This is a genomic window from Empedobacter sp. EJD.6dd, from assembly GCF_057369435.1.
The window spans coordinates 1,672,474-1,787,816 of sequence record NZ_CM170667.1; the positions used below are offsets into that span (position 1 = coordinate 1,672,474).

Sequence of the window (115,343 nt, forward strand, 5' to 3'; positions counted from 1 at the left end):
CGCCAATTTTAGTAAATGATCAATGTTTAATTCGTGCTGAATTTCACGAAACAATCGAAAATATTCCGTACGAAATTATCATCCAACCAAAAATGTCGTTTGGTACAGGACATCACTCTACTACACATTTGATGGTAGAATATATCTTAGAGACTGAATTTAAAGGAAAAGACATTTTGGATATGGGTTGTGGAACTTCTATTCTAGCAATTTTAGGAATGAAGCGAGGTGCAAACTATGCAGAATGTATTGATATTGACGAATGGGCTGTTGAAAACTCTATCGAAAACGGAAAAAGTAATGGCGTTAGTTTAGATGCTAAAATGGGAGATAATTCTCTTTTAGGAAGTAAACATTTTGACATTATTTTAGCCAATATCAACAAAAATATTTTAATGAGCCAAATTCCATCATATATCAAAGTTTTAAACGAAAATGGAGATTTATTCTTAAGTGGTTTGATGGAGCAAGATTTTGATGATATCTTAGCTTTCTGTACAGAAAATGGTTTGAAATTTGTATCTAAAAAACAACGAAATGAGTGGATTGCACTTCATTTCAAAAAATAAATTGATTATGATAAAATACGCAACACAACCCTTGTGGGAAACTGAAAAAGATTCTGCTGTTGATGTATTAGAGCAAGAATCGCACAAATATCAAATTATTGTTTACAACGATGACGTTAATACATTTGATTGGGTTATTGAGTCTTTAATAGATGTTTGTGAACATACACCTGAACAGGCTGAACAATGTTCTATTTTAATTCACTATAAAGGTAAATGCGAAGTATTAACTGGTGAATTAGAAGATTTAAAACCTCGATGCACTGAGTTATTGAACCGAGGTTTGAGTGCAGAAATTATATAAAAAATTCTTAATAATTATATAAAACAAAATCTGAATCGTCTAGTGTCACATTAGACGATTTTTTGTTTTGATCACTTACAATATACGAATCATATATTTTTTCGTAAACTTGATTCTCCGTAGTTGTATCTACAACTTCAGTCTCTTTTTTTGACGAATTAATAACAATAGGAAGTGTTACCAATGCAATAAATAATACACAAGCAGCAGCCCACCAAACATTAAAATGAATTGTTTTCCCTTGTTTTTTATCAATAGTTTTAGCCAAAATAGTTTGCTCCAAATCATCAAAATAATGATTCGGAACCTGTAGATTTTCTTTTTGTTTAAAAGAATTCAGGTATATTTCGTCCTGTAAATCATTAAAATAATGATCAGGAATTTTAAAATTATTTTTTAATTCATTCTTCATATCACAACTTAGACAATAAAATAAAAAAAAGGTTTAATCATCTAGTTCCAAAGATTCTTTAATCTTAGTAACTGCATGATGATATGACGCTTTTAGAGCGCCAACAGATGTCCTAAAATCTCAGAAATTTGTTCATACTTCAACTCTTCATAATACTTCATCATAAAAACAAGCCGCTGTTTTTCTGGCAAAGTAGCAATTGCTTTTTGTAATTTTTGTTGAATCTCATCTCCTGTAAAATATTCATCAGATGATAAATCATTAGCAACATTCATCGAATAATCTTCAAACGAGACATTATTTTCTTTTGCATTTTTATGAATAAAATTAATGGTTTCATTGTAAGTAATCCTAAAAATCCAAGTCGAAAACTTCGATTCGTTTTTAAAAGAATCTAAGTTTTGATAAATCTTAATAAATACATTTTGAGTGACATCATCAGCATCCTCATGAATCAAAACCATACGACGAATTTGCCAATAAACTTTTTGGTGGTACTCTTTCACAATAAGTTTAAATGCTTCTTCAAAATTTTTATCGCGTATACTATTTGAAATGATCTGATCCAATAGAAAAGTAAATTAAGATGTAAAGCTATTAAATTTAGAAGTATTAAAAATTTATATTTGATTTAATTCTGAATATTTACCATTTTTTTAAGAAGTTCTATACCTATCTAATCAGATAAGAATATATAAGCATTTATTAAACATTTATTTATCAATAATCTTTAAATCAATTAATTTTCAATAAGTTAACTTATTTTGTTTTTTTTATAATTCAATATTTTTTTTCTATATTTGATATACCAAACTATAACTCTATTACCTATGATACAACAAACTTCAATTCTCAATTGTGATTAATTAACACAATTTTCTATTTTATTTTTTTTAATAAATTCATTTAATGTTTAGATTATTCTAAATACATCTAATATTATATAAATAAATTTTTATTAACCCAAATACTATTAAATTATGAAAAAGTCAATTAATGCTTTTCAAGTAGAGAAATTAGAGGATAGAAAAGAGTTTATCTTCTATTGTTTATTACACATGTTCTGTAGCGGTCATGGAGGAAATACTACACCTCCAGGTGGAGGAAATTAATAAAAAAAGAGTTTAGTTTTACTAAACTCTTTTTTTAGAGTAAAATCTAAAAAACCTAACTAAAATGAGCCAAATTAATCAACTCTTTTTTCAAGATGTTGTCGACTTTTTATCTGAAAATGTTGAAATTAATCGTTTAAAAAAAGAACAATTAGACCTAGTTGCAAAAACGTATTATAACTACATTATTCACTTAGATAAATTAATTGATCAAGAGATTCTAATTAGCGCAAAATTACTTGAATCTAATCCTTTATTCAATTTAACCAATCATTACGAATTATGTATTAAAACATTGATTAAACTATTTGGTGAAGATTCAACTATATTTGAGAGTAAAGCAAAGTACAGTAAAATATATTTTGATGCATTAATCAAAGAAAAATTATGGAATTTTGATTCAACTATTCTATCTAAAGAAGAATTTAACAAAATTGCTGTAGAAAAACATATTCCAGTCTTTTTTATTGTAGATGGAATAAAGCTTTTACAACCAAATTATCCGACAGATGATATAAAGTTGATGTTATCATTAATTTTCAGAGGAATACAGATGTATGATGATATAACGGATATAGGAGAGGATTTACAAACAAAACAATTTACCTATATCATTTCTAAGACAATTGAATATTTGAAAAATGATAACGATTATTATCCGGATAATCAACTGTACACACACAAAGCATTTTTTGCTTTAGAAGAGTTATGTAATCCTCAATTTGATTATATGATCAAGCAATTTTCTGATGCGAAAGAAATTGCAATAAAATACAATTTGTCTAAAATTGTAAATTGGACAGAGGTCATAACTTCACAAATACAAGATTGGAAACATCAAATTGAAGGAATTAGAAATGCTTAATACAATTACAGACATTAATTTTTCGTTCACTAAAAAGAATGAACAAAATTGGATTTTAGAACATTCAGAAAAGTTTTTTATTGTAAGTGATGAAATAAAATCACTATTAGAAATTTTAAAAAAAAATAAATATAATCTCGAAAATTCTTATCAGGATTTCATTAAAGAATTTGATTATGTTTCTTATGATGATTTTAAAACAATCGTAGCTCAAAATCTAAAAAATTTAGAATTAGATAAAGTAGACAATCAACAAAAAAAAGAAAAATCATTTATACTTTTCGAAACAAAATTAATTTCTAAGGAAAAAGCGGCTCTATTTTCTAAAATTTTAAAGCCTCTATTTCAACCAACTTTTTTTTGGATTATATTTCCCCTTTTATTTATCTTCTCGATGTATAATCTTGCCCAAATGCATCATTTCCATCTCGAAAAAGAATACATGCTCCTCCTATTTCTACTGTACATAGTAAGTGCATTTATACACGAATTTGGGCATATTGCAGCTTGTAATCGATTCACTAAAAAAAATGGTGAAGTTGGTGTAGGAATATACTTTGTTTTTCCTGTTTTTTATTCAAACATCACACCTATTTGGACAGCAAAAAAACAAGAGAGAATTATCACAAACTTGGCTGGTGTATATGTACAACTGTTTATTATTGCAGCATTATATATTGCCTATCTTATAACAGACAATCATCAATTGCAAGACGTTATTGGCATTAGTACGATGATTATTTTGTACCAGTTGATTCCTTTTATTCGTACAGATGGTTATTGGATTGTTTCAGACCTAACAGATACACCAAATCTTTTACCAAGTAGTACAAAAAAAATAAGTGAATTAATTAAAAATCCGCTCAAATTTAGACTAACTGACAAAAAAGATTGGTTTGTTTTCCTGTATGGATTATTCAATCAACTTGTAATGATTTATCTGATTATAAGTATTCTTAAAACTTACAAATCTCAACTTATAACAGGACCAATTGAATTGATTAAAACATTAATCAATCATCCAAAAAATCTTTTGAATTATCTTAATTCTAATATAGAATTAATGATTATTTCAGTTGTATTCTATATGATTCTTTTTAATTTAATTAGACGTATTTTCAAAAAATAAAGATTACAAATCCGATTCTATTTAATTATAAAATATACAAAGTTTGGGCATTCCCTCGCTAATAATCATTCGATAATAAAATTATAATCAAAAAGCTCGATCGGGCTAACCGTTCCAATCTTTTGTTTTTGGGGTTGCTGAGCTTGTCGAAATACAAAAAACAAAAGGATTTCCACTGCTATCCCTAACGCGGGTTGAGTTCTAAGTTTTGAGTTATAAGTTATAAGTTATAAGACGTAAGATTTAAGGCTTACAGAATAGAAGTAGAAGTTAAACTATCATAAGGGTGTTTTCAAGTTCTGAGTAAGTTGTAAAAAGGAAGCTTTCATTTTATCAAGAAGAAGCTTCTCGTTGACTAATTAGAAGCCTCTTGTTGGATGAAAGCAAGCTTCTTGTTTTATAAAACATAGTTTGGAGATGCGTAAAGCTTAAAACGTTCAGCCTAAAGCGCGACGTATAACCACAAAAAAATCCTCAAGAAATAAATCTTGAGGATCTTAATAAAAACTGGCGACGACCTACTCTCCCGTAAGTAATAGTACCATCGGCGCAGGCAGGCTTAACTTCTCTGTTCGGAATGGGAAGAGGTGAGCCCTGCAGCTATAGTCACCCTAATATTTTTAAATAGGTATTAGTTCCTATTATATGTTGACATTATCAGAAGCTCTAGGCATTAAGCTTAAAGCTTTAGGCGTAAAGCCTTCACACAATCTTTGGTATTACATGTTTTAATCCAAATAAGATTAACTAACCTTCTCTATGACGATTAAATCATTTGTTAGTATTTAATCTTTAATTTAATTTTTATTGGTATTGCTACCAACTATCTCTGATTCGTACTTTCGAAAAAGTCTATGGGTAATTAGTACTACTCGACTATGACATCACTGCCTTTACATCTATAGCCTATCAACGTTGTAGTCTACAACGACCCTTTAAAGAAGTCTAATCTTGCGGCGAGTTTCGCACTTATATGCTTTCAGTGCTTATCTCTTCCAAACGTAGCTACTCAGCGGTGCACCTGGCGGCACAACTGATACACCAGAGGTTTGTTCAACACGGTCCTCTCGTACTAGAGTCAACTCCGCTCAAACTTCTAACGATCACAACAGATAGAGACCGAACTGTCTCACGACGTTCTGAACCCAGCTCGCGTGCCACTTTAATGGGCGAACAGCCCAACCCTTGGGACCTTCTCCAGCCCCAGGATGTGACGAGCCGACATCGAGGTGCCGAACCTCCCCGTCGATGTGAGCTCTTGGGGGAGACTAGCCTGTTATCCCCGGAGTACCTTTTATCCTTTGAGCGATGGCCCTTCCATACGGAACCACCGGATCACTATGTCCTGCTTTCGCACCTGATCGACTTGTAGGTCTCACAGTCAAGCACCCTTATGCCATTACACTCTACGCACGGTTACCAAGCGTGCTGAGGGTACCTTTGAAAGCCTCCGTTACTCTTTTGGAGGCGACCACCCCAGTCAAACTACCCACCATGCACTGTCCTTCCAAATGGAAGTTAGGCTCCAAGTAAATAAAGGGTGGTATTTCAACAATGACTCCACAATACCTAGCGATACTGCTTCATAGTCTCCCACCTATCCTACACATTATTTACCCGAAGTCAATACAAAGCTATAGTAAAGGTTCACAGGGTCTTTTCGTCCCGTTGCGATTAACCGGCATCTTCACCGATACTACAATTTCACCGAGATCATGGTTGAGACAGTGCCCAGATCGTTACACCATTCGTGCAGGTCGGAACTTACCCGACAAGGAATTTCGCTACCTTAGGACCGTTATAGTTACGGCCGCCGTTTACTGGGGCTTCAGTCAAAACCTTCGAGTTACCTCTAAGCTCCTTCCTTAACCTTCCAGCACCGGGCAGGTGTCAGACCCTATACGTCATATTTCTATTTTGCAGAGTCCTGTGTTTTTGATAAACAGTCGCCTGGGCCTTTTTACTGAGGCTGACATTGCTGTCAGCGACCTTTCTCCCGAAGTTACAGGTCTATTTTGCCTAATTCCTTAACCATGAATCGCTCGAGCGCCTTAGGATACTCTCCTCGACCACCTGTGTCGGTTTACGGTACGGGCTGCACATCTCGCTATTTCTTGGAACAATGTTCAGAGGATTATCACTCCAGCCGAAACCTTCGTGTACTATCCCTACTTTACGTAGGTTCAACGTACTATTCCGTCAGTACGCACCTCCTACAATCATTCGTCACTTTTATTGAGTGCAGGTACGGGAATATTAACCCGTTTGCCATCCACTACCCCCAAAGGGTTCGTGTTAGGTCCCGACTAACCCTCAGCTGATTAGCATAGCTGAGGAAACCTTAGTCTTACGGCGAATAAGTTTCTCACTTATTTTATCGTTACTCATGCCTACATTTTCTTTTCTAAAAGCTCCACCACCCATTACCAGGTGACTTCTGCGCCGTTAGAATGCTCCCCTACCAGATGTACATAAGTACAAATCCATAGCTTCGGTAATATGCTTATGCCCGATTATTATCCATGCCGGATCGCTCGACTAGTGAGCTGTTACGCACTCGTTAAATGAATAGCTGCTTCCAAGCTAACATCCTAGCTGTCAATGCAATCCAACCGCGTTTTCTCAACTTAGCATATATTTGGGGACCTTAGCTGATGGTCTGGGTTCTTTCCCTCTCGGACATGGACCTTAGCACCCATGCCCTCACTGCCTAGAAACATATATTAGCATTCGGAGTTTGTCAGGAATTGGTAGGCGGTGAAGCCCCCGCATCCAATCAGTAGCTCTACCTCTAATATACTTAACTAAACGCTGCACCTAAATGCATTTCGGGGAGTACGAGCTATTTCCTAGTTTGATTGGCCTTTCACCCCTACCCACAGGTCATCCGAAGACTTTTCAACGTCAACCGGTTCGGTCCTCCACTTTGTGTTACCAAAGCTTCAACCTGCCCATGGGTAGATCACAAGGTTTCGCGTCTAATACTACTGACTTAAGCGCCCTATTCAGACTCGCTTTCGCTACGGCTCCGGACCTGAAGTCCTTAACCTTGCCAGCAACATTAACTCGTAGGCTCATTATGCAAAAGGCACGCCGTCACACTTACGTGCTCCGACCGCTTGTAGGCGTACGGTTTCAGGTTCTATTTCAACTCTCTATTCGAGATACTTTTCACCTTTCCTTCACAGTACTAGTTCACTATCGGTCTTTGAGGAGTATTTAGCCTTGGAAGATGGTCCTCCCATATTCGGACAGAATTTCTCGTGTTCCGCCTTACTCGTTATCAACTAGATAAAAATTTCACCTACGGGACTATCACCCTCTACGGTTAACCTTTCCAGGTTATTCTGTTATCCTTATAAAGTCTTTAGGGCTAATCCGCGTTCGCTCGCCACTACTTACGGAATCTCAATTGATTTCTTTTCCTATTGGTACTTAGATGTTTCAGTTCCCAACGTTCGCTCTCTAATAAATTAGAGTGACATGTCTTCAACATGCCGGGTTGTCCCATTCGGAAATCTTCGGATATAATGTGTATGTGCCACTCCCCGAAGCTTATCGCAGCTTATCACGTCCTTCATCGCCTCTCAAAGCCTAGGCATCCGCCGTACGCCCTTTGTAACTTTTTTCTCGATTTAACCGTCATATTATTGAGCGGTTATGTTAATCTTACTCGTTTTTTGATTAATTGTATACCTTTATAAAACTTTGATCTATTTCTAAATCTGTTTGTTTTTGATTGTATGCGATTATAAATAAATTTATAATCTGTTTCTAATAATGTCAATGAACTCTTCTGTTAATTCGGAAATATGATAATCTGCTAATTAGCTAATTAAATAATTCTCAAATTAAAATCGTGGAGAATATCGGAGTCGAACCGATGACCTCTTGCGTGCAAGGCAAGCGCTCTAGCCAGCTGAGCTAATCCCCCTCTTTATGTTATTTAGTAGTCTCAGGCAGACTCGAACTGCCGACCTCTACATTATCAGTGTAGCGCTCTAACCAGCTGAGCTATGAGACTCTTTAATACTCTTAAAGAGTGGTCTATATTTATATATACAGTACAGAATAAAAAGCCGAATCAAAATCAATCTTCTAACTAATAGAAGAAAATTCGTCGTTCTCTAAATATGAGATGTTCCAGCCGCACCTTCCGGTACGGCTACCTTGTTACGACTTAGCCCTAGTTACCAGTTTTACCCTAGGCAGCTCCTATTACGGTCACCGACTTCAGGTACCCCCAGCTTCCATGGCTTGACGGGCGGTGTGTACAAGGCCCGGGAACGTATTCACCGCATCATGGCTGATATGCGATTACTAGCGATTCCAGCTTCATAGAGTCGAGTTGCAGACTCCAATCCGAACTGAGATAAGTTTTAGAGATTCGCATCTTGTTGCCAAGTAGCTGCCCTCTGTACTTACCATTGTAGCACGTGTGTAGCCCAAGACGTAAGGGCCGTGATGACTTGACGTCGTCCCCACCTTCCTCGCGGTTTGCACCGGCAGTCTCATTAGAGTCCCCGTCTTTAAACGCTGGCAACTAATGATAGGGGTTGCGCTCGTTGCAGGACTTAACCTAACACCTCACGGCACGAGCTGACGACAGCCATGCAGCACCTTGCATTCTGTCCGAAGAAATTACTGTTTCCAATAACGTCATTATGCATTTAAGCCTTGGTAAGGTTCCTCGCGTATCATCGAATTAAACCACATGCTCCACCGCTTGTGCGGGCCCCCGTCAATTCCTTTGAGTTTCATTCTTGCGAACGTACTCCCCAGGTGGGATACTTATAACTTTCGCTTAGCCACTGAATCCGAAAACCCAACAGCAAGTATCCATCGTTTACGGCGTGGACTACCAGGGTATCTAATCCTGTTCGCTCCCCACGCTTTCGTCCATCAGCGTCAGTTAATGTTTAGTCACCTGCCTTCGCAATTGGTGTTCTGCGTAATATCTAAGCATTTCACCGCTACACTACACATTCCAGCAACTTCAACATTACTCAAGACTAACAGTATCAATGGCAGTTCTATCGTTAAGCGATAGGATTTCACCACTGACTGATTAATCCGCCTACGGACCCTTTAAACCCAATAAATCCGGATAACGCTTGCACCCTCCGTATTACCGCGGCTGCTGGCACGGAGTTAGCCGGTGCTTATTCTTCTGGTACCTTCAGCTACTCACACGTGAGTAGGTTTATCCCCAGATAAAAGTAGTTTACAACCCATAAGGCCGTCATCCTACACGCGGGATGGCTGGATCAGGCTTCCACCCATTGTCCAATATTCCTCACTGCTGCCTCCCGTAGGAGTCTGGTCCGTGTCTCAGTACCAGTGTGGGGGTTCACCCTCTCAGGCCCCCTAAAGATCATCGTCTTGGTGAGCCGTTACCTCACCAACTAACTAATCTTACGCATGCCTATCCTACTGCGATAAATCTTTCAAAAAATTATGATGCCATAATCTCTATTATAAAGTATTAATCCTCCTTTCGAAGGGCTATCCTTTTCAGTAGGGCAAGTTGCATACGCGTTACGCACCCGTGCGCCGGTCTCTAGTTCCCGAAAGAACTATACCCCTCGGCTTGCATGTGTTAAGCCTCCCGCTAGCGTTCATCCTGAGCCAGGATCAAACTCTCCATTGTAAATTATTTTTTTTAGTCTAAAAGACTTCTGTTTTTACAACTTCGAATTTCCTATAGCTCCATTATTCAAGGATTGACTTCGTTATTATTCGGCTATTATTTCTTCTGTATATATTATAATTTCAAATGAACTTCTCAGTTTCAAACTTACTTAAACATCGCTGTCGCAGTAAGCGGTTGCAAAGGTAAAACTTATTTCTTAACTACCAAATTTTATTTTAAATAATTTTAAAGTTTTTATTTCAATAAGTCAATTTACTTCTCATCGCAATCACTCTCGTTATTTGCGGTTGCAAAGGTAAAACTTATTTTTAAAACTAACAAAATTTATTTTTAAATATTTTTTGATCGTTTTCGTCTTACTATGTCAACTACAATACTACTCGTCTTTCGTATTGGGATTGCAAATATACAACCCATTTTTCCGAACTTCCAAACTCATTTTACATTTATTTTACATTCTATCCCTAACTGACTGTTATGACGCGAAATATTTTTTGATAAAAGTGATGAGTGGTGAGTTTTGAGTAGTGAGAATGGATATTTTTGATTGACAATTTTTGAAATACGAGGGAAAGATTGTAGAGGTTCAGTAGAAAATTGGATAATATAAAAGAACATATATTCATTTTTTCTTGATACAAAAAGAATCAATGCCTCGATATACTCAGCACAAGCAAATCAAAAACTCAACAAAAAGGCATTTTGGAATTTCGTTAAATAAGAAAAAACATCTTTATTATAGTCTAAAATAACTACCAGTTTTCTCGACAAGCTCGAAATGACAAGGAAAATAAGGTTGGTTTATTACGCAAAAGTGCGTTTTCACCGCAAGAAATGATTAGACGTTTTGCTTTTATTTACTAAAAGAAAAAGCAAAATGTCTACTTTATAGGTAACTACTCGCGAGAAATTGCGCAAAGCGGAATTATTTGTAATACTAATCTATACTTTCGTAATCGTGTTTTTCTGCAATATGATCTACAAAAGACACCTTTCTTAGCTTTGCGTTTTTCTTTGGAATAATTGGATAACCTTTTATCTCGGCATAAACCTTAGTAAATTTCGCACCGAAATAAAGAATTGTTGCGACATAATATATCCACAACAAAAGAATAACAAGCGAACCTGCAGAACCGAAAATTGTAGAATATTTAGAATTTGCAATATAAATACCTATTAAATATTTTGCTATAAAGAATAGAATCGCTGTAAAAACCGCTCCAACAAGAGCCGGTTTTCCCTTGATACGAGCATCTGGGAGTATTTTAAACAAAATGTAGAAAATCAAAATTGAAATTGAAATACTTAATGTGTTATTAAGTAATATAACTGTTGTCTTTGTTATAATTACATCAAGTTCAAATAAACTGAAAATTTCTTCTCCAAAACTCATTAATACACTATTTAATATTACTGTTGCTATTAACACGATTCCCAATGAAAGGATAATTAAAAAAGACAGACCTCGGTTTATAACAAACTTAATCCAAGCTCTACGTGGAACCGCTTCGACACGCCAAATAAGATTAAGACTATCTTGCATATCAGTAAACATTGTCGTAGAACCAAAAATTAAAATTCCGATACCTATATATAATGCTAGCGAACTGTCTCCTGAAATTGTTGAATTTGTCACGAAATTTTGTACAGATAAAGCAACATCTGGACCTACAATATTTTTTAATTCATAAAACATTCTATTTTCGATAGCATCTTTCTTAAAAAATAAACTGGCACTTGAAATGACAATTAAAATAAGAGGTGAAAGCGAAAATAAAGCGTAATACGTTAACGAAGCACTCAATTTCATAATTCGGTCTTCACCAAATTCGACAATTGTCTGTTTTAAAATAGTAAAGTAGAATTTTAATTGCTTCATTGAGTTGGTTTAGAGATTAAAGATACAAATTCATAAAATCTATAACAAAAAAAAGACCATTCGATGAATGGTCTTTAAAAATATATCTTAAATCTTAGCTTACACTAACATTGTAACAGGATTTTCGATGTACATTCTTAATGTTTGTAAGAATTGCGCACCTGTTGCTCCGTCTACTGTTCTGTGATCACAAGCTAAAGACAATTTCATTGTGTTACCAACTACAATTTGTCCGTCTTTTACAACTGGTTTTTGAATAATTGCACCAACTGATAAGATACAAGAGTTTGGCTGATTGATAATCGATGTAAATGATTCGATTCCAAACATACCTAAGTTAGAAACTGAGAAAGTAGATTTTTCCATTTCGTCAGCTTTTAATTTACGATCTCTTGCACGACCTGCGTAATCTTTGACCTCAGCAGAAATTTGAGCAAATGATTTTTGATCAGTGTTTTTAACAACAGGAACTAATAAACCATCTTCTACAGCAACTGCAACACCAATATTGATATCACCATGCTGAATAATTTCTGTATCTGTCCAAGTAGAATTTACAGCTGGATGCTTGCGTAAAGCCATTGCACATGCTTTAACAACCATATCATTGAACGATACTTTCGTATCAGGAACAGTATTTAATTGTTTACGTGCAGCAATTGCATTATCCATATCTAACTCTACATTTAAGTAATAATGCGGAGCTGTAAATTTAGATTCTGCTAAACGTTTTGCGATTACTTTTCTCATTTGAGAATTTGGAATCACTTTATCTTCACCAGAAACAAAAGTTTGAGCAGGTTTCACTGCATCTGATTTCGCTTCAGCTTTTGGTTGAGCACTTGGCTGATAATTTTCGATATCTTTTTTCACGATACGTCCATTATCTCCAGAACCTTTAACCTCAGCTAAATTAATTCCTTTATCTTTTGCAATTGTTTTTGCTAATGGAGATGCAAAAATTCTGTCATTAGAAGAAGTTTCTTCTACTTTATTATTTACATCTAACTGAACAACTACTGGTTTTTCGTCCTCTACTACAGCTGTAGCAGGAGCAGCAACTTTACCTCCGTTTGCAACAATTGCAGAAACGTCCGTACCAGCTTCACCAATAATTGCTAATACAGAATCTACTGGCGCAGGTTCGTTTACTTTAGCACCTTGATATAATAAAACACCATCAAATTCTGATTCGAATTCTTGAACTGCTTTATCTGTTTCAATTTCTGCTAAAATATCACCTTCCGCAACTTTATCTCCTACATTTTTGTGCCAAACTACAACTGTTCCTTCTTCCATTGTATCAGAAAGACGAGGCATTGTAATTACTTCCACATTTGCAGGAATTTCTGCAGCAGGTTTTGCTTCTTCAGTTTTTGTTTCTGTATTGGGAGTTGATTTTTCTTCTTTAACTTCAGTTGTAGCTTTTGCACCACCACCAATTAAACCAGAAATATCTTCTCCTTCTTTTCCGATAATTGCTAAAACTTCATCAACATTTGTTGATACACCTTCTGCAACACCTTGGTATAATAAAACTCCATCAAATTCTGATTCGAATTCTTGGATTGCTTTATCTGTTTCAATATCAGCTAAAATATCTCCTTCCGAAACTTTATCTCCTACATTTTTGTGCCATTTTACAACAGTTCCTTCCTCCATTGTATCGCTTAAGCGAGGCATTGTAATAATTTCTGCCATGGTTTAGTTGTTTTCGATTTTATCTAAGAATGGATAATTTTCTTCAGAGTAAATGTAATCATACATCACATTTTCTTCTGGATAATTAGAATTTTCAGCAAATTCTGCACATTCTTCAACTTGTACTTTCACCTCTTCTATAATAGCATCTAATTGTTCTTTAGTTGCCCAATTATTTGCTAATATATGCGCTTCTACATTCAAGATTGGATCTTCTTGTTTGTACTCTTCTACCTCTTCTTTTGTACGATAAGGTTCAGCATCAGACATAGAGTGACCTCTATAACGATATGTACGTACATCTAAGAAAGTTGGTCCATCTCCACGACGAGCACGCTCTACCGCTTCGTAAGCTGCTTCTGCAACTTTTACAGGGTCCATACCATCTACAGGCATACAAGGCATTTCATATCCTAATCCTAATTTCCAAATATCTTCGTGGTTAGCAGTACGAGAAACTGAAGTACCCATCGCGTATTGATTGTTTTCACACACAAAAACAACTGGTAATTTCCAGTTCATCGCCATGTTAAAAGTTTCATGTAATGTTCCTTGGCGAGTTGCACCATCTCCCATCAAACAAATTGTAACACCATCGCGGTTGAAAAATTTATCACCAAAAGCAATTCCTGCTCCTAATGGAATTTGTCCACCTACAATTCCGTGTCCACCATAAAAATTATGTTCTTTACTGAAAACGTGCATAGATCCTCCTAAACCATGAGAAGTTCCTGTTTCTTTACCACATAATTCTGCCAAAATACGTTTTGGATCAACACCCAAAGCCATTGGCCAAACGTGGCAACGATAAGCAGTTATCACATGATCTACACCAGGTTTCATTGCATGAATAAAACCAGCTGGTAAAGCTTCTTGCCCATTGTATAGATGTAAGAAACCTCTAATTTTTTGCTTTAAATATAATGAACGACACTTATCTTCGAAGCGACGCCAAAAAGTCATATCACGATACCATTGTAGGTACGTTTCTTGCGTTAATTTTTCCATAATTGCACAATTCCGTTGGAACAAATTTAAACTAATCTATTTAGTGTACAAAATTGCTACCCTAAAAATTCATCAGTAAAATGCAATGGAAGTAAATCTTTCGCTGAATTTAAGACAAAAACTTCCCCTTCATTACCTGATAAAATAACTTCTATAGGCTGTTTCTGTTTCTTTTCAATTTCTAAAATATATTGACGACACATTCCGCATGGAGGCAGTGGATAATTGACATTTGGTGTAGAAACCGCCAATTTTTGGATCTTTATATTAGGATAATTGGCATTTACATAAGCCAATAAACCTCTTTCCGCACAAGTCCCAACAGGATAAGATGCATTTTCTTGATTTGAACTCGAAAAAATTTCTCCATTCTCTAATTGCACAGAAGCTCCAACTTTAAAATTAGAATAAGGTGCATAAGCTTGATGAGAAATTTCTAAAGCATGATCAACCACTTTTTTTTGTTCAGCTTCAAGCTCATTTTTATTTTCGAATCGATCAAATTCAAAAGAATATTTTTCTTTTTTCATATAGATTAAACACTAAAGTGTTTTATTTAATTAATTATTAAATACTTAAGTCCTTTTATCTATTTTATTAATTAGAAAAAGGAAGTAAATTTATAAAAAATCATCATATGTTGGTAAAAATTTTTGCAAGTGCTATTTTTGGAGTTTCCGCTCAAACCATTATTGTAGAAGTTAATATTGATCAAGGAGTTGGTTATCATTTGGTCGGCTTGCCTGATAGCGCTATTAAAGAAAGTAATTTTAGAATAAATGCTGCGTTAAAAAATTCTGAGTTAAAATTACCTGGAAAAAAAATCACCATTAATATGGCACCAGCAGATTTACAAAAAGAAGGTTCTGCTTATGATTTACCAATCGCTATTGGTATTTTAGCTGCTTCAGAACAAGTAAAATCAGAAAATTTAGACACTTTTGTCATCATGGGCGAATTATCGCTCGATGGATCTCTTCGACCAATAAAAGGTGCTTTACCTATTGCAATACAAGCCAAAGCAGAAGGTTTTAAAGGAATTATTTTTCCAAAACAAAATGCTGACGAAGCAGCAGTTGTACAAGGAATAGATGTTTATGCTATAGAAAATATTAGAGAAGTTGTTGATTTCTTAAATGAAAAAATCAAATTAAAACCACATCAAGTTGATTTGAATACCTCCTTTTTTCAAGAAATTGAAAATTATCCGTTTGACTTTGCTGATGTAAAAGGACAAGAGAATGTGAAACGCGCGATGGAAATTGCTGCTGCAGGCGGACACAATATTATTTTGATTGGTCCACCAGGAAGTGGAAAAACTATGTTAGCTAAAAGAATTGCATCTATTTTACCTCCTATGACTATAAATGAAGCCTTGGAAACAACAAAAATACATAGTGTTGCAGGAAAATTATCCAACAAATCATTAATTATTAGCCGTCCTTTTTCATCTCCCCATCATTCTATATCAGACGTCGCGTTAGTTGGAGGTGGATCGTATCCGCAACCTGGAGAAATTTCTTTGGCGCATAATGGTGTTTTATTCTTAGATGAATTACCCGAATTTAAACGAGCTGTTTTAGAAGTAATGCGTCAACCATTGGAAGATCGAGAAGTAACAATTTCGAGAGCAAAATTTACGGTGAATTATCCTGCGAGTTTTATGCTTGTTGCTTCAATGAATCCAAGTCCAAGTGGTTATTTTATGGATGATCCAAACAACACCTCATCTATACAAGAAATGCAACGTTATATGAATAAAATTTCTGGTCCATTGTTAGATAGAATTGATTTGCATATCGAAGTAAATCCTGTTCCTTTTGATGATTTATCACAAGAAAGGCGTGGAGAAAAAAGTGCTGTGATTCGTGAACGTGTAATTAATGCAAGAAATATGCAAACCAAACGATTCGAAAATACAAATGTTCATTACAATTCGCAAATGGGTCCTAAAGAATTAGGTGCTTTTTGTGAATTAGATGATCATTCTAAAAATTTAATTAAAGTTGTAATGGAGAAATTAAATCTTTCGGCACGTGCGTATGACCGAATTATTAGAGTTGGACGAACAATTGCAGATTTAGATAATTCTGAAAAAATACTTTCAAAACATATCAGCGAAGCTATTCAGTATCGAAGTTTAGATCGAAATCAATGGATGTGAGTTTAATTATTAATGATGAATTATGTGTTATGTGTTATGTGTTATGTGTTATGTGTTATGTGTTATGTGTTATGCGTTATGCGTTATGCGTTATGCGTTATGCGTTATGCGTTATGCGTTATGCGTTATGCGTTATGCGTTATGCGTTATGCGTTATGCAAAAAAAGGAATCTTTTTCAAGATTCCTTTTCCATTTACTAAAATTCAAATTCACCGACCAAAATTCCTTCTCCTCCTCCATTCGGATTATTATTTTGGAAAGTTATCATCTTCTTCACTTCTTTACCTGAACTATACATTAAGTAAATTTCTGCCGAAATAGTTGTTGGCCCCGAAATACTCATTTGTCTTTCTCCAAAAAAGTTAGTTTCGATTTTATATTTTCCTTTAATTGCTTTTTTCAACATAAATTGTTCTGGTCCGAAACCTTGTGTCACATCTTCGCTAATACGACCACCAATTGCAGTTGTGCGATGCCCATAAAAACATTTTTCACCGTTTGGGTCAGTTACCCACAAATCAATATCAGTCATATCTTTGTTCCAATTCATCACCACACGAATATCAACTGGAATATCAACAATGATATCTTTATTAATATGTGATAAATTTAATTCTTTGCGATGAAGCGAAATCAAATTGTTTATTTCCGGAACAATAATTTCTGTGATATCACGATCTCTGTTTGCAATTTCTACAGAATAATCATTTGTCAAAACTTTATACAAATGCTCTAAAGCCGATTGATATTGCTTATTATCTTGTAACGCTAATGCATAATCGCGGTAACTCTGTGCATCAAAAGGTCGCCAATCCAATACTTTTTTTGTGATAAACAATTCTGTTGGATATTCTTCTATTTCTTTCAATTTATAGGCTAACATTTTATACAATTCTGCATCTTCTAAACCTAAATCGGCAATAGAACTTAAAATTCTCAAACCAGTTTCGTTTTGATTTTGTTGAATGAAAAAAGTAGCAACATCAAAATAATACGCAGGCGTTTCGGCATAATCTTTTCTCAAGTCTAAATACGTTTGATAAGGATTTTTAGAAGCTTCTATCAACTTCATGTATTCTTTATCCGATTTCACATTGACTATTTTAATTTCCGGAACCGAAGCAAATTCTTCATCCTTCATTTTTTTATCAACAGAATTACTCAAACTCGAAACTCCTCTAATTCTCATACTTGAAGATGCTTCATAGCTTACTTCTTGTAAAGCAGATGCTTCTCTTAGCTCTGGAATCACCATATTCACTTGCGCAGTCTCTTCTAAATAAGTTGTAGAATCTGCAACAGGCTTTGGATATTTTGGTTTCACATATTTAAAATCTTTCTTCCACCACTCTTTTAATTCTTTTGCTTTCGCAATTGCGTTTTTCAATAAATCAGCTTTTCGAGTTTCTTTTTGTTCAAAACCTTGTTTCGATAATTTATTGAATTCATTTTGCAATTCTGCTGGTGGATTGATTTTATATTTTACATAATCCGAAACATTTTCTAACACAATCAAACTTGTATTTGATGTTACAATCGAGAATTGTTTTCCAATTTCTTCAATATCCGTTTTATTTAGCTCTGGATTTAGTTCGAGTGTATTTACTTTACTTTGTGCCCATATCTTACTAATTTCAAGATTTGGAGTTGATTTACTCAAATCCAATTCTTTATTAAATTCTACTTTTCCATTTCGTCCAAACATCATTGTTAATTTCGCATTTGGAGATTGAGAAATTCCAGCTATAGAAATCCCATTATTCACTTCATTTGTAGAAATTGGATAAACTTCGCCTGCAACATTATTTATAATTCCTAAAAACTGAACAGTACTTTCATTAATTTGCTTAAACGCATTTTCTACCGAGTTTTCATTTAGATTAATAAATTTTGCACCATTTTGTTGTGCTATCAATTTCAGCACTCCAAAATTTGATGTTGCAGATGTAGAAATCGTATAAATAGGTTTATTAATTTGAAATTGATTTGAACCAAAAGATGAAATTCCATCCGAAAACATCAAATATTCATCCGCTTTTAAATTTGTAGGAAGAATTTTTGCATAATTTGTACCTCCATCATAGGTAACATTTTCTAAGTATTTTCTCAATTCAGACCAATTACCATTTTTGATTTGAAATAATCTCGATTTCTCTAAAGATATATTTAACAACGAAACTTCAATATTTAGATTCTTTTGCTGAGAAATTAACTGATTCAAAAATTCTAATTCCTTTTTATGATTACGTTTTAATCCACTCAACGAATTATCCCAAATAATCCCAATATTTTTCGACCAAACTTTAGGTTGAGATTTTGTATCAATCAACATATTTGTGTAGAAATATACCGAACCATCTACATTTTTCTGAACAAAAGATTCTACATTATTTGGCTTTTTTGGAAGATTAATAATTAACGATTTCTTAGGCGTAAAATCTGTTTTAGATAAATTCGCTTCATATATATTACTGTTTCCAGAAAAACTGAACGAGCCATCTGGCGATTCTATCAACTGTGGTTTTCCCTCTGCATTATATACTTTAGTTGTCAAATTAAACTTCGATATTTTTTTCGAAGAATCTAAAGGCAATTGATATTGAACCGTTGATTTATCCAGTTTTAATTCCTGATAATATGATAATTGAATTGTACGTGAACCTTTGGCTGGAATTGGAGAAATTCTTGTTCGAAAATTATTTCCCTCAACTTTTTCAACAATGCCTGGATCGATATTTTGTTTCTGAATACTTTCGAAAACCTCAACAGCGCGAGCTTTTGTTACAGGAACAGCATTTCTCAGTTTACCATTTATATCAATCGCATATCCGCTAATCGTTGTATTTTCGGGTAAAGGAAAAACTAAATTTCCTTCGAGATTACGATTCGAAGAATTTGTAAAAACTAACGTAGTGGTTGTTTTAGCTAAATTTCCTAAAATCTCTACTTGTACATCCACTGATTGTAAACTCACTGATTTTTCATCAGGACGTTGACCAATTTCAATGCGAGGAAATCCAATTCGAATGTCTTGCGCATTTATTTTTGAAGAAAAGACAATTCCAACAAAAACAACGAAAAAAGAAAATAACTTTTTCATATAGTTCAATTTATAGGTTAGATGCAGATTTGAAATAAAAGGTTGGTTGATTAAATTTAAAAATAAATCACTAACTTTAAATTAGTTAAAACTTATTACTTATGAAAAATATATTTTACATCGGAGGATTATTCCTAGTTATATTATCAATTGTTCTTTTATTAATGTTTCCTAATTCTGGTAGAATGAGTTTAATTTCTGGAATGATTTTACCAATAGGATTAACTCTTAATGTCCTTGGTTTTGTCTTAAAACCAAAAATCCTAAAAAATTAATTTAATTTTGTGCCATAAATATTCAATCAAAAAGCCAATTGCTCTTTGGAACAATTGGCTTTTTGATTTTACTTTTTGATATCTATTTTCTCACGTTCTTTATCTTCGCTTACTTTGTATGCTTTTAAGACTTCACGAACAATTTTGTGTCGAACAACATCTTTATCATCCAAATAAATAAACCCAATATCGTTTACGTCTTTCAATATATTAATCGCTTCACGTAAACCAGATTTTTGTTTTGGTGGTAAATCAACTTGACCTGGATCTCCAGTAATAATGAATTTTGAATTTTTTCCCATACGCGTCAAAAACATCTTCATCTGCGCATAGGTTGTATTCTGTGCTTCATCAAGAATTACAAAAGCTCCATCTAACGTTCGACCACGCATAAATGCTAGTGGCGCAACCTCTATTACTCCTTTTTCTGTGTAAGAAGATAATTTCTCGAAAGGAATCATATCTTTCAACGCATCATACAAAGGTTGTAAATATGGATCTAACTTATCTTTCATATCCCCTGGTAAAAAACCTAAGTTTTCCCCAGCTTCTACAGCAGGACGCGTCATAATAATTCGGCGAACTTCTTTATTTTTTAATGCTTGTACCGCCAATGCAACGGCTGTATAAGTTTTTCCAGTTCCTGCAGGACCAATTGCAAACACCATGTCTTTGTTATAAACAGTTTGCACCAACTTTTGTTGATTAGGTGTTTGTGGCTTGATAATTTTACCATTTACACCGTGCACAATAATTTCATCTTCTTTTTTCATTTGAAGCATTTCATTATTATCTTCGGTCATAATGATTTCGAGTTCGCGATCAGATAGTCGATTGTATTTGTGAATATGCTGAATTACTCGTTGCATTTTTTGGTCAAAAACTTTCAGAACATCTTCATTTCCAAAGACTGTCAACTCTCTTCCGCGAGCAATTATCTTCAATTTTGGATAATATTCTTTGATTCTTTTTAGATGTTCATTATTAGCACCATAAAAATCCTGAGCATTAATTTCGGCTAATTCTATGTTAATTTCTGTCAAATGAGATTGTTTTTTTGGTTCACTTACACAAAAATAAAGAATAATAAACAATATATTTGCTAATTATTACAGAATAGTGGCAATTATTACATTAACATCGGATTTTGGAGTCAAAGATTACTTTGTTTCTAGCGTTAAAGGCGCAATTCTAAAAGAATTGGCCGATGTTACAATTGTAGATATTTCACATCATGTTAATCCATATGATTTAGCTGAAGCAGCTTATATCATTCGTAATTCTTACGAAGAATTTCCAGAAGGAACAATTCATATTATCGGAATCAATGCGTTGAGTACGCCTTTTCAGAAACCAATTTGTGCCTTAATTAATCATCATTATTTTATCTGTGCTGATAATGGTATTTTATCCTTGATTTGTCAAAAAAATCAACCAGACGAAATTTATGAAATTACAGCATATCCAGAAGGAATAGATAGTTTATTCCCAATGAAAAATTGTTTTGTACCTGTTGCTTGTCACTTGGCGCGTGGCGGAGTTCCTGCCTTGTTAGGAAATAAACGTACAGAAATGAAACAGTTGAATGAATTGAAACCAATTTATCGAGATGATAAATTTATTATAGGTAATGTGATTTATATCGATCATTTCGGAAATCTTGTAAGTAATATTTCGAAAGACTTTTTTGATGAAATTGCGCAAGACAGAAAGTATAAAATTTTACTTCGTCAAAAAGATTTTTCAATGACAGATATTACGGTGATTTATGAGCATTACAACGAAGTTGTACAAGATTTTAATAAAGAAGTACAAGCTTTTGGACGCACTTTGTGCTTGTTCAACTCTGCAGGATTCTTAGAAGTCACTTTATATAAAAGTAATCCAACTATTTCGGGTGGAGCAAATCAGTTAATGGGATTAAAGAAAAATGATACGATTACAATTGAATTTGAAAATTAACGCTGAGAAAATTTAGTATTAGAGAGAGTTTACGACAATTATATGACTTATAATTATTTAATATACAAAGCAATACACGTTATCTTCGTGGTAAGTTACTTTGCTGGTTTATTTTACATTGTTCGCTTGATGATTTATCATACAGAAACGCAACAAATGGAAGAACCAAAAAAAACAATTTTGCAGGATCAATATACTTTCATGGAAAAAAAACTGTGGAATGTTATTACTGCTCCCGCTTTGGTTATTTTGATTACAATGGGACTGAATATGCTTTACAAAAATCAAGGATTGTTGCATATGCCTTGGATGAAAAGTAAATTGGGAATGGTGAGTGTTTTATTAATTTATCATTTTTGGTGCTGGCGAACATTGAAACAAATTCAAAATAAAGTTTTCAAATACACTTCGGTTCAACTACGAATGATGAACGAATTGGCTACCATTCTATTATTTGTTATCGTGTTTGCAGTAATTCAGAAAACAGATTTCGGTAGAGATTGGTATTGGTCAATTGTAAGTTTCTTCGGTTCTGGTGTAATACTTATGCTTATTGTGCGTTTAATTAATCGTAATAATAAAAAATAACATGTGGACAATCTTTAAAAAAGAGTTTTCCAATTTTTATTTAGGCTTCACGGCTTATTTAGCTACCGCAACATTTGTTATTGTTTCGGTTTTATTCCTTTGGTTTTTTGACAACGAGTTCAATGTTTTCAATACAGGAAATGCTTCTTTGAGTAGCTTTTTCTTTGTTGGGCCTTGGATTTTTTTATTCATGATTCCTGCATTAACCATGAAATTAATCGCAGAAGAGCAAGCAAACGGAACTTTATTGTGGTTATTCACACTACCTATAAAAAATAACCAAATTATTTGGGGCAAATATTTAGCCGTAGTTTCTGTGATCATTTTTTGTTTACTTTCAACTTTCTTGTTCACGATTACGTTGCAAGAATTTTTGATGCCCGAACAAGAATTAGATTACGGAACTATTTTTTCTGGTTATTTTGGTCTTTTCTTTATGGGAAGTTTATTCGCTGCAATTGGTTTATTTACCTCATCAATCACAAAAAATCAAGTAATGGCTTACGTTTTAGCTGTTTTCTTTTGTTTCATCATTTTCTATGGATTCGAAAGTTTAGCATCGTATAATTTACTTGGCTCGATGGATTTTTATGTTCAAAAAGTTGGAAGTTTTACTCATTACAACCAATTCTTAAAAGGAATTATTGACTCGCGAGATTTACTTTATTTTGTTATTTTGATTGCAATTCTTAATCAAGCTTCAATTGTTAATCTTGAAAATAAAAAATAGTGCCATGAAAAAATTAAACAAACAACATCTAATTACTTTCATTGCATTTATCGCGCTTTTTATCATCGCTCAATTTGTATATACACGAATTGATATGACAAAAGACAAACGTTTTACATTAACTTCTACAACCGAAAAATTAGTTGAAAATGTAAAACAACCACTTAAAATCGAAATCCTTTTGGGAGGAGATTTAACAGGTGATTACAGAATTTTGAAAAACGAAATTCAGTTTTTATTAGATGAACTTCGCGAAAAAAACAGTAATATATCTTATTCTTTTATTGATCCTGTCGATTTAGGTCAAGCAGAATTAGAACAAAATAAATTAGCTCCAGTTCCAATAAAAACGGATAAAGGAATCTTGAATGTTTATCCATATGCAAAATTAACATATGCTGATAAATCTACTTATATGGAGGTTTTGGTGAATGACCCTTCTACTCCATTTGAGAAATTAGCCTTAGCTTCAACAGAAAAATTAGAATATTTATTTGCAGAAAAAATTCAGAAAGCAACAAACTTCGAACGCAAACGTGTTGGTTTCATCGTTCATCACGACGAATTACCAGAAGCAAATATCCAAGGTTTAGGAACAGCTTTATCAGAAAAATACGATGTAGAAGTTTACCTAAATCCGATTGTAAATAAAACGTTTTCATTTCAACCATCTGACTTGGATAGTTTGAAACGTTTTGATGCCTTGATTGTTGCAAAACCAACGTTACCTTTTTCTGATATGGATAAATTGGTTTTGGATCAATATATCATGAATGGCGGAAAAATGATAATGGCGGTAGAAACTGTTGATGCCGAAATGGATTCTATTTTCCGAAGTGGAAAAATCGTTGCTTTTCCAAGAGATTTGAAGTTAAATGATTTCTTATTCAATTATGGTGTTCGTATTCATCCAGCTGTTATCAAGGATATGAATGGGGCGCAAATTGTTTTGGCTGATGGTGAAACTGCAGGAAATACAAGTTACAATTATTACAATTGGCCTTATTTTGAGTTAGGAATTAAAGGTGAAGAAAACCCGATTACAAGTTCAATAGATCCTGTGTTATTTCAGTTCGCTAATCCAATCGAATTATTAAAAAATCCAAATATTAAACAAACAGTTTTATTAAGTTCTACTGAACAATCAAGTTTAAAACCTGTTTTAAATTATATTCAATTAAACGAAGTAGAAATTGAAAATCCTGAAGAATACAAAATGGGTAAGATTCCCATGGCTGTTTTATTAGAAGGTAATTTCAACTCGGCATATGCATCACGTTATGAACGCAAAGAATTTCCAAATTTCAAATCGAAAACAACAAATGGAAAAATGATTGTTATTTCGGACGGAGATGTTTTAAAAAATGCTTTATGGAGAGGAATGCCAATGCAATTAGGAGAAAATAAATTTTCGGTTCGACCAGATAATCCAGATGGAAAACCCAAAACATACGCCAATCAAACATTTATAATGAATGCGATGGATTATTTGTTAGGTGATAATGATTTCTTGGCTTTACGAAATCGTAAATTAGAAATTCCTTTGTTAAACGAAACTACTGTTTTACAAGAAAAATCAACTTGGCAAATAATCAATCTTCTTGTTCCGACTTTTATCATTGTTCTTTTAGGTGGAATTGGATTTTGGGTGAGAAAGAAGAAATATGCTTAGTTGATCGTAATTAGAGTTTCGAAATTCGTAACTTCCAACTTCGCAATAGGGATTGTAGAGCAAATCCTTTTTCATCAGAAAAAGATTGCAACGAAAAGCCCGAACCGTAGGGATTGCCCAAGATAATTATAAATAAAAAACCTCTCAAATTGAGAGGTTTTTATATGTAAAGTTATGACGATTTTACTCTAAGTGCATAAACGCTTTTTTGCTCAAAAGTCGTTCCTCGCTTTCTACGTGGTTATCATCAGGCACACAACAATCCACTGGACAAACTGCCGCACACTGTGGTTCTTCGTGGAAACCTTTACATTCAGTACATTTATCTGGAACAATGTAATAAACCTCATCACTAACAGGATCTTGTACCGCATCAGCGTCAAACGTTGCGCCGTCTACGTTTACAATAGTCCCGCTTAGAGAAGTTCCGTCAGAATATTTCCAATCTACCGCTGCTTCATAAATCGCGTTATTTGGACATTCTGGCTCACAAGCTCCACAATTTATACATTCATCTGTAATAATTATAGCCATTGTATCTGTTTTTTTATTTCCTACATTTGCAACTACAAAATTACATTTAATTTTCAGAAAAAATGACATTTGAACAAAGGATTTCAGCATTTAACGAATTAGGACAGTTTTTTAATTTTATTATAGATAATGATTCAATTAAAAACACCGAACTGACAGCAAAATTCGAGAATTGGAAAGATGAAGTTGAATATGCAATTAGCGATGCAGAAGCCTACAACAATTGGTTTACGAAAGAAAATATAACATTAGCTTTGAAAAGTTGGTCTGAAGCTTTAACAGCAGACAACTTAATGGCTTGGACGAAAGATTATCCATTTGCTGAAACACCAAAAAATGTTGGTATTATCATGGCTGGAAATTTACCTTTGGTTGGCTTTCATGATTTACTTTCTGTGGTTATTTCTGGAAATAATGCATTAATCAAAACATCTTCAAAAGATGATAAATTAATGAAACTTGTAATGAAATTCCTTTATTCAATTGATGAAGAATTCAAAACAATTATTCAACCGATTGAACGTTTAGTAAATTTTGACGCTGTTATTGCAACTGGAAGTAATAATACGGCTCGTTATTTTGAACAATATTTTGGAAAAGTTCCGAACATTATCCGCAAAAATAGAACTTCGGTTGCTGTATTAAATGGTTCAGAAACTGAAGAAGAATTAAAAGAATTAGGAAACGATTTATTCATTTATTTTGGTTTAGGTTGTCGTAATGTAACAAAACTTTATGTAAAAGATGAAGCACAATTACCTAAAGTTTTCGAAGCTATTTTTTCTTGGGGCGATGTAATCAATCACCCAAAATATGCTAACAATTATGACTATAATCGTGCAATTTATTTGTTAGGAAAAGATGAATTTTTAGACAATAATTTTGTTATGATGAAAAAAGACACAGCTTTACATTCTGCTATTGCTGTTGTTAATTTTGAAGTTTATGAGAATGTAAATGATGTAAAAAAGTTTTTGATCGAAAATGAAGATCAAATTCAATGTGTGGTTGGAAACGAAATGAAAGATAATCCGAATTATGTTGAATTTGGACAAACTCAATTTCCTAAATTAACTGATTACGCAGATAATATTGATACATTAAAATTCTTAGCTGAATTATAAATTATAAAAAATCCCTCACAAAAAAGTGGGGATTTTTGCTTTACTAAAAAGTTGCTGCTCCAGCAGTTTGATTTTCTAATTTTCGGTTGATATTTGTTTTCTTACCTGTAGCAAAATCGTAACTAAATCCTAAGATAAACATGTTTTTATTGTTCCAGATTTGAGTATGATTTGTCGTTTGTACAATACTTTCTTCCACAGATTTCGTTTTGTACTCCGAAGGCATTCCAAGCCAATACGCACCTGTTTTGAAAGACCAATTGTTTAATTTATAACTCAACACTAAATGACTTTTGTTTTCGTTTGTATCCAAAAATGGACCTCCCAAAGAATAAACTGGTACATTAAACAAATACATCAAACTAAAGTTTTTGTAAACTGAACTCAACACAAAATTATTTCCGATATAATCATTTTTAATTGTTTTTCCATCACTCAATTTTACACTTTCAGAAGTTGGTGTTAAAACGATTTTCATTGTTAATAAATCTGTTCCAAATGGTTTGATTGACCCAGAAACTTGCACTCCTAACTGTTGAGAATTTTGAGCATTCTCGTACGTCAAGGCGTATCGATTTCCATCTAAAACATATAATTGATTAATTGCATCTTTTCGGTACCAATAGAATAAATTTGTATTAAGATCAAAATATTTTGAATTATAAGAGTAAATTAAGTTATTCCCGAATGATTTCTGAATATTTAATTCTGGATTTCCTTTGCGTACAATATTCGGAACCATTTGCACCACATTACTACTCAATGCATCACTCCAAGGACTTCTTGGTGTATATGAACTTGTAAAACGTAAACTTTGATTCTTCGCTAATTCATAACCCAATACCAATTTTGGTGTAATAGTCCATGTGTTCTGATTATTCTCCTCACTTTGATTGTGAATATTTGTTAATCCCATTCCCAAACGATACATCAGTTTTTTAGTTTTTCCAGAAAACTCGGTGTACATATATTGTTGCAAATAATTCACTTTATAATGCGATATTCCATCCAAATTAACCAAATCATTTTTGATATCGTTTGTCGTAATTCGATAACCAGAACTCAATTTTCCAGATTCGAAATCGTGAGTATGGGCAATTTCTCCAACTATAGAAGTTTGTTCCGCTTCTAATTTCATTTCGTTATTAAAAATACTATTTCCATTACTCGTTACCCACTCTTTTGACAACTCATTAACTTCTGTATTAAAATTAGAACCAACAAGATTTAAACTCAATTCATCTTTCTTTCCTAGTTTTCGAGAATAATACAAATCAACTGTTGGTTTTGTATAACTATTATTACCATGCTTGAAAGTGGTATGATTCTCTGAAATATTATTCGTCAAAAAGATACTTTCTCCATTAACATCTGTAAAACTTGTGAAAATATCTAGATTTAACTTTGCTTGAAAAGTGTATTTGTCTGAATCTGTATTCGTGTAACGTAAAATCACATTTTGATAGGTATATCCAAAATGATCAAAGCGATGTTCGGTTGTTTTATATTGATTATTGTTTAATTGATAAGCATACGAATTGGTATTTTCTCTATTATCATAATCTCTTAAACTAAGTGAATATTCAACGCCAAAATTATTTTTACCTTTTGTAAAATTGGCATAAGCCGATCCATCTACAAAACCAGTCAAAGGAGAAGTGATGCCTTCTACACCAAAAACATATCCATTTTCTGGATTACGTGTAATCAAATTCACAACTTGATCTGCTCGAGTCGCATAACGAGTTGGCGGAATATCAAAATACTCAACACGCACCACATCTTGCGGTTTTACAGAACGAATTTGATTATCTGTCGCTTCAATACCATTTATTAACAATAAAGTATTTCCTCCTTTCGTACTTTGTATCGTATTCGAAATTGGATCTAAATTCAATTCTGGTAAAGTATTCAACAAATCTTTTGCATAGCGTGCTTTTTCCAACGCTTCTTTATCAAAAGTATAAACAGCTTTATCTGCAAACATTTTTTTACGCTGCGATTGAACTAAAACTTCTTTTATTTCGATCGGATTATAATCGATAGAATCTTGAATTTCTTCCTGTCCAAAAGCGAATATTCCTGATAATGTAATAGCGAGTACAAATATATTTTTCATGGTTAATTCTTCTATTTAATATTAGTGTCTTTATTACATGACGCAGAAATGATGAATATGTTACATAGTTCTTGCAAATATTTTATATAACTTTACGTCAAACAAGATTTTTGAAATTGAAAAAAATAATTCTTTTTATAACATTATTACTTAATTTTAGTATTCTAAATGCACAAGAACAAGCCGAACGTGCTTTAACAGAATATCGTGTAGAAAGTTTTCAGACGCCATTAGTTGCAAAAAAAATGTTGTACGATTGGCTTGGTAAATGGGATGATGTTTTATACTCTGAAAACAATGAAGCTTTATTAGTTTGGTCGAATCGTAAGATTATCAATGAAGCAAACGAAACGTTTACACTAATTGCTGCTAGTACTGAAAATGAAGAAGAAATGTATGGAGCTATACAAGTTTTAACAAGTAAAAAACAAGATGCTTTAGCAAAAGACTCTCCCTTTAGAGAATATTTAAATGAATTTCTAAAAACTGTTTCTAAAAAAGAAAATAAAAGTAAAAAGTTTTATAAAGAATATATTAAGGTAGTTTATTAAAAATTAATATTCACACCCAAAAGAATATGAAGTGGTAATAAACGTTGTGTAAAATATCTTTCTGTAACTGGTGTTACAAGTGTTCGTTTTATTTCTTTAGTGTTAAACAAATTATTTCCTTTTACAAAAAACTTCATTTTAGATTTTTGCAATTGATAAAACAATTTTACATCCAAAAAATTAGTTGCAGATTGTTTTTGACCTCCGAAATTATAATATTCATAATTAATATCTAACGTCGTTTGCTTAGAAATATTAAAATAAACGTTGGTAGACGCATCAAAATTATTGTAACTATATGAATTTAGTTTATTTTTACTAGAATTAAAAGATAATTTTGTTCCTAATTCATAATTCCAAAAACCTGAAAAACCAGATTTCATTTCCATTCCAAGCACTAACACAGAAAACTGATTACGAATAAGATTATCATTAGCAATAGATGTACTTTTAATAATAGAATAATTACTATTAAATTGAATTTTTGATTTGATTGGAAGGATGAAATATTTGTACATAAATGTTGGATTGATAATTTCGATTCCGTCAACTATTGTTTGTTCATTTACTGAGAAATTTTGATTGAAAACAGAGTTATATCCAATACTTTTATTTTGAATTTGATACATAAACCCTATTTCATAACCAGTATTCATTCCTTTTGATTTGCTATAATTTAAGTTGAAACTAGAGCCTCCAAAAATTTCATAATTAAAAAGATTATTTCTACTAAATTGACGATTTCCTTTGTAAATTAATTCTTGATAATAAGCATCAAAGCTAGTTGGTGTTAATTGGTAATTATAGGAAAAAGATAATTGTCCAAATTTTCTTTTTTCATAAACAAGGTTAATAGCTGGTGCAACAAAAAACTGATTTTCTTTTATAGATAAATTCTCTCTTATCGAAGTTGAATAATATAAGATTGGCAAACTAGACTTCAATTTAAAATTCTTCCATTCTCGCTCAAAATTTGGAGTAAGACTAATTTTTGTTTGATTAAATTTCAAATTATTTACACTGTTTTCTAATAAATAGGTTGCCGTAAAATCCTCATCAAAACCTCTAAAATTAGAAATTAAATTTATGTCCTGATTTTCTGCTCCTAGATTAATATAATAATTTGACTTCTTAGAAATTTTATTAAAAAATGTCGATTTCAATCCAACATAGTTTTGTCTATTATTAATCTTTTGATTTAAATTAATTAAATCTGAGTTATTAAAAATATCTGCAAAAACAGGATTATTTTCTGTAAAATTATAAGGACGATTTTGATATAAATGTTTTGCAACAACTGTCAATAATTTTGTACTATCTATTTTATTTGTGTAAACAAATTGCGTTTCTGTCGAATTTGTTTCATTAGAGCCTTTCAAATTAATTGATGCGTTATTTAACAAAAAATCATTGTTATTTGTTTCATCTAAAAAAAATGAACGATTGGTAATATTTAGGTTTGAACTTTTTGTTAACTCTTTATTCCATTCTATTTTACCATAATAATTATCAATTTTCTTATTCCAATGACTATTTTGAGTATTTACAAACTGAGTTTCATTGTCATTATAAGATTCAATTTCATCGATATAATTATTTTTCTCAATTCTATTATAAATCCCTAAAACTTGTAGTTTGCTTGTTTTAAGATTATTTATAAAATTAATTACACCTATTTTATCATTATTGAAATTTGTCCGATTATCTTCAAATTGATAATTATCTTGATACAAATTTGCTAAATTAGGTAATTGTTGAACATCATTTAATTGGTCAAAATTATAGGCAGACGAAAATTGATTTTTGATTAAATAATCAACTCCTTTCATTTCATCAAAACCTATTGTATTGTAATTAAATAGCGTTACGATTTTTCTTTTTTTAGAAAAATTCATCAAATTTAATCGAACTTGTTGACGGTTTTCAATATAACTTGTTGATGAAAGTAATGCGCTACCATTCCACTGATTTTTTGCTTTTTCATCTAAAATTAAATTTATCGCCAAAGCATCAGAATTATAAATATCTTTTGTTAATTTATTTTTGGTATGATTGTTTATTACTTGAATTTTAGCAACAGATTGGTCATTCATTGCTTGCGTCAAAAGCGCGTAACCTCTATCAAATAAATCATCGCCTTCTACCAAAACAGCTTGTACATCTTTTTTTCCAATCTTTATTTTTCCATCTTTATCTACAGTTGCACCAGGAATATTTTTTATCAAATCCTCTACATTCAATTCCTTTCCTGTTCTATATTTTGACGCCTCAAATTCTGTAGTATCTTTTTTGTATAAGTTATCAGTAGATTTTACAATAACTTCTTTTAGATTTATAGCGTCATCTTTTTGTAAGCTGAATGTTCCTAAATCGATTTCTTTTTTATCAATCAAAACATCTTCTTCATAAAGCGTAAAAGTAGGTTTCTTGATTTGTATTGTTTTATTTCCAAACACAAAATCTGAAATAACAAATTCACCTGAACTATTAGTAATTGCAAAAGTTTCTATTTCTTGTACAGAATCTAACACAATTACATTTGCACCAGACGCAGCAATTCCTTTATCATCCTTTACTAAGCCTTTTATTTGACTAAATAAATTAGATGACAAGAATATAAAAAATATTAATATGATTGTTTTATTAATCAATAGAAAATTCTCTTACGTCTTTTCTCAAAGGAGATTCTGTTACTTTAGATCCCGCAGGAAGACTTGCTAATAAATTACTTTTCAAAAAATTTAACCAATTGTTTTCAAATTCTATTGATTGTTTTAGCGGATATATATGTTTAGCACTTGAATAAGATTTCAAAGCTGGAAGTGTTGGTATTTTATCTGAATTAAGAACAATCCGCTTTGCATCATAATCAAAAAGTTCATTCTCTACTTTAAGGATTAAACCTGGTAATCCTCCCAGTTTCCATGGTCCATAATTGTACGGAAACTCTGGCGAAAACCAAGCAATATAATCTCTTCCTCTAAAAGTTGTTGTTGCTTTATAAGTTGTATAACCTAATATTTTTTGAGATTCTTTGGTAATCTTCCAATTTATAATAGGTTTCTTTTCTCCTAAAATAAAACGTGAATAATTTCCGCTATTCTTCTTAAAAATACCAATTCTTTCTTGAAAAAGACTATCCGTCTTTAAGTTGACATAAATTGGTTCAAGATTATAAATATTTTTAGCTAACTTTTCTTCTTCATAATTTAGATTATCCTTATTCGTTAGGTTAACATAATACAATTCTGTATCATTAAAGATTAAATATTCGCTCATCATATCTTTAACCCCTTGCTTAGTTGTAATCGTATATTCTACCAAATTATTTGTTTGAGCGTTTATAATTACAAAAAGTAATAATAATTTAATTAAAAGTATTTTTTTCATATGTAAAATATAAATTAAAGTAAATAAATTTATATTTATTTACCTTTATTATTTATTATTATTAATCTATCTTTCTGGTTCTGGGAATGAATATACTACAGGAGGAAAACAAACTGTTATAGAAGTAACTTTGATATTAGCTCCTTCACAAGTTGGACAAGGTACAGTTTCAGAGAAACTACCTAAAAGTTCTCCATTACATCCATACACCCTTGTTATTACAAGAACACTTCCATCAACAGCTGTTTCTGTAATTATTTCTGTTCTAACTTCTTTCATTTCAGATATTTCATTTGCCATAGCGAATGATCCAAAAAGTGCAAATGCACCCATTAATAAGATTTTTTTCATTTTAATGTAATTTTAAGTTTTTAACAATTATTATAGTTTGCAACCTATAACTTTCTCAATCAACGTTAATTACATCAATAATAATAATAATAATAATAATACAAACCAAATCTTTAAAAAACTTAAATGATTAAAAACGGATAAAGTTTGCTAACAAAAAAATCCTTCAAGTTTTGCTTGAAGGATTTATATTTTGGTTGAAATTGAATTTCTTAATTATTTCGTTTGAAAAAAGAATCGACAAACTCCATTTTATTGAAAGCTTGTAAATCATTGATTCCTTCACCAACACCGATGTATTTTACTGGAATCTGAAATTGATCAGAAATACCAATCACCACTCCTCCTTTTGCTGTTCCATCTAATTTTGTAACAGCTAAAGCTGAAACTTCTGTTGCTTGAGTAAATTGTTTGGCTTGTTCGAAAGCATTTTGACCTGTTGAACCATCTAACACCAACAAAACTTCGTGTGGCGCATCTGGAATAACCTTTTGCATGACACGTTTTATTTTTGTTAACTCGTTCATCAAATTTACTTTATTATGCAAACGACCTGCTGTATCAATCAAAACAACATCTGCATTTTGAGCAACTGCCGATTGAATAGTATCAAACGCGACCGAAGCTGGATCTGATCCCATTGCTTGTTTTACAATTGGCACTCCTGCACGCTCTGACCAAATCACTAACTGATCTACCGCAGCTGCACGAAACGTATCTGCCGCTCCAAGAACTACTTTTAACCCTTGAGATTTGAACTGAGATGCTAATTTACCTATTGTTGTAGTTTTACCCACACCATTTACTCCAACAACCATAATGACATATGGCACGTCTTTTTTAGGAATAGCAAAACCATTTGTATCTTCTATATTATTTTCAGAAAGTAAACCAGCAATTTCTTCACGAAGAATCAAATCTAATTCAGAAGTTGAAACGTATTTATCACGCTCCACGCGTTCTTCGATTCGGCGAATAATTTTTATTGTCGTTTCTACGCCAACGTCAGAAGAAATAAGCACTTCTTCTAAATCATCTAAAACCTCATCGTCTACTTTGGATTTACCAACAACAGCACGACTAATTTTATCAAAAAATGAAGACTTCGATTTCTCAAGACCTTCATCTAATTTTTCTTTGCTTTCTTTACCTAATATCTTTTTGAACCAACTCATTAAAAGCTAAATTTCTTAAAATTTTGTACGAAGATACATAAAATATAAGGAAATAAAAAAGCCGCCTAAAAACGAGGCAGCTCAATTAACCTTAATATTTTTTTGTTAAGCTAACAAATAAACAAATTATTTCGCGAAGAAAGCTTCTGCTTCGTCAGCGTTAACTACTTTTTCAACAAATACGTAAGCTCCAGATTTAGGAGATTTTACCATTTTGATTACTTTGGTCATTTTTTTAGACCCTGTTTGTAGGGTTGCTACTGTCTTTTTTGCCATCGTCTAAAATTTTATTATTTGATCTCCTTGTGAATTGTATACTTTTTCAATACTGGGTTGAATTTTTTCAACTCAATACGATCTGGAGTATTTTTTTTGTTTTTAGTTGTGATATAACGAGACATTCCTGGCATACCACTTTCTTTATGCTCTGTACATTCTAAAATAACCTGTACTCTGTTTCCTTTTTTTGCCATGGTGTCTTAAATTATTTGATTAAACCTTCTTTACGTGCACGTCTAACAGCCTCATCAACTCCTAATTTGTTGATTGTTTTTAAACCGTGTGCAGAAACTTTTAAAGTAATCCACTCACCAGCTTCTGGCATAAAAAATTTCTTTTTGAACAAATTCACTTCAAAAGTGCGTTTTGTTTTATTATTAGCATGAGAAACATTGTTTCCTACTAATCTTCTCTTACCTGTAATTTGACAAATGTTTGACATCTTATTTTGTATTGTCCTATTTTAAACGGAGTGCAAAGTAACAAATTAAATATTACTTATACAACTCTTTAGGTTATTAATTTTATATTTTCTTCTTATTTTGTTTGTATAACAACTTCTGCGCAAGAGTATAAGCTAAGATAATACCCATTACCAATAAAGCTATTCTCGCGATGACGTCACCATACTTTGTATAAAACGTTAATTCACTATTCATCAGAATTGTACCATTTAAAGCACCCTGCTCTCCATATGGTAAAGACTTCATTATATCTCCTCGCTGATTAACGAAAGCCGAAATACCTGAATTTGCAGATCTAACAATAGCGCGTCTATTTTCAATAGCTCTCAAATTACCATATAATAGCAATTGACGATGACCATCGGTAGAGCCCCACCAAGAATCGTTGGTCATTGTGAATATAACATTTGCACCTTCTCTCACATATTCTGTTGTATAGTCTCCGTAAATAGATTCGTAACATATAACCGGAGCAACAATAGCGGTGTTTGCTTTATTCTTGAAAACAGAACGATGAGGTTGAATCCCCAACGTTTTTGTTGTGCCGCCAAAGTTAAGCATAAATTCTCCAATAATTGGCATTAAATAGTTACGATATGGAAAAATTTCTACTCCAGGTACTAATTTGCTCTTATGATAAACTTCTATCGAATCGTTTCCACCAATCTGTAAAGCTGAATTATAGGCGTCATACCATGTGATTCCATCTTTCATTACAGAGGCAGTTTCTGATGCTAAAGATTCCATCGGATAAATTCGCATAATTGATGCACCTGTCACAAAATGTAAATCTTTTTTAGTACTTGTCCATTGTTGAATATCTTGTACAATCAAATCATTGTACATATTATCAAAAATTAAAGCAGATGATCCTGGAACAGCTGTTTCTGGAGCAACAACGAATTGAGTTTTTGGCTGAATATTTTTCAATGCCAATTGTTTCAATTCATCATAAATCTGCAATCCATCTTTCATGTATTTCTCATTATATGGATCCAAATCTGGTTGAAGAACTAACACATCAAGCGCTTTTCCTTTCTCCTCATAATTTGCATATATAATGTATGAAATCCCAATTGGCACAGCTATTAATAAACCAGCATAAATACCTAATTTGTTTAGGTATCTCATCTCTTTCTTATTAATATAAGCTGTCAAATAATAGAATACCGTAATATTAACTAACCAAATCCAAAGTGCTCCACCAAAAGTTCCTGTATACTCGTACCATTGCACCCATTCGTAATATTTAGCAAACCCATTTCCAAGGTTAAACCATGGCCAAGTCAATTCCCAATTCAAGGTTAGTTTATCAAAACTCATCCAAATTGCGGGAAGAAAAATCAGTCCATACAAATTTCCTGCTTTTGTTTTGACAACATGATACAATTGAAACACAATTGACATAAACAAGGAATTTGCTACTACAGGAATTAAATAAGCGCTCCACGAATTTTGTAAATCGCCATTTACATTTGTTTCTTGTGCATAATGTAACCACCAAATTACAATCGCATTCCAAATAAAAAAAGCTAAATATGAAAGTCCGAAAATTTTACGTCCTTTTTTCTTGAATTCTGCACGTTGCGTTATTTGATGTTCTGCCAACATCAAGGGTACAAATCCTATAAATAATAACAATGGAAAACCGTGCGAGGGCCAACCAGCTGTTAGCAATAATCCTGTTAAGATTGCGTATGCAATGTATTTTTTCATGTCACAAATTTATAATTTCATCATTCAATAACCGATGATATTTGTTTGGAATATTTTATGAATTAAGTTTTTCGAAGTTCGATTTACAATTTACTAACTTCAATATAATAATTTGGATTAATCGTTACATCAATCACTTTTGTAATCGTTGAATGATTAATCGTTTGCCAATTTGAAGTTGGATTAATGGTTAAATCAGAATCTTTCAATCGCAAAGGCATCGTAAATCCATCCACCACATTTGTATAACGATATTCAACTTTATTTCCATTTTGTTTAAGTTCTAAAGTAGGAACTTTAACTGTTCTTAAATATTGATTGAAAAAAGCGTTTAAATCTAATCCAGAAAATTTCGCTATATAGTTTTCGATTTGTTCTGTCGTTACAGTTTGATGATAAAATTCTTTGTTTAATCCACGCAACATTTGTCTGAATTTTTCGTCGTTATTCATCCAAGTTCTAAGTGTATGAATCATATTTGCACCTTTGTAGTACATGTCACCACTTCCTTCTTGATTTACACCATAAATACCGATAATTGGAATATCATTTTGGATTGCCTTTCTCGTTCCACGTACATATTCGTTTGCAGCTTCTTTTCCATAATAAGTTTCTGTGAACAAAGTTTCCGAATAAGCCGTAAATGCTTCGTGAATCCACATATCTGCCACATCTTTCTCTGTGATATTATTTCCGAACCATTCGTGACCAGCTTCGTGTACAATAATAAAATCCCATTTCAATCCCCAACCAGAACCTGATAAATCACGACCTAAATAACCATTCTCGAATTTATTTCCATATGCAATCCCCGATTGATGTTCCATTCCCAAATGCGGTGCTTCTACAATTTTAAATGAATCTTCGTAAAAAGCATAAGGTCCAAACCAATGCTCGAAACTTTTCAACATCATTTTAGCTTGTTCAAACTGCGATTTTGCTTTGTCTAAATTATAATCTAATACATAATAATCTAAATCTAATTTACCTTTTTCGCCATCGTAAGTATCTTTAAAGTTGACATAATGTCCGATATAAGGAATGATATTATAATTATTGATTGGATTAACAACTTTCCACGTAGAAGTTGTTTTACCATTTTTCTCTTTCTTAGAAACTAATCGTCCATTCCCTACTCCTACAAAATCTTTTGGCGTAATAATTTCCAATTCCATTCCATTATCTGGCTCATCACCCAAATAGTCTTTGTTCGGAAACCAAGCACTTGCGCCCAAACCTTGTACAGCAACAGACATCCAATCGCGTCCTTTTGCGTCTTTTGCAAAAATCCAACCGCCATCCCAAGGTGCTCTCACTGCAACACGAGGATTTCCGTTATATTCTAATTCTAATTGATTTGAAGTATTCTTGATATTTTTTCCGACATTAATAAAATAAACATTTCCGTCACGTTTAAAATCAGAAATTTTCTTTCCATTCAATTTTACTGCCGAAACTATCATCGGATCTTGCAAATCGATTTGGATTAAATCTGATTTTTGAGGAGCTGTTTTATCAAATGTAATGGTTGTTTTTCCCTTGATAAATTTTGAATCAAAATTTGGTTCTACACTTACCTTATATTTTTTTACATCCCACCAATTTCGGAATTCATTATTAGTTCCTCGAAGTGAATCTTGTCGTGTAAACTCTTGTTTGTGATTAAGAACTTGTGCATGTGTTGTTATCGATATCAAGCCAAGCAATAGTACTAATTTCTTCATAGTCATTTTTAAAACATATCAAAAATAAGATTATATATTTGATAAATAAGCGCAAAAACCTATGATTACAGAAAAATTTAAAGAAAGAATAAATTATTTAAAAAATAATCACTTAATCGTTGAAGCATTGTACGAAATTTTGGATGAATTGAAATTAAAACATAGTGCTTTTACAGGTTTTACATTTCGAGAAGAAATCGATCCAAAAGGTTTTCTGCTAACTGCTGAAGGTGAAGAAAAAACTGGGATTACAATTCGTGTTCCTCGCAATATTTTGGACTTTGATATGGTTTTACTTTCTAATGTTTTGATGCACGAAATGATGCACGTTTTTCAACGTTCGGGTGAAAACCAAATCGAATTACGTGAAGAACGCGAATGGCAAGCCTATACAGAAATGATTTTTCATAAACGATTTCCTGATGTTCCTAAACTGACAGATTTTTATATCAAACAATTTGGCGAAAAAGCGTTGACGTATTACAATCGAATGCCTGATGACATGAAAACGAAATATGTGGATGAAAAAACTGATTTAGAAAAAATTATACAAGCTATTTACAACAAAGAAAATAAACCAAAAGAAGAACTAAAATCTGAAAATAATACTGAAACAATTTCTTGGCAAGATTTCGAGAAAGTTGATATGAGAATTGGAACAATTATCAGTGTAAATGATTTTCCTAAAGCAAAAAATCCTGCTTATCAATTAGAAATAGATTTTGGTCCATTAGGAATCAAGAAAAGTTCGGCACAAATTACATCACTTTATTCCAAAGAAGAATTGATTGGAAAACAAATAATGGCTGTTGTAAACTTTCCGAAAAAGCAAATTGCCACTTTTATGAGTGAATGTCTTGTAATGGGTGTTTATGGAAATAATAACGACGTAATTCTTCTAAATCCTGAACGAAAAGTAGAAAACGGAAGTAAAATTGGGTAAGCATGAGATTGAGATAAAGTTTAAGTATAATTTAACGCTGACATTTTATCAATCCAAAAACTGACGATTTTTTCTGCTCAAACCTGATTTACTCTTCATAATCTGACAACATGACATTTTAAAAATTGGGATGTCACCATTTTCTACGTTGGCACAAAGATTGACTATTATGGATGTAGCATCATTTTTGATGATGTGTAAAAGTTTAAAATAAATCATTAATAATATAAAAAATAACTAAACAATATGAGCAAAATAATCGGAATCGACTTAGGTACAACGAACTCTTGTGTTTCTGTAATGGAAGGTAGCGAGCCAGTTGTAATCCCAAATGCAGAAGGTAAAAGAACTACTCCATCTATCGTAGCATTCGTAGAAGGAGGTGAAATTAAAGTTGGTGATTCAGCAAAACGTCAAGCTGTAACAAACCCAAAGAAAACGATTTATTCTATTAAACGTTTCATGGGAACTAAATTTAATAATGATGCAGATGAAATCGGTCGTGTTCCTTATTCAGTTGTAAAAGGAAACAATGATACGCCAGCAGTTGATATTGATGGACGTAACTATACTCCACAAGAAATCTCAGCAATGATTTTACAAAAAATGAAAAAAACTGCTGAAGATTATTTAGGACAAGAAGTATCAAGAGCGGTAATTACTGTACCTGCTTATTTTAACGATGCTCAACGTCAAGCAACAAAAGAAGCTGGTGAAATTGCAGGTCTTAAAGTAGAACGTATTATCAACGAGCCTACTGCTGCTGCATTAGCTTACGGATTAGACAAAGCAAACTCAGATAAAAAAATCGTTGTTTACGATTTAGGTGGTGGTACTTTTGACGTATCTATCCTTGAATTAGGTGACGGTGTATTCGAAGTATTATCTACAAACGGTGATACGCACTTAGGAGGTGATGATTTTGATGATGCAATCATCAATTGGTTAGCTTCTGAATTCCAAGCGAAAGAAGGTGTAGATTTGAAAAAAGACGCAATGGCTTTACAACGTTTACGTGAAGCTGCTGAAAAAGCTAAAATCGAATTATCTTCTTCTGCTCAAACAGAAATTAATTTACCATACGTTACAGCAAACGAAACAGGACCAAAACACTTAGTAGAAACTTTAACTCGTTCTAAATTTGATCAGTTAACAGAAGATTTAGTACGTCGTTCTATGGAGCCTTGTAAAAAAGCGTTATCTGATGCAGGATTATCAATCAACGATATCGACGAAGTTATCTTAGTTGGTGGATCTACACGTATGCCAAAAATCCAAGAAGAAGTAGAAAAATTCTTTGGTAAAAAACCATCTAAAGGTGTTAACCCAGACGAAGTTGTTGCAATTGGTGCAGCTATCCAAGGAGGTGTATTAACAGGTGATGTAAAAGACGTATTATTATTAGACGTTACACCATTATCTTTAGGTATCGAAACTTTAGGAGGAGTATTCACAAAATTAATCGAAGCAAATACTACAATTCCAACTAAAAAATCTGAGGTTTTCTCAACTGCAGTTGATAACCAACCAGCAGTAACATTAAGAATTGGTCAAGGAGAGCGTCCATTATTCAACGATAACAAAGAAATCGGTCGTTTTGACTTAGTAGATATTCCACCAGCACAAAGAGGTGTTCCTCAAATCGAAGTAACATTTGATATTGATGCGAATGGTATCTTAAGTGTATCTGCAAAAGATAAAGGAACAGGAAAAGAGCAATCAATCAAAATTGAAGCTTCATCTGGATTATCTGATGCTGATATTGAAAGAATGAAAAAAGAAGCACAAGAAAACGCTGCAAAAGACGAAGAAGCAAAAAACAAAATTGAAAAAGTAAATGCTGCAGATTCTTTAATTTTCCAAACAGAAAAACAATTAACTGAATACGGAGATAAAATCCCTGCTGATAAAAAACAACCAATTGAAGAAGCTTTAGCTGAAGTAAAATCTGCTCACGCTGCTCAAGACGTTGCTGCAATTGATGCTTCTATGGAAAAATTAAATACAGCTTGGAATGCTGCTTCACAAGAAATTTATGCTGCAATGAACGAAGGTCAAGAAGGTGGTGCACAAGCTCAACCAGGAGCTGATCAAGGTCAAGCAAAAAATGATGGTGTTGAAGATGTAGACTTCGAAGAAGTTAAATAATAGAATTTCATTTATCAAATAGAAAAGCCTCGCATTGCGAGGCTTTTTTTGTTTATTTTAATTCATTTCATCGATGTTGTTGTGCATCAATTACAGCAATGGTCACCATATTCACAATTTCGCGAACTGTACTGTCTAATTGAAGTAAATGAATTGGTTTTTTCATACCGATTAAAATTGGTCCAACCGCTTCTATATTCCCTAATTCTTGTAACAATTTATACGAAATATTAGCTGATTCTAGATTTGGGAAAACTAATGTATTCGCATATGTTCCTGCTAATTTAGAAAACGGAAAATTACTTTGTAATTTCTCTTTATTCACTGCAAAATTTGCTTGAATATCACCATCAACTAAAACATCAGGATGATTTTGATGTAAATAATTCACTGCATTCTGAACTTTAGAAGCTGTTTCGCCTTTATTTGATCCAAAATTAGAATATGATAACAATGCAATTTTCGGCTCAATTTTAAACTTCTTGATTGTTTCATTAAATTGAAGTGTAATATTCACTAAATCCTCAGAAGTTGGATCCATATTAACCGTTGTATCTCCTAAGAAAATTGGTCCTTTTTCGGTTAACATCATATACATACTCGCAACTTTCTGTCCTTGTTCTGCTCCAATTAATTCTAAAGCTGGTCGAATTGCTTGCGAATAGTTTTTCGTCATTCCCGAAATCATTGCATCAGCATAACCAAATTCAATCATACACGATCCAAAATAATTACGATCTCGTAACATTTTTTTCGCATCCGATTTAGAAACACCTTTTCGTTGACGTTTATTGTAAACAAAATCTACAAATTGATTGAAACGTTCTGAATCTTCTTCTGCGTTTGTATCAACAATTTCTACATCTTCTAAATCCAACGCATAATCTTTGATCATTTGTTGAATTTTATTTTTCTTTCCTAAAATAATCGGAATAGCAATTTTTTCTTCCTTTACAATTTGTGCTGCACGTAGAATTTCGAAACGATCTCCTTCTGCAAAAACAACACGTTTTGGATTTGACTTCGCAGTTTGGGTCAAATTACGCATAATCGTACTTTCTTTTCCGATTCGCTTAATTAACGACAATTTATATTCTTCGAAATCAGTAATAATATTTTTAGCCACTCCAGTTTCAATCGCAGCTTTTGCAACCGCAGCCGAAACTTCTGGTAACAAACGTGGATCATTCGGTTTTGGAATAATATAATCTTTTCCAAATTTGATTGAATGATTATTGTATGCTTGCGTCACAACTTCCGGAACTGGTTCTTTTGCTAATTCTGCAATTGCACGAACAGCAGCAATTTTCATTTCCTCGTTGATTGTTGTTGAACGAACATCTAATGCTCCTCTAAAAATGTATGGAAATCCTAAAACATTATTCACTTGATTTGGATAATCAGAACGACCAGTTCCCATGATGATATCTTGACGAGTAGAAACAGCTAAATCATACGCAATCTCTGGATTTGGATTTGCCATTGCCAACACAATTGGATTTTCCGCCATTGTATTTAACATTTCTGCCGACAAAACATCTGCTGCCGATAATCCAATGAAAACATCTGCATCTTTTACAGCATCAGCTAAAGTAGAAATATCACGATCTGTTGCCCATTCAGCCTTAGAAGCATCAAGGTTATCACGATCAGAACGAATTACTCCTTTACTATCTAACATGACGATATTCTCTTTTGTTGCACCAACAGAAATATACATTCCTGTACACGAAATAGCAGCTGCACCAGCTCCATTTACAACAATTTTAACTTTAGAAATATCTTTCCCTTGTAACTCACATGCATTAATTAAAGCGGCACCAGAAATAATTGCTGTTCCGTGTTGATCATCATGCATCACAGGAATATTCATTTCAGCTTTTAATCGTTTTTCAATCTCAAAGCACTCAGGCGCTTTTATATCTTCAAGATTAATTCCTCCAAATGTTGGTTCTAAAGCTTTTACAGTATTGATAAATTCGTCAACATTCTTTGTGTCCAATTCGATATCAAAAACATCTATATCTGCAAAAATTTTAAATAAAAGTCCTTTTCCTTCCATCACTGGTTTAGAAGCTACTGCACCTATATCTCCTAAACCTAGAACGGCTGTTCCATTACTAATTACCGCAACTAAATTTCCTTTAGCCGTGTATTTATACGCATTTTCTGGATCTTTTTCAATCTCTAAACATGGCTCCGCAACACCTGGCGAATACGCAAGCGATAAATCACGTTGTGTATTCGTAGGTTTTGTAGGCACTACTGCAATCTTTCCGGGTTGACCCATTGAATGGTAATTCAATGCATCTTTCTTACGATTGTCATTCATTTTTCTGTGGTTTATATTTTTTCAATAATAAATTTAGGTAAAATTTATTCAATCCACTTATGACGAATGTTAGATTTTGATATTTTATTAAAATATTTTATCGAGTTACACTATTTTGAAGTTAATAATTATGAGGTTGTTAAAATATTCTATTTATTCTTAACAGTTACATTTCCTGTAATTATTTCTTTATCATTAAGTTTTATTCTATACCAATAACTATCTGATGGTACTATAAATCCATTCTTTTTCCCGTCCCAAGAATATTCATCATTTACTTGCTCATCTTTTATTATTGATCCATATCGATCAAAAATTTGAACAATCACATTCTTATATCCATTAAATCGAACTTTCCATGTGTCATTATATCCATCATTATTTGGCGTTATAAAGTTTGGTATATGATTGATAGAAAACTGTTTTTGAACTGGAGTACAATTGTCTGATGAAATTACGTAGACTGTGTACGTTCCATTTTTTAGAGGTGAAAAAATATTAGAATCTTGCCAATCTATTCCATTCAACGAATATTTGTACGGAGGATTTCCTGAGTCGACAATAATCTCTGCTCGACCATTAACTGTTTTTATTAAAACTATGTTTGGTAATTGAAAATTTGAAACTTTTATATGATGTGTATAAGGACATCCTTCTTTCGAAAAAAGTTCGACTGAATAATCTCCACTTTCTACTTCTATGGTTTGAGTCGTTTCTCCTGTACTCCAATTATATTGTAAATAATTATTGCCTGCATCTAAAATTGTTTTAGTATTAGGACAAATAATTACATCTTTTAGAGTTGTAGAAAGTTCTGGTTTTGAAACAAAAACCTCAATAATACCAATAGAAAAACATAAACCTGCTTGTTCAAATCTTACATAAAATGTTTTTGATCTATTTACTTCTTGAATTGGATTAATAGAATTTACATTATTTTCAGCATCTTCGAAAGATTCAAAAAATTTATAGTCATAATTGTAATCATTTACAAATCCTCCTAAAATGTATGAGCTTAAATTAAATGTATAAATTCCATCAAAGTCATTATCACAAGCATCGACAGGTAATATCTCTTGATTTAATTTTACTTTTTCACCAAATTTAAATTCTAACATTACAATCTCTGGTTGACATCCTTTAGTCGTTTCTATCCTTACAAAGACTTTTGTGTCTGAAGTAAATACATTTTGAGAATTAATAGTATTTAAATTCCCATCTAATGCATCTTGCTCATTTAAATAATATTTAACAGTAAAAAATTCTCGATTAGAAAAAATTTGTTGAATGATTTCATCAAGATTAATATTCATCTTACTTCCGCAATAAGTTGTCTGATATTTTGTAAGATCTATTTGAGGAAAAGGAAAAAATTCTAAATTTATTTCAGCTATTTCTTTACAGCCTGTTTTATTTTTTACAACTGCATAAACTTTCCTATTTGGTAAAGATTTGTAATTCTCAAAATCTTTTATTTCATTAATCAATATTTCATTTTCAGCATCTATCTTTGTTGGATAATAAGTTATTGTAACATCTGGATAAGAAGTAATATTTGCTTCAGTAAGATTAAACTCTCCTATTCCACCTACATTACACGCATAAACCGTGTCATTGTTTACAAATAGTTCATCAATTGAAATTTTAATTGTTACGATTTCACTATCTTCAAACTTATCTATTCCGTAAATTATATATTTAAATTCATCGTAGCCCTTTTGACCTCTATTTGGTGTGTAAGTTATAACTCCTGTTGTTGTGTTTATAGTGACATTACCTTTTGTAGGTTTCTCAAGAATTTGCGTTGCACTAAAATTAATAATTTGCGTTGATTTTGTAAACTTAGGAATGATATCAATAGGAGTTGTACCACAAGTTTCTAATGTTATTTCAGACTCATCAGAACATGTTCTTAATTTATACTCATCTTTTAATGGAGGACAGGTACCTATTGTTACTTCTACCGAGTAATCTCCCAATTTTGTCGGCTTATAGCTTACACTATTAGCTCCTGGAATTGCAACTCCATTTTCAAACCATTGATAAGTTTCGTAAATATCTGGTGTTACAGTTAATACTACATCAGGAAAACATCCGTCTGCGACAATTTTAGGTTTAGTTGGTAAGCCTGCAAAAAAACCTCCATAACCTGCTGCTTCACTCCCTGCTGTAATTCCTCCAGTTACTGCTTTGTCTGATTTTATTGTAATATTTCCTTTTACATCAGGAATTCCATAAGTAACCCAATTTGTTGTACCAATCAAATCAAATGGACCATAATTAGAATTAGGTACTAGACCATTTACAGTAAGTATAGCTCCTTTTTCTGTTATTAAATTAAGTTTTGTCGGTACGTTTTTAATAGAATAATAAGAGCTTCCACCTTCTTTTACTAAATAAATCTCATTTTCATCTATCAATCCGATTTCATCGATTGATTTTGGTAAAAAACAATTTAAAGCTGGAATAAAATTAATACCTCCTGTAGCTTCGATATTTCGCTCATTACTTCCGCCTAAAAGTTGATAAACATAAACTTTATGAGTCGATTGAATATATAAATTAAAGTGATTTTTACCCTGATTAATATATTTATTTTCGTTTACAATATAGTATTGACCTTCATTTATAGTTGTAAGCGGAGTTGATTCATTATTAACATATATCTCTGTGTTATCCTCTGTTGCAACAATAATTGCTCCTTCCATATTACTACCAAGATTACCTAAACCTTTTACTAGAACAAATTCATTTCCTAACTGAGAAACTGGCACATTTTGATCCATTAAGATATCTGAGCTATTCGGAAAATAGCCTGCATATTGTCCATTAAAATTTCCATTAGTTACAGAAATAGGTTTATCAGATTCTATTTTAGCTCCTATAAATCCAGTGAAATTTCTATTGTTATTACCTGTACCATCTATAATATAAGACTCACCTTTATTTAGTAGTATATTAAATTCAGTTCTACTTATACCATCACTAAATACTACATTTGGATTAAAGTTTGAAATTTTAATAGTTGTATTATCTTCAGTAGCTAAAACACTTGTCATAAAATTTAAAATCTCATTGTAAGTTTCTATAGGAGCCATAACTGTATAAAACAAATTTCCTATACCTGCTCTCCCTTTAGATGTTACAATTTCTGCGTGTTGAGCTACAGAAAATCTGAGATTTGCAAAATATGCATAATCAGCTTCTAAGAATAATCCTTTTTTCACTGGTTTAAACATATCTCGTTGATCTTGAGTAATTATATAAGATCTTGGAATATTATAAACACCAGGATTTCCTTTACTAATTGTTATTTTACCGATTATAACATTATCATTGTATATCTTTACTTCGAAAGGAGTTGTTCTATTTGTAGATAAATATATCTTTTGATTTGGATAAGGATTACCTGTTCTATCCATCATTGGTGCAAACCAATGCTTTGTATCAAGCTGAGCAAAAGTTTGAACAATATTAACAAATAAAAACAAAATCAATAAATACCTCTTCATGAATTAATCTTTAATTAAAATTAAATATAACCCTTAAACAGAAATATTTAGATAATATTGTTAAAAAATATATTCCTTATAATCCATCTACCACTTCTACCAACTTTTTAGTTAAATTCTTGCGATTGAATTGTTGTACTTCTTCTTCGTTTGTTTCAAATTTTTGGTTTGGATTTCTTAACCATTGATTGTAAATAGAAAGAATAAATGCTTTGATTTCTCCAACTTGTTGATGACTAAAATAATCTCCTGCTTTGGTTTTTTGAAGTATTTTTTCAACATCAGCATCAGCAGGCCCAATGGCTAAAACTGGATTTCCTGTTGCCATATATTCAAATAATTTACCTGGAATAATTCCTTTTGAAGCAACATTATCAAAGTTTGTTAAGATTAAAATATTCGCAGAATTTATCGCATTCAATGATTCTTGGTGCGAAACATAGCCATGAACAATTAAATTATGTTGTAAACCTTGTTCAAGAATTGTTTGTTTGACATCATCAGCCAAAGAACCATAAAAATTAAGTTTAAAATCTTCTCTGAAAGACTGATTTTCGTTACTAATTTCAGCTAAAGCTTTCCACAAAGCAATTGGATTTCTAAGCATTTCCAGACCTCCAGAATATGTCAAATGAAAGTGATTTTGATCTTTCTCTATTTGTTGCTTTACTGCTTCAAAACCGTTTGTAATCACTTCAACTCGCTTTGCTCCAATTTTTTTGAAATTTTCGCCATCTGCATAACTTGTTGCTAAAACAACATCTGCTTTTTGCATCACTTCCCGCTCTAAATCTTCGTGTATTTTGGCAGCCCAAGACGTTAATTTCAATTCTTTGTGATAACTAATCTGCGTCCAAGGATCTCTAAAATCAGCTAACCATTTAAGATTTGGTAATTGTTTTTTCAATTTCAAACCGATCAAATGTAAACTATGGGGCGGACCAGAAGTTACAATAGTATCTATATTTTCTTTTTGTAAAAAGTCTTTTAAAAATTCAGCAGAAGAATTTACCCAAAACTTTCGCGCATCTGGAATAAAGAAATTTCCTCGTACAAAAACCGACAACTTCGACATAAAAGATTGATTTTCTTTTTTCTCGAAATGTCCACCTTTGTAAGCTTTATTTTTTGGATTCAGTTTTTCTGCTAGCTGATAAGGTTCCCAAATTTTATTCTTGACGATTTTAACTTTTGGATTAATATCCTTGGCTAAAGTTTCATCAAGAATTGGATAAGAAGGATTTTCTGGAATATAAACATAGGTTTCATATCCAAATTCAGGAAGATATTTTGTGAATTTCAACCATCTTTGAACACCAGGACCTCCCGCAGGAGGCCAGTAATAGGTGATGATTAATATTTTTTTCATTCTAAAGTTAAGCCTTTTCAGTGGCTAAGTTTAAATTCTCTTTTGTAGAACATTTTTTGTATCCCAAATAAATCCCTCCAGCCACAACGATTAAAAGTAAAATATTTGAAACAATCACAATCATATTTCCAGTAGAAATAACTTGTGGTTTAAATTCCATCACAATTGTATGATTTCCTTTCTGTACAGGAACTGCACGTAATACGTAATTTGCTTTCTCGATCGGAACTTCTTTTCCGTCTACCGTTGCAATCCATCCATGTGGATAATAAACTTCTGAAAAAACAGCAATCTGATCAGTATTTGAAGACGATTTGTACGTCATTTTTATTGGTGAATAATCAACCAATTCTATTTTCGCATTAGCATCAGCTGAAACATTCAAGCTTTTATTCTCAACCAAATCTTTACGTAAAATAACCGTATTGTTAACTGATGTAGAATTTATAGCTAAAATTTCATCGTTCGCATTTTCTGTCCATTTAATATTTGAAGCTAACCAAGCACTTCCTAAAGCTGTAGGATTTTGCTGTACTTGTGGCTCAGTTGGACTTCCATGAATAATGTATTTTGTATTCATCATATTCAATACATTGATCAAACCTGTTTCATCTTTGATTCCGTATTTTTTTAATTGCGGATCTTGAGAAAAATAGATATCTACAACATCTTGGTATTTTCCTAATTTTGCTGCGTGATAACCACCAATTGAAGGAACAAAATATGAAGTACCTGCTTCATTAAAAGTGCTCAAAACTGTATTGTAAACACGGAAATGTGATTTATCTTGTTTTGATATGTTCGATAATAAATTATTCAACGGAACCTTGTAAGCTATTTGCGCTACATTATTATTGTTTTCTGCTTCGGTTTGTAAACGAGGCGACATTTCTGTTGGAAAAGGATTATCTACAATATATTTTGATACAAAATTATCTTCGTTCAAATATCTTTTGTTCACCGTAAAACCATCAATAAAAGCTAATGCTCCAATCGCTAAAATAACAATAATTGTTTTTTTGATAAACTTGAATAAATACGCCAATAACAAAGCCATTGTTAACAAAACAAAAATCAATGTGCGAACTGTATCCGCTTTAAACATTGAAATTCTATCTTGAATTAATGCTTCATCTAATCGTTTAATCAATCCATCCCAAAGTCCTATTGCATTTGGATTAGCTTGCTGAATTTGTCCGATTAATTGTTCTGTCATTAAACGTTCATTCTCTGATGTAAATGGGAAAATCATTCCACCAAATAAGAAGAAAATGATTAAAACACCAACCGTAGAACCACCAGCTATATAAAGTACTTTCTTTTTGAAATCATCAGACTCATCAGAATTAAAGAAATAATATAACGTTAAAATGGCTAAGAAAGGCATTGTGAATTCAGCAATTACTAAGATTGACGAAACTGCACGAAACTTATCATACATCGGGAAATAATCGATGAATAAATTGGTTACGAAAGGTAAATTTTTACCCCAAGCCAAAATGAAACTTAGAATTGTTGCGCCAACTAACCATTTTTTATAGGTCGAATAATTTCCTCGAACCATAAAAATTCCGATAATAAATAAAAATACAACTACAGCTCCTTGATAAGCTGGACCAGAAGTTCCTGGCTGATCTCCCCAATATGCACTTCTCGGCTGACTTGCTACCGCTTGAAAAACTTGCTGATTGAACTCGTCTTCACCAAGACTATATTGCGTATTTTGTAATTCTGATGTATAATTTTTTAAATCTTCTGGATTTGTTTGCGAACCACCACCCATCAAATTAGGAATAAAAAGATTTAATGTTTCTAATTTTCCATAGCTCCATTGAGTGATATAATCGTGATCTAATCCATTCGAATTCTTTTTCAACAATGTCATCTCAGATTTTCCACGTGTCGTTTCTTTGCTGTACTCGTAAGTAGACAATAATCGATTTGCATTCAATCCTGCAGCAATAATAACAGCTAGAACAACTAATGCAGATGATTTTAAGAAATCTGGTAATTCTTTCTTTTTTAAACTATCAATGAATTGAACAATTGCAAAAACTAACATCGCTAAAAACAAATAGAATGTCATTTGGATGTGATTCGCTTGTAGTTGTAGTCCCATAAATAGCGTAGTTAAAACAAAACCTGCAATATATTTTTTGCGATACAACAAAAGAATTCCTGCAACCAGAGGCGCAAAATAACCTATTGTATGTAATTTCCCGTTATGTCCAGCTGCAATTAATTCGAAATAATACGAACCAAAAGCAAAGAAAATTGCACCAACTAAAGCATATTGCCATTTTTTGAAAACCGTTAATCCAAGAATAAAAAATCCTGTAAATAACAAGAATATATAATCTGCCGGACGTGGTAAAAATCTGAACGCACCATCAATAGTTTTGATGATATCAAAACTATATTTCGCACCAGTTTGATAAGTTGGCATTCCGCCAAACATAGCATCAGACCAATAGACATTTTCACCTGTTTTGTCTTGGTATGTCAACATTTCTTGCGCACTACCTTTGTAGTTGATAATATCGGGCTGTATAACAGATTTGCCTGATAAAACTGGCGCACAATACACCAATGCTATTACTACAAAAAGTAACAATGAGATAAGAACGTAGAGTAAATTCTTTTTATTTTTCATGCTTTTTTTCTTCGATTATTTCGTAATCCACCGTTTCAGCGTCAATATTAAATTTCGGTTTATCGAAAGATGTGTTTTGTTGTGATTCGTTATGCGAATCATTTGAGTCTTGGCTCTGATTATAAGCATTTCTTTGCTGGTTTATAGCTTCTTGAAAAACTTTCTTGACAGCAAATACTTTTCTCAAAAATCTAAATATCGTTAAAAATATGATACTTAAAATTATAATCCAAAGTATTGTTTTCATTTTAGTTGACTGTTGTGACAGTTGTAACCGATTCGGTCATGGTTTGTTTTTGACCTTGCGCTTCAACTGTACGTTTTAATGTTTCCTTTTTCGTTAAATTAACTTTGTTGATCCAACCAGATTTAGTATCCAACAAAATTTTTCCATCTACATTCGCACTACTGTTCGCAGACATTGTAACTCCTTGTTGCGACTCATTTCCTTTTAAACTTTGTGTTCCTGTTACAGTAATTGTTGTATTTGCAGGTTCTACACTTGCTAAAGTTCTCTTCATTGAAATATTTCCTTTCATTGGACCTTGATCAACTTTTTGACTATCGCTCCAAGATTCTTTTAAAGCTAAGGTTTTATTAGGGAAAATATTCATCGTTTCTTCAAACTGAGAAGAAATGGCTTGTTTATTCAATGAGTTATCAATAATCTGAGTAAAGAATTTAAATTCTTCAGCACTTACTTGTGTTTTTACAGAATTTAGAATTGATTTTTTGATTGCATCTAATCCGTCAACACTTACAACTTTTCCTTTCTGATCAACTTTCATTGTATATGTTTTCCCTGTCATCGCTTTATAGATAGACCAAGAAACTGCAATATCTTTGTTAGCTGGTTTAGCAGAATTTGTATCATAAGAAATCGACTTTCCTGATGGATCTGTCATTTTCTCACTATAATGTTTAGATTTCACTTCTAATGTGTACACACCATCTTTAAAATCTTTTACCGTATAATCAATTTGTTTTTTGCTTTCGCTAGACATTTTCTGAGATTGTTTACCATCCGAAGCCGAATGCGTTGTCTTTATTCCTAACGTCATTGGGTATGTTTTTCCAATCTCTAAATTATATTTGTAGGCATATTTATCATCAGCACCTTTAGCAATGGCAACCACTTCTGGAACTGCAGGAGTTTCGATTTTCAAAGAATCAGTAACTTCAGTTTTTGCAACTGTATCACCTTTTTCATTTACAATAAGTTCTTTTCCATCTTTATCTTTTCCTACAACTTTATCATCTTTTTTACATGAAACTACTGCCATTGCGACAGCCATCATGAATAGTAATTTTTTCATATCAATTTTATGTTTGATAATTGGTTTATTGCCAAAATCAATCCAAAAATAATGATTTTAGTTGATTTTTTAACATTAAGATTTTAATTCATTTATTCTAAGAAGATTAACTAAATCGTAAAATAATCTATTTAACGTTAAAAAAATAATTACGCTTTCACCTTATGTCAGCTTTATATTGAATAATAGATTTGATTTTTTAAGAAAAACTATTGACGTAAATAAATAATATACTTTTTAATTTATTAAAAAAACTTTTTCTAAAAAATGAATAATAAACAATTATATAATTCATAATCTATTAATTAACATACTATTATTAATTATTCTAAATAAATTTAATTCTTGATTATAAAATTTTACATTTGCGCTATAAAATTTATCTATTCTAAATAAATATAACTTATGTATACAAAATATAAAATTTTGATCATACTACTATTTAGTTCGATTTGTGCATTGGCACAAAATACAGGAATTATTGAAGGTAAAATTACTTCAGCGGATGGTTATCCTGTTTCTGGCATCCTAATTAAAATAGGAAAATCATCAAAATCTAAAACCACGAATAAAAATGGTAAATTTAGATTTGAAAACTTCCCAGAAGGTCATCATACTATAACGTTAGAAGGAGAAGGATTAAAAAAACAATCTCAATCACTAGATGTCGTGATGAATGAAGTAACTACTTTTACTTTTGTTTTGAACGAAGATATTACTTCACTAAATGAAGTTGTCATCAAAATAAACGATTCACCTAACAAGAAGAAAGAGACTATTCTCTCTGGTTTGGATATACAACCAATGGATTTACCGCAAAGTTTTCAGATTGTTAATCATCAAGTTATAGAACAGCAACAATCAATCAAACTGAGCGATGTAATCAAAAATGTAAATGGTGTATATGTTGGCTCTGCTCGTGGAGCTGCTACAGAATCTTTTTTTTCGAGAGGATATGATATGTCATCAAACAATATGTTTAAAAATGGTTTTCGATTTAACAATGGTTCAATTCCAGAAGTATCTTCATTAGAAAAAGTTGAAGTTTTGAAAGGAGGTGCTGCCTTATTATTTGGTAATGTAGCTCCTGGAGGTGTTTTGAACATGGTGACAAAAAAACCTCGATTTGATTTTGGTGGAGAAGTAAGTATGCAAATGGGTAGTTATAATTTTTATAAACCATCTGTAGATATTTATGGACCTATTAATAATACCATTGCTTATCGTTTGATTGGATCGTATGAAAATTCTGAAAGTTTTAGAGATGTTGTAAAAAGAGAACGTTATTATATCAATCCATCATTTTTGTTTAAAGTTTCTGATAAAACAGAAGTTGTTATTCAGGCAGATTATTTGAATGATGATTGGACTCCTGATTTTGGAACAGCTATTATTAGAAAAGAAATTGTCGACTTACCAAGAAACATGTACTTAGGAGCAACTTGGTCTAATGGAAAAACCCGTCAAGCAAGTTTAAGTTCTTTAATCAAACATGAATTTAATAACAATTGGAAATTAAATTTTAATGCATCATTTCAGGATTATGACAGGACTTCAAAAGGAACAGAACGAATTCAACCAAAAGCAAATGGTGATTGGGCGCGACCTTTAGGACAAAATAAGAATACAGAACAAGCTTATGCGAATCAGCTTAATCTTCAAGGAAATTTAAATACAGGAAAAATTAAACATCAATTGTTTACTGGAGTAGATTTTGATTATTCAACTGCTAAATCATATACATTTGTATTCAATCCTACAACTTATGGAAGTGGAAACATCTTTGATTTCGAAAACTTCGATCAAGGAGGAGCAATTCCAAACGCTACGAATACAAAAATTGCAAAAACTGCTACCAATCGTTTTGGAATATATTTACAAGATTTAATCTCTTTAACGCATAATTTCAAAGTTTTAGCTGGATTGCGCTGGTCTTGGCAAGAAGCTCAAGTAACAACTACAGATTTAACAAAGAATCCTATTGAAATTAAAAAAGATGGAAAACGTGTTGATGAAGCGTTTTCGCCTAAAGTTGGTTTAGTTTATCAACCAATAAAAGACATGGCTATTTTTGCAAGTTACTCTAATTCATTTACACCAAATACAGGAACTACTGTAGATTTAGTTGCAATAAAACCATCTATAATAGATCAATATGAAGTGGGAATTAAAAAAGATTTCTGGAAAGGCTTATTAAGCACAAATGTAACATTGTATGAAATCAAAAATAACAATTTAGCACAAACTGCAGAATTTAAAGCTGATGGAACACCAAATACAGATACAAGTATAAAAGTATTGAGTGGAGCTACAAAAAGTAAAGGTATTGAAATTGATTTAACTGCTCGACCAATTACAGGATTAAGTTTAATGGCAGGTTACAGCTACAATGATATGCGATACGCAAAAACATCAGGACTAAAAGGTAGTTTTATTGAAGGCGATCGTTTAGTAAGAACACCTGCTAATACAGCTAATTTAAGTTTCTTTTACACGGTTACAAATGGTAATTTAAAAGGTATTTCATTTGGTGCTATTGGAAATTATATTGGAAAACGAGTAGGTGGTTGGAATAATCAAATTGATCCTTCTCTACCTGGCGGAATATTAGACCGTGAAATTCCTTTGGATGCATATACAACAATAGATGTTTCAGCAGGCTATGCATGGAAAAAAATATCTTTATTATTTAAAGTTTCAAATATTACAGACGAATTAAATTATATAGTTCACGAAAATTATAGTGTCAATCCTATTGCTCCAAGACAATTTATGGGAACATTGAGATATAAGTTTTAATCGCCATAAAAGTTTAAAGCCACTCAACAGGGTGGCTTTTTTCAATTTATAGCTGTTAATAATTGAATTGTTATTATCGTTATCTATTTAAAATCTTATAATCTATTTAAATAGTTATTCATTTATCAAATAGAAAAGCCTCGCATTGCGAGGCTTTTCATATTATAATCGAATAGATTATGCTTCTTCTGTACTTTCAGTTTCAGCAGCTGGTGCAGCTTCTTCTGTTTTAGTACTTTTTCTACTACGACGTGTAGTTGCTTTCTTTTCAACTTTCGTGTTAGTGTAGATATCATTGAAATCTACTAACTCGATCATTGCTGTATCAGCACCGTCACCTAAACGGAAACCAGTTTTGATGATACGAGTGTATCCTCCTGGGCGATTAGCAATTTTAGGAGCTACAGTTCTGAATAATTCAGTTACAGCTTCTTTATCTTGTAAGTATGAAAATACAACGCGACGGTTGTTCGTATCGTCTGTTTTAGACTTTGTCAATAAAGGCTCAACATATGTTTGTAATGCTTTAGCCTTTGCTACTGTTGTGTTAATTCTCTTGTGAGTAATCAACGCTATAGCTAAATTAGATAATAAAGCTCTTCTATGAGAGGCAGTTCTACCTAAATGGTTAAATTTTTTTCCGTGTCTCATTTTTTAATAAAATTATTCTACGTCTAACTTATATTTTACGATGTCCATTCCAAAGTTAAGACCTTTGCTGTCCACCAATTCTTCTAACTCTGTAAGAGATTTCTTACCAAAGTTTCTGAATTTCATTAAGTCAGACTTAGCGAAAGAAACTAATTCGCCTAATGTTTCAACTTCAGCTGCTTTTAAACAATTTAATGCTCTTACTGATAAATCCATATCTACCAATTTTGTTTTCAATAATTGGCGCATATGTAACGCTTCTTCATCGTAAGTTTCACCAGATGCAACTTCTTCCGCTTCTAATGTAATTCTCTCATCTGAGAACAACATAAAGTGGTGAATTAAGATTTTAGCTGCTTCAGTTAAAGCATCTTGAGGTGTTATAGATCCATCTGTAGTAATTTCAAAAACTAATTTTTCATAATCAGTTTTTTGTTCTACACGATAGTTTTCAATTGCATATTTTACATTCTTAATAGGAGTGTAAATAGAATCAATTGCTATAGTACCGATTGGCGCAGAAGCCTTTTTATTCTCATCAGCTGGTACGTATCCTCTACCTTTTTCGATTGTAAATGTAATAGTTACGTTTACTTTAGCGTCTAAGTTAGCGATTACTAATTCAGGGTTTAAAACTTGGAATCCAGAAATAAATTTCCCTAAATCACCTGCTGTTAATTGATCTTGCCCTGAGATAGTAGCAGTTACAGTTTCAGCATCTGATTCATCAATTTGTTTCTTAAAACGAACCTTTTTCAGATTTAAAATGATCTCTGTAACATCTTCCACTACTCCTGGAATAGTTGAAAATTCGTGCTCAACACCTTCGATTTTGATCGACGTGATTGCATATCCTTCTAAAGAAGAAAGTAAAACTCTACGTAGAGCATTTCCAACTGTAATCCCGTATCCTGGCTCTAATGGACGGAACTCGAATTGTCCGAATTGAGAGTCAGACTCTACTAAGATTACTTTGTCAGGTTTGATGAAATTTAAAATAGTCATTTTATTAGTCTGATTTTAAGGTTTATTTAGAATATAACTCGACGATTAATTGCTCTTTGATATCTTCTGGGATTTGAACTCTTTCTGGAGCTTTTGTAAAAGTACCTGATTTTTGCTCATCATTCCAAACTAACCAATCGTACTCGCTACGTGCGTGTAAAGAGTTTGTGATTGCAGTTAAAGATTTAGATTTCTCTCTAACAGCGATAACATCACCAGCTTTTAATTGGTAAGATGGGATATTAACAACTTCTCCGTTTACAGTTACGTGTTTGTGAGATACTAATTGACGTGCAGCACTACGTGAGTTTGCAATACCTAAACGGTAAACTACGTTATCTAAACGAGATTCACATAATTGTAATAATACTTCACCTGTAATTCCTTTAGAAGCATTTGCTTTTTTGTATAAGTTAGCAAATTGTTTCTCTAAGATACCGTAAGTATATTTCGCTTTTTGTTTTTCAGTTAACTGAATAGCGTATTCTGATTTTTTAGCTCTTCTTTTGTTAGGTCCGTGTTGCCCTGGAGGATATTTCTTTTTCTCAAAAGATTTATCGTCTCCGAAAATTGGTGCTCCAAATTTTCTTGCAATTTTAGTTTTTGGTCCTGTATATCTTGCCATGATTTGTTACTATTAAATATATTAAATAATTAAATTGAGAAAAATGATTATACTCTTCTCTTTTTAGGTGGACGACATCCATTATGTGGTAATGGAGTAACATCAACGATTTCAGAAACCTCGATACCACCGTTATGAATTGTTCTAATAGCAGATTCACGACCTTGACCTGGTCCTTTCACGAATACTTTAACTCTTCTTAATCCTGCTTCGTATGCAACTGTTGTTGCATCTTGAGCAGCTACTTGAGCAGCGTAAGGAGTGTTCTTTTTAGATCCACGGAATCCCATTTTACCTGCTGAAGACCAAGAGATAACTTCACCGTTTTTGTTAGTTAATGTAACGATAACGTTGTTAAACGATGCTTGAATATGAGCTTGTCCAGTAGCTTCAATAACTACTTTTCTTTTCTTTACTACTTTCTGATTCTTTGCCATGATCCTATTTATTATTTAGTGGCTTTTTTCTTGTTAGCAACTGTTTTCTTTTTACCTTTTCTTGTACGTGAGTTGTTTTTAGTTCTTTGACCACGTAATGGTAAACCTAATCTGTGACGAATACCTCTTTGACATCCGATATCCATTAAACGTTTGATGTTTAATTGGATTTCTGATCTTAATTCACCTTCTACTTTGAAAGTTTCATTGATCGATGCACGGATTGCGTTGATTTCTTCATCAGTCCATTCGCTAACTTTAGTATCTTCTGAGATATTGTTCTCAGCTAAGATTTTAGAAGCACTGCTTCTACCGATCCCGTAAATGTATGTAAGTCCGATTACCCCTCTTTTGTTTTTAGGTAAATCTACACCTGAAATTCTTGCCATAATTCTAAATAATTAACCTTGTCTTTGTTTAAACTTAGGATTCTTTTTGTTGATCACATACAGACGTCCTTTACGACGCACAATTTTACAGTCAGCACTTCTCTTTTTAATGGATGCTCTAATTTTCATCTTTGTAAATTTATTTATAATCCGATAGAGTTAACGTATCTACATTAACTCTACCACCAGTCGTTATTATTTCTTTTAGTATCTGTAAGATATTCTACCTTTCGTTAAATCGTAAGGAGACATCTCTATTTTAACTCTATCCCCTGGTAATAATTTGATATAGTGCATACGCATTTTACCAGAGATGTTACATGTTACAACATGTCCATTTTCTAATTCGACACGGAACATTGCATTGGATAATGCTTCTGTAATCGTACCGTCTTGTTCAATATGTTTTTGTTTAGCCATAAATCTTTTTAATAAAATCTTATTAGATATCTCTTGAAGTTCTACCTGAAGACATTAAACCATCGTAACGGTGATTTAATAAATATGTATTAATTTGTTGTACAGTATCTAAGATAACTCCCACCATAATTAACATTGATGTACCTCCAAAGAACATTGCTAAGCTCTGTTCTACACCTAATAATTTTACAATCGCTGGCAAAACAGCAAGCAAAGTTAGTAAAATTGCTCCAGGTAACGTAATTTTTGATAAAATTTCGTCTAAAAAATTTGCAGTTTCTTTTCCAGGACGGATTCCAGGGATGATTCCTCCGTTACGTTTTAGATCTTCAGCCATTTGGTTTACTGGAATTGTAATCGCAGTATAGAAATAAGTGAAGATGATAATTAGTAACCCAAAAATCAAATTGTATTCCCATGTAAATGGATCTGCCATTTTTGCGAAGAATGCTTTGATAGGACTTCCTTCATCTAGAAAATAATTTGCCAATGTTCCTGGTAAAAACATAATTGCTTGGGCAAAGATTATAGGCATTACACCTGCCGCATTTACTTTAAGTGGAATATATGAACGTACAGAATCTGTAACCGATCTCATATATGAACTACTTGAAGTTTGCGCTCTTCTTACATATTGCACAGGTACTTTACGTACAGCTGCTACAATCATAATACACATTGCAATAACTAGGATTAACCCTAACATTTCTATCAAGAAGAAAATACCATTTGAAGGATCTACTTCAAACGCATTGAAAATTGCTTTTGGTAAGTCGGCTAAGATACCAACCATAATTAAGATTGATATACCATTACCTATACCTTTGTCAGTAATTTTTTCTCCCATCCACATGGCAAAGATTGTTCCCGTAATCAAAATGATTGTTGAAGGGAACCAGAACCAAAAGTTGGTTGGAGGGATAACATAAATAGCGTATGACGAAGCTGGATCGTAAGGTAAAATTTGAGATGTCACCAATGTAAGGTAAGCTGGTGCTTGCACCAAACATATCCCAATTGTTAACCATCTTGTAATTTGATTTACTTTATTTCTTCCACTTTCTCCTTCTTTTTGTAGTTTTTGGATGTAAGGTACTGCTAATCCCATCAATTGTATAACAATTGAAGCAGAGATATAAGGCATAATTCCTAACGCAAATACGGAAGCTCTCTTAAAAGAACCTCCGGTAAAAGAGTTTAATAATCCTAAAATTCCTGAATTTGCATTTTCTTGGTCTGCAACAAAACGATTAACCTCGTTAATATCGACACCTGGAAGTGGTATATGAGAACCGAATCTATATACCAACAATAGAAGGATAGTTACAAGTAACTTATCCTTCAATTCTTTTATGCTCCAGATATTTTTTATGGTCTGTATAAACCCTTTCATCTATAAAATATATGCTTAAGCGTTAACTAATTCTACTTTACCTCCTGCTTTCTCAATAGCTTCTTGAGCTGTTTGAGTGAATTTATCAGCAGTAACATTAACAGTAGCTTTTAACTCTCCACGACCTAAGATTTTAACTAAGTCATTTTTGTGAGCTAATCCTAACTGTACTAATGTTTCTTTGTTTAAAGTATCTGTAATTTTGTTGTTATCAACTAATTGTTGAATTGTATCTAAATTGATTCCAGTGTACTCAACTCTGTTGATGTTTTTGAAACCAAATTTAGGTAAACGTCTTTGTAAAGGCATTTGACCACCTTCGAATCCGATTTTTCTTGAATAACCAGAACGAGATTTAGCACCTTTGTGTCCACGACCTGCTGTCAAACCGTTTCCACTACCTTCACCTCTACCTTTACGGAATTTATTTTGTACTGAACCAGCAGCTGGTTTTAAATTACTTAAATTCATTTTTAATAATTTTTAAAAGGTTAAAAGCGATTAAGCTCTTTCTACTACTACTAAGTGTGAGATTTTACGGATCATTCCTTCGATTTGAGGAGTTGATTCGTGCTCAACAACTTGATTCAACTTTTTTAATCCTAAAGCAACTAATGTAGCTTTTTGAGATTTATCACGGTTGATAGCACTACGTGTTTGTTTTACTCTTACTTTGCTCATGATACTTTTTTTTAACCGTTGAATACTTTAGTTACAGAAATACCTCTTTGACGTGCAATAGTTTCTACAGAACGTAAGCTTAATAAAGCGCTGAATGTAGCTTTTACTGCATTGTGAGGGTTAGAAGAACCTTTTGATTTTGATAATACATCATGTACACCAACTGATTCTAATACCGCACGTACTGTACCACCTGCAATTACCCCTGTACCTTTTGCTGCTGGACGGATGAATACTTGCGCACCACCGAAACGAGCTTCTTGTTCGTGAGGAATTGTGTTGTTAAATAATGGGATACGTACTAAGTTTTTCTTAGCATCTTCGATAGCTTTAGCGATTGCAGAAGCTACGTCTTTAGATTTCCCTAATCCGTAACCTACTACTCCGTTTCCGTCACCTACTACTACGATTGCAGAGAAACCAAATGCTCTACCTCCTTTTGTTACTTTAGTAACACGTTGTACTCCAACTAAACGATCTTTTAAATCTAAACCTGTTGGTTTTACTCTTTCTACGTTTTTAAATCCTAACATAATTTCTTTCTCTTTTTTAGAATTTTAATCCACCTTCTCTAGCACCATCTGCTAAAGCTTTGATTCTACCATGATATACGAAACCGTTACGATCAAAAACTACAGTTTCAATTCCTTTAGCAACAGCTTTTGCAGCTAACGCTTTCCCAACTGATGCAGAAACTTCAGTTTTAGTACCTTCTACAGAAACACCTTTTTCACGAGATGATGCAGAAGCTAAAGTTACTCCACTGTTATCGTCAATAATTTGAGCGTAAATTTCTTTGTTAGAACGGTAAACTGACAAACGAGGTTTAGTTTCTGTTCCAAAAATATTTCGACGCACGCGTCTTTTTATTTTTTGTCTTTTTTCTACTTTAGATAATGCCATTTTTCAATGATTTTTATGCAGATTTACCTGCTTTTCTTCTAATAATTTCTCCTACGTACTTAATTCCTTTTCCTTTGTAAGGCTCTGGCTTACGGTAAGAACGGATTTTAGCTACTACCATACCTAATAATTGATTATCGTGAGACGATAATGTGATAATTGGGCTTTTACCTTTTTCAGTTAAAGTTTCTACTTTAACTTCTGTTGGTAATTCGATAATAATGTTGTGAGAGAAACCTAATGACAAATCTAATTTTTGTCCTTGGTTAGATGCTCTATAACCTACCCCAACTAATTCTAATTGTTTTTTGAAACCTTCAGTTACACCAGTAATCATATTATTGATTAATGAACGGTATAAACCATGTAAAGCTTTGTTATCTTTAGAATCGTCTGGACGAACTACAGTTAAAACTCCATTTTCGATTGTTACATCAAATCCAGCTTTTAACTCTCTTGTCATTGTAATGTTGTTACCTGTAACAGTAACTACGTTATCTTTAAAATCAACTGTTGCAGCTGCAGGAATATTGATTATTGCGTGTCCTATTCTTGACATAATTTCTTAATTTTTTAAAAGATTAATAAACAAAACATAAAACTTCACCACCAACATTCTCTTGACGAGCTTGTTTATCTGTCATAACACCTTTAGAAGTTGAAATGATAGCAACACCTAAACCGTTTAATACACGAGGTAATTCTTTAGATCCTGCATACTGACGTAAACCTGGAGTTGAAGCTCTTTTGATTTTACGGATTGCTGGCTCTTTAGTTACTTTGTCGTACTTTAAAGCGATTTTGATTGTTCCTTGAGGTTTGTCTTGACCTTCGAATTTGTAGTTCAAGATGTAACCTTGTTCAAATAAGATCTTAGTGATCTCTTTTTTAATTTTAGATGCAGGGATTTCCACTACTTTGTGTCCTGCCATCATTGCATTTCTAACACGAGTTAGAAAATCTGAAATTGGATCTGTATACATAAATAATTCTATAGTATAGCGCCTAAGCACTACTTTTAAAATTAAACTTTTACCAAAATGCACTATGCATTTGGGTTGCAAATATATTGCATATTTTTTAATTACAAACTATTAATCTAAAAATTTTATTTTTAACTCATTAAGGTATAGTTAAAACAACAAATAACTCTGTATATCGACACATAAAATATTTGAGATAAAAAAAATCCTTACTCAATAAAGAGTAAGGATTTTTATATTTATAAAGCTATTGGTAAATTACCAAGACGCTTTTTTAACACCTGGGATTAACCCTTCGTTCGCCATTTCACGGAATGTAACACGAGAGATCCCGAAAGTTCTCATGTATCCTTTTGGACGACCTGTTAATTTACAACGGTTGTGTAAACGTACAGGAGAAGCGTTTTTAGGTAATTTTTGTAATGCTTCGTAGTCACCAGCTTCTAATAAAGCTTGACGTTTCGCAGCATACTTAGCAACTAATGCTTGTCTTTTGCGCTCACGCGCTTTCATTGATTCTTTAGCCATGACTTCTTATTTTTCTTTAGTAAATGGTAATCCGAATTTAGATAATAAAGCTTTCGCTTCTTTATCTGTGTTCGCTGAAGTTACAAAGGTAATATCTAAACCTTGAATTTTCTTGATTTTATCAATATTAATTTCTGGGAAGATAATTTGCTCTTTGATACCTAAGTTATAGTTACCTCTACCGTCGAAACCTGTAGAAGAAATTCCGTTAAAATCACGTACACGTGGTAATGCTGAAGATACTAAACGATCTAAGAATTCGTACATTTTCTCACCACGTAAAGTTACTTTAGCACCAATTGGCATTCCTTTACGTAATTTGAAAGCTGCTTCATCTTTCTTAGAGATAGTTCCAACTGCTTTTTGACCTGTGATTAATTCTAACTCTTCGATAGCGTAATCAACGATTTTTTTATCAGCTGTAGCAGCTCCTAAACCTTGAGATAAAACAATTTTCTCTAATTTAGGAACTTGCATGATAGATTTGTATCCGAACTCTTCTTTAAGAGCAGCTACAATCTCTTCTTTATATTTAACCTGCGGACGAGGTGTGTATGTTGTTGTACTCATCTTAGATAGCTTTTCCTGATTTTTTTGCAATTCTTACTTTTTTACCTCCTTCTTCTTTGATTGCTACTTTCGTTGCTTTCCCAGTTTCTGGATCTACTAAAGCCAATTTACATAAATAGATTTGAGCTTCTTTTTCAACAACTCCACCTTGTGGATTTTGTGCGCTTGGCTTTACACGTTTTTTTGCAATATTAACCCCTTCAACGATAGCTTTAGCTTTGTCAGGGAATACGCGTAACACAGTACCAGTTTGACCTTTGTTAGATCCTGATAATACGACTACTTTGTCTCCTTTTTTAATTTTTAACTTTGCCATGTTGTTATATTATAATACCTCTGGGGCTAATGATACAATTTTCATATATTCTTTATCACGTAACTCACGAGCAACTGGACCGAATACACGAGTTCCACGCATTTCTCCTTGAGTGTTCAATAATACACATGCATTATCGTCGAAACGGATATATGAACCGTCTTTTCTACGAACTTCTTTTTTAGTTCTAACTACAACAGCTTTTGATACAGCACCTTTCTTAACGTTTCCTGAAGGTGTAGCTTCTTTGATCGCAACTACGATTTTATCACCTACAGATGCGTATCTTCTTTTAGTACCACCTAAAACGCGGATTACTAATGCTTCACGAGCTCCTGTGTTATCTGCAACTTTTAATCTAGATTCTTGTTGTAACATAACTTATATTATTTAGCTCTTTCAATGATTTCTACTAATCTCCATCTTTTGTTTTTAGACAAAGGACGAGTTTCCATGATACGCACTGTGTCACCTTCGTTACATTCGTTAGATTCGTCGTGCGCTGTATATTTCTTCGTTTTTAAAACGAATTTCCCATAGAATGGGTGCTTTTGTTTCTTCGTTTCAGCTACAACAATGGTTTTTTCCATTTTATTAGATGTAACTAAACCTACTCTTTCTTTTCTTAATTTTCTTTCCATCAGTTACAGATTACTGTTATGATTGTTTTTCGTTTAACACGGTATTCAAACGAGCAATTGTTCTGCGTAAGTCTCTAATACCGATTGGATTTGCTACAGGAGAAACTGCGTTAGTCAATTTTAATTGATCATAGTTTGTTTGTTCTTCAGCTATTTTAGCTTGTAACTCCTCAACACTTAGATTTCTAATATCTGCTGCTTTCATTTTTTCTTAATTTTTTGAAATAATTAATTTTGGAAATCACGTGCAACGATAAACTTAGTCTTAACAGGTAATTTCTGAGCTGCTAAACGCAATGCTTCAGTTGCAACCTCTACTGGTACACCTCCTACTTCGAATAAAATACGACCTGGTTGTACTGGAGCTACCCAATATTCTGGAGCACCTTTACCTTTACCCATACGTACCTCTGCTGGTTTCTTAGTAATTGGTTTATCTGGAAATATTTTAATCCATAATTGACCCTCTCTCTTCATGAAACGAGTTGCAGCAATACGAGCTGCCTCGATTTGACGTGCTGTAATAAACGCTTCGTCTAAAGATTTGATCCCGAAAGTCCCGTAAGCTAATTGAGTTCCTCTGTGAGAAACACCTTTCATCTTACCTTTTTGGGTTTTTCTAAACTTTACTCTTCTCGGTGATAACATATCTACTTAATTCTTTATGTTAGTTGTTAAACTAAATTATCGCTTTCTATTATTAGATCTTTCACCTCCCTTTCTTGCGTTGTCAGATTTCTTTTGTTTTTTCTGTAATCCAACTAAAGGAGATAATTCTCTCTTACCATATACCTCACCTTTCATGATCCATACTTTGATCCCTAAACGACCGTATGTAGTATGAGCTTCTGAAATGTGGTAATCAATGTCTGCACGGAATGTAGACAAAGGAATACGTCCATCTTTATAAGTTTCAGAACGTGCCATCTCTGCACCGTTTAAACGACCAGAGATTTGAACTTTGATTCCTTCTGCGTTCATTCTCATTGCTGATTGAATTGCCATTTTAATAGCACGACGATAAGAAATACGATTCTCAATTTGACGAGCGATACTATCACCTACTAAGATTGCATCTAATTCTGGTCTCTTAATTTCGAAGATGTTAATTTGAACCTCTTTACCTGTGATTTTCTTTAACTCTTCTTTTAATTTGTCAACTTCTTGTCCACCTTTACCAATAATGATACCTGGACGAGCAGTAGTTACAGTAACTGTAACCAATTTTAAAGTACGATCGATGTAAATACGAGAAACTCCGGCTTTAGACAAACGTGCTCTTAAATAAGTACGAATTTTTGCATCTTCTGCAATTTTATCACCGTAATCATTTCCACCGTACCAGTTAGAATCCCATCCTCTGATGATTCCTAAACGATTTCCGATTGGATTAGTTTTTTGTCCCATATCTATTAATCTTGTACTTTTTGTTTATCTTCTTTAGTTCCTAAAACCAAAGTTACATGGTTTGAACGTTTTCTGATTCTATGTGCTCTACCTTGAGGTGCAGTACGAATTCTTTTTAATTGACGTGCACTGTCAACAGAGATTTCTTTTACATATAATCCAGCTTCTTCAACATCAGCTCCTTCGTTTTTGATTTGCCAGTTAGCGATAGCGCTTAATAACAATTTTTCCAAACGAATTGAAGCGTGGTTTTTAGTATATTTTAAAATACCTAAAGCTTTTTGAATTTCAACTCCACGGATAATATCTACTACTAATCTCATTTTACGAGGAGAAGTAGGAACATTATTTAATTTCGCAAAAGCTACCTGCTTGTTAGCTTCTTTGATTCTTTCGTTACTTAATCTTTTTCTAGATCCCATGGCCTTCTACTATTTTTTTCCTTTGTTTTTAGCTCCGGCATGACCTCTAAAAGTACGTGTAGGAGCGAACTCACCTAATTTATGACCTACCATATTCTCAGTAACATAAACAGGAATAAATTGTTTTCCGTTGTGTACTGCGATTGTTTGACCAACAAAATCAGGAGAAATCATTGATGCTCTTGACCATGTTTTGATCACGTTTTTGCTACCGCTTTCTACGTTAGCAAGAACTTTCTTTTCTAATTTATAGTGGATGAATGGTCCTTTTTTTAATGAACGTGCCATAAATTATTTTTTTCTTCTTTCAACAATATATTTGTTAGACGCTTTCTTCTTGTCACGAGTTTTGTAACCTTTAGATGGAATACCGTTACGAGAACGAGGGATACCTCCTGTCGCACGACCTTCACCACCACCCATTGGGTGATCTACAGGGTTCATAACCATTGGACGAGTTCTTGGACGACGACCTTGCCATCTAGAACGACCAGCTTTACCAGAAACTTCTAACTGATGATCTGTGTTAGAAACAACACCTACTGTTGCTTTACACTCCACTAAAATCATTCTTGATTCACCACTTGGTAACTTAACGATAGCATATTTACCATCACGCGCAACTAATTGAGCATAAGTACCTGCACTTCTTGCCATAACTGCTCCTTGCCCTGGACGTAACTCAATACAAGAGATTACTGTACCTAATGGCATGTTTTTAAGCTTCATAGCATTACCTACTTCTGGTTCTACATTTTCTCCTGAAACAATTACTTGTCCAGCTTTCAAACCATTTTGAGCAATAATGTAACGTTTTTCACCATCTTCGTAAGACAATAAAGCGATGAATGCAGTTCTGTTTGGATCGTATTGTACAGATTCTACAGTTGCAGCACCTTCTTTATCACGTTTGAAGTCGATGATACGATATTTTTGTTTGTGTCCACCACCGATATAACGCATTGTCATTTTACCAGTGTTGTTACGTCCACCCGATTTAGATTTTCCTTCAACTAATGTCTTTTCTGGCTTAGCACCTTTGTCTACTGCCGCAAATTCATTAACCACTCTAAAACGTTGTCCCGGGGTGATAGGTTTTAATTTTCTTACTGACATTTTTTAATTCTTAAATTATCCGAACAACTCTATTTCTTGACCTTCAGCTAAGCTAACGATCGCTTTTTTCAATTTATTTGTTTTTCCAGTTTGAAAACCTGTTTTTGTGTAACGAGTTTTTACTTTTGGAGCAGAAACTAAAGTACTAACAGAAACCACAGATACACCGTAAGTTTTTTCTACAGCTTCTTTGATTTGAATTTTGTTAGCTTTTGTGTCTACATAAAACGAATATTGCCCTAATAACTCACTGTTATTTGTAGCTTTTTCTGAAATTACTGGTTTAATTATGATTCCCATTTTCTTCGTCTTATTTTGTTAAATTTTCTTGAACTGTTGCTAAAGAACCTTCTAAAAATACGATTTGAGAAGCATTGATTAAATCAAATACATTTAATTCCTCAGTTGTAACAACTTTAACTTTTTGTAAGTTACGAGAAGATAAATATACATTGCTATTAGACTCTCCTAATACGAATAAAGATTTTGTGTTCTCTAATCCTAAATCAGCTAAAACTGTTTTGAACTCTTTAGTTTTTGGAGCTTCAAAAGAGAAGTTCTCAACAACTTTGATTTCATTCTCAGCTAATTTTTGTGATAACACAGATTTTTTAGCTAATCTCTTTTGTGCTTTGTTTAATTTGAAAGAGTAGTTTCTTGGACGTGGTCCAAATACTCTACCTCCTCCTCTAAACACTGGAGATTTAATAGAACCAGCACGAGCTGTACCTGTTCCTTTTTGTTTTTTGATTTTACGAGTAGATCCCGCAATCTCAGCTCTTTCTTTTGCTTTGTGAGTTCCTTGGCGTTGAGCTGCTAAATATTGCTTAACTTCTAAGTACACTGTGTGTGTAGAAGGCTCAATTCCGAAAACTGCCTCGTCTAAAGATACTGTTCTTCCAGTTTCTTGACCTTTGATGTTTAATACTACTACTTCCATCTTCTAACGATTACGTATGAATTTTTAGGACCTGGGATAGCACCTTTAACAATTAAAAGATTTTTCTCAGCATCCACTTTAAGTACTTTTAAGTTCTGAACAGTAACTTGTTTACCACCCATTCTTCCAGCCATACGCATTCCTTTGAATACACGAGATGGATCTGAACCAGCACCGATAGAACCTGGAGCTCTTAAACGGTTATGTTGACCGTGTGTAGCTTGACCTACTCCACCGAAACCATGACGTTTAACCACACCTTGGAAACCTTTTCCTTTTGAAGTACCTGTAACACTTACAAATTCTCCTTCGTTGAATAACTCAACGTTAACTTCTCCACCTAATGTTAAAGAGTTTACGAATTCTTCTCCGTAAAACTCAACCAACTTACGTTTTGGAGTAGTTCCTGCTTTTTTAAAGTGACCTTTTAAAGCATTAGTCGTGTTTTTTTCTTTTGCGTCATCGAAACCAAGTTGAGCAGCAACGTACCCATCTTTCTCTACGGTTCTGACTTGAGTAACCACACATGGTCCAGCCTCTACGATAGTCACAGGAATATTTTTCCCGTTCTCATCAAATAAGCTAGTCATCGCGATTTTTTTACCAATGATACCTGACATTTGATTAAAATATGTTAATAATTTGTTTATTATTTTAGAGAATGTGCTCTTTCGAACACTAGAGATCTTCTCTAAAATTAGCATGCAAATGTAAGAATTATTTTGTAAACCACAAACTTTCAATTAATTATTTTTCAAAAGATTACAAACCAAGAAAAACAACGAAAGATTAAATCTAAAATAATTCGATAAAAAAACCCTGAGATGTGCACGTCTCAGGGTTTATATTTATTTAAAGTGTTGTTTAACTACACTTTAATTTCTACTTCAACACCACTAGGTAATTCTAATTTCATCAAAGCATCTACTGTTTTAGATGAAGATGAATAGATATCTAATAATCTTTTGTGAGCTGATAATTGAAATTGCTCACGAGATTTTTTGTTTACGTGTGGAGATCTTAAAACTGTAAAGATTCTTTTGTGAGTTGGTAATGGAATAGGACCATTAACAACAGCTCCTGTAGCTTTTACAGTTTTTACAATTTTCTCAGCTGATTTATCAACTAAAGAATAATCGTAAGATTTTAATTTTATTCTAATTTTTTGACTCATTTTTGTTGAATTAAGCGTTACCTTTTGCTTTAGCGATTACAGCTTCAGACACATTTGTAGGTGCTGGAGCGTAGTGATCGAATTCCATAGTCGATGTAGCACGACCAGAAGATAATGTACGTAATGATGTTACGTATCCGAACATTTCTGCTAATGGAACCATAGCTTTAATAACTTTTGCGTTATTTCTATCGTCCATACCAGATACTTGTCCACGTCTTCTGTTCAAGTCACCAACGATGTCACCCATGTTTTCTTCTGGAGTTAAAACCTCTAACTTCATGATAGGCTCTAAAATTTGAGCACCAGCAGCTTTAGCAGCAGCTTTATAACCCATTTGAGCAGCTAACTCGAAAGATAATTGGTCAGAATCCACAGGGTGGAAAGATCCATCTTTTAAAGTAACTTTTAACGAATCCATTTCGAATCCTGCTAAAGGTCCATTCTTCATTGCAGCTTTGAAACCTTTCTCAATAGAAGGGATAAATTCTTTAGGAACGTTACCACCTTTAATTTCAGAAACGAATTCTAAACCTACTTTTCCTTCATCTGCTGGTCCCATTGTGAAAACGATATCAGCAAATTTACCACGTCCACCAGATTGTTTTTTGTAAACCTCACGGTGATCTGCTGGTCTTGAGAATGACTCTTTGTACTCTACTTGAGGCTCACCTTGGTTAACCTCTACTTTGAATTCACGTTTTAAACGGTCAACGATGATATCTAAGTGTAACTCACCCATACCAGAAATAACTGTTTGACCTGAAGCCTCATCAGTTTTTACTTGGAATGTTGGATCTTCTTCAGCTAATTTAGCTAAAGCCATACCTAATTTATCAACGTCAGCTTTTGTTTTAGGCTCAACTGCAATACCAATTACTGGATCTGGGAAGTCCATAGACTCTAATACGATAGGTGCTTTTTCGTCACATAAAGTATCTCCTGTTTTAATATCTTTGAAACCTACTGCAGCTCCAATATCACCTGCTTCGATACGCTCGATAGGCTCTTGTTTGTTAGCGTGCATTTGGAAGATACGAGAAATACGTTCTTTGTTACCAGAACGAGTATTTAACACGTAAGATCCTGCGTCTAATCCACCAGAATAAGCACGGAAGAAAGCTAAACGACCTACGAATGGGTCAGTAGCGATTTTAAATGCTAATGCTGCGAATGGCTCATCAACTGAAGGCTTTCTCGAGATTGGCTCGTCAGTTTTTGGGTCAGTTCCTGGGATCGCTTCTTTATCACTTGGTGATGGTAAGTAACGACATACAGCATCTAACATGAATTGTACACCTTTGTTTTTGAACGAAGATCCACAAGTCATTGGGATGATAGACATATCTAATGTTGCAGCACGTAATGCAGCATGAACTTCTTCTTCAGTAATAGAGTTTTCGTCCTCCATGTACTTCTCTAATAAGTTCTCGTCGTACGCAGCTACTTCTTCAATTAATTGACCACGGAATTGTCTTACATCGTCAACCATATCAGCTGGGATTTCAACAACATCAAATGTAGAACCATGATTTTCATCATGCCATACAATTGCACGGTTTTTAATTAAATCTACAACTCCTTTAAAGTCTGCTTCGTCTCCGATTGGTAAAACGATAGGAACAGCGTTTGATCCTAACATTTCACGTACTTGACGACAAACATTTAAGAAATCAGCTCCTTGACGGTCCATTTTGTTAACGAAACCTAAACGAGGAACTTTATAGTTATCTGCTAAACGCCAGTTTGTTTCAGACTGAGGTTCAACTCCATCTACTGCTGAGAATAAGAAAACTAAACCATCTAAAACACGTAAAGAACGGTTTACCTCTACTGTAAAGTCAACGTGACCAGGAGTGTCGATAATATTAAAGTGGTATCCTTTAGCGTCTGGTAATGGTTTACCTTGTTCTGTTGGGAATGTCCAATCTACTGTTACAGCTGCAGAAGTAATTGTAATACCTCTTTCAGCTTCTTGCTCCATCCAGTCAGTTGTAGCTGATCCTTCGTGAGTTTCTCCAATTTTATGATTCTTACCTGAATAGAATAAGATACGCTCTGTCGTTGTAGTTTTTCCTGCATCGATGTGAGCAGCAATACCAATATTTCTTGTGTATTTTAAATCTCTTGCCATCGTGTATTAGAATCTAAAGTGAGAGAATGCTTTGTTAGCTTCTGCCATTTTGTGAGTATCTTGACGTTTTTTAACGGCAGACCCTTCCTCTTTAGCAGCTGCAATAATTTCTCCAGCTAATTTTTGAGCCATCGATTTCTCGTTTCTGTTACGAGAATATTTGATTAACCATTTCATTGCTGTTGAAATTTTACGGTCTGGACGAATTTCCATTGGAATTTGGAATGTAGCTCCACCAACACGGCGAGAACGTACTTCTACGTGAGGCATTACATTAGATAATGCTTCTTTCCAAATGTCTAATGAAGTTTTTTCTGCATCTTCTTTACGAGAATCTACGATTTCTAACGCATCATAGAAAATCTTGAATGCTACAGATTTTTTTCCGTCATACATTAAGTTGTTTACGAAACGAGTTACTAACTGATCATTAAATTTAGGATCTGGAAGTAAAGGTCTTTTTTTAGCTCTTGTCTTTCTCATCTTACCTTAAATTTATTTTTTAGCATCTTTAGGACGTTTCGCTCCATACTTACTTCTACGTTGAGTACGTCCGTTTACTCCCGCAGTATCTAACGCTCCACGTACAATGTGGTAACGCACACCTGGTAAATCTTTAACTCTACCTCCTCTAACCAATACTATCGAGTGCTCTTGAAGATTATGACCTTCACCACCGATGTACGCGTTAACTTCTTTTCCGTTTGTTAATCTAACACGAGCAACTTTACGCATTGCTGAGTTAGGTTTCTTAGGAGTTGTAGTGTAAACACGTGTACAAACACCGCGGCGTTGTGGACATGATTCCAATGCAGCCGATTTACTCTTCTTGGTTAGTTTTTTTCTACCTTTTCTAACTAATTGTTGAATTGTTGGCATACTAATTAAATTTCCTTTTAAATTTGGATTAAACCCATTTTTTGGGCATGCAAAACTACAAATAATTTATACAAAAACAAATAATAATGAATTTATTTTACATTGATTTATAATTTTTTAAAGAATTATAAGCTATATTTTACAGAATTTTAATTTAAGATTAACTAAACAAATCAAATATCAATAAACCATTTTTACGAGAAGAATAATTTTTTTATACATCTGTTTACAACAAAACTCATTTTTACTAAGTTCTATACTATTATTGTCTAAACTAAATAACTTTTCGTATTTTTAATCAATCTGAATATCATACGATTATAAATCTATTTTAATAAAAACGTTCGCATAATATTTATTTAATGTTAATTTTACATTAGAAAAATTAATTTTGCATTTCAAAACATTATTAAATGTCGGTAAACTCATTTTTTAAATTATTCACTCCAAAGGATAAAGTATTCTATCCTTTGTTCGAGGAAGCTTCAAAAAGTTTAATCAAATTAGCTGAACTTTTACATGAATGTGTAAATGCTCCAGTTGAAGAACGCGAAGATTACATCGCACAAATTTCTAAGATCGAAAGTAAAATTGAATATCTAACTCAAAAAACAAATTTAGAGTTAAGCAAAAACTTTATCACTCCATTTGACAGAGAAGATATTTATCAGTTAGTAAAATCTATCGATTATGTTGCTGACAATTTAAATGGTGCAGCAAATCGTATCAATATTTATCAAGTAGATAAAATCACGAAATCTATCCGAAAAATTACAGCTGTTAATTTAGAAGCTTGTCAATTAATCGGTGAAGGAATTGAGCAAGTAAAGGATTTGAGAAACGTAAATCGTATTTACGAAATTTGCGAACGAATCAATAAATTAGAAAATAAATCGGATCGTATTTTTGATAAAGCGGTTCAAGAAATTTTCGAGAACGAAACGGATGTAAAAAACATCATCAAATATAAAGAGGTTTTATCTTCATTAGAATCTGCAACAGATAAGTGTAAAAGTGTTGCAAATGTATTGGAAGCAGTAGCGGTAAAACACTCATAAACACAACTTAATCTAAAGGATTATGACAGAATTTTTTTCAGCGTTCTCGAGCATGTTATCGTCAACGCCAGGAATCTTATTGATTACTATTATCTTCTTAGCTTTTGTTTTTGATTATATAAATGGTTTTCACGACGCCGCAAATTCTATTGCTACAATTGTTGCAACTAAGGTTTTAACACCTTTTCAAGCTGTACTTTGGGCTGCAGTATTCAATTTTGCTGCTTACTTTATTTCAGTTTATTGGATTGGGGAATTCAAAATTGGTAACACCATCGCAAAGTCGGTTAACGAGAACTTTATTACATTAGAAGTTATATTAGCGGGAATTATTGCTGCTATTTCTTGGAATCTATTAACTTGGAAATTCGGTATCCCTTCTTCATCATCTCATACATTAATTGGTGGTTTTATTGGAGCTGCACTAGCTCATGCCGGAGGTTTTTCTGCTGGTGGAGAAGATGTAATTGTTTACAAAAAAGTAATTCCTATTGTTTGCTTTATTGTATTAGCACCTCTAATTGGAATGATTATCGCTTCGATCTTAACAATTATCACCCTTCACATTTGCAAAAAAGCTAAACCTGCTAAAGCCGAATGGTGGTTTAAGAAATTACAATTAGTTTCTTCTGCTTTATTCTCTTTAGGACATGGTATGAATGATGCGCAAAAAGTAATGGGTATTATTGGTGCCGCGGTTATTTTCTATCATATGAATGTAGATTTTGATCCTGCATATGTAGAGGCAGACGATAAATTCCAATATTTCGTTGCACACTGGATGTGGGTTCCTATCACTTCTTTCGTTGTTATCGCGTTAGGAACAATGGGAGGAGGATGGAAAATCATCAAAACAATGGGATCTAAAATTACAAAAGTAACACCTTTAGAAGGTGTAGTTGCTGAAACTTCTGGAGCAATGACGCTTTATATTTCTGAGCATTTCGGAATTCCAGTTTCTACAACACATACTATTACTGGTTCTATTATTGGTGTTGGTTTAACAAAACGTGTTTCTGCCGTTCGTTGGGGAGTAACAATTAGTTTACTTTGGGCATGGGTACTTACCATTCCCGTCTCAGCGTTATTAGCTGCATTAATCTATTATATTGTCACATTATTTGTATAAAAAATATATTCAACTAAAGGAGCTAAATAAGCTCCTTTTTTTATTTAGTAAAGATTTTTTCAAAATCAATATAATAGAATTAAGAAATTGTTAAATTTGCGCAATGCAATTAACTGTATTATTTATCATTATCGGCTTAGCCATTTTATTCGATTTTTTAAATGGTTTTCATGACGCCGCAAACTCTATTGCAACTGTTGTTACAACAAAAGTTTTAACGCCTATACAGGCAGTTATATGGGCTGCATTTTTCAATTTTGTTGCCTTTTTCATTGCCAAATATATCATTGGAGAATTTGGAGTTGCAGATACTATCGCCAAAATTATTAAAGAAGATGTTGTCGTCGCATTTGGTTCTAATCCATCTGTCGTAGTTATGGCAGCACTTTCCGCAGCAATAACTTGGAATATTTTAACTTGGAAATTAGGTATTCCCTCTTCTTCATCTCACACATTAATTGGAGGATTAGCAGGAGGTGCATTAGCTGCTACAGGTTATGATTTTTCAGCAATCAATAGCACAATAATCTTGACAATTATTGCTTTTATCTTAGTTGCTCCTATCATTGGTTTAGTTGCTGGAAATGTTATTTATATCATCACACTTAATCTTTGTAGAAAAGCAAAACCTCACAAAGCTGATGCTTGGTTTAAGAAGTTACAATTAGTTTCATCTGCAATGTTGAGTATTGGACATGGTTTAAATGATTCACAAAAAGTAATGGGAGTTATCACATTTGCATTACTTGCGAACCAAACTGAAATTACAAATACTGATATGAGTCAATGGATTCTAGATGATGTTTTTCATTGGAAACATTGGTTTGTTACAACAAGTAGCACAGATATTCACGATTGGGTACCAATTATGTGTTTCTCTGCAATTGCATTAGGAACATTGGGAGGCGGAATGAAGATTTTAAAAACGATGGGAAATAAAATCACAAAAATTACCCCTATCGAAGGTTTCACTGCTCAAACAGCATCTGCAATCACATTATTCTTTACAGAACATATCAAAATGCCCGTGTCAACAACACATGTAATCACCGGATCTATTATTGGAGTTGGAATGGTAAAAAGAGTTTCTGCAGTACGCTGGGGAGTTACAATTAGCTTATTATGGGCTTGGATTTTGACAATCCCTGTTTCTGCACTTATTGCAACTGGTTTCTATTATTTGTTTTCAATGTTTTTCTAACATTAAAATTTAATCATATAAAAAAATGGCTGTCAACTTTGACAGCCATTTTCTATTTATTTTAATTTATTCTTGAATGATTATTTACTAAAATCTTCTTTCAATAAATCAATTTTTGCTAACAATTCTTTTTGAATAGTTGGATATTGTTCTTTTGATGCTAAAGGAGCATTTACAGAGAAATAATATTTAATCTTAGGCTCTGTTCCAGAAGGGCGACAAGCTACTTTACTTCCGTCCTCTGTATAGAAAATCAATACATTTGACTTTGGTATCTCAATCTCTTTTTCTTCACCAGAAATTAAATTTTTGTCAATAGAAGTTTGATAATCTTTTATACGAATAACTTTAGATCCAGCTAACTCTTTTGGAGGATTTGATCTAAATTCCACCATCATTTTTGCAATCAATTCAGCACCTTCTTTACCAGGTTTCACAATATTAATTAAATCCTCTTGATAAGCTTTTCCGATTTCAAGATAGATCTCCATTAATTTATTGTATAATGAACTCCCTTTGGCTTTTTGTACAGCAGCAATTTCAGAAACTAATAAAGCCGTTGTAACAGAATCTTTATCACGAATAAAATCTCCTACCATAAATCCGAATGATTCTTCCCCTCCTCCGACAAAACTTTCTTTACCTTCGAATTTACGAATCATATCAGCAATCCATTTGAACCCTGTTAAACCAACTTTACAATCAACATTGAATTTCGCTGCGATATCATAGAAAATATCAGATGTTACAATTGTAGATCCAATAAATTCTTTTCCAACTAATTTACCTGCTTCTTGCCATTTTTCTAATAAATAATATGCCAAAACAGTGTTCATTTGGTTACCATTTAATAAAACAATTTCTCCTTCGTTATTACGAGTAGCAACACCTACACGATCAGCATCAGGATCTGTTCCTATCACAACATCAGCATTAATTTCGTTCGCTAAAGCAACTGCCATTACCAATGCTTCTGGCTCTTCTGGATTTGGTGATTTTACCGTAGGGAAATCTCCACTTGGAATTGCTTGTTCAGCAACTTGATGAACTTGTGTAAAACCTGCTTTCTCGAATGCTTTTGGTGTAATTGCTACCGCAGTTCCGTGAATAGAAGTGAAAACAATTTTGATATCGTTTTTACCTTCTTGAGTAAAACTTCCGTTTACTACGCATGCATCAATAAAAGCTTCATCAATCTCTTTTCCGATGTAAGTTAGCAACGTATCGTTTCCTTGAAATTTAATTTCTTCAACTTTTACATTGTTTACTTCGTTGATAATTTCTCCATCTTGAGGTGGAACAATTTGTGCACCATCATTCCAATAAACTTTATAACCATTATACACTGGAGGATTATGAGAAGCTGTCAACACAATTCCTGCATCACAACCTAAATGACGAACTGTAAACGACAATTCAGGAGTTGGACGAAAAGATTCGAACAAATAAACATTGATACCATTCGCAGTCAAAACATCTGCAACCATTTTTGCGAATGTATCCGAATTGTGGCGAACATCGTAAGCAATGGCAACTTTTTTCTCTTTATTAGGAAATTGTTGATTGATATAATTTGCTAAACCTTGCGTTGCTGCACCAAGTGTATATTTATTCAAACGATTTGTTCCAACACCCATTATACCACGCATTCCTCCTGTTCCAAACTCAAGGTTTTTATAAAAAGAATCGTCTAATTCGGTTGGATTATTATCAATTAAATCTTGAACAGCTTTTCTTGTTTCCGCATCATAAGCGTCAGAAAGCCATAATTTAGCATTATCTAAACTTGAAGTCATTCTTATCTTTTATTTTTTTAGTACTTGGGCGCGGTCGGCAATTTTTGTATCCTTATTAGGATCGCCCATAAAATTTACAATTGAGTTTCCTTTTGCAGAACCATATAAGGTTTGACGTGCATTGATGTCTAACAAAGCGTTATCATCAGTCGTAAAATTAGCTTCATTCACTTCATACTTGAATAAATTTAATTTCGATTCGCCATAAGCTTTCACTTTCATAGTTCCAGCAGTACCTTCTAACATTACATTTGATTGGTCATCTGCCTTCAAATTAAAGTTATTGGTAATTAAATAGGTTTGATTAATTCGTGCTTGATCAGCTACATTCATTTCCAATTCATCAACATTTAATGTTCCAGAAGTTGTTAATGAAGTTTGTTTGTTCACATCAATTTTTTCTAAATCGCGTGTCACATATACATACAAATCATAGGCGCTGTATTGATCTACATTTGATTTTTCTTTAATTGAAACAGTATTGTTTTTTGCTTCAACTTCTAAATTATCAATTATATTTTGATGCGATTCTACTTTAACTCCAGATTTATTTCCTGGAACCAAAATAACATTGCAATTACACGAAACGCTCAAATCTTTGATGTTATCGGCTGTATACTCTTTTTGAGCTGTTGCTGCACCTTCTCCATCTATAGAAGATGAACAAGAGGTAGCTACTAAACCTAAAAATCCTAACAAAATAATTTTCTTCATAGTAGTTGGTGTTTAATTAATTTAAATTCAATTCTTTTTGAACTAAATATAATTGTTTCTCTCTATTATTTCGAACAATTAATTCGCCCAAAAATCCCGCCAAAAATAATTGTGTCCCTAAAATCATAAAAACTAATGAAATATAAAAATAAGGACTATCTGTAATTAACTTGGCTGGAGTATGCGAAATATAAACTTTGTATAATTTTTCGATTCCGATATAAAAGGATGATAAAAAGCCTAATATAAACATCAATGTTCCTAATAGACCGAAAATATGCATTGGTTTATTTCCGAATCTTGACGCGAAGAAAAGTGTAATCAAATCTAAGAAACCATTTACAAAACGATTTGCACCAAATTTTGAAACACCATATTTACGTGCTTGATGTTTTACTTTTTTCTCGATAATTCTCGAATATCCAGCATTTTTTGCTAAAACAGGAATATAACGGTGCATATCACCATACAATTCGATATTTTGCGTGACTTCCCAACGATAAGCTTTCAAACCACAGTTAAAATCATGCAATTTTACACCAGACGTTTTGCGAGCAACACCATTGAATAATTTCGAAGGAAGATTTTTTGTCAATTTATTGTCTTGACGGTTTTCTTTCCAACCCGAAACGATATCAGCTTTTTGGTTTTTCAACATTTTGTATAACGATGGAATTTCCTCAGGAAAATCTTGTAAATCGGCATCCATTGTAATAACAACATCACCTTTTACTTCTTTAAAAGCTGCACTTAAAGCTGGAGATTTTCCATAATTTTTACGGAATTTAATTCCTTTCACTTCAGGATTAAAATTGGCAATATATTCGATAATTTGCCATGAATCATCTGTACTTCCGTCATCAACGAAAATAACTTCGAATGTAAAATCATTCTGTTCACAGACTTTTTTGATTCTGTAGAATAATTCCTCTAAGGAATCTTGTTCGTTCAATAAAGGAACAACAACTGAAATATCCATATGTTAAAAAACACGTTTTTTTAAGAATTGTGAAAACATCGCCGAAATTGCGATGTAGAAAGATAAGAAAATTGAGAATAATCCGAAGAAGTTTTTCACTGTAAATAAATTTAGTGTTTTATAATCGTCCGAATTTCTAAATGCTTCGATATCTTTTGCAATTTTAGGATCTGACATATTTGATGTAAAAGTGTCTAACAATCCTTGTTTCAAACTATCTTGTGCCCATTCTCCATAGGTATTGAAGAAAACAAATATTACAGTCAAACTAATAACTCCTGCAAAGAAAATGGTATAGAAACCTACTTTAAATCCTTCTTTGAAAGTCATTAATTCATCAATTGATTGATGAATTTTTGCTTTTTTTCGTGATAAGTTGAAAATTGTAAAAAAACAGTACAACGCATACAAAGGTAAAACTACAAAACAGCATATCATGAAGCTGTATGTGTAATAATCTTTTACAGATACTGTTCCATTTAACGAAAAATAAAAGTAAAGTGCAAAAAACAACGCTAATGTAATTGCTGTAAGCACTAATGAGTTTTTGAAAATTTTATTAAAACTAATCATTCGGCAAAGATAATTATATCCTTTATTCTACGATATATTATTTTCTATGATTTAAAAACGGAATTTGTATTTATAAATAAATTATTTTTGTTTGGAAATGATTTATTTATTAACACGTTTTCTATATCTATTACTTCTCACTTTTTCTGTTTTTATAGTAAAAGCGAGTGATAGAATCACGTCTTTAGAAAACTATTTATATAATTACAATTCCATTTTATACAATAACCCTTCTGAAGTTATTTCAAATGCAGAATTTTTAATCCGAAATTCAACTGACAAAAAAAATATAAATGAAGCTTATTTACTTTTAGCTTATGGAAATTTTTATGCGGGAAAAAATGATAAAGCTTTAGAAAATGTAACTATTGCTCATATTGGAGCATTAAACCTTTCAAATAAAAAATTAATTGATGAAGCTGAATTTCTTTTGCAACGCATTTATCAACGATATAATTTATATAATTTTTCGGAGAAATATATTCTCGAAAATCATTCTCAAAATAGTTTATCTATAAAAGCTAAACAATATTTAAATCAAGGAAACTTTTTAAAATGCATCGAAACTTTAGCACAAAAGAATAGTTTAACAATAGATGAAAATTTAACTTTATCTAAAGCTTATCTTAAGAATCATCAATACGAGAAAGCATTTAAATTGTTGCAAAAACTTGAAAATAACAATTCTCTTGGCTTATATTTCAAAGCAAGAATTGAATTGTATTTTGGAGAATTTTATTTTGATAAAAGAGAGACTCAAAATGCATTAATTCATTATAAAAAAGCATTGTTTATTGCAAAAAAAATAAATCATCCTTTTTTAATAAATGATGCATATTACAACTTAGGAGCTTTGTATTTATCAAATCATTCTATCAATGAATTTAATTATTATAACGAGAAATATGATTCTATCTCGACGTTAAATTTATTGATGAATCAAAAAATTAACAATGAAATTTTTCATCATCAATCAAAAATTATCCAATTTAATCAACAGAAAAAAGATAATTTCTATAGATATTTCATAATAATCATTAGTGTTGTTTTACTAACAAGTATTCTTATTTATATTTTTATTCTGAATAAGAAAAAACAAAAACTAAAACTTGTAACAACGATTCTAAATACTATAAAAGGTTATGACAACGAAGCTATACAAATAGAAGTTGATAAAATAGACCTTCAAAAAGCAGATTTATTATCAAAAGATAAAGAATATTCTCTTCTGCAAAAGTTAGATTCTTTTGAAAAAACGAATAAGTTCTTGTCAAAAAATGTCTCATTAGGATTAGTAGCTTCTCAATTGGATACAAATACAAAATATTTGAGTGAAGTAATTAATCGTCATAAAAAAAAGAATTTTAACACTTATATCAATGAATTGAGAATAAAATATATTTTGAATAAATTGACTACTGACAATAATTATTTGAATTATAAGATAACTTATATAGCAGAAGAGGCTGGTTTTTCTTCGCATAGTAGTTTTGTTTCTTCATTCAAAACATACACAGGAACTACACCTACAATTTTTATTAGTACTATTGCGCAAACAAAAGAATTATGAAAAAAGCACTCTTTATCTGGTTGTTTATACTTTGTAATTTTAATTGTTTTGCTCAAAGTGATTCAATCAAAATGAAAAATTTATACGAAGAAGCTAAGAAAAATGTTTACAATAATCCAAAGCAAGCTTTAAAACAAATTGAAATTTTGATCAAACAATCAAATGTAAATGCTGATCAATTAGTTAATATTTATTTTCTGAAATCAACAGCATATTCTAATTTGAACGATAAAGAACATGCTTTAAAAAGCTTGACAAAAACTTACGAATTAGTTAATTCTATAAAAAACGATCAAAAAAAAATTACTATTCTTCATCATCTTGCATCTATTTATCAGAATCTAAATTTGTATGATAAATCGCTTAATTACCTAAATGATGCTGAAAAAATAATTGCACAAATAAAGAATAAAGATGAAAAGTATGTAGCTATTTCGTATAACTATACTGTTAGAGGTTTAATTTTTAAAGATTCAAATAATTGTAGCAGTGCAATTGATTATTTTAACAAAGGAATAAATAGTTACAATAAAATTCAAAATAAATTTGTTGCATATTCTAATAAAAGTGTGATTTATTACAACTTAGGTTATTGTTACTTAAAATCTGATAAAATAAATGCTGAAAAAGCTTTTAACGAATCATATCGATTAGCAAAATTAACAGAAACAAAAATTTTAATTGCTTATTCTTTAAAAGGTTTAGGTGAATATTATTTTAAACTAAATGAATATAAAAAATCTAATAAAAACCTGAATGAAGCTATTGCTTTATTAAATGATATTGAAGATCCTATTTTAAAAAGAAACATTTACAGTTTAGTTGGATTAAATAGTATAGCTTTACAAGAATGGTCACATTATGAAAAAGCAGATAGCTTATCAACTTTATATGGAAAAAAAGTAAAAGATTCTGAAAATAGAACAATTAGTTTAGCCATAAAATCGTTGGATGAAGAAGCTAAATCATCAACTAAAAGATCTATAATCAATACTACAATAATTGGAATTGCTTCTTTTTTGATATTAATTCTTATCAGCTCATTTTTTTATAGGAGATTTAAAAAATTAAATAAAAATATTCTTCAAAGTCAAGAAGAACTCAATTCTTTTCTTAAAAAAAATAATTTGAGTTAGTATAAATATCTTAAAATGAACAAGAAATAATTCTTCTTTCAATAAACTTCAAAATCTTTTTCAAAAACCCTTTTATTTCTACAAAACTTTCTTACCTTTGCATCAGGCAAGTCCTACACAACCAGCTCCTGTTGAATCCTCCAGGACGGGAACGTAGCAAAGGTATACGGTCGTAGCGGTGTGATGTAGATCGCTTGCCTATTTTTATTTCCTTAAATTTCACTCTCACTTTTTTTTACCCGATTATTTATTCGTAAATTTGCAACCATTGATTTAAAGAATTCAATGGAAACAAACAAGACACCAAAGTACATTTTCGTTACAGGAGGAGTAACTTCTTCATTAGGAAAAGGAATTGTAGCATCATCTTTAGGAATGCTATTAGAAGCGAGAGGATATAGAGTAACAATTCAAAAATTAGATCCCTATATTAATATAGATCCAGGAACACTTAATCCTTACGAACATGGAGAATGTTATGTGACGGAAGATGGTGCCGAGACCGATTTGGATTTAGGACATTACGAGCGCTTCTTGAACCGCGCTACTTCTCGTGCAAATTCAGTTACTACAGGTCGTATTTATCAAACAGTTATAGAAAAAGAACGTCGTGGAGATTATTTAGGAAAAACAGTTCAAGTTGTTCCTCATATCACAAACGAAATCAAACGCCGTATCAAATTATTAGGTAATACTGGTGATTATGATATCATTATTACTGAAATTGGAGGTACTGTGGGAGATATTGAATCTTTACCGTATATCGAAACAATTCGTCAATTAATTTGGGAATTAGGAGAACACAATTCTCAAGTTATTCACTTAACATTAGTTCCATATTTAGCTGCTGCAGGCGAACTTAAAACTAAACCAACTCAACATTCTGTTCGTACATTAATGGAAAATGGTATTCATGCCAATGTTCTAGTTACACGTACGGAGCGTCATTTACCAAAAGATGTTAAAGCAAAATTGGCTTTATTCTGTAATGTTCGCAAAGAAAATGTGATTGAAAGTATGGATGCGGACACAATTTATGAAGTTCCATTCTTATTACATGAACAAAATTTTGACGAAGTTGTTTTAAAAGGCTTAGATTTGCCAACTGATCAAGAACCAGATTTTACAGTTTGGAACAAATTCTTATCAAACCATAAAAATCCTAAAAACGAAATCGAAATTGCTTTAGTAGGTAAATACGTTTCGTTACACGATTCTTATAAATCAATTACAGAAGCATTTGTACATGCTGCTGCAACATGCGAAACGAATGTAAAAGTTCGTTGGGTTTATTCTGGAGATATTACAGAAGACAATGTTGGAGAGCAATTACAAGGAGTTTCTGGTGTTTTGATTGCACCAGGTTTTGGTGATCGTGGAATTTTAGGTAAAATTATTGCTGCAAATTATGCAAGACGAAACAATATTCCAACATTAGGTATTTGTTTGGGAATGCAAATTATGGCAATTGAATTTGCGCGTAACGTTTTAGGTTACGAAAAAGCAGATTCAGCAGAAATGGATTTAACAACACCTTACCCTGTAATCAGTTTGATGGAAGATCAAAAAGATGTATCGGACAAAGGAGGAACAATGCGTTTAGGAAATTGGAAATGTGAATTAACAGCGAATACAAAAATCGCAAATATTTACAATACAACCGAAATCTTAGAGCGTCACCGTCATAGATATGAATTCAACAACGAGTTTTACAATGAATTTGTTGAAAACAATTTTATGCCAGTTGGTAAAAATCCAGAAACAGAATTAGTAGAAATTTTAGAACATAATCAACACCCATTTTATATAGGTGTACAATTCCATCCGGAATATAAAAGTACAGTTGCTTCGCCACATCCTTTATTTATAAGTTTTATCGAAGCTTCTTTATTGAATAAACAAAATGATTTATTAAATGCAACAAGAGAAAAAATTTGATTTTAACCAAACGATTGGTTTTATTTTAATTGCAATTCTTTTTGGCGTATTCTATTTTCTAAACAAACCTTCAGCAGAAGAAGTTGAAGCACAGAAAAAAGAATTAGTACAAAAGCAAGAGCAAGCAAAAAAACAGGAACAATTAAATAAGACAGCTACAACACAAGCTTTTCAAACTGTAGATCCTACATTAGCAAAAGATGTTGAAGTTAGTAATGATAAATTAAAAGTTACTTTTTCGCCAAAAGGAGCTCAAATTTCTGATGTAGAAGTTATCGGATATACAGCTTACAACAACGAAAAAGACGGACACAAAGATCCTTTACATTTGATAAAAGATGGATCTAGTAAGTTCAACTTATCATTCAAAACAAAACAAGGAGCTGTTCTTAATGTTTCGGATTTGGTATTTGTACCACAAGTACAAAAAAATGCGAACAACACAATTGTGACGTTTACAGCAAATGCTCAAAATAGTCAAATTCAATATATTTATACATTAGGAGATTCTTATGGAATCGATTTCGAAGTAAAAACACAAGGTTTATCGAATATTACTTCTGAGAAAAATGTAGACTTAGCTTGGACGATGGATGGCTTTAGTACTGAAAAAGGAAAAGATCAAGAAAAATATTGGTCACATACTTATTTTCAGTTCAAAGGAAATAAAGACATCGAATACGAATTATTTGGTTCTGACGAATGGGAAGAAGAGGAAGCTATTTCTTGGGTAGCAAACAAACAACAATTCTTCGCAACAGTTTTATCAAATGATGAAGGGTTTAAAAACACAAAAGGAGGTTCTAAAAACTCTGAAAAAGAAGATTTAACTTATAGTAAACACTATCATTTAAACTCTAAATTAGATTTAAAAAATAGTGAAATCAACACGAAATTCACTTGGGATTTTATTCCATTGGATTATAAAATGTTGAAAGATTACAATGACAAAGGATTCCAAAACTTAATTGACTTTGGTTGGGGATTATTTGGTTGGTTAAATAAATATTTCTTCTTGAATGTTTTCAAATGGTTAGCTTCTGTAGGAATTACTTACGGATGGGTAATCTTCTTGATGACAATCGTTGTAAAATTGATCTTATCACCAATTATGTACAAACAATACCGTCAATCTGCATTGATGAAAGTTGTTCGTCCAGAATTAAATGAAATCAACGAAAAATACAAGGATTCAAAAGATGCAATGAAGAAGCAACAAGAAACAATGGCAATTTATCGTAATGCCGGCATCAATCCTTTAGCAGGATGTTTACCAGCTTTATTACAAATTCCAATTTTCTACGCATTATTCCGTTTCTTCCCGAACTTACTTGACTTGAGAGGTGTTCCTTTCTGGTTCGTAGACGATTTAACTGCTTTTGATGATTTAATAAAATTACCAGAATGGGTTCCATTCTTAAATGGTCACTTAAGTATATTTGCTTTATTATACATCGTTGCAATGATGATTTATTTTAAAGTTTCAGGATCTATGGATAACTTCCAAATGCCACAACAAGAAGGAATGCCAAATATGCAATTCATGAAATACATGATGTATGTAATGCCTGTATTCTTCTTTGTATTCCTTAACAATTACGCTTCTGGTTTATCTTGGTATTACTTAGTTTCTAATGCAATTAATATCTTTATCGTATTATACATTAAGAAATATATGGTTCATGAAGCGAAAATTCATCAAATCATACAAGACAACAAAACAAAACCTAAAAAACAAGGTAAGTTTGCAACTCGTATGCAAGAAATGATGAAACAAGCTCAAGAAATGCAAGAGCAACAAAAGAATAATAAGAAAAAATAATTTTCAATATAATTCAAACTTAAAAATCCGTTAATAATAATTAACGGATTTTTTATTTATTCAAGACAGTAAATAATTTATTAATTTATATAATTACTAATCAGGTAAATATTCATTTAAAAATAACTTTATAGTGTACAGGTTACACTTTTTATTAATAAATTATTTTTTATTTATTAATTTCAGATTATTATTGTCTTTAAATAATAAATAACATGAATAATTTTTACTCAATTAAAGACCAAACAGCGAATCCAGGACCGCTTGGTTTATTTGGATTTGCAATGACAACTGTATTGTTGAATATTCATAATGCAGGTTTTTTTCCAGTTAATAGTATGATTATGGGAATGGGTGTTTTCTTTGGTGGTGGAGCGCAGTTTATAGCTGGCGTAATGGAATGGAAAAAAGGAAATAACTTTGGTAGTGTTGCATTCATGTCTTATGGAGCGTTTTGGTTAACACTTGTTTTTACTTGGTTAGCGCCATTACTTGGAGTAGAAAAACCAGATGGAAATGCAATGGGATGTTATTTAGGAATGTGGGGATTATTTACTTTAGTTAACTTTTTACAAACTTTAAAAGGAAACTTAGTAGGAAAACTATTGTTTGGTTCACTTACCTTGTTATTCTTTTTATTAGCAGCTGCTAACTTTACTGGAAATGAAGCTATTTTACATTTTGCAGGATGGACAGGAATAGTTTGCGGATTTATTGCTTTTTACGAAGCTTCTGCAATTATGATTAATCAGAAATACGAAAAAACAATTCTTCCATTATAAAATAGGACATAAAAAAAACTCCTTTATCAGTTAGATAAAGGAGTTTTTTTATAATAGAATTGTATTATTTATTAAACATAGGTGCTAATAATTTTTTCCATATAAATAACAAAATTAAAGCTCCTAAAATAGAGAAAATCCAATCTAATGGACTAAAGAAACTTACTTCTCCATCGTGAGAAATTCCTAAAATAGTACGCATATAAGCACCTAAATAAGCACCTACAATACCAATTATAGCTGTTACTACAAATCCTCCCGGATCTTTACCAGGCATAATAGCTTTTGCAATACCTGCACAAATAAGTCCGAATACAAGGTAAACTAAGAAGCTCCAAATCCCTGTAATACCCAACATAATAAATGAAGTTGTCATCATAATTAATAATATTTTTTATGGTTGTTTAAATTGTTAAGCAAAACTTAACTAAAATCGTTCCAAAAAGATAAGAAAACTTTTTGTATTTTGTAGATTTGTATCACTATAAAAAAATAAAATTTATGTCTCTAATAAAATCAATTTCAGGTTTTCGTGGAACAATTGGAGGAAAACCAGGAGATAACTTAACGCCAATCGATGCAGTAAAATTTGCAGCCGCTTATGGAACATGGTTAAAAAACCAATCTATAAAATCAGAATACAAAGTAATTGTTGGTCGTGATGCACGTATTTCAGGACAAATGGTTTCTCAGTTAGTTTGTTCTACTTTGCAAGGTTTAGGAATTAATGTTGTTGATTTAGGTTTATCTACAACACCAACAGTAGAAGTGATGGTCACTCATTTACATGCAGATGGAGGAATTATTTTAACTGCTTCTCACAATCCTAAAGAATGGAATGCACTGAAATTATTAAATGCTAAAGGAGAATTTGTTTCTGGTGATGATGGTGCTCAAATTTTAGCTTTCGCTGATAAAGATGATTATACATTTGCCGAAGTAGATGAGTTGGGTTCTTACGAAACATTTGACGATGCAATTGATTTACATATCGAGAAAATTTTAGCTTTACCTTTGGTTAATGCTGAAGCAATTCAAAATAAAAATTTTAAAGTTGCGATTGATGCTGTTAACTCAACAGGTGGAATTGCAATTCCTAAATTATTACAACGTTTGGGCGTTATTCATTATGATATGTATTGTGAACCAAACGGACATTTCCCACACAATCCAGAACCTTTAAAAGAACATTTAGGTGACATTTGTAAAAAAGTGGTTGATGAACAAGCTGATTTCGGAATTGTTGTAGATCCTGATGTTGACCGTTTAGCAATTATCGATGAAAAAGGTGAAATGTTTGGTGAAGAATATACATTAGTTGCCGTTGCAGATTATGTTTTATCTAAAACGCCTTCAGCAACAGTTTCTAACTTATCATCTTCTCGTGCCTTACGTGATATTGCAGAAAAATATGGTCAAAAATATTCACCATCTGCAGTTGGAGAAGTGAATGTTGTAGTTGAAATGAAAAACGTAGGTGCTAAAATTGGTGGAGAAGGAAATGGCGGAATTATTTACCCAGAATTACACTACGGACGCGATTCTTTAGTTGGAATAGCTTTATTCTTAACTTATTTAGCCGAACAAGATAAATCAGTTTCTGAATTAAGAGCTTCTTATCCAGCTTACTTTATGGCAAAAAAGAAAATCGAATTAACACCCGAAATCAATGTTGACGAATTATTAGTAAAAATTCAAGAAGTTTATAAAAACGAAGAAATCAATACAGTTGATGGGGTTAAAATTGATTTTCCTACAGAATGGGTTCATTTAAGAAAATCTAATACAGAACCAATTATTCGTATTTACACAGAAAGTACTTCAGAAGAAAATGCGAACAAATTAGCTGATAAAATGATCGAAAGTATAAAAAATATCATCTAAAACAATCTGTTTTAATTGTTTAATAAATGTGCAAAACTCTAACAATTCATTAGGATTTTTGCGCATTTTATTTTGTAAATTAGTTTGATATTATGGACGAAGATTTTTTTAATAACGAACTAATTGAAAGTTTTGAGCAAATGCTTGATAATCGTGAATATAAGTATTACGATTCAGAGGATTTGGTTGAAATTATAGAATTCTATATCGAAGTAAATGATAGTGAATATGCAAAACGTGCGCTCGATTTTGCAGAAAAAATGCATCCTGAAAATGTAGACATCAAAATCAAGAAAATAGAATATCTTCTTTCGATTAATGAATTAAAACGTTCAGCAAAACTAATTCAAGAGCTGAAAGATGTAGCAGCAAATGAATTGGATTATTTATTGGTGCAAGCTCGTTTTTGGGGAATGAAAAATATGCCTCGAAAAGCCATTAACTTTTACGAAGAAGCCTTGCAAATTGATGACGAAGAAACAGATTTTATCTGTAATTGTATCGGAAATGAATATTTGAATTTAGATGAAGTTCATTCTGCATTGATTGCTTTTAGAAAAGCGTTGAAATATAATCCAGAAAATGACTACTCTTTCTATTCAATCATTCAATGTTTTGAAGAAATTCATAATCCTGATGAGTGTATCGAATTTTTAAAAGATTTTATAGACGATAATCCCTATTCAGAAGTTGCTTGGTTGCAACTTGGTTTGTTGTACAACCACAAAAAAATGTATGACGAAGCAATAAATGCTTTAGATTATGTAATTGCAATCAATCCAAATTCTATCGCTGGACACGCCAATAAAGCTGTTTCTTTAGAAGAATTAGGTAAATATAACCAAGCAATCGAAACCTTAGAAGAAACGTTAGAATATGACGATTCTCCTGCTGTAACACATTTTAAGATCGGAGAATTGTATGAGAAATTAGAAAAGCCACAAAAAGCTTTAAAATCTTATCATATTGCAATAAAAGAAGATCCACAATTGGATAAAGTTTGGGCAAAATCTGCTGCTTTATACGACAAAATGGGCAATTTGGAAGAAGCTGAATATTACATTCACCGTGCTATTGAATTGAGTGAAGATAATCCTGAATATTATACCAATTCAACTTACTATTTCTTAAAACAAATGAAGTTTGAAGAAGCGTTGAAAAGTTTGGCTAAATTGGTCGAATTAAAACCTTTGGTTTTCAATACATGGTTCGCTTATGTGGAAACAATGATTGCGGTTGGTGAATACGACCAAGCAATTGCCGTTTTATTAACAGGAGCTTTGAAGAATTTCAATCGTGCCGAATTTTTCTATCAATTGAGTAATGTTTATTATTTAACAGATCAAGATCAATTGGGAAATGAAGCATTGAGCAATGCATTAAGTCTGGATAAAAACATCAAAGAAATGATGATCGAAAATTACCCAATTCTTCAAGAAAAAATTAACCAAATTTCAGAAAAATAAGAATAATAAATATAATTCTTAAGCCATCTTTTTAGATGGCTTTTTTCTTCACCATAAAATAACATTGTTCTAATCAAAAAAGAGTTAACTTTATATAACCAAACAAATCATATGAACTTTGTTGCACATCAATACTTGTCTTTCGAAAATCAATCCCTTCAAATTGGGAATTTACTAGGAGAAATTGTAAAAGGTAATCAATATATTAGGTACAAAGATGAAATTCAGAAAGGAATTTTACTTCATCGATCAATTGATTCGTTTACAGATTCACATGACATTGTCAAACAAAGCTCGAGTTATTTTCACCAAACACAACATAAATTTGCTCCCATTATTATTGATGTGATTTACGATTATTTCTTAATCAAGCATTGGAATAATTTTTCAGAAATTCCTTTCGAAAACTTCAAATCAAATTGTTATCAACTTTTTAAAGATGAATACAATTCGTTTCCAAAAAAACTACAAGAAACCATTTTTTATTTATTAAAATATGATTGGTTCGAAAATTATTCGACAATAGAAGGTGTTCAGAAAACATTGAAAGGTATTGGAAGTCGAACAAAATATCAAAATAATTTACATCAAATCATTCCCGAATTTGAAAAAAATTACTCTAATCTCGAAAATGATTTTCAAAACTTTTTTCCTCAACTTCAATCTCATTGTAAAAAGTTCGTTCTTCTTGATAATCAAGTCTAAATTTCATTTTAAGAATTCGATAAAATTCATTAGTTTAGGGCTGTAAACAAACAGAAAACCACAATGGATTTAACTTTTAATAAAAGAGAGGATCATAACAAATTATTACTTTCGAAACTACGCCAAAAACTGAAAGAAGTTTACCTTGGTGGTGGTCAAAAAAGAATCGATGCTTTACATAGCAAAGGAAAAATGACCGCGAGAGAACGTATTGATTATCTCTTTGACGATAAAAAACCGAGTATAGAAATTGGAGCCTTAACGGGCGATGAAATGTACAAAGAACACGGCGGATGTCCTTCTGGAGGTGTTGTTGTGAAAATTGGATACGTTTCAGGCAAACAGTGTATTGTTGTTGCAAATGATGCAACTGTAAAAGCTGGAGCATGGTTTCCAATTACTGGTAAAAAGAATTTGCGTGCGCAAGAAATTGCGATGGAAAATAGGTTGCCAATTATTTACTTGGTAGATAGTGCAGGTGTTTATCTACCAATGCAAGACGAAATCTTTCCAGATAAAGAAATGTTTGGACGAATTTTTCGTAACAATGCTATCATGTCATCAATGGGAATTACTCAAATTTCTGCTGTGATGGGAAGTTGTGTAGCTGGTGGAGCTTATTTACCTATTATGAGCGACGAAGCAATGATTGTAGACAAAACAGGTTCTATTTTCTTAGCTGGAAGTTATTTGGTAAAAGCAGCTATTGGAGAAGATATTGACAACGAAACATTAGGCGGAGCGACAACTCATTGTGAAATATCTGGTGTAACAGATTATAAAGCGAAAGACGATAAAGATGCCTTGGATAGAATCAAATCTATTGTTGGTAAAATTGGAGACTACGAAAAAGCAGGTTATAATCGTATTGAAGCTATAAAGCCAGCTTTAGATGAGAAAGAAATTTATGGTATTTTACCTGAATCTCGTGCCGAGCAATATGATATGTATGAAATTATTAACAGACTTGTTGATAACTCAGAATTGGATGAATACAAACCTGACTACGGAAAATCTATCATTTGTACGTACGCACGTATCGATGGTTGGGCTGTAGGAATTGTTGCTAATCAACGTAAAATTGTAAAGTCTAAAAAAGACGGAATGCAATTTGGAGGAGTGATTTACTCTGACTCTGCAGATAAAGCCACACGTTTTATAGCAAATTGTAATCAAAAGAAAATTCCATTGGTTTTCTTACAAGATGTAACTGGTTTTATGGTTGGATCTAAATCAGAACATGGTGGAATCATAAAAGATGGTGCGAAAATGGTAAATGCTGTTTCTAATTCTGTTGTTCCTAAATTTACTATTGTTGTCGGAAATTCTTACGGAGCTGGTAACTATGCAATGTGTGGAAAAGCTTACGATCCGAGATTAATTGCTGCTTGGCCTTCGGCACAATTAGCTGTTATGGGAGGAGAACAAGCTGCGAAAGTATTATTTCAAATCAAAGAAGCTAGTTTGAAAGCTCAAGGTATTGAAGTTGATGAAGTAAAAAAACAAGAATTATTGGACGAAATTACTGCGAAATATAATAACGAAACAAGTCCTTATTATGCTGCCGCTCGTTTATGGACTGATGGAATTATTGATCCGTTAGATACACGTAAATGGATTTCGATGGGAATAGAAGCTGCTAATCATGCGCCAATCGAAAGACAATTTAATTTAGGTGTTATTCAAGTATAATCAAAAAAAATATTTTCAAAAATAAAAGAGAATCCTAAATCGGATTCTCTTTTTTATTTTTTAAATACTGTTTGAAACATGTAAATCAAATCTTGTTTGAAACTCCAATTCTTTACATATTCAACATTAATTTTCACTTTATCTGGCCAAATAATTTCATCATTATACTTTATTGGATCATTAACGTTGGATAAAATTTCTTCTTCGTTCCTATATTTTAATTGAGCAGGACCAGTAATACCAGGCTTTACTTCGAGCATAATTTGATCATCAACTTTCAATTCATCAGCATAACCTTTTACATCTGGACGAGGTCCTACAAAGCTCATTTCTCCTTTTAAGATATTAAATAATTGCGGTAATTCATCAAATTTATAATCTCTTAAAACCTTTCCTATCTTTGTAATTTGATGTTGATCAGTTGTTACAGTCGAGTTCGAGATTCCTCTAATCGTTCTTATTTTATAAATTTTGAAAAAATGACCGTTCTTCCCTACTCTTTCTTGCGTAAAAACACCAAATTGATTGGTATCAAAAGAACTTATGATAATCAACAAAACAATTAATCCCACTAAAAAAATTAGTAGGATTAATGCAAGTATATAATCAAATATGTTCTTTAGTAACATTTCAATTAAAAGAATTTACTTTTAATTCGAGAGGCTAATCGTTTGATTTTACCGAATGATGAATTATCAAAATTCTCATCTCCTGCAAAATAACCGTAACCATATCCGTAGCCATAACCATAACCGTAGCCATAACCGTAGCCATAACCGTAACCATAACCAGTTTTAATTTGGAAATCGTTAAATATGATTCCAACATTAGAAGCTTCACCTTCTTCGTATTTATTCGAAATTGCCGTAATAAAGTTTTTCTCCGAATAATTGTAACGTGTAACGTATAATGTACAATCTGCATAGCGCATCAAGTCATAAGAATCTGTTACCAATCCAATTGGAGGCGAATCAATAATTACAAACTCATATTTTTCTTTTAACTCTGCAAATAATTGATCCATTCGTTTACTCAAAATCAATTCAGAAGGATTTGGTGGAATTGGACCAGCTGTAATAATATCTAAATTAGGTAAAATTGTACGTTGCGTAATTTTATCAATTTCTAAATCTCCAGCAACATAATCTGTTACACCAACTTTATTATTGATATTAAAATCATCAAAAATTTTAGGTTTACGCAAATCTAATCCTATCAAAACAGTTTTCTTGTCCATAGAACCAATTGAGCTGGCAATATTCATCGCATTGAAAGTTTTACCTTCCCCTCCAATAAATGATGTTACTAAAATGGTTTTATTGTCTTCCTCTAAACCTGGATTTTTATATAAATATTTCAGATTAGAACGAATTGATCGGAATGATTCAGAAATTCCTGATTTTGGATTATTAATTACAACAAGAGGTGAATTATCTCCTAATGGACCAACTAAACCAATAATTGGAATATTTGTACGACCTGTAATATCTTTTAATACACGTACCTTAAAGTCTAATAATTCTTTGATTACAACATAAACAAGCGGGATTAATAATCCAATTCCTAAAGCAATTAAATAATTACGATTTGGATTTGGATAAATAGAACCTTGTCCTTGATTTTTGGCAGGATCAATAATCGTGATATCAGATACAATAGAAGCTAAAGATAAATCTGTTGTACTTAATTGATTAATCAATGTTGAATACATTGTGCTATTCAATTCAAATCCACGATTTGCTTCAACAAATTCTATTTCTTCGTAAGGTAAATCTTTTGCTTTAAATTCTGATTCAGCTAACTTAGCATTAATCATTGATAGATCAGTATTCAACTTTTGTAAATGCGCATTAACAACATTCGAAATATTATTTCTTGTTTTTGCTAATTGACGATCAATTTCTCTAATCTCATCTGTATTCGATTTGTAAACCTTAAGCATTTGCTCTCGTTGATTCTCAAGATTATCCAATTGATCTACATTTGTCATGTAATAAGACACATCTAAACCTGCAATATTAAGCGCAATTAAATTATCTACACTACTTGATTTTTTAGGCATTAAACGATGAAGAGCATTAATTTTTTCTTCAACTTCAACACGTTCTTTGTCTAATGAAGTTAGTTTCCCTAGAAGTTCTCCTTTTTTAGTGTCGAAGTTATAAACTCCTGTTTGTTTTTGTAATTCCTGAAAATTATTAGTAGCACTATCTAATTTCAATTTTACAGTTGCTATTCTTTCTTGTAAATATTTGCGGGTTTGGTAAGCTGATAAATTTCTCTCTGCAAGTTCATTTTCGATTAGAACCTGAATAGAATTATTCAACAAATCTACAGCTTCATTTAAACTTTCAGCATTTTTAGAAACAGCTATTATACTTGAAATCTTAGAAGGATTTGTAACAGAAAAGTTTTGTGTTGCTCTAGCTGTAGCATCTTTAATTGTTACTAACTTAAATGACATTGTACTCTCTGAATATGGAACATTCGAACGTGTCAACATCATTTTATAATTCTTCCCAACCATCCATTGATTATAATATCCAACCTTAGGAAGATTTAAGACATCAGATTTAATAATACTATCTTTCGTAAAATTATATAAAGAACCACTACTATTCTCTACTTCTAAATAAAAAGAATTATGATCTTTTGGTTTAACTTTAATATCAACATTTGCAACTTGTTGATGTAAAGTATCTATATGTACATGAAAAGGAGCGTCTAATTTATAAATATTAGATTTTTTCAACCTTCCCTCCTCTGTATAATAAATATAAGACTCTGTTTTCTTTACAACCTTCTGGTTATGAATACGAGATGTTAAAGTATAAGACAAACCATCAATCTTATTGGCGTTACCTCCCCAAATAAAGTTAATAGAATTAGATGCTAAAGAATTATTAGATGAACTATTGTCTTTTATTTTAAAGGTTGTATTGGCAGAATAAATTTTATTTAGCTTCCAATTATTTAAATAATAAGCAACAGCTAAAGCAATAAGCATTGAAATTATATACAATGGCCATGCATTCAATAACCTTGGTATAAGCCTTTCTACATCAATAAAGTCAGATTGTTTTTTCTTACTTTTTTGATCGATTGTTGTATTCGCCATTTCTATATTTTATCAAAAAATAAATAAACTCCTAATATTGTAGCAATTGCCCCCATAACTGTTGTGACAACGCTTAATGGATTAAGCCCTACACCCCAAACTTTTTCTTTACGAGGATTTACAACAATGATATCATTATTTTGAACCCAATAATATTCTGAATTCATAATAGATTCTTTTGTTAAATCTACATAAACTTGTTTTGTTCCATCTAAGTCTGTTCTTATTATACGAACATTTTTTAAATCTGCGTAGATATTATTTGAACCTGTTTTAGCAAAAGCTTCTAAAATTGTTAAATCTCTTTTATTAGCCCTAAACGTTCCTTGGCTTACTTCGCCAACAATTGTATATTCAATACCAGCTAAATTAACATCTATAAAAGTTCCCTTTTCATCGTAAATTTTATAAAACTCAGTTTGAATTTTCTTTCTAACTTGTTCTATAGTCAAACCTTCAATATAAATATCTCCTATTCTTGGCAACTCTATATTTCCATCTTTTCTGACAAGAACTCCAGCATTTTCTCCTAAGACAAAAGTTTGATTTCCAGAAGAAATAAAGTCACTTAAAATCCCCATAGACTCTTTAGAAGCACTTGAGACATTAATTAAAACTCTATCTCCTTTCTGTATATAATATTCTGGTTTGTCAAAAGCAATTTTTCCATTAGAATCAAGTTTAAGATTCTGATCTGGTTGAATTAATTGAACATCTTTAAGTGATATACATGAAAATAGATTCATAATTATCAATAAAATAGCGGTTTTGGTTAAAGTTGATTTTAAGTAAAGCATTGTTTATAATGATATTTTTTTTTTATTTTTTAATACTACAAGATACTTTAGAGAGAGAATGAAATTTATTGATAAAACAATAAAAATCAAAAATAGTTTATTAATTTCAATATTTCTAAAATAATACCCAACGAATATAAAAAAAATGTTAATTAATACTAATATAATAGAAGTTTGTATATGATTAAAACCTAATTTTAAAAACTGATGATGTAAATGATTTTTATCTGGAGAAAATGGGCTTCTTTTACGAAGGATTCTAATCATAAAAACTGATATAGTATCTAAAATTGGAATTACAAAAATAAAAAGTAAAATAACTGGTCCAGTTTTCAATCCTAAATTTGAAGTTTCGCTGATATACAAGAAACGAATCGCCATAAAAGTTAAAATAAAACCGATTACCATAGATCCTGTATCACCCATAAATATTCGAAACTTATTAGAAAGATTATATCGTCCAAATCCTATTAAAACAGCTAAAGTACTAACTGCTAATATTCCAATTCCGTAATCGAAAATTCTGTAAAAAATATAGACAAAACATAGGCTGATAACAATACCTATTCCAGCCGCAAGTCCATCGACACCATCTATTAAGTTGAATGCATTAATTAGCACAATAAAGACAAATATTGTGAGTAAAACTCCTATAAAATAAGGTATTTCATAAATTCCAAATAATCCTGAAAAGGAGTTAATCAAAATTCCAGATCCAAAAATAATCAATATAGTACTAATTACCTGTCCATACAATTTTTTATCAGGAGCAACGACAAGTAAATCATCCATCAAGCCAATAAAAAAAAGTATTGTAATTGCTGATAAAAAGAAAGAGTAATTAACACCTAAATCTGTTGCAAAAATTGATGTGGAAACAACTATTCCAAAAAATAAAGCAACACCTCCTAATGTTGGAACTTTATTCGAATGTGAACTTCTTTCACCAGGAACATCCATTAATTGTTTTTTGTAAGAAATTCTAATAATCTTGGGAATTGATATTAGTGTAATTATCAAAGCAAAAAAATATGCTCCAAAAATATTAACATAAATCGGAGAAATATTTAGTGTATATAGATATTCTAATAACTTAAAGTTTTCCATATTTTTTTAATCCATTTAATGCCCAAAAAAAAGTATAATAAGATGATTTCAAAACATTCATCTTCAAATATTTTCTATAAACATTATATTGTTTTTTTGCTATTTTAAATTTATCTCGCGAAACTGAATTGTTTCTAATTCGGTATACAGCAAAAGGTTCTTTAATTGCTCTCGCATATTTTATTTTATCCAACAAATCAATCCACATTGCATGATCTTCACGTAACTCTACATCAGGAACTGAAATTTTTCCAATTCTTTTCGAATCATAAACTGATGTTAACATTGGGATTGGACAATTGTATAAAATTCGTTTACGATCAACATTATCAATTGCAATAAAATCTTCTAACAATGGTTGTAAATGTTCATCAACTCTTTTATAACTTGTATAAACCAACTCTTCTTTATTTTCAATCAAAAATTGAATAGTCGTTTCTAAAAAGTTAGGCAACCACAAATCATCACTATCAATAAATGTAATATAACGTCCATTTGCTTTTCTTAAAGCCAAATTTCTTGCTTTTGCTGCACCTTGATTACTTGGCAGAATAATTAGATTAATCCTATCATCTAAAAAGGAATTGATTATTTCTACTGAACGATCTGTTGAACAATCATCTACAATAATCCATTCCCAATTCGAATATGTTTGACTTTTTATTGACTGATATGTCTCTAAAAGAAACTTTTCCGAATTAAAGCAAGGTGTAATAATTGATACTAATTCCATCTCCATAAGCCGTAAATAGCCTCTTTATTAAAAACTGTTTTATAGTTTGCAAAATTTGATTTATGAGCCTGTTTAACTTGAAACCAAAATATCAACAATACGGTATATAAAACAAAACTTATGTAAATAAAATTCCTTTTAAATTTATCTCCATCAAAAGCATACACTAATCTACCTACAGTTAAACCTAAAAATACTAAATAAAAACCAGGTAATCTAACACCAAAAATTCCTTTACCTAAGAAAAAATATAATAACACTCCAACAACAAATAAATTACGGAAATAACAATATAACTTATCATGTACAGCGTATTTATTATATACAATAATAGATAAAATTGAAATAATTTTCACAAAATCACCAATCGCAACACCATCTCCTTGATCATATAATTGACTTTGATAACTTTCAAACTTATCTTGACCAATTGGCATATATTGCATAACTACTTCAATAATAGAATTTAGTCCGGTGTAAAATCCAATTATAGCTACTACAATCAACCAACCTATCAACTTTTCATCAAATTTCATTGGAGCGATCCAATAGGCTAAAATGAAAACAATTATTGATTCATGAAATTGAAAACCAATCGTTATACAAATTAAAAATTTAATAAGATTTCTATCAATAATATATCGTATTGAATATAATGCAATTGCGTTTGCTAAACCCTGTCTAATATGAACATGTTCTTCGAACATAAAGTTAGGCATTGCGTAGATAAAGAGAACTAAAAATGGAAAACCTCCGTATTTATAAAACGTTGTAGTTTTTAATATTAATGAAGTGGTAGCAATTATTAATGTTACCATTCCAAAATCGAAACCATAATCAACAAGTAACTTATTTAAACCTAAATAACCCTTCTCCATACTTGCCATGTCAGCAAAACGATCAAACTCAGACCAGGAAACATCACCTAATAATTGAAAAGTTTTAAAATAAGCAATCCAATCTGGACTAAGTCCATATCCAAATCCAGCTGTTAGAGCCATTATAATTACAATTAATACATATAATTGCTTACTAACTTTTTTATTAGAAAATTCGAAAAAAGAAGCAACAACGAGAAAAGCAAATATGAATAAATAAATTAAACTCACTTCAAATTAAAATTTTAGTAATAGTTGAAGATTAATAAAGGATAGACGATAATAAATTCTTTTTTTCAATGATAGTGAATTTAAGTAGTTTTTATTAAAACGTTTGTAATTTTTAAGTTCTTTTTTTGTTAAGTTACAGTGTTGCAAAAAATCACTTAAAGCGAGCAACATGTTTCGTTTCAAAAAATTGTCTTTCACATAAGCAACATAGGCTAAATATGAATAATATCCTTGAATTATTTGAAAACGTTTTAACTCAGTTGCAAATGTATTATATTTACTCTTATAAAAATAATTTGTCACTTCATTTACAGCAAGAAACATATCCAAACCTTTTTCTGTATGCGATTTAGTAATAGAATCTTGGCGTTCGTAATATTTATAAAATGGTTCATTAATTTTAGAAATAACTGTTGAGTCTAAAACTAATTTTGGAATCAGCTCAATATCTTCAAAATGAATTCCTTTTCTAAATTGATGATGATCAAACAACGATCTTTTGAAAATTTTATTACAAGCAAAACAACTCATTTCTCCAAAAATTGTAAGATCTTCTTTCAACACAATTTTTGAAGGTAATTGTGGAGATTGAGGTAAATCACGAAATTCAGTTCCATTTTCGTCCACTTTTACCAAATCACACAACACAATTTCTGATTGGTGTTCTTCTGCTAAATCAATCATTTTTTCAAACATTTCTAAATCGATGTAATCGTCCGAATCTACAAATGCTATATAATCACCAGATGCTCTTTTTATTCCAACATTTCGTGCATCACTCAAACCTCCATTATCTTTCAGAATAGAAATAATTCTCACATCAGTATTTTTATACTGATTAATAATCGTTTGCGAATTATCTTTAGAACCATCATTTACTACAATCACTTCAATATTTTTTAGCGTTTGATTCAAAATAGAATCTAAACACTTCGAAAGATATTTTTCGGTGTTATAAACAGGAACAATAACTGATATTTTAGGTTGAATTGGCATTATATATTATCAAAAACTGATTCGTATTGTTGAATAATTATTTGTTTACTAAATCGTGAATGAATACTTTTTACGATTTTGCTTTTATCATGAGATTCATTCAAAACTTCTTTTATTCTTTGAGCAAAACCTTCCGAATCTTCAATCGGAAAAATCTCTCCATTTATTTTATTTTCTATGATTTCATTTATTCCTCCAGGCGCATTATTTGCTAAACTATATGTTCCACAAGCACCAGCTTCTAACAAAACATTCGGAAAACCTTCGTAACGGGAAGAAAGTACAAACAAATCAGCTTGTTTTAAAAAAACAAACGGATTACTCACTTTTCCCAAAAAAGAAACATTTGATAACTCTAATTGTTCTTTCAAATCAAGCAACTCTTCTTTAAAAGCTCCATCTCCAAGAATTGTCAATTTAATTTTTTCATTTTTTAACTTATTCATTACTTTTAATAACAAATCGAATCCTTTTCTTGGTGAAAGATTACCGATTGCGACTATATTTTTATAGCCCGTGTTAAAATTGACAAAAACATTTTCCAATTTTAATCGATTAATTAAATCAAAATCAACAGGATTATTAATTTTAATGATTTTATTTTCAGAAATATTAAACGTCTGAATCAAATCATTTTTCATATCATCACTTTGTGCAATAATTTGATGAAAATTATTATAAAAACGATAAAAAAATAAAATCTCTTTACGTGTCACGTGTTTCGAAACCACATTTGTTTCACGTGTAATAAATTTCGTGTTTGGAAAAAAAGAAATAATGGGTGATAAAAATGCCGAAATTTCTCCCCAACCTGTAAAAACAATTTCAGGTTTTAACTTTCGAATTAATGGAATGATTTTAAAAATTGAATATCGAATTCGTGAAATATTTAATTCTATAATTTCAACATCATTTTTTAAATAATTCAGATAATATCCTTGTTTTTTAAACAATACCAATTTTGGACAAAACTTTGTTCGATCCAATTCATTACAAAGTGTCATAATCACTCGCTCTGCTCCTCCTTGATTAAGGTCTGGTAATATAAAAAGTATCGTTTTCAAATCTTAATCTTCGATTCTATTATTAATATAACCTTCTGTTGCATTTTCATTCGAAATTATTGTCATCGGATTTCCTGTCACAATAGAATTATCTGGCACATCTTGCGTTACATAACTATTTGGTGCAATCAAGACATTATTTCCAATTGTAATTCCGCCAACAATTACGGCATTTGTTCCAACCCAAACATCATCTTTCAAAGTAGGAAAACCTTTCAACTTCCCTCTATTTGTTTGTCCTAAAGTCACTCCATGAGCTATATTGCAATTTTTACCAATCTTAGATTTTGGATTAATTACAACAGTTCCCCAATGTCCCAAATTAAGACCAGGACCAATCTCTGTCTTAGCAGAAATTTGATAACCATATTTTATAGAATATCGACGTAATAATAAGCGATAAAAAATTCCGATAGGATTATTTGAAGAATATTGTTGTGCTTTTCTCAAACAAAAAATAAATCGAAAACCTGGACTCATAAAGCCTTTTAGAAAAGGTGAGTTTGTCCAATACCCAAAGTTGCGATAAAAATCTTTTTGAATAATTGTTTTCATATTTAATTGTTTAAATGATATTCAATTGATTTAACAGCATTTCCTAACTCAAAAGGTAAGGATTTTGTTTCAATTATACGCTTATGATTTATTGCAATATCAGGATTCTGAATAAAATACTTCATTCCTTGATATATCGCATCTTCTTCGTTATCTATAATATAACCCAATTCTCCATCGTTCAATATTTCACGGACACCAGAAACATCAGTTGCAACAATAGGTTTAGCTAAAACTAAAGCCTCAAACAAAACGGTTGGATAACCTTCGTAACGAGATGATAAAATATAATAATCTGCAGATACAAAATATGGATAAGGATTCTCTTTAAACCCAATTAATTTAGCTGTTTCTTCAACTTTTAATTCATCAACCAATTTTTTGATATTTGGAAAATCGTATCCATCACCTACAATCCAAACTTGATGAGGAAAACCTTCATCTAACAAACGACGATGTGCTCTCAATAAACGATCAAATCCTTTTTGTGGGAAAACTGTTCCAATCGATACAAATGTCGGTTGATTTTCAACCTTCGTTAAATCACAAGCTTCTTTTGCCAAGGCTTTAATTTCATTAACATCAATCGGATTATAAATACGAACTACTTTATTTTTTTCTTCTTGTGAAGAAGTTAAATCTAAAAATAATTGATTAATCTTATCAGAAATCACCAAAATTTTATCAAATCTGAAAAATGATTTTAATCGTTCTTCTGTATATTCAGGAATATTAGATAAATCGTTGTGAATCCAAACTATTTTTTTTGAAGATTTGATTGGTGAATGTAAAATATCATCTGCTATTCCATGAATTGCTGCAAATTCTATATCATACGTTTTATTCGGTAAAATAAACTTGTAAAGCAGTTTCGGAAATCTCTTCAAAACTGTTTGATACCCCACTCGAAATGCTTTTTGAGGAATATCTTTTAAACGATTTGTTGTAATCATTTCACCTTTATTCAGATAATAAATAGTGATCCAAGACGGAACATCTTTTAAATATTTTCCTGAATAAAGATTTAACAATAAATCTATTTCGTATTTATCCGGTAATAAATTTTTCAAAAAAGTTACTAATACTTTTTCGGCACCTCCATGACGAAGCGAGCCAATACGTATTAATATTTTCTTTTTAGCTGACATTATTTTGCAGTAGATTTATGTTTATACAAGTAAAAATCTCGTCCTGAAGGCTTGAATTTATATATTTTATCTAAAATTTGATTATCAGATTTCGCAACATCAGCTACTTTAAATTCTTTAATCAATTCATACTCATTATAAATTGATTTATCAGCCAATTCCCCTTTAAACATTGGTTTGTGATCTTCTAAAATATAGTCCGGTTTAGCTTTGTTTATCAAATTTGAAAAACCAACAGCTTGTCCATTTTTCACTATATTTTCATCTGTTAAACGCTTATCAACTAAACCTACATAATCTATCACTCTTAATTTTGAAAAATAAGGAATATATCCGGCTGGTTCGAGAAAAATATATTTATTCTTATTTGGTTCTATTGAATCTAAATACAACCCTATCTTTCGCGCATAATTCCACTCTCCATGTCCTGTTGCAATAGAATGTATAGCTTGATATCCCGTAAAAGGTATAAAAATGACAACGAAATATAAAATTGAAAAAGTTTTATATTTTTCTGAATCTAAAACAACTAAAATTATTGGTAAGAACAAGCAAATCTGTGGAATCCAATAATACCAATCAAACCAAGAATTAGCAGCTCCAAAAATGATTGACTTTACAAATCCAAAAAGAAATAGAAATCCAACAACTTTCTTTTTAGTGGAATCCCATTTTCTAAATAAAAAAACTAAACATAGTAATGCTACAAAAAACAATATAATTGTTGAGAAATTATAAATCGATGTCGGAAATTTAATTATTCCAAAATAATTAGGCCCAAAATATTTAAATTCCACAAATCTCTCTAATAATGTAGGATTCGCATAATTATTTTTCTTAGATGTAATAGTATTATTTACTATTTCTCCAAAATAAAACCAATTAAAAGCTACTGTTGAAAAAACGGCTAAAATTCCACCAATCATTAATGTCGTATTCCATTTACGTTGTTGAATAACATCGTAAACAAATAACAAACCTAAAAATATACACGTATCAATACGTGTCCAAAGAATTAAAATTGGCATAACAATAAAAGCCCAATTCTTACGCTCTATAAGTCCATATTTTATTAAAGTAACATAAAAAAAGAAAAGCAAACCGAATTCCATTCCCAAAATCGACATTTTGATAGCAGGAGGAAGAAAACTTACAAATAAAATAAAAAGTATAATCTTATTTGTCGAATTAAAGAACAACTTTCCTAACCAATATACACCTATTGTAAATACAATTGTATTGAAAATAAGTAGCGGATAAATAAAATTTACTTCTCCAAAAATTGATTGAAATACAACACCTATAAAAACATACAAATGCGTAGTGGATGCGGATATTTTTTCTGCTCCATTATAGCCATAAACTCCATACTCAATAATATTTCGAGCAACTCGCCATGAAATTAAAGCATCTTCCTGAATATGGCGTGTAAAGAAAAAGATAGATTTTAGAAGTATAATTAATATTGATGCAATAAAAATTCTACTCTTATTCAAAGAATCTTTCATAAATTAGGTTTGGTTTGCAAATATAGGGTTTTAATTAAAATATCTATAATTAGGTTGAGAAGCTAATGAAAACATTGCTTCATCTCCTTTTGTATCGCCAAAAGCAATAATTTCATCGAATAAGGATAAATCAATTTCTTTTTCGATTCTATGTTTTTTCTCCTCGTAATTACAATTTGGTGAATCAAAATTTCCTGTATAAAAACCTTGTTCATCAAATTTTGATTTTGTACAAATTAATCCCATTCCATAATAGTCGGCGAAAGGTTTAATCCAAAAATCTATTGAAGCTGAAACAATAAATTTATCATGATAATTACTTAAAGATTTGATATATTCATTTGCTTTTGGATATATTAATGATTGATGGTTTTGTTCAAAATAATTTTGAGCCAATTCATTTATTTCAACATAAGATTTACCTTTTAAGAATTTTGAAATAAATTTTTCTTTCACAATAGCAGCTTCAATTATCTTTAATTTAGAAGCGACAAATAATGGAATAAATATCAGATAATTAATAAAATAAACTTTAGAAAAAGAGAATTTTAAAAAATCGAATAAGGTATCTTTCTTTGTTAAAGTTCCATCAAAATCAAAAAGATATAAATTACGATTCATTACATTTTTAGTTTTTTGAAAATAAACTCAGGAATATTACGAATAATCATCATAATTCCCCACCACAAAAATGTTACATAAACGACGTTTTTCTTTTTCAAATAAGCTTTATAAATAATATCTGCTGCTTGATCTGGTTGTGCTGTTAATGGCTTTGGTGTTTCTATATCTGCTGTCATCTTAGTATCCATAAATCCAGGAATAACTGTCATCACATGCACTTTTTTATGAAACAAATAATTTCTTAATCCTGCTAAATATGCAGTAAACCCAGCTTTTGCAGAACCATAAATAAAATTGCTTTGACGACCACGTTCACCAGCTACAGAAGACAACCCAATGATAGTTCCCGAACTTTTTGCCTCAAATTTCTGTGCAAAATAATTAATTAAGACAATTAATTTTGAGTAATTAACTTCTACTATTTGTTTTGTATTCCAATCGTCATATAAACCTTCTTCCGAATTTTTTCCTAAATATCCAGATGCACAAAACAATAATTCAGAATCGATATGAGAAATTAAAGAATAATCATTATCTTTTGTCAAATCAAAATGAACAACCTCGCATTGTTGCTCATATTTAGCAAAAAAATGTTGTGCTAACTTAACTGTTTTATCAACATTCGATGTAAATAAATAAACTATTGGAAAACGTTTTCCTTCTTTCAAAACCTTTTCTACAAAAGCTATTGCCACATCTGAATTGGATCCTAATACTATCATTTCTGCTTAAATCTATTGATACGTTCGTTCTGCATCGACTCAAATTTTAACGATTCGATGTTCTGTAAATAATCTGTTAATACAGGATTAGACATTGCATCTTTTGTACGATAAATATGTCCTCCAAATTCCATCACAATTTTATCTAAATTAATAATTAATTTCTCTAATTTATTGTTGACTTTAAAGTCTAAAGCCAACGTATAACCTTTCATCGGAAATGAATTGTAAGCTTGCGGATTATTATCTCCAAACAATTTCAAAACAACTAAAAAAGAACCATTTCCGCTTACAGCGATTGTCTCTAAGATTTTTTTCATTCCTTCTTTACCACGCTCTTTTGGAATAACAAATTGATATTGAATAAATCCATTTTTACCATAAATACGATTCCAATTATGAACAGTATCTAAAGGATAAAAAAACGTTTCATAATCAACAACATTCTTCAAATGTTTTTTTCCTTGCTTGTTAAAATACAACCAATTGAAAATTTTGATTGATAATGGATTCAACGCAAAATTTGGAAAAAAGAAAGGAATATTTAAAGTAGGTTTCTTCTTTAATTTTAAAGGATTTTTCTTTAATTTCTCAGGTAATTCAGCCAAAGTAGCATGTTCTCCACGCAACATAATTGACTTTCCTAAGTTTTCTCCTTTTTGTAAACAATCTAACCAAGCTACGTTGTACGTCCACGATTCTGAAGATTCAAATAATTCGAAAATTTCATCTAAATTTTTGGCTTGTATAGCTTCATTCTTGATATAAGCAGTTTCAATTTTTTTCAACATAAATTTTGCTGAAAGTAGAACTCCTGTCAATCCCATTCCTCCTATTGTTCCCCAAAATAAATTTGAATTTTCATTTCTCGAACAACGCAAAATATCACCATTTTCAATCATTAAATCAAAATGAATCAAATGATCTGAAAAACATCCATCAATGTGATGATTTTTTCCATGAACATCAGAAGCAATCGCTCCACCAACTGTAATAAACTTAGTTCCAGGTGTTACCGAAATAAAATATCCAGAAGGAATAGAAACGTCTAAAATATCTGATAATAAAACACCAGATTCTACTTCTATAATCCCATTTTCACGATCAAAATCAATAAATTTATTCCATTTCGAAGTCGATATAATTGTATTTTGTAAAGATGCATCTCCATAACAGCGTCCATTTCCACGAGCGATTAGTTGCTCATTAGAAAGAATTGCTTCCTGTAATTCTAAAATTGTTGTAGGAGAAACAACATTGGCTTTTATAGATGGATAGAGCCCCCAATTGGTTACTGGAGTTAATTTTTTATTTTCCATTGTTAAAATAAATCAATAAAATATAGCTAATTCCCCACATCACAATTAAAATTTGCAGAAAATGATCTTTAAAAATTAATTTGGTAGGAGATTCTGTTTTAGCGTACACAAATGTCTGTTGTAAATAGCGCAAAACCGCTGCAAAAACGAAAACAAAGGTATAAATAATATAATGATGAAATTTGGATTGTGTTTCAGGCGAAAGTATAAACATCATATAACAAATAACTGCAACTGTACATGTTATCGCCAAAGCTGAATTAAGAAAATTGAGATTATAACCGTCTAAAGATTTTCTTGTAACACCCATTAATTCTGCGTTTACCAACTCTCCTCTTCTTTTTCCAAGCGCTAAAATTAACGCCAAATCAAAAACCAGCAATATAGTCCAATCAGTTACTAAAAGCCCTGTCATATAACCTCCTACAAAAACTCGTAAAAGAAAACCGAATGCAATAATCATCACATCGAGAATAGCAATTTGTTTTAGCTTAAAAGAATAAGCGATATTCATTAAAAAATAAACTCCTACAAGAATGGCTACCTGAAAAGTTCCAAATATCCAAAGCATAAGTGAGGTTAAAATTACCAAAACAAAAAATAATATTAACGTATTTTGCTTTGAAATCTTACCGCTCGCTAAAGGCCGATTCTTTTTTTCTGGATGTTTTTTATCTTTTTCAATATCTACATAATCATTCACAATGTAAATACTACTTGCAACAAAAGAAAAAATAAAAAATCCATAAAACGATTCAATAAACAAATCGATATTTAATAAATTCCCAGAGAAAAATAATGGTAAAAAAACAAAAAGGTTTTTCACCCATTGATTTATTCGCATAAGTTTTAAATAGTGTGTCATTTTATTTTAATATTCTTTTATAAATTTTTATTAATTTTTTTTCGAGAAACTCATAACATATTAATCCGAAAAAAATCACTAAAACAATTACAATAATTGGAGAAAGATATCTTAAGTTAAAATTATCATTCAAATACTTGACAAAAACAACACCTAAATAATAATGAATCAAATACATACTATAAGAAGCTGTACCTATTTTTAGTAAAATAGGCTGTTCTAAAAAAGATAATTTTTTAGGTTTATAAACAAAAAGTAGTATAAAAATAAAAACAGAAATAGAAAATAAGAGTATTCCAAAATTTAATTCTTTTAAAACACATAGACCTAATAAAGATATAATAATATATAAAAAAGTTTTCTTTTTGGTTTGATAAAGCTTAAGCAAAAACATCCCAATAATAAACCAAATACACTCACTAAAAAGTACTAGACACCTTGCAACAAGTCTATAATAATCAAGTTGAGATTCTGAGAAATAATTTAATAAAAAAGATCGTGCAGAATGAGAATAAAAAATCATTTGTAACGGCATCATTATGATACACATAAGGATAAAATACCATAAATATTTATTTTTATTCAAAAAATACAATAATCCTATTATAACATAAAAACATACTTCAACCCAAAGACTCCAATAAGCATTATCTAAATAGTAATATTTAATTTCTCCTGAATATAAATCAAAAACATGAGGATCGATAAAAGTATTAGCTATTAAATAATTCCAAACATTTTTAGAATTCTCATAACCTTCACCTAAGTAAAAAGAATAAAAAAATACAAAGGTTAAGGTTGAACAAATTATCATAGCAGGTGATAATCTAATAAATCTATTTTTTAAATAAGTTTTAAAATTATCTGTTCGTTCAAGTGTTAAGGAAATTACAAATCCTGAAATAATAAAAAATAAAGGAACTCCATATGCTCCATAAAAAAATAATTCTCCTAATTCGGGATAAACTTTTGAACTATAATAATGATGTAAAAAAACTGAAAGAATAGCAAAAACTCTTAAGCTATCAAAAACCTTTATCCTATTTCTATCCATTACTTCAATTTAAAATAAATAAACGACAACGGGTATATAAGTATTGACAACAATTTAAAGTGCTTCAATCCTTTATTGATTTTTGAAAAACTGTTATGATTAATCATAGAATAGACTTGGTATCCAACTAAATTACGAATTAATGCTTTCGGGTAAGTAAAAAGTTTTGATCCATAAGAATTTAAGAATGACTTATAACCTTCCATCAAACCAAATGTGTTTTTTCCTGTCCAGCGTGTATTTGAAACTGAGTTCTCATCTGCTTCATCCAAATGGTAGTTACGAACAACTTTATTAACAAATCTTGTCTTGATTCCTGCTGCATCGTAAGTATTAAAAAACACCGACTGGGGAATATATCCTTTGTTCTGAAAAGATGAATAATCAAAGTTTTTCAACAATTGTTGATAAGTCTGCGTTATAAATATTCCAAACTTATCTCCACGCACTTTATACTTGTAACGCATATCTAAAATAGATCCATCAAAACCATTATTTGGATATTGATGACCTACAATTTTTCCATCTTCGTATTGAGATAATCCCATGACAGAAATAAAATCATCTTGATTATTGATTTTCTCTACCTCATCAAACAAAATTTGTAGCGAATCCAAAGGATATGAATCATCCGAATCCACAATCATAAAATATTTTGAAGTTACTTTTTTGATTCCTTCAAAAACGGTGATAAATTTATGTTGATTCTCATTCCAGAAATACTCAATATCAATTAAACCTTCGGATTTGAAGTTATCAACAATTTCTTTGGTATTGTCTGTAGAACCATCGTCCATAATAATCCATTTAAAATCTTTAAACGTTTGATTTTTTAATGAATCATAAACTCTCGATAATGTATGGGCACGATTATACGAAGGCGTAATTATTGTTATTTTAACCTCGTTCATTAGTTGATTTTAATTGATATTGTTGTTCGAAAACTTCTGAAACTTGGCGGTAAATCTCTTTTTCATCAAATTTATAGTACGCATTTTCCGTTCCATCTACAATTTTTTGAACCAACTTTGGATCGTTCATAAATTGTTTCATTGACTCATACATATCTTGTTCGTCATAATTTATTAAAAACCCATCTATACCATGATCAATCATCTCCGAAATACCACCAACATTAGTCGAAATAATTGGCTTTCGCATACACATCACTTCTCCTATAACAAGTGGATAAGATTCCGATTGTGTAGGTAAAATAAAATAATCAGAAGCTTTGATATAGGGATAAGGATTTGTTTGAGAATCTAACAATAAAAAAGAATCTTCTACACCTAATTCTTTACGTTGTTTTTTCAAATTCCCCATTTCATTTCCACCACCAATGACAGCAATTTTATGGTTAAAACCATCATCTAATAATCGTTTATGTACTTTCATTAATGCATGATAGCCTTTACGATGATGCAAACGCCCCATAGACGAAAAAACTGGTAAATCAGTTTTATAAGAATGTTCAAAAAGTTCGGCTTTTTTCAAAACCTCATCTACTTTTATTACATTATAAATTACAGTCGATTTTGGATATTTAACTTGATACAAATCATCAATCACCTGACGTGTTTGTTTTGAACCAAAAATCATGAAATCAAATCTTCTCATTTTTTCGATACGACTCAAAACTCTTTGCTGATCAGTATCATAACTAACGTCTGTATGAAACCAGCCAATTTTACGAGATTTTTTATCTGGCGAATTCAATACCATATCAAATTCTGCATAACCTGGTGAAACCTCAATATCGTATTTTTCTGGAACTTTTAGTTGATATAATATTGAAGGAAATTGATCATAAACTTCTAATTTTAACCTGCGCCAAACCAATTGCATTTTTTGAATAAATGGATTAGAACTCATTTGTTCTTTTCCTTTTTCTACAATTATTACTTTAATATCTGTGGGAATTTCTTTGATTAATTCTCCTTGATACAAATTAAGCATCAAAGTAAAATCGAATTTATCTTTTGATAAGTTTCGCAATAAATCTAAAACTACTCTTGGAACTCCACCCATTTCTAACGAACGAAGCCTAAAAAGTACTTTTATTTTTTTAGGTTGATTTGACATTTGGTTAGTTTAATGAACAAAAATACAACATTGATTTTGAATTGAATAATACAACAATCTAAAAACTCATAAAATAATTCTTAATTTTGCAGAAAAATTTGAAAATGTTCAAAATTGGAACAAAAGTTAAAGTGATTGATGATAACATTTCGGGGACAATTACCAAATTAAAAGGTGAGTTTGTTTACTTTAATGATGAGTTTGGTTTTGAGTATGAGTATCGCCAAGATGAGATTATCAAAGATATTGAGATTGATTACGAAGAATATCGCAACGTGGAGATAAAAGAATTTTCGAAACCAAAATTCAAAACATTTCGTAAATCTCATCGTCATCCATATTTAACGCGAGAAGTTGATTTACATATCGAAAATTTGGTTGATAATTGGCGCAATTTGGATAATGCCGAAATTATACAAACGCAATTAGATGTAGCGAGAAATGAAATAGAACGTGCTATGTTCGAAAGTCAAGTTCGATTGATTTTGATTCATGGTTATGGAAAAGGAATTTTGAAAAAAGAGTTAACAGAATTACTTTATCGTTATACCAATATCGAGTTCTATGACGCCTCGTTCAAGGAATATCACGGCGACGCCATAGAAGTCAAATTTATTTAGAATGTGACTCTGAACTTAATTTCAAAACCTCATCATTGATTATTAGAATCTTTTGATCCAATCCATTAAATCAAAATAATTTTGAGGTACAATTCCATGTCCACTTCTGTATTCATGATATTCGAAATTGATATTCATCGATTTTAAGAATTCATCCCCCATTCTTCCCAACTCTATCGGCAACACGACATCGTCTGTTCCGTGCGAAACATAAAAATTTAAATTAGAAAAATCTTTCTTTTGATCAAAATCTCCAATAATTTTAGCTTCTGGATAACCGCTTAAAATTGCAACATTCTTGATCTTTTCTGGATTATTCAAAGAAATTGCATAACTCAAAATCGCACCTTGACTAAATCCCATCAACGTTACATTTGCGGTATCCAAATTCTCTTGTGTAATAATTGCATCAATAAATTCAACCAATTTATTACGTGATTCTACTGCTTGTGCTTCATCCATCCACTTTTCATTGTTCACAAAATTGATGTCATACCACGCATATCCGCCATACATAATATCATGCAACGCACGCACACTTACAATATGTGCATTTTGTGGTAAATCTTGTGCAAACGAAAACAGATCTTCTTCGTTACTTCCATAACCATGAATCAAGACAAATAGAGGCGTTTTTTCAGTTGCTACAACCGGAGGTCTTTCAATATATTTTATATTATTTAATTCTTTCATTTTGTATTTATTTTGGATAAAAGTACAATTTATATAAAACAAAAATGGTATTCAAAAAAATATTGAATACCATATATTTATTATTCATGCAACTTTACACGTTAAAAAAAATATTTCTAAAACCCTTCAAAAACACCTAATCCAAATAACGCAAAATCATATTTTACAGGATCATTTACATCCATTTCTCTCAATTTTGTATCCAATTCTTTTAGTGCTTTAGCATCATTTTGTTTACGTATCAAAATCCCTAATTTTCTCGCGACATTCCCTGAATGGACATCTAATGGACACGAAAGAATAGAAGTTGGAATAGATTTCCAAATTCCTAAATCTACACCTTGATTATCATCACGAATCATCCAACGTAAATACATGTTAATGCGTTTTGCAGCCGAATTATTTAATGGATCTGAAATATGCTTTGTTGTTCGTGATAAATGTTCAACTTCAAAAAAAGTTTGTTTGAAATTTGAAATTGAAATTTGCATTGAGTCAGAAGTTTGATGTTTAGCAAAAACTTGTTCCAATCCACCATGGTGTTGATAAATATGACGCAGCGATTTCATAAAAAACTTTAAATCTTCGCTATTAAATGTTCTATGCACAAAACCATCCAAATTATTCAAATCACTTTCAGAAAAATTCATCACAAAATCATATGGCGAATTTCCCATCAACAGCATCATTTTATTTGCGTTATTGATGATCATTTTTCGATTTCCCCAAGCAATAGTTGCGGCTAAAAAACCTGCAATCTCTATATCTTCTTTAATTGAAAATCGATGTGGAATCTGAACAGGATCAGAGTCGATGAAATCTAATGTATTATATTGAAGAACTTTTTCGTCTAAAAAATCCTTTAATTCGGTTTGTGTCATTAAATTTCTGTTTGAAAAATACCATCTGCCATCACCAATTTTCTATCGGTCATGTTCGCTAATTCTTCGTTATGAGTTACGATGACAAAAGTTTGTCCAAATTCATTTCGAAGATTAAAAAATAATTCGTGCAGTTCTTCTGCATTTTTAGAATCTAAATTTCCTGAAGGTTCATCTGCAAATACAACTTTTGGTTGATTAATTAAAGCTCGTGCAACTGCCACTCGTTGTTGTTCACCACCAGAAAGCTGATTTGGTTTATGTGTCAAACGTTGCGAAAGTCCTAGATATGACATCAATTCTTTTGCACGTTTTTCGGATTCTGCTTTTTTTGTTTTCTTGATAAAAGCCGGAATACAAATATTTTCTATTGCATTAAACTCTGGCAACAATTGATGAAACTGAAAAATAAACCCGATATTTTCGTTGCGGAATTTTGACAAATCGCGGTCATTCAATTTTGTGACATCTTGTCCTGCAATTTGAATAGAAGTATTATATTTCTTTGGTTCAGAACTTTTTTCTAATGTTCCTAAAATTTGAAGTAACGTTGTTTTTCCTGCTCCAGAGGCACCAACTATAGAAACAATTTCTCTTTCTGTGATCGATAAAGAAACGTTTTTTAGCACTTCTAATTCACCAAATTTTTTGACAATATTTTCTGCT

General features: G+C 31.7%; 110 protein-coding genes, 2 tRNA genes, 3 rRNA genes, 1 other RNA gene and 1 pseudogene (2 of these 117 only partly in view). 29 read left to right on the forward strand and 88 right to left on the reverse strand.

The annotated features are described in order from the left end of the window. On the forward strand, positions 1-569 hold the 3' portion of the coding sequence (gene prmA / locus AC2I98_RS07865) for a 50S ribosomal protein L11 methyltransferase (protein ID WP_486414037.1). The gene continues 259 nt to the left of window position 1, outside the view; only the last 569 of its 828 coding nucleotides appear in the window; its start codon lies off the left edge, out of view; it ends in the stop codon at positions 567-569. Positions 570-576: 7 nt separating this feature from the next. Next, positions 577-873 (forward strand): ATP-dependent Clp protease adaptor ClpS, encoded by a 297-nt coding sequence (locus tag AC2I98_RS07870; RefSeq protein WP_171621907.1) that lies wholly within the window; start codon positions 577-579, stop codon positions 871-873. A 7-nt stretch (positions 874-880) separates the two neighbouring features. Here AC2I98_RS07870 and AC2I98_RS07875 read toward each other — a convergent pair whose 3' ends face one another. Both AC2I98_RS07875 and AC2I98_RS07880 read right to left on the reverse strand, forming a co-directional pair. Continuing rightward, a complete protein-coding gene (locus tag AC2I98_RS07875; protein ID WP_486414038.1) occupies positions 881-1,285 on the reverse strand; it encodes a hypothetical protein in 405 nt (134 codons plus the stop codon). A gap of 33 nt (positions 1,286-1,318) precedes the next feature. After that, positions 1,319-1,854, reverse strand: a pseudogene (locus tag AC2I98_RS07880) (RNA polymerase sigma factor). A 411-nt stretch (positions 1,855-2,265) separates the two neighbouring features. On the opposite strand from AC2I98_RS07880, the gene AC2I98_RS07885 reads away from it, so the two are divergent. The 3 genes from AC2I98_RS07885 to AC2I98_RS07895 all read left to right on the forward strand — a co-directional run bounded on the left by AC2I98_RS07885 (position 2,266) and on the right by AC2I98_RS07895 (position 4,391). Further along, positions 2,266-2,397 (forward strand): hypothetical protein, encoded by a 132-nt coding sequence (locus AC2I98_RS07885; protein ID WP_486414039.1) that lies wholly within the window; start codon positions 2,266-2,268, stop codon positions 2,395-2,397. A 64-nt stretch (positions 2,398-2,461) separates the two neighbouring features. Continuing rightward, positions 2,462-3,262, forward strand: a complete 801-nt coding sequence (locus tag AC2I98_RS07890; protein WP_486414040.1) for a hypothetical protein — start codon at positions 2,462-2,464, stop codon at positions 3,260-3,262. After that, the gene (locus AC2I98_RS07895) at positions 3,240-4,391 is read left to right on the forward strand and encodes a hypothetical protein (RefSeq protein ID WP_486414041.1); all 1,152 of its coding nucleotides are present in this window, start codon (positions 3,240-3,242) and stop codon (positions 4,389-4,391) included. The genes AC2I98_RS07890 and AC2I98_RS07895 overlap by 23 nt, the downstream gene beginning before the upstream one ends. Positions 4,392-4,896: 505 nt before the next feature. Here the strand turns inward: AC2I98_RS07895 and rrf are convergent. From rrf to AC2I98_RS07940, 9 genes are all read right to left on the reverse strand, one after another. Further along, positions 4,897-5,005: ribosomal RNA gene (gene rrf / locus AC2I98_RS07900) — 5S ribosomal RNA — on the reverse strand. A 228-nt stretch (positions 5,006-5,233) separates the two neighbouring features. Beyond that, positions 5,234-8,020, reverse strand: a 23S ribosomal RNA gene (locus AC2I98_RS07905). Between the two features lie 231 nt (positions 8,021-8,251). Next, a tRNA-Ala gene (locus AC2I98_RS07910) sits at positions 8,252-8,325 on the reverse strand. Between the two features lie 16 nt (positions 8,326-8,341). Then, a tRNA-Ile gene (locus tag AC2I98_RS07915) sits at positions 8,342-8,415 on the reverse strand. A gap of 107 nt (positions 8,416-8,522) precedes the next feature. Then, positions 8,523-10,041 (reverse strand): 16S ribosomal RNA (locus AC2I98_RS07920). The 16S, 23S and 5S rRNA genes sit together here with 2 tRNA genes alongside, the layout of an rRNA operon. Positions 10,042-10,981: 940 nt before the next feature. Continuing rightward, complete coding sequence (locus AC2I98_RS07925) at positions 10,982-11,923, reverse strand: YihY/virulence factor BrkB family protein (protein WP_486414042.1); 942 nt, start codon at positions 11,921-11,923, stop codon at positions 10,982-10,984. A gap of 99 nt (positions 11,924-12,022) precedes the next feature. After that, positions 12,023-13,624 carry a 2-oxo acid dehydrogenase subunit E2 gene (locus tag AC2I98_RS07930; protein WP_486414043.1) on the reverse strand — a complete coding sequence of 534 codons (1,602 nt, stop codon included), beginning with the start codon at positions 13,622-13,624 and terminating at the stop codon, positions 12,023-12,025. Positions 13,625-13,627: 3 nt separating this feature from the next. Further along, complete coding sequence (pdhA, locus tag AC2I98_RS07935) at positions 13,628-14,632, reverse strand: pyruvate dehydrogenase (acetyl-transferring) E1 component subunit alpha (RefSeq protein WP_486414044.1); 1,005 nt, start codon at positions 14,630-14,632, stop codon at positions 13,628-13,630. Positions 14,633-14,688: 56 nt separating this feature from the next. Continuing rightward, positions 14,689-15,162, reverse strand: a complete 474-nt coding sequence (locus AC2I98_RS07940; RefSeq protein ID WP_486414045.1) for a cytidine deaminase — start codon at positions 15,160-15,162, stop codon at positions 14,689-14,691. Between the two features lie 107 nt (positions 15,163-15,269). Here AC2I98_RS07940 and AC2I98_RS07945 point away from each other — a divergent pair, with 107 nt between their 5' ends. Beyond that, positions 15,270-16,796 carry a YifB family Mg chelatase-like AAA ATPase gene (locus AC2I98_RS07945; RefSeq protein ID WP_486414046.1) on the forward strand — a complete coding sequence of 509 codons (1,527 nt, stop codon included), beginning with the start codon at positions 15,270-15,272 and terminating at the stop codon, positions 16,794-16,796. Between the two features lie 197 nt (positions 16,797-16,993). On the opposite strand, the gene AC2I98_RS07950 is transcribed toward AC2I98_RS07945, so the two are convergent. Both AC2I98_RS07950 and AC2I98_RS07955 read right to left on the reverse strand, forming a co-directional pair. Then, a complete protein-coding gene (locus AC2I98_RS07950; protein WP_486414047.1) occupies positions 16,994-19,897 on the reverse strand; it encodes a VIT domain-containing protein in 2,904 nt (967 codons plus the stop codon). A 343-nt stretch (positions 19,898-20,240) separates the two neighbouring features. After that, the gene (locus AC2I98_RS07955) at positions 20,241-21,215 is read right to left on the reverse strand and encodes a PhoH family protein (RefSeq protein WP_486414048.1); all 975 of its coding nucleotides are present in this window, start codon (positions 21,213-21,215) and stop codon (positions 20,241-20,243) included. Between the two features lie 76 nt (positions 21,216-21,291). Here AC2I98_RS07955 and AC2I98_RS07960 point away from each other — a divergent pair, with 76 nt between their 5' ends. Genes AC2I98_RS07960 through gldG form a run of 4 tightly spaced genes read left to right on the forward strand, consistent with a single transcriptional unit; the run spans position 21,292 to position 25,124 of the window. After that, complete coding sequence (locus tag AC2I98_RS07960) at positions 21,292-22,134, forward strand: SAM hydrolase/SAM-dependent halogenase family protein (RefSeq protein ID WP_486414049.1); 843 nt, start codon at positions 21,292-21,294, stop codon at positions 22,132-22,134. Between the two features lie 42 nt (positions 22,135-22,176). Continuing rightward, positions 22,177-22,722: a CopD family protein gene (locus tag AC2I98_RS07965; RefSeq protein WP_486414050.1), complete on the forward strand. Its 546-nt coding sequence runs from the start codon at positions 22,177-22,179 to the stop codon at positions 22,720-22,722. Between the two features lies 1 nt (position 22,723). Further along, a complete protein-coding gene (locus AC2I98_RS07970) occupies positions 22,724-23,452 on the forward strand; it encodes an ABC transporter permease subunit (RefSeq protein ID WP_486414051.1) in 729 nt (242 codons plus the stop codon). A 4-nt stretch (positions 23,453-23,456) separates the two neighbouring features. Beyond that, on the forward strand, positions 23,457-25,124 hold the full coding sequence (gldG, locus tag AC2I98_RS07975) for a gliding motility-associated ABC transporter substrate-binding protein GldG (RefSeq protein WP_486414052.1): 1,668 nt from the start codon (positions 23,457-23,459) through the stop codon (positions 25,122-25,124). Positions 25,125-25,307: 183 nt separating this feature from the next. Here gldG and AC2I98_RS07980 read toward each other — a convergent pair whose 3' ends face one another. Continuing rightward, entirely contained in the window at positions 25,308-25,658 is a 351-nt protein-coding gene (locus AC2I98_RS07980) for a 4Fe-4S dicluster domain-containing protein (protein WP_114999046.1), read from the reverse strand. 62 nt (positions 25,659-25,720) lie between these two features. Here AC2I98_RS07980 and AC2I98_RS07985 point away from each other — a divergent pair, with 62 nt between their 5' ends. Further along, a complete protein-coding gene (locus AC2I98_RS07985) occupies positions 25,721-26,782 on the forward strand; it encodes an acyl-CoA reductase (protein ID WP_486411211.1) in 1,062 nt (353 codons plus the stop codon). Between the two features lie 43 nt (positions 26,783-26,825). Here the strand turns inward: AC2I98_RS07985 and AC2I98_RS07990 are convergent, their stop codons facing one another. Then, on the reverse strand, positions 26,826-28,901 hold the full coding sequence (locus AC2I98_RS07990) for a TonB-dependent receptor plug domain-containing protein (RefSeq protein WP_486411212.1): 2,076 nt from the start codon (positions 28,899-28,901) through the stop codon (positions 26,826-26,828). Positions 28,902-29,017: 116 nt separating this feature from the next. Between AC2I98_RS07990 and AC2I98_RS07995 the strand changes: the two genes are divergently transcribed. Beyond that, a complete protein-coding gene (locus AC2I98_RS07995) occupies positions 29,018-29,452 on the forward strand; it encodes a hypothetical protein (RefSeq protein ID WP_486411213.1) in 435 nt (144 codons plus the stop codon). Here AC2I98_RS07995 and AC2I98_RS08000 read toward each other — a convergent pair. The 9 genes from AC2I98_RS08000 to AC2I98_RS08040 form a co-directional block, all read right to left on the reverse strand. Continuing rightward, positions 29,449-32,064, reverse strand: a complete 2,616-nt coding sequence (locus AC2I98_RS08000; protein WP_486411214.1) for a carboxypeptidase-like regulatory domain-containing protein — start codon at positions 32,062-32,064, stop codon at positions 29,449-29,451. The genes AC2I98_RS07995 and AC2I98_RS08000 overlap by 4 nt on opposite strands. A gap of 31 nt (positions 32,065-32,095) precedes the next feature. Continuing rightward, on the reverse strand, positions 32,096-32,842 hold the full coding sequence (locus AC2I98_RS08005) for a GLPGLI family protein (RefSeq protein WP_486411215.1): 747 nt from the start codon (positions 32,840-32,842) through the stop codon (positions 32,096-32,098). A 66-nt stretch (positions 32,843-32,908) separates the two neighbouring features. Next, positions 32,909-33,193 carry a hypothetical protein gene (locus AC2I98_RS08010; protein WP_486411216.1) on the reverse strand — a complete coding sequence of 95 codons (285 nt, stop codon included), beginning with the start codon at positions 33,191-33,193 and terminating at the stop codon, positions 32,909-32,911. Positions 33,194-33,405: 212 nt separating this feature from the next. After that, positions 33,406-34,368 carry a signal recognition particle-docking protein FtsY gene (gene ftsY, locus AC2I98_RS08015; RefSeq protein WP_486411217.1) on the reverse strand — a complete coding sequence of 321 codons (963 nt, stop codon included), beginning with the start codon at positions 34,366-34,368 and terminating at the stop codon, positions 33,406-33,408. 126 nt (positions 34,369-34,494) lie between these two features. Next, positions 34,495-34,644 carry a DUF4295 domain-containing protein gene (locus tag AC2I98_RS08020; RefSeq protein ID WP_486411218.1) on the reverse strand — a complete coding sequence of 50 codons (150 nt, stop codon included), beginning with the start codon at positions 34,642-34,644 and terminating at the stop codon, positions 34,495-34,497. A gap of 14 nt (positions 34,645-34,658) precedes the next feature. After that, positions 34,659-34,841 carry a 50S ribosomal protein L33 gene (gene rpmG / locus AC2I98_RS08025; protein ID WP_019974157.1) on the reverse strand — a complete coding sequence of 61 codons (183 nt, stop codon included), beginning with the start codon at positions 34,839-34,841 and terminating at the stop codon, positions 34,659-34,661. Between the two features lie 11 nt (positions 34,842-34,852). Further along, positions 34,853-35,089 (reverse strand): 50S ribosomal protein L28, encoded by a 237-nt coding sequence (gene rpmB, locus AC2I98_RS08030; protein ID WP_171623530.1) that lies wholly within the window; start codon positions 35,087-35,089, stop codon positions 34,853-34,855. An 82-nt stretch (positions 35,090-35,171) separates the two neighbouring features. Beyond that, the gene (gene lnt / locus AC2I98_RS08035) at positions 35,172-36,827 is read right to left on the reverse strand and encodes an apolipoprotein N-acyltransferase (protein ID WP_486411219.1); all 1,656 of its coding nucleotides are present in this window, start codon (positions 36,825-36,827) and stop codon (positions 35,172-35,174) included. An 83-nt stretch (positions 36,828-36,910) separates the two neighbouring features. Continuing rightward, entirely contained in the window at positions 36,911-38,551 is a 1,641-nt protein-coding gene (locus AC2I98_RS08040; RefSeq protein ID WP_486411220.1) for a M1 family metallopeptidase, read from the reverse strand. A gap of 646 nt (positions 38,552-39,197) precedes the next feature. Between AC2I98_RS08040 and AC2I98_RS08045 the strand changes: the two genes are divergently transcribed. Together AC2I98_RS08045 and dnaK are read left to right on the forward strand one after the other, a co-directional pair. Further along, positions 39,198-39,494, forward strand: coding sequence for a tRNA-binding protein (locus tag AC2I98_RS08045; RefSeq protein WP_486414067.1), 297 nt, complete (start codon positions 39,198-39,200; stop codon positions 39,492-39,494). Positions 39,495-39,740: 246 nt separating this feature from the next. Then, positions 39,741-41,642: a molecular chaperone DnaK gene (gene dnaK / locus AC2I98_RS08050; protein WP_486411221.1), complete on the forward strand. Its 1,902-nt coding sequence runs from the start codon at positions 39,741-39,743 to the stop codon at positions 41,640-41,642. Positions 41,643-41,709: 67 nt separating this feature from the next. Here the strand turns inward: dnaK and AC2I98_RS08055 are convergent, their stop codons facing one another. The 6 genes from AC2I98_RS08055 to AC2I98_RS08080 all read right to left on the reverse strand — a co-directional run bounded on the left by AC2I98_RS08055 (position 41,710) and on the right by AC2I98_RS08080 (position 52,824). Next, positions 41,710-43,974, reverse strand: a complete 2,265-nt coding sequence (locus AC2I98_RS08055; protein ID WP_486411222.1) for an NADP-dependent malic enzyme — start codon at positions 43,972-43,974, stop codon at positions 41,710-41,712. Between the two features lie 149 nt (positions 43,975-44,123). Next, positions 44,124-47,486, reverse strand: coding sequence for a T9SS type B sorting domain-containing protein (locus AC2I98_RS08060; RefSeq protein WP_486411223.1), 3,363 nt, complete (start codon positions 47,484-47,486; stop codon positions 44,124-44,126). Between the two features lie 76 nt (positions 47,487-47,562). Beyond that, the gene (locus AC2I98_RS08065) at positions 47,563-48,855 is read right to left on the reverse strand and encodes a glycosyltransferase family 4 protein (RefSeq protein ID WP_486411224.1); all 1,293 of its coding nucleotides are present in this window, start codon (positions 48,853-48,855) and stop codon (positions 47,563-47,565) included. A 7-nt stretch (positions 48,856-48,862) separates the two neighbouring features. Beyond that, positions 48,863-51,508, reverse strand: a complete 2,646-nt coding sequence (locus tag AC2I98_RS08070; protein ID WP_486411225.1) for a YfhO family protein — start codon at positions 51,506-51,508, stop codon at positions 48,863-48,865. Beyond that, entirely contained in the window at positions 51,498-51,755 is a 258-nt protein-coding gene (locus AC2I98_RS08075; RefSeq protein WP_486411226.1) for a hypothetical protein, read from the reverse strand. The genes AC2I98_RS08070 and AC2I98_RS08075 overlap by 11 nt, the downstream gene beginning before the upstream one ends. Before the next feature lies 1 nt (position 51,756). Next, complete coding sequence (locus AC2I98_RS08080) at positions 51,757-52,824, reverse strand: DUF6263 family protein (protein ID WP_486411227.1); 1,068 nt, start codon at positions 52,822-52,824, stop codon at positions 51,757-51,759. 426 nt (positions 52,825-53,250) lie between these two features. Between AC2I98_RS08080 and AC2I98_RS08085 the strand changes: the two genes are divergently transcribed. Continuing rightward, positions 53,251-55,623, forward strand: coding sequence for a TonB-dependent siderophore receptor (locus AC2I98_RS08085; protein ID WP_486411228.1), 2,373 nt, complete (start codon positions 53,251-53,253; stop codon positions 55,621-55,623). 177 nt (positions 55,624-55,800) lie between these two features. Here the strand turns inward: AC2I98_RS08085 and rplQ are convergent, their stop codons facing one another. From rplQ to rpsL, 32 genes are all read right to left on the reverse strand, one after another. Next, positions 55,801-56,274, reverse strand: coding sequence for a 50S ribosomal protein L17 (gene rplQ / locus AC2I98_RS08090; RefSeq protein WP_171623156.1), 474 nt, complete (start codon positions 56,272-56,274; stop codon positions 55,801-55,803). A 12-nt stretch (positions 56,275-56,286) separates the two neighbouring features. Beyond that, complete coding sequence (locus tag AC2I98_RS08095) at positions 56,287-57,279, reverse strand: DNA-directed RNA polymerase subunit alpha (protein WP_171623155.1); 993 nt, start codon at positions 57,277-57,279, stop codon at positions 56,287-56,289. Positions 57,280-57,301: 22 nt separating this feature from the next. Further along, positions 57,302-57,904 carry a 30S ribosomal protein S4 gene (gene rpsD / locus AC2I98_RS08100; RefSeq protein ID WP_486411229.1) on the reverse strand — a complete coding sequence of 201 codons (603 nt, stop codon included), beginning with the start codon at positions 57,902-57,904 and terminating at the stop codon, positions 57,302-57,304. Between the two features lie 47 nt (positions 57,905-57,951). Continuing rightward, on the reverse strand, positions 57,952-58,341 hold the full coding sequence (gene rpsK / locus AC2I98_RS08105) for a 30S ribosomal protein S11 (RefSeq protein ID WP_019974178.1): 390 nt from the start codon (positions 58,339-58,341) through the stop codon (positions 57,952-57,954). An 11-nt stretch (positions 58,342-58,352) separates the two neighbouring features. Next, on the reverse strand, positions 58,353-58,730 hold the full coding sequence (rpsM, locus tag AC2I98_RS08110; RefSeq protein WP_038335547.1) for a 30S ribosomal protein S13: 378 nt from the start codon (positions 58,728-58,730) through the stop codon (positions 58,353-58,355). A gap of 12 nt (positions 58,731-58,742) precedes the next feature. Further along, the gene (gene ykgO / locus AC2I98_RS08115; RefSeq protein WP_013598490.1) at positions 58,743-58,859 is read right to left on the reverse strand and encodes a type B 50S ribosomal protein L36; all 117 of its coding nucleotides are present in this window, start codon (positions 58,857-58,859) and stop codon (positions 58,743-58,745) included. A 75-nt stretch (positions 58,860-58,934) separates the two neighbouring features. Continuing rightward, a complete protein-coding gene (gene infA, locus AC2I98_RS08120) occupies positions 58,935-59,150 on the reverse strand; it encodes a translation initiation factor IF-1 (RefSeq protein ID WP_019974180.1) in 216 nt (71 codons plus the stop codon). A gap of 22 nt (positions 59,151-59,172) precedes the next feature. Beyond that, positions 59,173-60,543 (reverse strand): preprotein translocase subunit SecY, encoded by a 1,371-nt coding sequence (gene secY / locus AC2I98_RS08125; RefSeq protein WP_486411230.1) that lies wholly within the window; start codon positions 60,541-60,543, stop codon positions 59,173-59,175. A gap of 15 nt (positions 60,544-60,558) precedes the next feature. Beyond that, positions 60,559-61,014: a 50S ribosomal protein L15 gene (gene rplO, locus AC2I98_RS08130; RefSeq protein WP_038335541.1), complete on the reverse strand. Its 456-nt coding sequence runs from the start codon at positions 61,012-61,014 to the stop codon at positions 60,559-60,561. Positions 61,015-61,044: 30 nt separating this feature from the next. After that, a complete protein-coding gene (gene rpmD, locus AC2I98_RS08135) occupies positions 61,045-61,224 on the reverse strand; it encodes a 50S ribosomal protein L30 (protein WP_038335538.1) in 180 nt (59 codons plus the stop codon). An 11-nt stretch (positions 61,225-61,235) separates the two neighbouring features. Continuing rightward, a complete protein-coding gene (gene rpsE / locus AC2I98_RS08140; RefSeq protein WP_486411231.1) occupies positions 61,236-61,757 on the reverse strand; it encodes a 30S ribosomal protein S5 in 522 nt (173 codons plus the stop codon). Between the two features lie 16 nt (positions 61,758-61,773). Next, on the reverse strand, positions 61,774-62,127 hold the full coding sequence (gene rplR, locus AC2I98_RS08145; RefSeq protein ID WP_135835263.1) for a 50S ribosomal protein L18: 354 nt from the start codon (positions 62,125-62,127) through the stop codon (positions 61,774-61,776). A gap of 13 nt (positions 62,128-62,140) precedes the next feature. Then, on the reverse strand, positions 62,141-62,686 hold the full coding sequence (gene rplF, locus AC2I98_RS08150) for a 50S ribosomal protein L6 (RefSeq protein ID WP_486411232.1): 546 nt from the start codon (positions 62,684-62,686) through the stop codon (positions 62,141-62,143). 22 nt (positions 62,687-62,708) lie between these two features. After that, a complete protein-coding gene (gene rpsH / locus AC2I98_RS08155) occupies positions 62,709-63,110 on the reverse strand; it encodes a 30S ribosomal protein S8 (RefSeq protein ID WP_135835489.1) in 402 nt (133 codons plus the stop codon). Between the two features lie 258 nt (positions 63,111-63,368). Further along, positions 63,369-63,638: a 30S ribosomal protein S14 gene (gene rpsN / locus AC2I98_RS08160; protein WP_135835265.1), complete on the reverse strand. Its 270-nt coding sequence runs from the start codon at positions 63,636-63,638 to the stop codon at positions 63,369-63,371. 6 nt (positions 63,639-63,644) lie between these two features. Beyond that, positions 63,645-64,208 carry a 50S ribosomal protein L5 gene (rplE, locus tag AC2I98_RS08165; RefSeq protein WP_486411233.1) on the reverse strand — a complete coding sequence of 188 codons (564 nt, stop codon included), beginning with the start codon at positions 64,206-64,208 and terminating at the stop codon, positions 63,645-63,647. Between the two features lies 1 nt (position 64,209). Continuing rightward, complete coding sequence (rplX, locus tag AC2I98_RS08170; protein ID WP_038335509.1) at positions 64,210-64,524, reverse strand: 50S ribosomal protein L24; 315 nt, start codon at positions 64,522-64,524, stop codon at positions 64,210-64,212. A 9-nt stretch (positions 64,525-64,533) separates the two neighbouring features. Further along, positions 64,534-64,902, reverse strand: coding sequence for a 50S ribosomal protein L14 (rplN, locus tag AC2I98_RS08175; RefSeq protein WP_019974196.1), 369 nt, complete (start codon positions 64,900-64,902; stop codon positions 64,534-64,536). An 8-nt stretch (positions 64,903-64,910) separates the two neighbouring features. Further along, on the reverse strand, positions 64,911-65,165 hold the full coding sequence (gene rpsQ / locus AC2I98_RS08180; RefSeq protein WP_171623145.1) for a 30S ribosomal protein S17: 255 nt from the start codon (positions 65,163-65,165) through the stop codon (positions 64,911-64,913). Positions 65,166-65,181: 16 nt separating this feature from the next. Beyond that, on the reverse strand, positions 65,182-65,370 hold the full coding sequence (rpmC, locus tag AC2I98_RS08185; RefSeq protein WP_486411234.1) for a 50S ribosomal protein L29: 189 nt from the start codon (positions 65,368-65,370) through the stop codon (positions 65,182-65,184). Between the two features lie 23 nt (positions 65,371-65,393). Then, positions 65,394-65,813: a 50S ribosomal protein L16 gene (gene rplP, locus AC2I98_RS08190; protein ID WP_038335490.1), complete on the reverse strand. Its 420-nt coding sequence runs from the start codon at positions 65,811-65,813 to the stop codon at positions 65,394-65,396. Positions 65,814-65,849: 36 nt separating this feature from the next. Next, positions 65,850-66,572 carry a 30S ribosomal protein S3 gene (rpsC, locus tag AC2I98_RS08195; protein ID WP_486411235.1) on the reverse strand — a complete coding sequence of 241 codons (723 nt, stop codon included), beginning with the start codon at positions 66,570-66,572 and terminating at the stop codon, positions 65,850-65,852. A 5-nt stretch (positions 66,573-66,577) separates the two neighbouring features. Further along, positions 66,578-66,994, reverse strand: a complete 417-nt coding sequence (rplV, locus tag AC2I98_RS08200; protein WP_019974201.1) for a 50S ribosomal protein L22 — start codon at positions 66,992-66,994, stop codon at positions 66,578-66,580. Between the two features lie 9 nt (positions 66,995-67,003). Next, positions 67,004-67,282 carry a 30S ribosomal protein S19 gene (rpsS, locus tag AC2I98_RS08205; protein ID WP_019974202.1) on the reverse strand — a complete coding sequence of 93 codons (279 nt, stop codon included), beginning with the start codon at positions 67,280-67,282 and terminating at the stop codon, positions 67,004-67,006. 3 nt (positions 67,283-67,285) lie between these two features. Beyond that, the gene (gene rplB / locus AC2I98_RS08210) at positions 67,286-68,110 is read right to left on the reverse strand and encodes a 50S ribosomal protein L2 (RefSeq protein ID WP_019974203.1); all 825 of its coding nucleotides are present in this window, start codon (positions 68,108-68,110) and stop codon (positions 67,286-67,288) included. Between the two features lie 15 nt (positions 68,111-68,125). Then, positions 68,126-68,410, reverse strand: coding sequence for a 50S ribosomal protein L23 (gene rplW / locus AC2I98_RS08215; RefSeq protein ID WP_038335466.1), 285 nt, complete (start codon positions 68,408-68,410; stop codon positions 68,126-68,128). A gap of 10 nt (positions 68,411-68,420) precedes the next feature. Continuing rightward, a complete protein-coding gene (gene rplD, locus AC2I98_RS08220) occupies positions 68,421-69,050 on the reverse strand; it encodes a 50S ribosomal protein L4 (RefSeq protein WP_486411236.1) in 630 nt (209 codons plus the stop codon). Continuing rightward, on the reverse strand, positions 69,041-69,670 hold the full coding sequence (gene rplC, locus AC2I98_RS08225) for a 50S ribosomal protein L3 (RefSeq protein WP_135835270.1): 630 nt from the start codon (positions 69,668-69,670) through the stop codon (positions 69,041-69,043). Before rplC ends, rplD begins: the two co-directional genes overlap by 10 nt. A 248-nt stretch (positions 69,671-69,918) precedes the next feature. Next, positions 69,919-70,224 carry a 30S ribosomal protein S10 gene (rpsJ, locus tag AC2I98_RS08230; RefSeq protein ID WP_019974208.1) on the reverse strand — a complete coding sequence of 102 codons (306 nt, stop codon included), beginning with the start codon at positions 70,222-70,224 and terminating at the stop codon, positions 69,919-69,921. 10 nt (positions 70,225-70,234) lie between these two features. Further along, positions 70,235-72,358: an elongation factor G gene (gene fusA / locus AC2I98_RS08235; RefSeq protein WP_486411237.1), complete on the reverse strand. Its 2,124-nt coding sequence runs from the start codon at positions 72,356-72,358 to the stop codon at positions 70,235-70,237. A gap of 6 nt (positions 72,359-72,364) precedes the next feature. Next, positions 72,365-72,841 (reverse strand): 30S ribosomal protein S7, encoded by a 477-nt coding sequence (gene rpsG, locus AC2I98_RS08240; protein WP_019974210.1) that lies wholly within the window; start codon positions 72,839-72,841, stop codon positions 72,365-72,367. Positions 72,842-72,853: 12 nt separating this feature from the next. Next, on the reverse strand, positions 72,854-73,237 hold the full coding sequence (rpsL, locus tag AC2I98_RS08245) for a 30S ribosomal protein S12 (RefSeq protein ID WP_019974211.1): 384 nt from the start codon (positions 73,235-73,237) through the stop codon (positions 72,854-72,856). Positions 73,238-73,650: 413 nt separating this feature from the next. Here rpsL and AC2I98_RS08250 point away from each other — a divergent pair, with 413 nt between their 5' ends. The 3 genes from AC2I98_RS08250 (at position 73,651) to AC2I98_RS08260 (ending at position 76,625) form a co-directional block, all read left to right on the forward strand. Then, complete coding sequence (locus tag AC2I98_RS08250) at positions 73,651-74,295, forward strand: DUF47 domain-containing protein (protein ID WP_486411238.1); 645 nt, start codon at positions 73,651-73,653, stop codon at positions 74,293-74,295. 22 nt (positions 74,296-74,317) lie between these two features. Then, positions 74,318-75,424 carry an inorganic phosphate transporter gene (locus tag AC2I98_RS08255; RefSeq protein WP_486411239.1) on the forward strand — a complete coding sequence of 369 codons (1,107 nt, stop codon included), beginning with the start codon at positions 74,318-74,320 and terminating at the stop codon, positions 75,422-75,424. A gap of 103 nt (positions 75,425-75,527) precedes the next feature. Further along, positions 75,528-76,625 (forward strand): inorganic phosphate transporter, encoded by a 1,098-nt coding sequence (locus tag AC2I98_RS08260; RefSeq protein WP_486411240.1) that lies wholly within the window; start codon positions 75,528-75,530, stop codon positions 76,623-76,625. A gap of 80 nt (positions 76,626-76,705) precedes the next feature. Here the strand turns inward: AC2I98_RS08260 and AC2I98_RS08265 are convergent, their stop codons facing one another. The 4 genes from AC2I98_RS08265 to AC2I98_RS08280 are packed head-to-tail and all read right to left on the reverse strand — an operon-like array spanning position 76,706 to position 80,651. Further along, positions 76,706-78,421 carry a phospho-sugar mutase gene (locus AC2I98_RS08265; RefSeq protein WP_486411241.1) on the reverse strand — a complete coding sequence of 572 codons (1,716 nt, stop codon included), beginning with the start codon at positions 78,419-78,421 and terminating at the stop codon, positions 76,706-76,708. A gap of 9 nt (positions 78,422-78,430) precedes the next feature. Further along, positions 78,431-79,135: a GIN domain-containing protein gene (locus AC2I98_RS08270; protein WP_486411242.1), complete on the reverse strand. Its 705-nt coding sequence runs from the start codon at positions 79,133-79,135 to the stop codon at positions 78,431-78,433. 16 nt (positions 79,136-79,151) lie between these two features. Continuing rightward, positions 79,152-80,114 (reverse strand): glycosyltransferase family 2 protein, encoded by a 963-nt coding sequence (locus AC2I98_RS08275; protein ID WP_486411243.1) that lies wholly within the window; start codon positions 80,112-80,114, stop codon positions 79,152-79,154. Between the two features lie 3 nt (positions 80,115-80,117). Then, positions 80,118-80,651: a DUF4199 domain-containing protein gene (locus tag AC2I98_RS08280; RefSeq protein ID WP_486411244.1), complete on the reverse strand. Its 534-nt coding sequence runs from the start codon at positions 80,649-80,651 to the stop codon at positions 80,118-80,120. 133 nt (positions 80,652-80,784) lie between these two features. Between AC2I98_RS08280 and AC2I98_RS08285 the strand changes: the two genes are divergently transcribed. The 6 genes from AC2I98_RS08285 (at position 80,785) to AC2I98_RS08310 (ending at position 87,935) form a co-directional block, all read left to right on the forward strand. Then, positions 80,785-82,257, forward strand: coding sequence for a helix-turn-helix domain-containing protein (locus AC2I98_RS08285; protein WP_486411245.1), 1,473 nt, complete (start codon positions 80,785-80,787; stop codon positions 82,255-82,257). Between the two features lie 71 nt (positions 82,258-82,328). Continuing rightward, positions 82,329-83,393 carry a tetratricopeptide repeat protein gene (locus tag AC2I98_RS08290; RefSeq protein ID WP_486411246.1) on the forward strand — a complete coding sequence of 355 codons (1,065 nt, stop codon included), beginning with the start codon at positions 82,329-82,331 and terminating at the stop codon, positions 83,391-83,393. Between the two features lie 104 nt (positions 83,394-83,497). Next, positions 83,498-83,596, forward strand: an RNA gene (gene ffs / locus AC2I98_RS08295) — signal recognition particle sRNA small type. 82 nt (positions 83,597-83,678) lie between these two features. Next, positions 83,679-85,331, forward strand: a complete 1,653-nt coding sequence (pyrG, locus tag AC2I98_RS08300; RefSeq protein WP_486411247.1) for a CTP synthase — start codon at positions 83,679-83,681, stop codon at positions 85,329-85,331. After that, a complete protein-coding gene (gene yidC / locus AC2I98_RS08305) occupies positions 85,309-87,153 on the forward strand; it encodes a membrane protein insertase YidC (protein ID WP_486411248.1) in 1,845 nt (614 codons plus the stop codon). Before pyrG ends, yidC begins: the two co-directional genes overlap by 23 nt. Positions 87,154-87,368: 215 nt before the next feature. Then, entirely contained in the window at positions 87,369-87,935 is a 567-nt protein-coding gene (locus AC2I98_RS08310) for an acetate uptake transporter (RefSeq protein WP_486411249.1), read from the forward strand. A gap of 64 nt (positions 87,936-87,999) precedes the next feature. Here AC2I98_RS08310 and AC2I98_RS08315 read toward each other — a convergent pair whose 3' ends face one another. Next, positions 88,000-88,314, reverse strand: coding sequence for a GlsB/YeaQ/YmgE family stress response membrane protein (locus AC2I98_RS08315; RefSeq protein WP_486411250.1), 315 nt, complete (start codon positions 88,312-88,314; stop codon positions 88,000-88,002). Between the two features lie 122 nt (positions 88,315-88,436). On the opposite strand from AC2I98_RS08315, the gene glmM reads away from it, so the two are divergent. The 4 genes from glmM to AC2I98_RS08335 all read left to right on the forward strand — a co-directional run bounded on the left by glmM (position 88,437) and on the right by AC2I98_RS08335 (position 93,682). Then, complete coding sequence (glmM, locus tag AC2I98_RS08320) at positions 88,437-89,819, forward strand: phosphoglucosamine mutase (protein ID WP_486411251.1); 1,383 nt, start codon at positions 88,437-88,439, stop codon at positions 89,817-89,819. Between the two features lie 92 nt (positions 89,820-89,911). Continuing rightward, on the forward strand, positions 89,912-91,285 hold the full coding sequence (locus AC2I98_RS08325; protein ID WP_486411252.1) for a tetratricopeptide repeat protein: 1,374 nt from the start codon (positions 89,912-89,914) through the stop codon (positions 91,283-91,285). 111 nt (positions 91,286-91,396) lie between these two features. Continuing rightward, positions 91,397-91,990, forward strand: coding sequence for an acyl carrier protein phosphodiesterase (locus AC2I98_RS08330; protein WP_486411253.1), 594 nt, complete (start codon positions 91,397-91,399; stop codon positions 91,988-91,990). Between the two features lie 63 nt (positions 91,991-92,053). Further along, on the forward strand, positions 92,054-93,682 hold the full coding sequence (locus AC2I98_RS08335) for an acyl-CoA carboxylase subunit beta (protein WP_486411254.1): 1,629 nt from the start codon (positions 92,054-92,056) through the stop codon (positions 93,680-93,682). Positions 93,683-93,735: 53 nt separating this feature from the next. Here AC2I98_RS08335 and AC2I98_RS08340 read toward each other — a convergent pair whose 3' ends face one another. From AC2I98_RS08340 to AC2I98_RS08425, 18 genes are all read right to left on the reverse strand, one after another. Then, positions 93,736-94,311, reverse strand: coding sequence for a sugar transferase (locus tag AC2I98_RS08340; RefSeq protein WP_486411255.1), 576 nt, complete (start codon positions 94,309-94,311; stop codon positions 93,736-93,738). Between the two features lie 5 nt (positions 94,312-94,316). Further along, positions 94,317-96,800: a polysaccharide biosynthesis tyrosine autokinase gene (locus AC2I98_RS08345; RefSeq protein ID WP_486411256.1), complete on the reverse strand. Its 2,484-nt coding sequence runs from the start codon at positions 96,798-96,800 to the stop codon at positions 94,317-94,319. 2 nt (positions 96,801-96,802) lie between these two features. Further along, complete coding sequence (locus AC2I98_RS08350) at positions 96,803-97,546, reverse strand: polysaccharide biosynthesis/export family protein (RefSeq protein WP_486411257.1); 744 nt, start codon at positions 97,544-97,546, stop codon at positions 96,803-96,805. 54 nt (positions 97,547-97,600) lie between these two features. Then, positions 97,601-98,704 carry a glycosyltransferase family 4 protein gene (locus AC2I98_RS08355; RefSeq protein WP_486411258.1) on the reverse strand — a complete coding sequence of 368 codons (1,104 nt, stop codon included), beginning with the start codon at positions 98,702-98,704 and terminating at the stop codon, positions 97,601-97,603. After that, positions 98,691-99,437, reverse strand: coding sequence for a glycosyltransferase family 2 protein (locus tag AC2I98_RS08360; RefSeq protein ID WP_486411259.1), 747 nt, complete (start codon positions 99,435-99,437; stop codon positions 98,691-98,693). Before AC2I98_RS08360 ends, AC2I98_RS08355 begins: the two co-directional genes overlap by 14 nt. Beyond that, entirely contained in the window at positions 99,428-100,438 is a 1,011-nt protein-coding gene (locus tag AC2I98_RS08365) for an EpsG family protein (RefSeq protein ID WP_486411260.1), read from the reverse strand. Before AC2I98_RS08365 ends, AC2I98_RS08360 begins: the two co-directional genes overlap by 10 nt. A gap of 114 nt (positions 100,439-100,552) precedes the next feature. Next, positions 100,553-101,542: a glycosyltransferase family 2 protein gene (locus tag AC2I98_RS08370; protein WP_486411261.1), complete on the reverse strand. Its 990-nt coding sequence runs from the start codon at positions 101,540-101,542 to the stop codon at positions 100,553-100,555. Continuing rightward, entirely contained in the window at positions 101,542-102,546 is a 1,005-nt protein-coding gene (locus tag AC2I98_RS08375; RefSeq protein ID WP_486414068.1) for a glycosyltransferase, read from the reverse strand. Before AC2I98_RS08375 ends, AC2I98_RS08370 begins: the two co-directional genes overlap by 1 nt. 63 nt (positions 102,547-102,609) lie before the next feature. Continuing rightward, positions 102,610-103,161 (reverse strand): serine O-acetyltransferase, encoded by a 552-nt coding sequence (locus AC2I98_RS08380; protein ID WP_486411262.1) that lies wholly within the window; start codon positions 103,159-103,161, stop codon positions 102,610-102,612. A 2-nt stretch (positions 103,162-103,163) separates the two neighbouring features. Beyond that, positions 103,164-104,309: a glycosyltransferase gene (locus tag AC2I98_RS08385; RefSeq protein ID WP_486411263.1), complete on the reverse strand. Its 1,146-nt coding sequence runs from the start codon at positions 104,307-104,309 to the stop codon at positions 103,164-103,166. Then, positions 104,309-105,817 (reverse strand): hypothetical protein, encoded by a 1,509-nt coding sequence (locus tag AC2I98_RS08390; protein ID WP_486411264.1) that lies wholly within the window; start codon positions 105,815-105,817, stop codon positions 104,309-104,311. Before AC2I98_RS08390 ends, AC2I98_RS08385 begins: the two co-directional genes overlap by 1 nt. Before the next feature lie 30 nt (positions 105,818-105,847). Continuing rightward, positions 105,848-106,438: an HAD-IB family hydrolase gene (locus AC2I98_RS08395; RefSeq protein ID WP_486411265.1), complete on the reverse strand. Its 591-nt coding sequence runs from the start codon at positions 106,436-106,438 to the stop codon at positions 105,848-105,850. Further along, positions 106,438-107,163, reverse strand: coding sequence for an SDR family NAD(P)-dependent oxidoreductase (locus AC2I98_RS08400; RefSeq protein ID WP_486411266.1), 726 nt, complete (start codon positions 107,161-107,163; stop codon positions 106,438-106,440). Before AC2I98_RS08400 ends, AC2I98_RS08395 begins: the two co-directional genes overlap by 1 nt. After that, the gene (locus AC2I98_RS08405) at positions 107,160-108,482 is read right to left on the reverse strand and encodes an FAD-binding oxidoreductase (protein WP_486411267.1); all 1,323 of its coding nucleotides are present in this window, start codon (positions 108,480-108,482) and stop codon (positions 107,160-107,162) included. Before AC2I98_RS08405 ends, AC2I98_RS08400 begins: the two co-directional genes overlap by 4 nt. After that, a complete protein-coding gene (locus tag AC2I98_RS08410; protein ID WP_486411268.1) occupies positions 108,472-109,347 on the reverse strand; it encodes a UbiA prenyltransferase family protein in 876 nt (291 codons plus the stop codon). Before AC2I98_RS08410 ends, AC2I98_RS08405 begins: the two co-directional genes overlap by 11 nt. A gap of 1 nt (position 109,348) precedes the next feature. Beyond that, positions 109,349-110,401 carry an acyltransferase family protein gene (locus AC2I98_RS08415; protein ID WP_486411269.1) on the reverse strand — a complete coding sequence of 351 codons (1,053 nt, stop codon included), beginning with the start codon at positions 110,399-110,401 and terminating at the stop codon, positions 109,349-109,351. Then, on the reverse strand, positions 110,401-111,312 hold the full coding sequence (locus tag AC2I98_RS08420; RefSeq protein ID WP_486411270.1) for a glycosyltransferase family A protein: 912 nt from the start codon (positions 111,310-111,312) through the stop codon (positions 110,401-110,403). Before AC2I98_RS08420 ends, AC2I98_RS08415 begins: the two co-directional genes overlap by 1 nt. Further along, the gene (locus AC2I98_RS08425) at positions 111,299-112,483 is read right to left on the reverse strand and encodes a glycosyltransferase (RefSeq protein ID WP_486411271.1); all 1,185 of its coding nucleotides are present in this window, start codon (positions 112,481-112,483) and stop codon (positions 111,299-111,301) included. The genes AC2I98_RS08420 and AC2I98_RS08425 overlap by 14 nt, the downstream gene beginning before the upstream one ends. A gap of 104 nt (positions 112,484-112,587) precedes the next feature. Between AC2I98_RS08425 and AC2I98_RS08430 the strand changes: the two genes are divergently transcribed. Further along, positions 112,588-113,103 (forward strand): hypothetical protein, encoded by a 516-nt coding sequence (locus AC2I98_RS08430; protein WP_486411272.1) that lies wholly within the window; start codon positions 112,588-112,590, stop codon positions 113,101-113,103. A 42-nt stretch (positions 113,104-113,145) separates the two neighbouring features. On the opposite strand, the gene AC2I98_RS08435 is transcribed toward AC2I98_RS08430, so the two are convergent. The 3 genes from AC2I98_RS08435 to AC2I98_RS08445 all read right to left on the reverse strand — a co-directional run. Beyond that, positions 113,146-113,796, reverse strand: a complete 651-nt coding sequence (locus AC2I98_RS08435; RefSeq protein WP_486411273.1) for an alpha/beta hydrolase — start codon at positions 113,794-113,796, stop codon at positions 113,146-113,148. 116 nt (positions 113,797-113,912) lie between these two features. Beyond that, entirely contained in the window at positions 113,913-114,677 is a 765-nt protein-coding gene (locus AC2I98_RS08440) for a TIGR02757 family protein (protein WP_486411274.1), read from the reverse strand. Next, positions 114,677-115,343: the 3' portion of an ABC transporter ATP-binding protein gene (locus AC2I98_RS08445; protein WP_486411275.1), read on the reverse strand. The gene runs 8 nt beyond the window's last position; the window shows 667 of its 675 coding nt (coding positions 9-675); its start codon lies beyond the right edge, outside the window — the gene reads right to left on this strand; its stop codon occupies positions 114,677-114,679. Before AC2I98_RS08445 ends, AC2I98_RS08440 begins: the two co-directional genes overlap by 1 nt.

Coding starts and splice junctions, on each gene's coding strand:
- AC2I98_RS07870 (WP_171621907.1), top strand. CDS start 577: ATGATAAAATACGCAACACAACCCTTGTGGGAAACTGAAAAAGATTCT.
- AC2I98_RS07875 (WP_486414038.1), bottom strand. CDS start 1,285: ATGAAGAATGAATTAAAAAATAATTTTAAAATTCCTGATCATTATTTT.
- AC2I98_RS07885 (WP_486414039.1), top strand. CDS start 2,266: ATGAAAAAGTCAATTAATGCTTTTCAAGTAGAGAAATTAGAGGATAGA.
- AC2I98_RS07890 (WP_486414040.1), top strand. CDS start 2,462: ATGAGCCAAATTAATCAACTCTTTTTTCAAGATGTTGTCGACTTTTTA.
- AC2I98_RS07925 (WP_486414042.1), bottom strand. CDS start 11,923: ATGAAGCAATTAAAATTCTACTTTACTATTTTAAAACAGACAATTGTC.
- AC2I98_RS07930 (WP_486414043.1), bottom strand. CDS start 13,624: ATGGCAGAAATTATTACAATGCCTCGCTTAAGCGATACAATGGAGGAA.
- pdhA (WP_486414044.1), bottom strand. CDS start 14,632: ATGGAAAAATTAACGCAAGAAACGTACCTACAATGGTATCGTGATATG.
- AC2I98_RS07940 (WP_486414045.1), bottom strand. CDS start 15,162: ATGAAAAAAGAAAAATATTCTTTTGAATTTGATCGATTCGAAAATAAA.
- AC2I98_RS07945 (WP_486414046.1), top strand. CDS start 15,270: ATGTTGGTAAAAATTTTTGCAAGTGCTATTTTTGGAGTTTCCGCTCAA.
- AC2I98_RS07950 (WP_486414047.1), bottom strand. CDS start 19,897: ATGAAAAAGTTATTTTCTTTTTTCGTTGTTTTTGTTGGAATTGTCTTT.
- AC2I98_RS07965 (WP_486414050.1), top strand. CDS start 22,177: ATGACTTATAATTATTTAATATACAAAGCAATACACGTTATCTTCGTG.
- AC2I98_RS07970 (WP_486414051.1), top strand. CDS start 22,724: ATGTGGACAATCTTTAAAAAAGAGTTTTCCAATTTTTATTTAGGCTTC.
- gldG (WP_486414052.1), top strand. CDS start 23,457: ATGAAAAAATTAAACAAACAACATCTAATTACTTTCATTGCATTTATC.
- AC2I98_RS07980 (WP_114999046.1), bottom strand. CDS start 25,658: ATGGCTATAATTATTACAGATGAATGTATAAATTGTGGAGCTTGTGAG.
- AC2I98_RS07985 (WP_486411211.1), top strand. CDS start 25,721: ATGACATTTGAACAAAGGATTTCAGCATTTAACGAATTAGGACAGTTT.
- AC2I98_RS07990 (WP_486411212.1), bottom strand. CDS start 28,901: ATGAAAAATATATTTGTACTCGCTATTACATTATCAGGAATATTCGCT.
- AC2I98_RS08005 (WP_486411215.1), bottom strand. CDS start 32,842: ATGAAAAAAATACTTTTAATTAAATTATTATTACTTTTTGTAATTATA.
- AC2I98_RS08010 (WP_486411216.1), bottom strand. CDS start 33,193: ATGAAAAAAATCTTATTAATGGGTGCATTTGCACTTTTTGGATCATTC.
- ftsY (WP_486411217.1), bottom strand. CDS start 34,368: ATGAGTTGGTTCAAAAAGATATTAGGTAAAGAAAGCAAAGAAAAATTA.
- AC2I98_RS08020 (WP_486411218.1), bottom strand. CDS start 34,644: ATGGCAAAAAAGACAGTAGCAACCCTACAAACAGGGTCTAAAAAAATG.
- rpmG (WP_019974157.1), bottom strand. CDS start 34,841: ATGGCAAAAAAAGGAAACAGAGTACAGGTTATTTTAGAATGTACAGAG.
- rpmB (WP_171623530.1), bottom strand. CDS start 35,089: ATGTCAAACATTTGTCAAATTACAGGTAAGAGAAGATTAGTAGGAAAC.
- lnt (WP_486411219.1), bottom strand. CDS start 36,827: ATGAAAAAATACATTGCATACGCAATCTTAACAGGATTATTGCTAACA.
- AC2I98_RS08040 (WP_486411220.1), bottom strand. CDS start 38,551: ATGAAGAAATTAGTACTATTGCTTGGCTTGATATCGATAACAACACAT.
- AC2I98_RS08045 (WP_486414067.1), top strand. CDS start 39,198: ATGAGAATTGGAACAATTATCAGTGTAAATGATTTTCCTAAAGCAAAA.
- dnaK (WP_486411221.1), top strand. CDS start 39,741: ATGAGCAAAATAATCGGAATCGACTTAGGTACAACGAACTCTTGTGTT.
- AC2I98_RS08055 (WP_486411222.1), bottom strand. CDS start 43,974: ATGAATGACAATCGTAAGAAAGATGCATTGAATTACCATTCAATGGGT.
- AC2I98_RS08060 (WP_486411223.1), bottom strand. CDS start 47,486: ATGAAGAGGTATTTATTGATTTTGTTTTTATTTGTTAATATTGTTCAA.
- AC2I98_RS08065 (WP_486411224.1), bottom strand. CDS start 48,855: ATGAAAAAAATATTAATCATCACCTATTACTGGCCTCCTGCGGGAGGT.
- AC2I98_RS08070 (WP_486411225.1), bottom strand. CDS start 51,508: ATGAAAAATAAAAAGAATTTACTCTACGTTCTTATCTCATTGTTACTT.
- AC2I98_RS08075 (WP_486411226.1), bottom strand. CDS start 51,755: ATGAAAACAATACTTTGGATTATAATTTTAAGTATCATATTTTTAACG.
- AC2I98_RS08080 (WP_486411227.1), bottom strand. CDS start 52,824: ATGAAAAAATTACTATTCATGATGGCTGTCGCAATGGCAGTAGTTTCA.
- rplQ (WP_171623156.1), bottom strand. CDS start 56,274: ATGAGACACGGAAAAAAATTTAACCATTTAGGTAGAACTGCCTCTCAT.
- AC2I98_RS08095 (WP_171623155.1), bottom strand. CDS start 57,279: ATGACTATTTTAAATTTCATCAAACCTGACAAAGTAATCTTAGTAGAG.
- rpsD (WP_486411229.1), bottom strand. CDS start 57,904: ATGGCAAGATATACAGGACCAAAAACTAAAATTGCAAGAAAATTTGGA.
- rpsK (WP_019974178.1), bottom strand. CDS start 58,341: ATGGCAAAGAATCAGAAAGTAGTAAAGAAAAGAAAAGTAGTTATTGAA.
- rpsM (WP_038335547.1), bottom strand. CDS start 58,730: ATGGCAAGAATTTCAGGTGTAGATTTACCTAAAAACAAAAGAGGGGTA.
- ykgO (WP_013598490.1), bottom strand. CDS start 58,859: ATGAAAATTAGAGCATCCATTAAAAAGAGAAGTGCTGACTGTAAAATT.
- infA (WP_019974180.1), bottom strand. CDS start 59,150: ATGGCTAAACAAAAACATATTGAACAAGACGGTACGATTACAGAAGCA.
- secY (WP_486411230.1), bottom strand. CDS start 60,543: ATGAAAGGGTTTATACAGACCATAAAAAATATCTGGAGCATAAAAGAA.
- rplO (WP_038335541.1), bottom strand. CDS start 61,014: ATGAATTTAAGTAATTTAAAACCAGCTGCTGGTTCAGTACAAAATAAA.
- rpmD (WP_038335538.1), bottom strand. CDS start 61,224: ATGAGCAAAGTAAGAGTAAAACAAACACGTAGTGCTATCAACCGTGAT.
- rpsE (WP_486411231.1), bottom strand. CDS start 61,757: ATGTTAGGATTTAAAAACGTAGAAAGAGTAAAACCAACAGGTTTAGAT.
- rplR (WP_135835263.1), bottom strand. CDS start 62,127: ATGGCATTATCTAAAGTAGAAAAAAGACAAAAAATAAAAAGACGCGTG.
- rplF (WP_486411232.1), bottom strand. CDS start 62,686: ATGTCAAGAATAGGACACGCAATAATCAATATTCCTGCAGCTGCAACA.
- rpsH (WP_135835489.1), bottom strand. CDS start 63,110: ATGTATACAGATCCAATTTCAGATTTTCTAACTCGTGTTAGAAATGCA.
- rpsN (WP_135835265.1), bottom strand. CDS start 63,638: ATGGCTAAAGAATCAATGAAAGCGCGTGAGCGCAAAAGACAAGCATTA.
- rplE (WP_486411233.1), bottom strand. CDS start 64,208: ATGAGTACAACAACATACACACCTCGTCCGCAGGTTAAATATAAAGAA.
- rplX (WP_038335509.1), bottom strand. CDS start 64,524: ATGGCAAAGTTAAAAATTAAAAAAGGAGACAAAGTAGTCGTATTATCA.
- rplN (WP_019974196.1), bottom strand. CDS start 64,902: ATGTTACAACAAGAATCTAGATTAAAAGTTGCAGATAACACAGGAGCT.
- rpsQ (WP_171623145.1), bottom strand. CDS start 65,165: ATGGAAAGAAAATTAAGAAAAGAAAGAGTAGGTTTAGTTACATCTAAT.
- rpmC (WP_486411234.1), bottom strand. CDS start 65,370: ATGAAAGCAGCAGATATTAGAAATCTAAGTGTTGAGGAGTTACAAGCT.
- rplP (WP_038335490.1), bottom strand. CDS start 65,813: ATGTTATCACCGAGAAGAGTAAAGTTTAGAAAAACCCAAAAAGGTAAG.
- rpsC (WP_486411235.1), bottom strand. CDS start 66,572: ATGGGACAAAAAACTAATCCAATCGGAAATCGTTTAGGAATCATCAGA.
- rplV (WP_019974201.1), bottom strand. CDS start 66,994: ATGGGATCTAGAAAAAGATTAAGTAACGAAAGAATCAAAGAAGCTAAC.
- rpsS (WP_019974202.1), bottom strand. CDS start 67,282: ATGGCACGTTCATTAAAAAAAGGACCATTCATCCACTATAAATTAGAA.
- rplB (WP_019974203.1), bottom strand. CDS start 68,110: ATGTCAGTAAGAAAATTAAAACCTATCACCCCGGGACAACGTTTTAGA.
- rplW (WP_038335466.1), bottom strand. CDS start 68,410: ATGGGAATCATAATTAAACCAGTAATTTCAGAAAAAGCTACAAATAAC.
- rplD (WP_486411236.1), bottom strand. CDS start 69,050: ATGGAAGTAGTAGTATTAAACATCAAAGGTCAAGAAACTGGAAGAACA.
- rplC (WP_135835270.1), bottom strand. CDS start 69,670: ATGTCAGGTATCATTGGTAAAAAAATCGCGATGACTAGCTTATTTGAT.
- rpsJ (WP_019974208.1), bottom strand. CDS start 70,224: ATGAGTCAAAAAATTAGAATAAAATTAAAATCTTACGATTATTCTTTA.
- fusA (WP_486411237.1), bottom strand. CDS start 72,358: ATGGCAAGAGATTTAAAATACACAAGAAATATTGGTATTGCTGCTCAC.
- rpsG (WP_019974210.1), bottom strand. CDS start 72,841: ATGAGAAAGACAAGAGCTAAAAAAAGACCTTTACTTCCAGATCCTAAA.
- rpsL (WP_019974211.1), bottom strand. CDS start 73,237: ATGCCAACAATTCAACAATTAGTTAGAAAAGGTAGAAAAAAACTAACC.
- AC2I98_RS08250 (WP_486411238.1), top strand. CDS start 73,651: ATGTCGGTAAACTCATTTTTTAAATTATTCACTCCAAAGGATAAAGTA.
- AC2I98_RS08255 (WP_486411239.1), top strand. CDS start 74,318: ATGACAGAATTTTTTTCAGCGTTCTCGAGCATGTTATCGTCAACGCCA.
- AC2I98_RS08260 (WP_486411240.1), top strand. CDS start 75,528: ATGCAATTAACTGTATTATTTATCATTATCGGCTTAGCCATTTTATTC.
- AC2I98_RS08265 (WP_486411241.1), bottom strand. CDS start 78,421: ATGACTTCAAGTTTAGATAATGCTAAATTATGGCTTTCTGACGCTTAT.
- AC2I98_RS08270 (WP_486411242.1), bottom strand. CDS start 79,135: ATGAAGAAAATTATTTTGTTAGGATTTTTAGGTTTAGTAGCTACCTCT.
- AC2I98_RS08275 (WP_486411243.1), bottom strand. CDS start 80,114: ATGGATATTTCAGTTGTTGTTCCTTTATTGAACGAACAAGATTCCTTA.
- AC2I98_RS08285 (WP_486411245.1), top strand. CDS start 80,785: ATGATTTATTTATTAACACGTTTTCTATATCTATTACTTCTCACTTTT.
- AC2I98_RS08290 (WP_486411246.1), top strand. CDS start 82,329: ATGAAAAATTTATACGAAGAAGCTAAGAAAAATGTTTACAATAATCCA.
- pyrG (WP_486411247.1), top strand. CDS start 83,679: ATGGAAACAAACAAGACACCAAAGTACATTTTCGTTACAGGAGGAGTA.
- yidC (WP_486411248.1), top strand. CDS start 85,309: ATGCAACAAGAGAAAAAATTTGATTTTAACCAAACGATTGGTTTTATT.
- AC2I98_RS08310 (WP_486411249.1), top strand. CDS start 87,369: ATGAATAATTTTTACTCAATTAAAGACCAAACAGCGAATCCAGGACCG.
- AC2I98_RS08315 (WP_486411250.1), bottom strand. CDS start 88,314: ATGATGACAACTTCATTTATTATGTTGGGTATTACAGGGATTTGGAGC.
- glmM (WP_486411251.1), top strand. CDS start 88,437: ATGTCTCTAATAAAATCAATTTCAGGTTTTCGTGGAACAATTGGAGGA.
- AC2I98_RS08325 (WP_486411252.1), top strand. CDS start 89,912: ATGGACGAAGATTTTTTTAATAACGAACTAATTGAAAGTTTTGAGCAA.
- AC2I98_RS08330 (WP_486411253.1), top strand. CDS start 91,397: ATGAACTTTGTTGCACATCAATACTTGTCTTTCGAAAATCAATCCCTT.
- AC2I98_RS08335 (WP_486411254.1), top strand. CDS start 92,054: ATGGATTTAACTTTTAATAAAAGAGAGGATCATAACAAATTATTACTT.
- AC2I98_RS08340 (WP_486411255.1), bottom strand. CDS start 94,311: ATGTTACTAAAGAACATATTTGATTATATACTTGCATTAATCCTACTA.
- AC2I98_RS08345 (WP_486411256.1), bottom strand. CDS start 96,800: ATGGCGAATACAACAATCGATCAAAAAAGTAAGAAAAAACAATCTGAC.
- AC2I98_RS08350 (WP_486411257.1), bottom strand. CDS start 97,546: ATGAATCTATTTTCATGTATATCACTTAAAGATGTTCAATTAATTCAA.
- AC2I98_RS08355 (WP_486411258.1), bottom strand. CDS start 98,704: ATGGAAAACTTTAAGTTATTAGAATATCTATATACACTAAATATTTCT.
- AC2I98_RS08360 (WP_486411259.1), bottom strand. CDS start 99,437: ATGGAATTAGTATCAATTATTACACCTTGCTTTAATTCGGAAAAGTTT.
- AC2I98_RS08365 (WP_486411260.1), bottom strand. CDS start 100,438: ATGGCTCTAACAGCTGGATTTGGATATGGACTTAGTCCAGATTGGATT.
- AC2I98_RS08370 (WP_486411261.1), bottom strand. CDS start 101,542: ATGCCAATTCAACCTAAAATATCAGTTATTGTTCCTGTTTATAACACC.
- AC2I98_RS08375 (WP_486414068.1), bottom strand. CDS start 102,546: ATGACACTTTGTAATGAATTGGATCGAACAAAGTTTTGTCCAAAATTG.
- AC2I98_RS08380 (WP_486411262.1), bottom strand. CDS start 103,161: ATGAAAACAATTATTCAAAAAGATTTTTATCGCAACTTTGGGTATTGG.
- AC2I98_RS08385 (WP_486411263.1), bottom strand. CDS start 104,309: ATGTCAGCTAAAAAGAAAATATTAATACGTATTGGCTCGCTTCGTCAT.
- AC2I98_RS08390 (WP_486411264.1), bottom strand. CDS start 105,817: ATGAAAGATTCTTTGAATAAGAGTAGAATTTTTATTGCATCAATATTA.
- AC2I98_RS08395 (WP_486411265.1), bottom strand. CDS start 106,438: ATGAATCGTAATTTATATCTTTTTGATTTTGATGGAACTTTAACAAAG.
- AC2I98_RS08400 (WP_486411266.1), bottom strand. CDS start 107,163: ATGATAGTATTAGGATCCAATTCAGATGTGGCAATAGCTTTTGTAGAA.
- AC2I98_RS08405 (WP_486411267.1), bottom strand. CDS start 108,482: ATGGAAAATAAAAAATTAACTCCAGTAACCAATTGGGGGCTCTATCCA.
- AC2I98_RS08410 (WP_486411268.1), bottom strand. CDS start 109,347: ATGACACACTATTTAAAACTTATGCGAATAAATCAATGGGTGAAAAAC.
- AC2I98_RS08415 (WP_486411269.1), bottom strand. CDS start 110,401: ATGGATAGAAATAGGATAAAGGTTTTTGATAGCTTAAGAGTTTTTGCT.
- AC2I98_RS08420 (WP_486411270.1), bottom strand. CDS start 111,312: ATGAACGAGGTTAAAATAACAATAATTACGCCTTCGTATAATCGTGCC.
- AC2I98_RS08425 (WP_486411271.1), bottom strand. CDS start 112,483: ATGTCAAATCAACCTAAAAAAATAAAAGTACTTTTTAGGCTTCGTTCG.
- AC2I98_RS08430 (WP_486411272.1), top strand. CDS start 112,588: ATGTTCAAAATTGGAACAAAAGTTAAAGTGATTGATGATAACATTTCG.
- AC2I98_RS08435 (WP_486411273.1), bottom strand. CDS start 113,796: ATGAAAGAATTAAATAATATAAAATATATTGAAAGACCTCCGGTTGTA.
- AC2I98_RS08440 (WP_486411274.1), bottom strand. CDS start 114,677: ATGACACAAACCGAATTAAAGGATTTTTTAGACGAAAAAGTTCTTCAA.